We start from the raw sequence: 115,343 nt of genomic DNA, 5'->3' as shown, positions 1-115,343 counted from the left end.
TAGTAAAAGAAGCCATGTTATATGGACTAGAACATGATGAGTTTTATGTTCAATTGCAACCAATCGTATGTATCGCTACAAACAAAGTAACTAAATATGAAGCGTTAGCGCGCTGGCGCTCTTTAACATTGGGTGTTGTCACACCATTAGAGTTTATTGCTGTAGCCGAGTTCTTTGGATTAATCGATCGTATGGGCTATTTGGTTGCACAAAAAGCGCTTATTGCCATTGAACAAATTAATGCTGTGGCTGTAGAGTTCGCACAAGTAGCTATCAACCGCTCCATTAAAGAGTTTAGCTCGACCCAAGTGCCCCCATTATCTGAATTAATCAAACGAAGTAATGTGCCACCAAGTTGGGTGATTTTAGAATTGACCGAAAGTGTATTAATGATCGAGCAATTAAATCATAACCATGAAATATATTTATTACGTGATATGGGGGTGAAAGTTGCTATTGATGATTTTGGCACTGGATATAGCTCATTGAGTTATTTGTCGAAATTTCCTGTCGATATATTAAAAATTGATCGTAGTTTCATTGCCAATATCGACACTGATCCGTCTGCAAAGCGTCTGATTGAAACTATTTTAAAGTTAGCGGAAGGGCTCAATCTTGAAACGGTCATTGAAGGGATTGAAACCTCGGCACAACTTGAATTTATCTCAAAACTTGGGGCAACTTACTACCAAGGATATTACTATTCGAAACCCAAAGTTGTTGAGACGTTAATAGCCGAATTCTCAGGAAAAGAAAATGCGTAAAATAAATCTTATTTTATTGTTATTGCTTTCTTTTTCAGTTTTAGGCAAGCCTATTGTGTTGGGAAGCTATTATATTCCAGGGTTAATTGAAAGTCGCTCATCAGGGCAATTAATGGCTCTTCTTGACGAAATAGAGCAGATCACCACCCTTGATTTTGAGGTGCAGCTCTATCCAACAAAGCGTGTGCAGTTGATGTTTCAACAAGGGCTGCTACCTGCTTATTTTCCTGAGCTTGAAACTCAGCGCAGTTTTCCTTCTTGCCGCACAGAAGCATTTATGAAGAAACGGATTGTTATCATCAATCGTCAAGCCGATCCTATTATTGATAAGATTAGTGGGCTTAAAGGTAAACGAATTGGTGCTGTGCGCGGCTTTTCTTATGGTAAAAATATTACCAATAACTCGGATTTAACCATTGAGTGGGTGAGTGGTGACGAAGTAAATTTAAAAAAACTACTCGCTGGGCGAATTGATGCATTTGTTGGTGATTTAAGTTCAAGTGTGAAAGCGATTAAAGCGCTGAAGTTAGAAAACGAGGTGCATTATAATGCCTCTGAACCAATTAATGAGCTAGACGTGTTTTTTATGTTTCAACACGATGAGCAGTTGCTCAATGTGTGTAATCAAGTCAGCGACGCTATCTTACTTTTAAAACAGCAGGGTAAGTTAGACGATTTATTTTTAGAATAAAAAATCACGTTTAGATTAATCACTCTAAATAGATAAAATACTGTTGAGTTATCATGCGGTTCACGCTAGTTTAAACGAAATAAAGTGATGATGAAGCATATGATTAACAATACGAGTTCAGATCTCCTCCAAGTTGAGTTTAATCGTTTAAAAAATTCGACCATTGCGACTGCGCCCTCATCGAGTAGCGAACGGATCAAGCAATTAACCCAACTGAAAGACATTTTATTACAACACCAACAAGAGTTGCTTGATGCACTTAACTGCGACTATGGCAAACGAAGTCATTTTGATTCTTTTATGGCTGATATTTTACCTTCGATTCAGCACCTCAAATACACGATCAAACACCTAACAAAATGGATGAAACCACAAAGTCGAGATGCAGGGTTACTTTTATTACCTTCTCGCGTTACTGTTCAATCTTTTCCTTTAGGGGTTGTGGGAATAATTGTACCTTGGAATTTTCCTATTAATTTAGCTTTTGCACCTTTGATCACTGCTATTGCTGCTGGGAATCGAGTGATGTTAAAGTTGAGTGAGTTTACGCCTGAAACAAATCAAGTGATCCGAAAAATATGTTCACTTTTTTCTACCGACTTAATTGTGGTTGTCGAAGGCGAAAAAGAGGTGAGTGAGCAATTTACCCGTTTACCTTTTGATCATTTATTTTTTACGGGGTCAACAGCCGTCGGTCGGATGGTTATGGCTGCAGCGGCTCAAAATTTGACGCCAGTGACTCTAGAATTAGGTGGAAAATCACCGGTTGTGATCACCCCTGAAATACCTATTAAAGTAGCTGTTGAGCGTTTGATTTTTGGTAAATGCCTAAATGCTGGGCAAATTTGTGTGGCACCCGATTATGTTTTATTGCCACGAGGCAAAGAATCAGAATTTGTGGCTGAATTTTGTAAGGCATTTAGCACCATGTACGCAAAAGGTTTAGCTGACTCAGATTACAGTTCAATTATTAATAACGCGCAGTATCAACGATTAAAAGGGCTATTAGAACAAGCAAAACAAGCTGGCGCAGAGATTGCTTCGCCCTGTGAACCCGCTTATGATGACAATTCACATCGTTTGGCGCCCCATATTATTTATAATCTTCAGCCAGATAGTGCGTTATTAGAATATGAAATATTTGGGCCCTTATTACCATTGATACCGTACGACAACCTAAATGAAGCGATTGAGTATATCAATAATAAGCCACACCCTCTGGCGCTCTACATCATGTCTTTTGATAAAGAATTGCAGCAACTACTAACTGCAAAGACTGGAAGTGGTGCCGTTGTGATTAATGATACTGTACTGCATGTTGCGGTCGATGATGCACCCTTTGGTGGAGTCGGTGCATCGGGAATGGGTCAATATCATGGTAAAGAAGGATTTGCCACTTTCAGTCAAAACAGAACTATATTTAAAAGTTACCGTTTTAATCCTAGAACTTGGCTGATATTAAACATGAAAAATTGGATGGTAAAATCAATTAAATGGTTATTTTTAAGATAACCATTTAATTGAATTATAAAGCAGCGACAACACTCATCATTATTGTCGCTGTTTTGTTAAATACGACGGCCATCAACGTATTTACCAGCAAGTATTTGCTGATACATCTCCTCAGCTTTTTCTTTTGCCAGTTTTATTTCGCTAGGTGACAGTTTACGCTCATCAAGTTTGCGGCTTTCGCTTGCATCTTTGTTACCGTTAAATTCAGCAATGGTATTCCAAATATATGATTTAGAAATACTTTTTGGTGTGCCTAAACCTTCAAAATGCATTAACGCTAAATTAAATTGGGCTAGTGTAAAATTTTGTGCAGCCGCTTTTGTATACCAATCAATTGCTAACTCATAATCTTTTCCAACACCCACACCATTAGTATAAAGCACGCCTAAATTAAACTGAGCTGCAGCTACGCCTTTTTTAGCCGCTTGGGTAAATAACTCGGCTGCCTTTGAATTATCGGCTTTGACCCCTTTACCATCTTGATATAAAACGCCTAGGGCAAACATAGCATCTTCATAACCAAGGGATACGGCTTTTTCATATAACATTACGGCTTGAGTATAATCACGAACAACACCATGACCGTTAGCATAAAGATCAGCTAAATGGTAAATGCCAGGGGCATAATTATTTTGTGCTAAGTATTCAAACTCCGCTTTAGCTGTTTCAAAATCCCCCACATTGGCCGCATCAATACCTTTTTGCAAGTCAGCAAAAGTAGCTGTACTGAATAACATTGCGCTCATTAAAAAAGTACTTAAATATTTGATTCTCATATTTATATCAACTATCAGTAGAATATAAATTAATTTTAGCTTGCTCGATCTAGCATAGCTAGTAATGAGTAAATTTATTTTTAAATATCGTCTATCTAAATAGAACGTTATTGTCGTTTATTTGTCATTGTCTTGTAGTAATTGTTCATAATCTGGCTGACTAAGGGGTTTTGAAAAATAATACCCTTGAATATAATGACAACCAGTAAAAAAAAGCTAACACGATGAAAAAAGCCTTTTAACTTTAATGACTACTTCTATATGGCTTAAATGGCGTCGCAGAATGGTTGGATTTATGTGTTTCTGGTAACCATACTCCCGTGCCGGTTGCTGCAATATGGTTGAGATTACCCGATAAAACCTTGTTACCTACGTTTCTTGAGGTTTCAGGTCTGCTTACTAAGTAGCCTTGAACACATTGGATCCCGAGTTTTTTGACTAGCTCAAATTGATTGGCGTGCTCAATGCCTTCAGCAACTACTTTTAAATCAAGCTCTTTGCCAAGTTCACTTATTGAATTAAGAATTTTATTGTATTTGGGATTATCATTAGCCTGATCAATAAAGAGTTTATCAATTTTAATAATATCGATAGGAAGTTCGGCTAAAGTACTTAAAGAGCTAAAACCTGTATCAAAGTCATCAATTGCAATCAGTATTCCTGCCTCTCGAAGTTTTTCTAACTCTTGAATAACCTCATTCGATGCTTCGATAAAACACGATTCTGTAATTTCAAGCATCAGAGCGTGCGCTGGTAAACCCACTTTATCAATAGTTTCCATCACCCAATTAAAAATATCGCGATGCTTTAATTGTACAGCTGAGACATTAACAGAGATTCGAACCTTGCGCATGCCTGCGTTGTACCAAGCGGACATTTGCCGACAGGCTTCATGTAAAATCCAGTCGCCTAACTCTAAGATTAAATTAGATTCTTCCGCGATAGGAATAAATTCAGCTGGGCTGATATTACCTTCAATTGGATGTGACCATCGAACTAAGGCTTCAAAATAGTCGATGCTACAATCTTCAACATGAACAATAGGTTGGAAAGATAAGCTGAAATTTTTACTTGCCATCGCTAAACGTAATTCTTCTAGCAGATAATGATAACGGCGCATATTACTGCCCATTTCTGGAGAGTAGACTCTAAAAATGCCTCTGCCGTCTGTTTTTGCGCGGTACATCGCGACATCAGCCATTTGTAATAAGGCATAAGCAGAAGAGGCGCTGTCTGGGAAAATAGCAATACCTATGCTTGCGCCAATCTTGATAATTTTATTCCCTAAAACGAAATCACGTTCCACTTCGAATAACACACTTTGCGCTACGTCTACGGCTTGTTCAGCAAGTTCTTCATTTTCTATGAAAATTGAAAATTCATCACCACCAAGTCTGGCTAAGTTGAGTTCAATCAAGGTTGTTGAATGTGGATGGCTCAAGTTGTGATTTCGGACCACGCTGCGTAATCGTTCTGAAACTTGGATCAGTACTTCATCCCCAAAACTATGACCAAAAGAATCATTAACTTGTTTAAAACCATCAAGGTCTATAAACAAGAGCGCTTTTTTTGATTGATTTTTTTCTGCATCATTGAGTTGCTCTTGTAGATGAGCAAGATAGGCATGGCGATCGGCTAACCCCGTGAGTTTATCTTGGCAAATACTGGTTTGAGTTTCTTGTTGATAGTGTAAAACGCGCTCGTTAAGTAAGCTTAATGAGTGGTCAAGTTGAGTTAAACTATTGTTGTTGTAATGTGATTGGGTTGTGATTTTGAAGGCGGCTAATAGCGCTTGAGTTTGTTCATTGAGGCGATTAATGGTTTTTAGTTGCTTGCCTTTACGCTGGAGTGACATATAAAAAGGCAGAAAAAAGGCACTTAAGATAATAAGCAGCAAAGGAATGTTTGTAAAAAACATTACTTTGCTGAACATCGTTTTGAATTCTATGGCGGTGTAGACTTCATTGCTTTTATCGATTACTAAGTAAAACTTGTCTGCTTGAGAAATGATGTCTGAGTTCCAAAAAAATGCTGAAAGTAGGGTATGACTTTCAATTTGTTGTTGATTAGCAGGAAAAGTCTCAACGTAAGCTGGAAACATATCTTTATGCAAAACCCCGATCCCTTGCGCAAAAGACAGCATAAATATGATGTAGGCAATAATAAGGCTGCATAAAAAAACAAGAGATGACTTTAAGATGTTATAATTTTTTTTCTGCACGCCCAACAGCCTCATATCAGTCAACTGCATACGTAAGCAGTTGTTTAGACGATAGTTTAGAATCCATTATAGAAGATCATGGAGTCACAAACCATCGTAGTCTTATAAAAATAAATGGTTTAATCAGTGACGTTTCACTATGAGATTAATTATTTGTTAAATAGGGGGTTATTCAAATTAGCAACTATACTAGGCGTGAAATCAAATTCTAGGGGTGTATAAAATGAACCATGTGATAAAAGTAGCTGCTTTTAGTCTATTTTCCTTTTCTCAAAGTTGTTGGGCTGATGTATCGAGCACGGTTGCTCTTACAAATAATTATTTATTTAATGGTATTACCCAAACAGATAAAGATCCTGCATTACAAGCATCTTTGGATTGGGCCAATGACGAAGGTTGGTACCTTGGTACTTGGGGCTCTAATGTTGATTTTGGTGATGATACTGATATTGAGGTTGATTTTTATGGTGGTTATGCCTTTGAGTTGAATAATGACATGTCAGTAGATCTCGGTTTTGCTCATTATACTTATCATGGTGGTGATGATAGTTCAGAGATTAATTATACCGAATTATATTCTAAATTTGTGTTGGGCAATGCGGAAGTAAATTTTTGGTATAGTCCGGATTTTGTTGGCTCAGATGCAGGTCATTTTATTGCAATGTTTAACTATAACTTTGTGATGAGTGATGAACTTAATATTCAAGCCGGTATTGATTATTCTAAGAGTATGGATGGCAAAAAATATGAATGGCAAGCAGGTAAGGATAATTATATTCATTATCAAATATCTGCAAACTATGCTTTTTCAGGATTTGATTTGACGTTAGGTGTACATCAAACCAATTTAGATGCATATGACGATACTAGTATTCAACTGATGGCTGCACGCACTTTTTCTTTTTAATCTTCGCCGATGATGGCATATGAATTGAGTATCGTCATCATCGCATCTTTATTTTAGCACTCATTATTTTTTGAGCATGGCAGTGTATTGGAGTGCTAAATGGTCACTACCTGGAATTTCCTGCGTTTCAAATTTTAATAGACGAAAATCTGAACCCATAAAACAATGATCAATTGCAACGCTCATCCATGACGTTAAGTCATTTACTGCTAGTTTACTTGGCCAGCTACCATATAAACCATTTAAGGCCATACATGATTTTATACCCGAAAATTGGACAAAGTGTGTCGACCAAACTGTGGTATTGAGATCCGCGGTGATTAAGGTTAAGCGTTCTGGCTGCTTAGAAACTAAGTGTTGAAGTTGAGCTATAACGTTATTTCTGATTTGCCAAGTTTCTTTATTTCGAGGTGAAGGTGGATGTAGTGCATAAAAATTAATCAGCTTACCCTCAATTAATAGAGTTAACTCAACAATTAAGGCCGATTTCCCTTCAAAGTAATGAATCTTACGATGAATAATTGGAAAGCGAGTAATAATTCCTATGCCTGCTGGCAATCCCTCTATTTCGGCATAACCTACATTAAATTTGCCTTTGGCAAGTGTGCCAAACTCTTCGCGATACGTGTCGTTTACTTCAAATAAAACCGTTATATCGTGCTGCAGGCTATTTAAATATTGGAACAAAGCTTGAGGATTTTTATTTTCATAAGCAATATTTGCTTGGAAAATGGTTATTTCACCTGTGTATTCGGCAGGTGAAATATGAGCTACTTTGGGTAAATATTGAATGAAATTACCATAAGTCGCGATGACAAATACAGGCATTAAATAAGTAGCTAGCCGCTTATGAAACAAAAATAAAGTAATAAGCGTTATCACACAAAGCAAAGTATAAACAGGCTGAAAACTTATGAGGATATCGAGCAGCCAATATTTACCCGAAATCGAAAAGTAGGGCAAGATAATCAATACAAATAACATACTGAGCAAAATTAGCAGTAACCCAGCAGCTGCTTTTTTCATCGTTTATCCTTTTTTAATAAATAGGTAATAAAACTTTAGCATACTCAGTGGTATAAATTTAAAAACACGCCGTGTTTACATCTGTTAAATCTATTTTTATTAATAACAATAAAAGAGTAAAAAGGTTTTTTGCAAACCTATTCATCCTGTACCCCATAATTTCGCTGTAATGATGAATACTATTTCAATTATAATGAATACTGATTCTTGTCCCAATTTCATTGGCTTGTTATTCATTTTTATTCATGTTTTTCTGTGTTTACATAAACACAACAATTGTATCATCGGGGATGCTTAAACTATGTTCAAACCTAGCTTGCTAACGTTAGCGATTGCCGCGGCTATCACCGCACCTTTATCAGTACAAGCTGATGAAGTCGGAGTTAATAAAGAAAAATCATTAGAAGTGATAGAAATCACAGCCACAAGACGCAGTGGGTCGGTGCAAGAAGCACCATTAAATATTACGGCATTAGATGCGGATTTGATGAAAGACCAAAATATCAGTGAGCTGGCAGATATTGCCCGATGGGTACCCGGCTTAACGATTACAGACCAAGGTGGGCGCTCAGGATCCCCTATTATCGTGCGTGGTTTAAATACTAACTCATCAGGTCCAGGAGCCGATGGCGGCACAGTTGCGACATATATTGGTGAAATACCGGTTTCAATTGATATGCGTTTGGTAGATGTTGAACGAGTTGAGGTCTTAATTGGTCCACAAGGTACGCTATATGGCGCTGGCACTTTAGGTGGCGCAATCCGTTACATGCTTAAATCACCTGATCTAGACCTAACAACAGCGGAAGTGTATGGCGATTTATTTCAAGGTAAAGAAAGTGCTGATCTAGGTGGCGAAACAGGTTTTATTGTTAATTTACCGCTCATTGAAGAAACGCTAGCTATTCGCGCCAGCTTAAATTTTTATGAAGATCCAGGTTTTGTTGATTATAACTATGTTGTGCGTGAGCCTGGTATATCACAGCCTGATATTGATTGGACAGATAGCAACGCCCTTGCGAATAATTTTAGAAAAATAGAAGACGCAAATGGTGAAACGACAACCACAGGTCGTGTCTCTGTTCGCTGGAAAGCCACAGATTGGCTTGATGCGACTTTAAACTATTTTTATCAAAAACAAGATACCGAAGGGCGCTCAATTGTGCATCACAATGCACTTAACCCTAATAATGGCCTTAGCTCAATCATAGGTAAATATGAATCAGCTTATCGTTATGATGAACCACGCAACAAAGAAGACTCGCTCTTAAGCCTTGAATTAAAGGCCGATTTAGGTTTTGCTGAACTTGTCTCTGCAACTGGCTTTTCAAGCTTTGATGCGGTTGGGCAACGAGACCAAACTGACTTATTGATCCGTCTTGATTATGGCTATGAAGAATTTCCTGCATTCTCAGCTTTTACCCGTGAAGAGCAAGAAGAAGAGACCTTTACACAAGAACTTCGCTTAGTCTCTCAAGGTGATTCACCGCTGAGCTGGATTGTGGGCGGTTTTTACAACACCTTTGAAAGTGACTCAACCAGCAAAGAATTTACCCCTGGGTTTGGTGATTTTGCTGTAGAAAACTTCGGTGGAGAACAAACTCGCCCCGATAATTTGGAGTATTATTCGGTTGATCGCAGTGACGTGACCGAACAAGCCATTTTTGGTGAAGTGTCGTATGCCTTTACGGATGAGTTTACAATGACCGTTGGCGCCCGTTTCTATGAGTATGAAGTAAGTTCTGAATCGGCGGTTGATTTTCCACTAGCCAATACATTGTATTCCGGTAGTGGGATAAATGATATTTCACTGATTTTTAAAGAAATAAGCGCTTCGGATAACGGAAGCTTATTTAAATTTAATGCCAACTATCAATTTAGTAATACGGTAATGGGCTATGTTACCGTGAGTGAAGGTTTTCGAATTGGCGGCTCTAATGGTTTAGCTCCGTGTCCAGATCCATTACCAGATAAGCAAATTGGTTGTGGTCAACCGGATGAAATGCTTTATACCGCTGATATGACTACAAATTATGAACTCGGCTTTAAAAGTACGTGGTTAAAAAACCGGGTTCATTTTAATGCTGCTTTATTTAATGTCGATTGGGATGATGCGCAAATTGCTGGTGCAACGGTTGTTGGGCAACTCCCTTATACTTCAAATGCTGGGACTGCCAATGCTAAAGGGATAGAGATTTCATCTAGAGCGATGATTACTGACTCATTCAGCGCGTATGCAACCTATGCCTATACAAAAGTGCAATTAACTTCAGATGCGCCATATTTATTTAATACTGACGGCACCGATGGTGGGGTTGATGGTGATAGATTGCCTGGTTCACCTGAAAACCAGTTTTCATTAGGGGTGAATTATCAAACTGATTTATATGAAGATAAAACCCTTGATATCAATTACGGTTTAACCGCGCAAAGTGACTCAATTTCAAAGTTAGGTTTGCATGCTAATGGTGAAACATTACCTGGCTATGGTTTGAGCAATATTTCAGCCAAAGTAACGGCCGATATTTGGTCGGCGACCGTTTATATTAATAATATATTTGATAAATATACTTATACATCTGTGCGTCGTGATGTTGGTGATATCACGACAGCTAATGGAGCTGAAATTCAACGTAATTATGGCCACTATATTAATCGACCTTTGACTGTGGGTATTAAGTTTAATTATCAATTTGAACTTTAATCCCATCATGCGTTAAGCTAAAAGCCCGAACTGAGTTTGGGCTTTTTTATAAATTAAATAAGATGTTATATGCCACACTCAGCTGCAATACTTCACCAACAAGCACTCCAAGCGTTACAAGCGGGTGATATTCGCCAAGCTCACACTTTACTGGTTAATTTAGTTACCATTGATCCAAAACACGCAGATGGTTATTTTTTGTTGGCGATGGTCAATGTGCATGTCGGGCAAATAAAAAAAGCCATCAGTTTGATTGAAAAAGCGCTTTGTTTTAATCAAACAATTGAATACTTTGCACATTTAGCAAAATGTTATGCTTTGAATGGCCAATCTGAAGAGGCTAAAAAAATTGTACTCTCAATTGCGCTTGATAAAGTCCCAACGGGGATCATTGCCGATACCCTTGGTGTGACACTCACACAAATAGGGCTGTATCAAGCCGCGATGCCTTTTTTTGAAAGAGCCGTAACATTACATACCACCAACGCACAGTTTTATTATAACTTTGGGGTGTGTGCCAAATTTATGGGTGATTTTAGCTTAGCTGAACACTTATTTGAGCAAGCGTTGCGCCTTAACCCACTGCATCATCAAACTCATTTTGCCCTATCAGATTTAATTAAGGCGACAGAAGAAAATAATCATCTTGAGCGTTTAACAGCCGCTTTTAATCAGGCTACGCATCCGGACGCACAATTACATTTAGGTCATGCGCTTGCAAAAGAACAGCAAGATATCGGCAATTATCATGCAGCTTTTACCGCCTTGTGTGACGCGAAAAAAGCAAAATGGCAACAACAACCTTTTGATGAAAAAAGTGCTGATACATTGTTTTCGCATATTAAACAACAGAGTGCATTGAACCTGCAACAAAGAGCCGAAGGCTGTGAGAGTAACGAGCCGATTTTCATTTTAGGTATGCCACGCTCAGGCACCACGTTAGTTGAGCGCATTTTATCGAGCCATAGCGATGTTATTTCAGCGGGAGAGCGCCAAGATTTTGGTTTGGTTGTGAAACAACTAGCTAAGACGCAAAGTAACTCGGTACTTGATTGCGAGACAATGAGTCAGGCTTATTTAACTGATTTTAAGAAAATTGGAGAAGGGTATTTAGCTGCAACACGTGTGGTAACAGGCGATAGCGCCCATTTTATTGATAAACTTCCGTTTAACTTCTATTACGTTGATTTAATTCGTAAAGCACTACCAAACGCTAAAATTATTTGTTTATTACGTAACCCACTTGATACCTGTATTGGTAATTTTCGACAATTGTTTACCATTAATAACCCATATTATGCCTATTCTCTTGATTTAATGACGACGGCTCGGTTTTACAAGCAATTTCATCAGCTTATTTGCCATTGGCAAAAGTTGCATGGTGATGCGATTAACATAGTTCGTTATGAATCGCTGGTGGCTGAGCCTGAAAAAATAACGCGGGAGTTACTGGCTTATTGTCATTTACCTTGGCAGGAGTCCTGTTTAAATTTTCATTTAAATCAAGCGCCTGTTTCTACTGCAAGTAAAATGCAAGTGCGCGAACCTATTAATGATAAATCGATTGGAAGGTGGAAAAAATTTAAACCTTATACCGATGAAATTGAAGCTTTTTTTAATGATGCTTCACTCATTTAATCGTTGTTTTTAATTGATAAAGCCCTGCCAGTTCAGAAGCAATAAATTGTGCTTCATGACCAAAAGACGCATTGTTATGCTCATCAATAATATGTTGTTGATTTTGGGGTTGTGAAAGTAAGTGGTTATAAGCCTCGATGGCGTTTTGACCTATCGGCGACTTAGCACATGCAATAAAACCAAGTACACTCTCTTGCGCTTCATGTAGGTGATGAAAAGAAAAATTATTTTCATCTTTTGTATTTTCATCAATAAACGTTGCCGTATATTCGATGACGGCATCTATTTTGCGTTTGCGTAACATATCACGTAATCGCATCGACGAATCTTTACCTGAAAACCAGATCAATTGCTTTTTATGGGTTATTAAGAATGCATCAATTTGTTTGCCATAGGAACGCCCTTCGATTACTCCTATCAGTAAGCCGTAATCATTTATGGCTTGCTCTAAGGTCAGTAACATAGGCAAGTTATATGAAGGGTGAGTTACTAAGCGGTGCGGTGGGAATGCGGTCATGGGTAAACGGCTAAAGTAGGCGTATTTTTCACGCTCGGGAGTTTTTACTTTATTGTATAAACATACATTTTGTTGCGTTTCGAGTTCACGCCATTCTCGCAAACGGCTAGCAGGAATAAAACTGAAAGTGTACTGATTATATAATTGTGCATTTAAAAATTGTAAATTTGAAAAATTCATTTCTGGTTTTATAGACGGATCGATACGAATAACATCTGAAACAATTTTTATCTCAATTGGCTCTAACGCGCTCTGTGTTTCAGTTGCGTTGGCATATGTCCCTATGATAAAAAATAGACATAACAAAAGATTATAATACATAAAGTGTGTTCACCTTAACGTCAAAATCTCTTTAAGTGTAGTTGCAATAGATAAGCTCTGCTTAAAATTATGGAATAAAAATGGCAATACTAGAATTAAAAATATACCCGCTGCTCGTATTAGTTTGTTGCGCTGTGATCAATTGTATTGTTAATTATTTTTTTCCTGCGGTTCATTTTTCGACGGTGCTTTATTTTATGTGGCCGGGCTTGTTATTGTGCGGTCTCGCATTACCCTTTGTTGGTGCTTGGCAGTTCAAACAAGCCCAAACGACAATGCGGCCCGATGATCCGACAAAAACATCAATACTAGTGACAGGTGGCATTTACCGCTTTACGCGTAACCCAATGTACCTCGGTTTTGCACTTATTTTGTTGGCGCAGAGCTGTTATCTAACCAATCTTTATACTTCTTTGGGCACGTTAATTTTTGTCGTTTATATTCATCGTTTACAAATTATGCCTGAGCAGCGCATGTTATTGGCACATTTTGGCAAAGAATATATAGATTATATGCAACGTGTTCGGCCTTGGATTTGAGTTTTTAAGCGCCTTAGTCTTACCTTTGCATAACTGGTTAAACAAAATGTTTTGGGTAGCAAATTAACACACTGAATTTTTGTCTTATGCCTTTTGCTTGATGAAGTTGTTGTTTGATGCTTCGCCAGTGCTGCAGAGAAATTGTCCAAGGATGAGTACTTTCACATGGTCCTATGATGCCGTAGCGGATCGCAATTGTGGGCTCTTCTTTGGCATAGGTGCCAAAAAGTTTGTCCCAAATGATCAAGACACCAGCAAAGTTTTTATCAATGTATTGCTTATTAATCGCATGATGAACACGGTGATGAGAAGGAGTATTAAATAGGTATTCAAGCCAACCTAATTGATGCACAGCTTGAGTATGCACAAAAAACTGAAACGCAAGATTAATCGCAACCACTGCAAAGACTAATTTAGGGTCATAACCGATTAAGATCATTGGTAGCCAAAACAGCCACATTCCGACTAATGGATAAAACAAACTTTGTCTAAATGCGGTCGTAAAATTCATTTTTTTTGAACTGTGATGAACAATATGTGCAGCCCAAAACCATTGAATATGATGCGAAGCGCGGTGAAACCAGTAATACAAAAAATCTTGTAGAATGAATGCAGCCAATAAAGTTGTTGCGCTTAGAGAGATATCAAGCCAAGCAAATTGATGTAACCAATAAAATAACGGCATTAATAACAGCAGTGCAAGTGCATCGCTTGCTTGATGCATCAGCGCCAATACAAGATTAGCCGCCGAATCTTTGAGATCATAATGCTGTTTAAAACGGCTATACTCAACTGCAATAAAGAGAAAGAAAACAGGGCTTAGCGCCAGTAAAATGAGTTCAACAGCCATCACAAAAACGCCTTAATTTGTTAAGTGCCTGAACGATATCATGCTGAATAATCAGTTTAACTAGCCAAGTTGGTTGCCATTTTTTAGCCTGACATGTGATTGAATAATGTAGCTGGCAGCCAAGTTGCGTTGGTATCGCCCAAATTCGCGCAAGGTGTTGTTGAACCGGTGCTTGTCCTTCGATATGGTAATCAATGGAAAGAGGGCTGCATGAATCAATTTTCTCGACAAAACAATGGCCCCTTAAAGTAACTTCTCGGCTAAGTCCGCCGGCATCATCTTTGATACATCTAAATTGTGCCTTAAAAAATCGACCTAGTTGGGCATGATCGGATAACACACTGATCACGTGCTCGGCTGAACAATTAAATTCCTTTGTGATATAAATGTTAATCATTTGGCGGTGGCGGCTTACTTTGTTTACATTATTCACTAGCATAACGGATTAATAACTGTCAGACTTGCGAGAAAACGACATTTTTTTGTCTTTAGGCGACAATTTATGACGACGACATCCGATCTTTACTTCACAAGTGTACTTAGTTACTTAGTAGATCATCAATTTGAGAAAAAGAAATGCTTAGCAGCAATTCACTTTAGTGAGTTTGAAACTTACTCAAGGGGAAGTCGTATTGCTGTTGAGCATTATCAAGCATTACTGAATTTAGGCGAGACACTCACAAAACAAAACTTGTTTGGCTTTTATTTAGGGCAAGAAATACGCACCGCCGATTACGGTGTGCTCGGCTATCTGGTTGAATCGAGTGATACATTACATAATGCAATCACAGCATTATTACAATACGACAGTTTGGTTGCTGATATTGGTAAAGCGCAATATTTACAGGATCGCAAGAAAGCCAGCATTCGTTGGATGCCTTATAACCCTATGTGCAAGCAAACGGTACTGCGAAATATGACTGCTTGGGTTGCCGTGGTTCGAAAACTCATAAATCCTTCATTGACGCCAATTCAACTGCAACTTGTACACCAATTAGATGATGCCGATTGCCATGAACTTGCACAGTGGTTTGGCTGTCCAGTTAAAATAAATTGTGAATTTAATCAAATCGATTTTCCATTAGAGTATCTGAGTTTACATTTTGCTAGCGATAATCCTACGATGCATCAGGTGCTCAGACAGTTATCACAAGAGCAATTAAATCAGCTGCAAAGTAAACAGACATTTGAACAAAGGCTGCAAAGTATTTTAATGAGTAAAACCAATCTGATTGGTTTAAACCAAGATCGCATTGCAGCGGCTTTAACGGTGTCGTGCCGAACGTTACAAAGACGTTTACACCAAGAAGGAACTAGCTATGCACAATTACTCGATCAAGAACGCAAACGACGGTGTGCTCTTTTACTTCATAAATATAAATTAGGGGCTGTTGCGGAACAGCTTGGGTTTAATGAGCAAAGTTCATTTAACCGTGCTTTTGTAAGATGGTATAGCTGTAAACCGTCAACTTATAAAAAGCGGCAACAAGTGCAATCATAAGTCAGATACTGATGATTAAATACGATCTCTTTGATTTGGCGCTAGCAGCGCGTTGATTTAACGCGCTAAGCTGAGTAAAGATAAAATATTAACTCGATAATTTAAGGTTCGATATGCAGTATAAAAATAATTCAACACGTTATGGTGCTTTAACAATAAGCTTGCATTGGATCATGGCACTGCTGATGATTGCAGTTTATGCTTCTATTGAATTGCGGGAGCTATTTGAGCGAGGTACCGACATGCGTAATGCATTTAAACATTGGCACTTTATGCTTGGATTATCGGTTTTCTTTTTAATGTGGCTACGTATCGCATTAAAAGTGATGCAACCTACACCGGCAATCGTGCCTGAACTACCTCGATATCAAATTCTATTAAGTAAGGCCGTGCATGGTTTATTGCTGGTATTAATGATTATCATGCCTATTGGTGGCTGGCTGATTTTAAGTGGTGAAGGAAAAACTATTCCATTTTTTGGTTTGGAATTACCAGCGTTAATAGCGCCTGATAAAGCACTTGCACATGATATTGAAGAAATCCATGAAACGGTTGGTAAAATTGGTTACGCCTTAATTGCGTTACATGCATTTGCAGCACTCGCACACCATTACTTTTTTAAAGACAACACCTTAGCTCGCATGTTACCTAAGCATGACTAATCGCTTGTTGTGTTATTGAAGCTGGCTGCAGCTGGCGTAATACTTAATAGCTACATTACGCCTTGGTATATCAATTTCATTTAATGGTAATTCACGGCGCTTTATTTAGAGTTAAGCGCAAATTTTTAGAGATAAGTGCATGTTATTAAATCAGTTTAAAGGTGGGTGCCACTGCGGTGCCGTTCGGTTTGTAGTGCTTGCGGCTTTAGATGCGCAAATTGAAGAATGTAATTGTTCCATTTGTACTAAAAGTGGTTTTTTACATTTAATTGTGCCCAACGCACAGTTTGAACTGCAAACAGATAAAGAGCAGCTAAATACTTACACCTTTAATACTGGCGTTGCCCAACATTATTTTTGTAAAACATGTGGTATCAAACCGTTTTATATTCCCCGCTCTAATCCTGACGGGATTGATGTGAATGTGCGTTGTTTAGATGAATATCCAGTTAGCACGATGCAAGTCGTTCCTTTTGATGGGCAAAATTGGGAGCTAAACGCGCATACCTTGTCGCACAAATCAAAAAAGCCTTCACGATAAGGCTTTTTTGATTGTTATTTTTAACGCAAACACACGCCATTATTAAGCGCAATGAGTTTGTCTAAAATTACTTCGCCGTCAACTCTAATGCCATTATGCTCGTATTGTGATGTCAACCAATATTGTAAATTTGCCACTTGTTTTGCAGTGTTTAAACTTAAATTCATATCGACATACATGTCTTCGCTGTAAATCGCGGCAGCAACGGGTACAGTATTGTTATTGAGTGCCGTAATATCATACAACATTGGCCAGTCGGTTTTAGTTGCTAATAAACCGGCACAGTCTTTAAGGGGCATTAAATTATTAAATTGCTCAAAAAACCAAGGGAAAATCATTTCACCTGTAAATAAAAAAGGCTTATTTGGCTGGTATTGAAATTCGTCTAAATTGCTTCTAATTTGTTCTGCTGCCCAATTTGAAGAAAGCTCTTGGCAATAAATAGCTTCATGCAAAATTGCAAATAACGGATTGGTATTGTAATCGAGCATGTAACTAAATTGAGTTAAAAATAAAGGGTTTATTTGCTTCCCTAATGGGGTGTTAATTAAAGCCTGCTCAAGCATGTAGTACACTTCTTCAGGCCCATTTTCCATGCCAAGATGGATCCCAAGACTTTGTAGCATTTTTACCGAAAGCTGCTCGCCACTGGCAAGGATCACTGAATGCTTGTTAATGTGCTCTGCTAATTCTTGCACTAACAGCTGCGCATCAGCAAAGCGTTTAAAAAAAGCCTCATTTTTGGCTTTAACCCGCTCAAAAGTATGTTGATACACTTCTAAAGGGCTCGATGTGATTGGAGGGATCCCGCCAGTGATAAAAGCTTGTGCTAAGTCTTCTGGGGCTCGACACAAATAATGAAAAACACAAAACCCGCCAAAAGATTGGCCTAATATGCTCCAAGGTTGCACAGGGCTTAACTTTTTTTTAATCGCTATTGCGTCATTGATGATGTTGTCGGCGCGAAAATGACTTAAATAATCAGCTTGTTCTCGAGGGGTAAAATGCGCCAAACTCAAATAATTAACCGGGGTTGAAAGTCCGGTGCCACGTTGGTCGAGTAATAACACCCTAAATTGTTTTAACGCACGTTTAATCCAGCCACTATTGTCAATTGGACGTTGCGCTGCAAATCCGGGGCCGCCTTGAAAATAAACTAGAAAAGGTAAATCTGCATTTTTGTGTTCTTTGGCAACTAATTCGCGAGCAAACACGGTGATTTGCTCGCCTTTAGGTTTTTGGTAATTCAGAGGAAGAGAAAAATGATGTTTAATCACATCAATACCAGCTAGTGAATAGTGCTGTGTCATATCGTACCTACGGGATGGTTAAAATTGCTAGTTTAAGAGCCGAGATTTTGCGGTCATTTTAAGGGAGTCACTCCAAATTGTATGCAAAATTATTTTATACAATGGGCGACATGTTAGCAAAAACTCGTCGAACAACATTGATTAGGAAATCGGATTCGGATTAAAAGTGGCCTTATTGACACAATGAAACAAACTTTGCATTTAATGCGCGTAGTAGTTCATCTGGTGGCAGTTGGATTTCTAACCCTCGACGACCCCCACTGATATAGAGGCTTTCAAGTTGTTGCGCTGAGATATCTATCACTGTGGGCAGGCGCTTTTTTTGCCCTAAAGGGCTGACTCCACCCAGTACATAACCCGTTGTTCGTTCAACTTTTTGTGGTTCGGCCATCTGCGCTTTTTTCATCCCCAGTGCTTTTGCGGCTAATTTTAAATTTAGTTGGTGCGTTACGGGTAAAACTGCGACAGCCAATTGATGGTTGTCGAGCTCAACAACTAAGGTCTTAAATACTTGGCTTGGTGGCAGATTTAACTTTTCAGCGGCTTCAAGGCCAAATGAAGGGTGTTCTGCATCATGCTCGTACTGATGTAACGAGAAGCGCAAATTGTGTTTTTTAGCAAATACGACCGCTGGCGTCACAAGATAAGACCTTAAAAGCAAGATGTAAGATAAATAACGCATTTTACATCGTATGGTCAAGGTCAAATCGAAGAGGTAAGTTTTAGTTTTGGATGACTTCACCTGAGCGGGTTAGTTTTTTTACCTCTTGATGAGGCTTTGCGTAGCTTAATCGACCCAAAGGATTCGCCGTTGAATAACAATCTAGCCCAGATACCGCAACAGTATCGGCAGTAGCCAAGTCAATAAACCCATCTGGCATTAAGACCTTTTGTGGCAGATAAATATGCTTAATTTCACCAATTACGAGTTCTGTTTGATTCACTAAGGTTTGAGTACTTTGCAGTTTCACAGCATATTTAATGTGACTTTGTGCGACAAAAGGGGCTTCAAAACCATTTAGGTAGTGTGGCGTTAACCCAACCATATCAAATTCTGATTCATCACTTTCATAACGAGCAGATGTTTGATGCGCTGCTTGCCATATCGCATTGTTTACTTGGTTTAGCGTATAACAGCCGGTTTTAAGTATGTTTTCAAGGCTATGTCGGGGCACTGAGTGAGGGCGCATAATAAAGCCGACTAAAGCTGGGTCTGCGCCAAGATGAAAAACAGAACTAATAATCGCTAAATTAGTCTTACCGTCTTTACTTTGGCTTCCAAGCAAATTGGCACTTTTGTAGCCTGATAAGCTATTGACCAGTTGAGCGCGAAAAGATTTATCGAGTTGTTGTAAATCGTGTAATGAAAATTCCATAGTGTTTCTCTAATAGGTTACCAAGCAATGTGTTTTCCTGACCAATCGAGGTAACTCAACTGGCCATCAGGTGCGCTGTTTTGTAATACAACACAAAGGTAATCGGCAACTTGGCTTGGAGTAAATAATTGTGCTGGCTTGACGTTTTTTTGAAACGGTTTTGATAATGGGGTATCGGTTGTACCGGGATGAAACGCAATTAATTTTATGTTTTTTGCACGTCGCTGATATTCAATCGCAGCGGTTTTTAATGCCATGTTAAGGGCCGCTTTTGATGTCCTGTAGCTATACCAACCCCCGAGTTGATTATCACTGATGCTACCAACTCTGGCACTTAAGCAAACAATTTTACAAGGTAGTTTACCTTGGCAAAGTGGCAATAAATGCTTAATCCAGCGCAGCGGGATTAAGGTATTTACTTCAAACACGGCCGCCATTGCATCAAAGTCAATATCTTCTAATTTTTTTTCGGGTTGAATGTGAGCGCTATGCAGCTGACCATTACAAATGATGACGTGAGCGATTTTTCCTTGTAGAGCACTTAAATTAGCAACGATCTCCGTGATGGATGCTTCTGAATAATCGGTTGTGATAACACGTATTTTATCACTGGTTTTATCGTTTGTTTTATCGTTAATTGCGCTGCGGCTAATGCAAATAATGTCACTTATTGTTTCATCGGATAGGTACTTTTCAATCATTGCTTGGCCAATGGCGCTGCTTGCACCAATAACCATAGCAACTTGATTTTGCTCATTAAAGTGCGTCATGTTATGGCCTCTTGTCGTTCGATGATATTGTCTGTGAACGGATATCACAACGTGTTGAGTTGCAGCGAGATTGCCCAAGGATCACTTTTGATATTGAATAACGATTTTTAGCAAAAAATAAATAAGCCCAATCGGCAATCGGCTTAATGATTGGAAAGCGTAATACTTTAAGCCACTGATGCTTGCCTACTTGCTGCCATGCGGCAACGGTCACATCTAAACCGTAAATCATTGACCCGTCTTGCCACTGGCCATGTAAAATTAAGTTAGCAGCAGAGACATCAATGAGTGGGTACTGCGTTGCAAAGTCGGGCATATAGATATCTGCAAAGGCTAATTTTTTGTGCAGATTAAGCGCTTTAAGGCGATCCATTTCAGCCACGCAAAGTGGACAAGTCCCATCATAAAATACAGTTAGTTGCGTCATAATTCATCAATAAAGTCACTTTGCTTGAGTATACGAAAGCTGGGGCTATTTAATTCACTTTAACGTGATATTTTTTCATCCCCCTTGTACAAATGCCTTGAGCTAGGTAGTTTGGTTGCAGTTATCTTTAGCCAGTTTGGGAATTTCCATGAGTAATTACAGTGCGTTAAAATCAAATGTAAATCTGTTAGGACAATTATTAGGGCAAACAATCAAGGCGGCTCAAGGCGAAGCTATTTTAGCTAAAGTTGAGCAAATTAGGGCGTTATCTAAAGCATCTCGTAGTGGTGATGGCGAAAGTCGTCATGATTTAATTGAATTATTACACCAGCTTACTGATGCTGAATTACTGCCTGTGGCACGTGCGTTTAACCAGTTTTTAAATCTTGCTAATGTTGCTGAACAATTTCATACCATTTCTCGTCAAAACGAAGCTAACAATCATCCGCTACTCGATTCACTCAATACTATAGCTAACAGTGATGTAAGCGCCGATGCAGTACAAAAAGCCATTGTAAATTTAAAAGTAGATTTAGTGTTAACTGCACACCCAACTGAAATAACACGCCGTACGTTAGTCAATAAGCACCGCGAGTTAAATGACTGTTTAGTTGCATTAGAATTAGATAGCTTATTACCTGCTGAGCAAGCTCTTTTACTAAATCGCATAGAGCAACTCATTTGCCAAGCATGGCATACCAATGAAATTCGCCAACAAAGACCAACCCCAGTTGATGAGGCTAAATGGGGCTTTGCTGTGATTGAAAACAGTTTGTGGCAAGCCGTGCCTGATTTTTTACGCGAATTTACCGACTTAGTTGATCACAAATTTAAATTTTCGTTACCGTTAGATTATAGCCCCGTTGTTTTTACATCTTGGATGGGCGGTGATCGTGATGGCAATCCTTTTGTAACCGCTAAAGTGACCAAAGAAGTACTCGATTTAGGCCGTTGGATGGCAATAAACTTGTATTTGCGTGACATTGATAAACTCAGTGCCGAGCTTTCAATGAATCAGTGCGATAGTGAGCTGAGTGAATTGACAGGCCATGCCCATGAACCTTATCGCTATGTGATTAGTCAATTACGCGATCAATTAAGAGAAACCGAACATCACTTAACTGCAAAAATTAAAGGCCATAGTAGTGATGCTAAAGATATTATTACCAGTATTGACCAATTAAAAAACCCTCTTGAGGCATGTTATCGCTCGTTACATAATTCAAAAATGGGTGTGATTGCTGATGGTTTATTGCTTGATGTGTTGCGTCGAGTTCACTGTTTTGGTTTGTATCTAACAAAGCTTGATATTCGTCAAGATTCAGATAGACATAGCCAAGTGTTTAATGAACTGACAGAATATTTAGCGCTTGGTGATTACAACACCTGGACCGAGCAACAAAAACAAACCTTCTTATTATCCGAATTACAATCTAAGCGACCGCTTATTCCACGTCACTGGCGGCCAAGTAGCGACGTACAAGAAGTGCTTGATACGTGCAAGGTGATTGCCGAAACCTCTCGCGAACGGTTCGGTATTTACATTATTTCAATGGCACGCAAGGCCTCTGATGTACTGGCTGTGCACTTATTATTAAAAGAAGCGGGTTGTAATTACATGCTGCCTGTTGCGCCCTTATTTGAAACCTTAGATGACTTAAACGCAGGGCCTGGCGTAATTGAAACGTTATTTGCTGATAAGTGGTATAAAAACCATGTTAACAATCAACAGTATGTCATGATTGGTTATTCAGACTCTGCAAAAGATGCCGGTATGATGGCCGCAGGTTGGGCGCAATATGAAGCGATGGATAAACTGGTTCGGTTTAGTGAGCAACAAGATATTGAACTTATTTTATTTCATGGCCGTGGTGGCACTGTAGGTCGTGGTGGTGCACCAGCAGCCCAAGCGCTTCGTTCTCAGCCGCCAGGTTCATTAAAGTCTGGTTTGCGGGTGACTGAGCAAGGGGAAATGATCCGCTTTAAATTTGGTTTGCCGCAAGTGGCGTTACAAAGTTTAAGTTTATACGCCGGTGCGGTGCTTGAAAATAATTTATTACCACCGCCAGAGCCTCAAGCAAAGTGGCAAGAAGTAATGGCAGTGATAAGCGCCGTATCGTGCGAACATTATCGTGGCATTGTGCGAGAGCATACCGATTTTGTGCCTTATTTTAGGGCGGCAACACCAGAGCAAGAGCTTGCGCAACTACCACTTGGCTCTCGTCCCGCCAAACGCAAAGCCAATGGGGGAGTTGAAAGTTTACGCGCTATCCCATGGATTTTTGCATGGAGTCAAAATCGTTTAATGTTACCCGCTTGGTTAGGCGCAGCGGCCGGATTGCAGGCCGCCGAAAAACAATTTGGACGTGATGTCTTAGAGCAAATGAACAGAAAATGGCCGTTTTTTCGCACACGTATTGAAATGCTTGAAATGGTTTTTTGCAAAGCCGATACTTGGTTAAGTGAGCATTATGACCAGCACTTAGTACCTAAGGAGTTACAATCTTTGGGTGAAACACTGCGTACAGAATTAACGTCTGCGGTAGAAATCGTTAAAGGTTATTGTCAAAATGGTGTGTTATTAGCTGCTCAACCTTGGGTGCAGCAATCTATTGAGCTACGAAACCCGTATACAGATCCGTTGAATGTGTTGCAAGTCGAGTTACTTCGCCGCGCAAGGCTTGGCTCGTTACCTGAAGGGTGCGAGGTCAATCAAGCATTAATGATCACGATGGCTGGTATTGCTGCAGGTATGCGCAATACTGGCTAATTGAATAGTTAGTTTAAATGAGTAATAAACATGGGGTTGTGTTTGTTACTCTTAAATGTGTGGAGTTAACATGAGTTCATTTAATTCACTCGATGAGTTTGAGCGTTATGTAATTGAAGATAAAGGCACTGAGCGTCCTTTTACTGGACAGTATAATGATTTTTTTGCAGCGGGGCATTACTGCTGCAAGCGATGCAATGCACCGCTTTATCGTTCAGAGCATAAATTTTCATCTCATTGTGGTTGGCCAAGTTTTGATGATGAAATTGAAGGCGCTGTCGCGCGAGTACCAGATGCGGATGGCCGTAGAGTTGAAATTGTATGCGCGTGTTGCCAAGGTCATTTAGGGCATGTTTTTGAAGGTGAGTTTCTTACCGAAAAAAATATCCGCCATTGTGTCAATTCAGTGTCGATGACTTTTGTCAGCGCTGAGGCTACAACAGAATAACCCTTTCAATGACTGGTTTTAATCTTTATCCAAGACACGTTTAAAGCCCACAATTTAGGGTGTTAAACGTGTTTCTGCCATCTTTTTAATACTCAATCCACCACTTAAATTTATAATATGTAACACGACTGTAATGATTAAATGATGAGATTGTTATGGGTTTATTAACTCATTCCTTTTTATGGCTTAGAGTGTTGACTCTAATTCTTTTGTAGGTATCATAGCCGCGCAAGTCAAAGGCAAGCTACTTGAAAAGGTAGTCACGCAAAGCTTCAGGTCTAACGGGAAACCTAAGATGGCTGAGCTACCAAAGCATCGTAGTATGAAATTTCTTTGTATTTGCCAATGTCCAGATTAAGCAGTGAAAAGGTGAACAAAGATGTCCGATATTATTACCAGCATGAGTTATGATTCCTCCCTTAATTTAGTGTTAGTTAAATTGACCGGTAGCGCTTCATCAACCGATGTGATCAACAACTACCACACCATCATTAATTTTGCTAACGAGCGAAATAGTCGAAAGTTGCTTGTAGATGTTACCGAATTACGCCACCGCTATGCCGCTGTTGAAGTGATTGATGTCATGCTGGCAATTAAAAAAGATCTTAAGGGGTTTAAACTCGCACGAGTTGTCGGATTTGATGGTTATTTACACGATTTGTTAATTCAAAATGCCAAACGGTTTGCGCTAGACGCTGAAAATTTTGAATGTTTTAAACAAGCAAAAATTTGGTTAGAAAAAGCAGCATAAGAGGTTTAACTTCGTCAAAAAATTACATACACTGTGCGGCCATAAAAAAAATGACAACAACTTATGAGCCAACTCAATTCACAGTCTTTGACGGTGGCAATACTTGAACAACAAGATGAAATCATCTCAATCATTAAGCAACACTGTGGTGTTTTACCCAAGTTTAATGTCGAATATTTAATACAGCAGCATCACTGTACCTTTTTACAGTTACTTGAAGCGTTACTGCCCATAGCGGCAAGTTTTGCTAAACCTCCTATATCTGAATTTTATGTCGGCGCAATTGCAGTCGGTGAGCAAGATAATGGAGTAGCGCCGCTGTATTTTGGTGCAAATTTAGAGTTTAGCCATCAAGCACTCAGTTTGGTGGTGCACGCTGAGCAAGCTGCTCTCAATACCGCATGGCTTAATGGTGAAAAATTAATCAGCATTCTAGCCATAACCGATGCTCCTTGTGGCTACTGTCGCCAGTTTATCAATGAGCTACATCAATCGAGTAATATCACCATTTTATTAGGTGGTGAATTGATTGCATTTAATGAATTTTTACCTCGTTCATTTGGTCCGACCGACTTAGGCAACAGCGAATATTTTTTAAATAGCCAAGTGGCGAGTTTAAAAGTAGCTGACCCAGATTTTAAAGTATCGCAATTAGTGATGCATGCAGAACAAAGTTATGTGCCTTACACCCATAATTACGCAAGTTGTATGCTTGTGTGTCACGATGGTCAGAAGTTTTACGGTCGTTACGCAGAAAACGCAGCGTACAGCCCAAGTTTATCACCGGTACAAAGTGCAATTAGTCAGCTGATTTTATCAGGTCGCTCTTTTAACGCTGAAACAATAAAAGCCGTTTACCTTGCGCAAATCAAAGGGTTTGAAAACCAAACTGGGGTCGCAAAAGCCGTACTTGATAGCTATCAATTTCATGTGCCTTTGTATCTTGTTGGGTTAGAAGCTGTCTAATGCTTGGTATTTAAATATTAAACATCAAATCGCTTAACGATAAACGAATTTCTATTTTCTTCTTTATCTAAATACATTTTTTGATCTGCTAGGTGTAATGCATGGTCGGGATCGTCATCTTCTTGAATGTGATGACACCCGACACTGATAGACACCAAATATTTCACTAAAGGTCTATCAACCAATGTCTTAAAGGCATTGATATCTTCAATCTCTTTCTTTGCGATTAACACAAACTCATCGCCGCCAAGCCGATAGGCTGCGTCATTTGGGTGCAAGGTATTAAGTGAGTTGGCGAATGAAATCAATAATTCATCGCCAATATTATGACCATACTTGTCATTGGCATTCTTAAAGTTGTTCAGGTCAAAGTAATATAAATAAGAATGTTTAAATTGTTTTTGTTCATAGTGCTCAAAAAAGGCTCTGCGATTAAATAAACCTGTTAATTCATCATGATAAGCTAAAAATCGCAGTTCTTTTTCAAGTTTAATACGTTGGTCTATTTCAGTGTGTAGCTGCTGAATTTTACCCGACCGACTTTTGGCAATGTTGAGGAGGCAATAAAACAACATGATTAAACCCACATGTTTTATGGGGGTGTCGAGCTGATTAAATATTGGGCTTACATCAGAAAAAAACGTGTCAGCTATATCGAGTATTAAACCGACGCTAAAGACAGAAAATGAAAATAGAAAGAGGGGTTTTTTAACGCAAGTACAAATTTCGACAAAAAATGAGAGATAAATAGCAAACCAAAGCATCTCTTCATAATCAGCCCAACTCGCTTGCATTTGCATCGCAGCTAACAATGCGATTAATAAGCTTAACCAAACTAAGCTATGTAAATGCCACTTATTCATTCACTCTACTTATAATGCTACACACTAATAAAGAGTATAGTGACAAAAATTGAGGTTAATGATTTATTAACCTCAATACTAGATAAAAATCACTCTTAGGCTGCTATTTTCAACGCTCACAGTGCAGGATTAACCTGCAGTATGCCCATTATTGACGCGCCAAGCCCCGTTGTTAATCTTAAAAACCTCTTATTCAGAGCTGAGGTTATTTAGCTAAAAGTATTTTGGCAGCTTCAAGTACGACTCTAACACTTTTTTTCTCAATACTATGGTGGTCAACATTGGGTATTTCTTGACGAGTACGATTAACTAATACCCCCGCAACACACGCTGCTTGTAAGCCTAAAGCTGCGCACATGGTAAACAAGGTTGCTGACTCCATCTCATAATTCATGACGCCTAATTTTTGCCACTCTTCGCAGCTACCTTGAAACGCCTTGGGTACATAACCCGAAAAAGTATCGTATCGCTCTTGCCCTGGGTAAAAGGTATCGGATGATGCGGTGATCCCAATATGATATGGGATACTGAGTGTGTCACAGGCTTTAACCATTGCTTGAGTTGCAAAAAAGTCTGACACAGCAGGGTAGGCTAAAGGAGCAAAATGTTGGCTAGCACCATCAAGCCTGACTGATGCTTGGCTAATTAATATGTCACCTTCATTGATATGAGGTTGAATGGCACCAGTTGTACCAATACGTAAAAAAGTACGGATCCCAAGTTGGGCCAGTTCTTCAACAGCAATAGATGTTGATGGTCCGCCAATCCCAGTAGAGCAAATAACAACTGGGGTTGATGATAATAAACCAATGTAGGCATGAAACTCGCGTGTTTTTACTAAGCAGCGTGAATTCTCAAGTTGTGCTGCTATGCGTCCGGCGCGATCTGGGCACCCAGGAATAATCGCAAGGGTTGCGCCTTCAATAGCATCTGGGGTTAAACCTAGGTGAAAAACCGTTTTCATACTGAGCCCTTAATAGTTGTCGTCATGGGGTTGATGTAGGCGTTGCACTGTTTTAAAGAAACTTAGCCAGTTTAAAACATACGATAAAAAGCAAAAACAGCGCATGTGATTGTATTTTAGACTTGTTAATCAAATTGATAAACAAGGTCACTATGAGAGACATACTTTTAAAAGTAAGCACGTTTTGAGTACAGGACCTTTGTCCGCCTAAGAAAAGATAAAATATTTTTTATTAATTAAATATATATTTTTCAGTTGATTAGCATTTATGGACTGTTTTTTTTAGCAAAGCTTAATTTACTTAAGATTCACTTAAGGTGTTCTGAATACTCTTTTGTTATAGAAAAAGAGGTACTTATTATGAATACACTTATTGCCCAATCAGCTCTTTCTAGTTTAAGAGCAGCACAAGAGCCACTGCGTCTTTGTGCTGCTTTTGAGAATCAACCTGCTCGGCGTGCAATTGAACAATTTGTAGCGATGGGTTTTTATGATGCTTATGCAGCGCAATTAACGAGTTTTTTGCCTTTATTAGTGCATTTCGACCCTTTAAATAAAGGTGCTGCATTAGGGTTAGGGCGTGCACGTTCCCCTCTTTTTATTGAGCAGTACTTAAGTGTACCTATTGAGGGGGTAATCCATAGCAATAGCTGCGTCAAGCGATGTCAAATTGCTGAACTTGGTAATTTATTTTCGCTCAATCAACATGCTACCGTGCCCCTTTTTATGACGGTTGCGGTTGCATTATATCAAACCGACTTTCGTTTTTTATGTTTTAGTGGCACTGAAAAAGTACGAGCCATATTACGTAAATATGCTGTGCCATTTAAGGTGCTGTGTGATGCAAAACGCAGAAGCGTTGGGTAACAATGCCAGTGCCTGGGGATCGTATTATGACCATGACCCACAAGTTTGGTATGGTGGTTGATAAAGTATATCACCCCTACGTTATGCCCAATGAGCAGGAATTTGAATGGCGTTTATTATCAAGACAAAATGATGACGCTAACTTGTTATTTCAGCGTATCGGATATGGCTATGCGGTCAGTGATAATGTCGCTATCGAAGGTTATTTAATCGGCCAGCGCGATAAGAATGATAATTATGGTTTGCATGCATACGAAGTGGAAGTGCGTTGGCAATTGGTTGAACAAGGGCAATATTGGGCCGATTGGGGCGCTTTATTCGAATTAGAAAAACAACACCAAGTTGATAATTGGGAAATGACGACAGGATTATTGTTTGAAAAAGAGATGTATCAAACCAGCTTAACCATGAATTTATTTTTAATATACGAATGGGGTAACACTATTGCTGATGAAATTGAAACGGAGTTTCGAGCACAATACCGCTATCGTTGGTTACCGCAATTTCAACCTTCAATTGAACTTTACATGGGTGAGGACTTTTTTGGCCTGGGCCCAGGCTTTATGGGGTTACAACGTTTTAGTGGATTGAAACAGCTAAAATGGGAAGCTGGGTTTATTAGTGAGCTTGGACATCAAGGCAAAGATCACAGTTTTAGAATTGCTTTAGAGTATGAGTTTTAGGCTGCGTATCGAGGAACAGCCTTTTTATGGTTAAAAAGGCTGATTAAACACTGAACGAGTACAAATTAAACGATAAACTTTGCAACATCTTCACGCATTTTGTGAGCATCGCGCTCTAATGTTTCACAGTTTGAGCAGTTATCACAAGAATCCACAAAAAGTTGTTCAGCACTGACCGAAATATTTGCAGTAGCTTGTTCAACACCTTTAACTGTGTACATTTGTTCTTCAGTAGCACTTGCGATTTGCATCACCATTTGGCGGATTTGATCCATCGAGTGTTTATTATCTGTCATGCTTGTTTGCGCTGAGGTGATGGAGAGATTCATCTGATCGCTCAAACTTAAACTTGTGTTCATCGCCTCTTGAGATTCTTGTACGAGTTGTTGCAACCTAGCAATCATCTTCTCGATTTCAACGGTGGATGTTTGCGTGCGCTTGGCAAGGGTTCTAACTTCATCTGCCACCACGGCAAACCCTCTTCCTGTGTCTCCTGCTCGGGCTGCTTCAATGGCCGCATTAAGCGCTAATAAGTTTGTCTGCTCGGTAATTTCTCGAATAACGCTGGTTACATTTTCAATTTCAGCGCTGGCTTTACTAAGCTCACCCATTAGCTGACCATTATGGTTAATATGGCCCATTAATACACTCATATCTTTTGAGGCCTGAGTCATAATGGTGGAACCTTTATCCATATTTTCATCGGCAAGACTGACACTGCTTTGAACTGATGCAGAATTTTCAGCAATAAGCTCAACAGCCTGAACGAGCTCACTCACAGCTTGTTTAACCGCAAGTGTATTGTTTTTTTGATCTTCAATTGCTTGTTGAGAACGTTTTGTTAGCTCCACCGAATGGTGAGCGCCATATTCAACAGTTTCACCTTTGTGTTTAATTTCTCTTACTATATCAGCGGTGGTATCTATAAATTCATTCACGCAATGGGCAAGTTCGGTGACTTCATCTTTACCATCGATATCAATGTGTTTTGTCAAATCACCACCACCATGACTAATGTCGTACATTTTCTTGTTTGCATGTTTTAAGCGATTGATAATTCGATAGGTTTGCCACAACAATAAGCTTGCAATAAAAATAGTTAATACCGCTGCAATCGACAGACCTCGGGTGCGCGTTTCTGTGAGAGTTTGACTGATGGTGTTGTTTAAATCGCCCGCTAAATTATTAATGTTTCCTTCAACTTGGTGAATGCTACTTCGTAATTCTGAGCGTAAACCACTGGTTTCATTAAGACCTCTTTTTTTGAGGGCTTCTGCTAAATCAATTGTAGTGCGTTCAAATTGTGCAAGGGATGCTGAAAGGGGGTAATTAGTATCATCGATAGCAAGTTTCACTACAGTAAATTTTTGATTCACTTTATCTTTAACTGATAAATCGAGTGTTGTTTGAAAGTTATTTTCAAGCAAAACTAGTTTTACCATATTTGCGATTGCAGTCGTGTCTTGGCTTTGTGCTATGTGTTGATGCATTTGTTGCTGGGCTTGATTAAAAGCCAAACGCAATCCCTGCTGTTCTGTTAGACCAATTGTGTAATCGAGTTCGACCAATTGACTAAACAAATCTTTGTAATCGGCAAGTTCAGCCGATGCCTTATTTAATTTTTCTTGTAAGGTTGGTGCATAACTTAGCCTTTGATTTAAAAGGTTAATATGTGTTTCCATTATGGCAAGGCGTTGATTGAATTTATCTACTTGGGCGGGATCTTTTCGCAACAGAAAGTCTTTTTCATGTCGCCTTAACATCAACATGTCATTATTGAGCTCTTTACTTAGGGCTAAATCGTGACCAAGTAAAGCCATTTCGCCAGTTTCGTTCCAAAGTAACGCTCCCATTGTCATCATTGCGGTTAAAATTAAAGTCGACAAAAGGATAAAAGCACGTTTGATAGACATATCCACTCCTTGGTTTGGTCATAAAAGTATCATAATCAACTCTAGAACATATTTTTTTATTATCAATATCACCCTTATGTTAAGTCTTTATAACTGATTTACTTATAAAATTGATTTTTAGAAGTTTATGCACAGATTGCGAATAGAAAATCATTTTACGAAAAAAGCACAACGTCACTCGGTTTGACTTCATGAACGATTAGATATATTGCTTGGGTAGGCTAACAATTGATGGCTTTTATTGATAATAAAGGCGTAAGGTTTTTCAAACACTTTTTATTTAACTTTATGTTTTTAAATAGTTAATTTGATTTGAGTTAAGTGTTTATCCTTTTAATAAAATTAAAAATAAAACCAATTTAACGAAATTGTAAATAAAATAAAATAAAGTTTATTTGTTTTAGATTTGCATAAATAGTCGCACAGCGCAGGTTAAATTGCGTCGTTATTTTTAAATAAGTCGCACATTTGGAGACGTAGTATGAAGCGTAATTGGCAAGAAGTTAAAGCAAAATTTTCACAATGTTTATGTCCACCGGGTAATGGTGTTTTTACTGTCAATACTGCACAAGAGCGAAAAGCTGCGTTACATCAAACGTTATTTGGCCAAACTGATAATATCCAAGCTTTGTGGCTTGATTCATTAGCAACCTTACCTCAAAGCCCGCACAAAGCCGTGATGTTAGGCATAAGCTCAGATTGTGGTGGTGGTATATTACGTGGTGCAAACTGGGGCCCGCTTTTTTTGCGAAGTACTTTAATTGAACAGCAACCAGCTGCCGTTAGCTTTGATTTAGGTGATATCCGTGTTATTCCTCACTTGTTGCACGATAAGTATCTTAATGAAGCAACGATTGAAAATTGTCAAAAAGCGCTTTATCAAAGCGCAGAGCATGCCTATCCGGTTAGTCCGCTTTCTATTACAGAAGATATTTGTGATGACTTTTACGACCAATTTCCCGAAAAAGGTATATTTGGGATCGGCGGCGATCATTCAATTAGCTATCCATTAACTAAAGCGTATTTAAAAGCAAAGCGTGATCGCGGGATCCGCACCGCCATTATTCATTTTGATGCTCATACCGATCTGCTTGTTGAGCGTTTAGGTATTGATTTGTGTTTTGGCTCTTGGTGTACACATATCCTAGAGTTTTTACCAGCCCCTCAGCATCTTATTCAATTTGGGATCCGCTCAAGTGGTAAGCCAAAAGCCCATTGGGAATCAACATTTGGTATTAAACAACATTGGGCTAATGAAATCCGTGAACGTGGTGCTGCTGCGATTGTTGCAGAGGTCATTGCGCAGTTAAAAGCGGACAAGGTTGATGAGCTCTATGTCAGTTTTGACATAGATGCCTTAGATGCGACGTTTGCATCGGCAACAGGTACACCTGAATACGATGGTATGACACCTGATGAATCGTTACTGATTTTAGCTGAACTTGCCAAAGAGTTTCCGATCACCGGTGCCGATATGATGGAAATAGCACCTTTTACTGACAGTTCTTTGCAAGGTAAAGTTAGTTCTGACAATACGTTACGTGAAGGTGCTAAAATTTCGGCTTTTTTAATTAATGCAATGAATAAATAACAAATGAAAAAGCAAAGCCCGTTGATACAAACAATTAAAGAATTACTGAATAATGAGCAAGTAAGAAGCCATTATGAACTTTCCTGTTATTTGTCTGAACGGGGCTTTGATAATGTTAGCCAGCCCCAAATTTCCCGCATTTTAAATCAATTAGGTGCGGTGAGCCTTAAAAATTCGCAAGGTCAGGCTGTGTATGTATTACAGCGTGAATTAATAATGCCCACGCTTGATACAGAACTTGCGGAGTTAGTGATAGCTGTGCACCATAATGAAGTGTTAGTTGTGGTGCAAACTCTACCAGGAGCGGCTGATATTATTTCGCGTGTTATTGAAAAGCAGAATAAAAAACTACAGATTTTAGCTGCGATTGCAGGTGATGACAGCGTCATGATTTTGCCAAATAAAATTGAAGGGATAGAACTACTAGTAAAGAAAATTCAACAAATCTTTAATGTAAACAATTGAAATAAATTTTAAATATTTAAAAGATAAATCAACTTGTTAGAATCATTGTTTGTTCCTTTGTCTTATTGTTTTTTTCACAATACTCTTCCATACTTGAATATTCGTCTGTTTAACAACAAGTTGTGCCCATTTTCGTAATTATAGTGACAGTTTCCTCTTTAATGATGTTGCGCTTTAATTGTATTGTTTGGGTGTCGCTTATTCTCATATTTCAAGGCTTACTATGCGTCGTAATCAAACAACTATTAATGAAGAAGTTGTTTTTAATGCTAATGAACAACTGATATCAGTGACAGATCATAGAGGTATCATTACCTATGCTAATGAAGGCTTTTGTCGCGTAGCGGGTTATTCTGCTGATGAGTTAATTGGTAAAAATCATAATATCGTTCGTCATCCTGATATGCCAAAAGCGGCGTTTAAAGATTTATGGGACTGTTTAAAAGCTGAAAGACCTTGGCGAGGCGCTGTTAAAAATCGTTGCAAAGACGGCAGATATTACTGGGTTGATGCGTTTGTTACTCCGATGTATGAAAATAACAAATTAACTGGTTTTCAATCAGTACGAACAGTATTAAAACCTGAGTTTAAGCAAACTGCGATAAAAATGTATGCTAATTTACAAGCTGAAAAAAGCCAACTTCCAACTTTAACCTTAATGCAAAAACATATGCTAAGTGCTTTGCTCAGTATTTTGGCTGTTTATGGGTCGTTTCAACTTCCATGGATTGTTTTATGTTTACCGATAATTTTTTATTTTGTTTATCAACAAGAGCTATTTAAAACACCGCAATATTTTGGTCAATTAGCACAGCGTTACGACAGTGTGTCGCGTTATATTTTTAGTGGTAGCAGTGCTCATAGTTATGCCGACTTTCACATTAAAATAAATGAAGCAAAAGTGAATACTATTTTAGGTCGACTAGAAGATAATGCCGCAAAGTTACGTGGTGCAACGCACTTACTAAATAATGCAGCAAACTCAACAATTGTAGGCGTACAAGATGAATCGGATCAGCTACATCAAGTATCGAGCGCTGTTGAGGAAATGGTCGCAACAATAACAGAAGTTGCCAGTAATACTGTTACCACGGCTGAGAAATCAAAGTCAGCACAAGCGTCTTGTAATAGCGCAAAACTTGCCATGACAAAAACGATGAATCAGGTGTCCGCTTTAGCTATCGAAGTCGCAAAATCTGCAAATTCAGCACAGCAGTTGTCAGAAGAGGCGGAGAAAATCGGTGGAATAATGCAAGAAATTCAGGGCATTGCTGATCAAACAAATTTACTTGCTTTAAATGCAGCCATAGAAGCCGCAAGAGCTGGCGATCATGGCCGAGGTTTTTCCGTTGTTGCTGATGAGGTACGCGCTCTTTCTAGCCGTACACGCAGCGCCACTGAGCAAATTCACAGCTCTATTACCGAAATTCAAAGTACACTAATTGCTTGGTCAAAAGTAATGGCTGAAGGTAAACAATCGGCTGAAAGTTGTGTAGAAGATACCAAACAGACTCAAATTGTGATTGATTCTGTCTATGATGCCATTAGTGATATTTCAGATTTAGCAATACAAATCTCTACAGCATCAGAAGAGCAGAGTATGGTTGCAGGTGAAATTAGCCAAAATATTTTAAATATTAGCGATTTATCACAAAACAATTTAGTGCAAGCAGAATTGTTGTTAGCTGAAAATAGTAAAATTGAATCACAAGCTCTTGAGTTTGAAAGAATTAGACGTTCATTTGAGGGATAATGGCACTGTTTAATTAAATCATCTCCTGATGATTTTTTTATCCATATAGTATATCTGTTTACTCAAGCTATACTTTATCGATATTAATTATCAGGTCGTTAAACCTGATTGCAATGGATGAGACAGTCAGGTTTATGCGTTTGATTTTGGGATTTTTTATTGTTTTTACTTTGAGTTCATATGCAGAGCAACTCTCATTTGAACGGATTGAAAAGCCATTAATATTAGCTACCACGGCTTATATCCCTCCATATGTCATTGAATCGAGTGGAAAAGGCATACAACTGTCTATCATTCAGCGTACGTTTAATCTTGGAAATTTAGGTTCCTTTGATGTTGAATTCATGTCAAATAAACGTATGGTCATCTCATTACTCAATGGCGATGTCGATATGACCATGAATGCTCCTGAGAATTTGGAGGGTATTTATTACAGCTCCCCTGTACTTTTTTACGAAAATGTTGCGATTGCTTTAAAACATAAAGATTTTAAAATTCGTTCGCCTGCAAATTTTAATGGTTTAAGTGTTTTTGCTTTTCAGAATGCGGCCAGCTTTTTAGGTAAAAATTTTTCATTATCAATACATAAAATGAAAAGTTACGATGAGGTTGTCAATCAAAAAGCTCAGATTGACCACCTAATGAAAGGGTGGGTTGATGTTATTGTGATAGAAAAAAGAGTATTCGAATATTATTTAAACGAATATAAACAAACACATATGGTAGATGAAGTTTCAATATTCCCCATCTTTGGCCAATCAGCTAGACCAATGGCATTCAAAGATAAAACGCTAAGAGATAAATTTAATCTTTCTTTGTCTCAATTTAAACAATCATTAGAGTATGGTGAAATATTGAATGGTTCGACAAAATTATAAGAGTTTTGTTTACATCAGTTAACAGTAAAGTATCAAATTTGTTGCGTGATAGGGCGACTTTAGCAATGATCAATTAACTATTTTAGGAGTTATCAGGATGAAAATGCGCACAATTCACTATAGCTTATTGCTATTTTTCAGTTTGAGCTTTTCTGTATCTGCAATGCAGCCACCCACCAAGCAACAAATTGAAAAATATCGTTTAAATGGCCAACTTGAACAGCGAATTACTGATGCTCAAAAATTTGGTAATTTTAAAATTGCACCACACCTATTGCATCAAAGTAACCAAAAGTTAAAAAACCAACTTCATGGCAACGCTCATGATTCTTCAAGCCAAAGTTCGACGAAATTGGATTGGCACCGTGGGCTGCCTTCTGAGGGCACAGTTAAAACATTTACTTTGTTGTTAGACTTTTCAGACGCACCAGCTCCTGAGCATCAAACAAAAGACGTAATAGCAAATCATATTTACGGTGAAGGATTAGCTGAGCGTTACCCAAATGAAAGCTTAACTAAGTTTTATCAACGTTCATCTTACAACAAGCTCAATATTACAGGTGATGTAATTGGTTGGTATCGTATCAGTAAACCTCGTTCAAGCTATAGTGAATCGAGTGATGCCAATGAAATGATTAAAGAAGCATTGCGCCATTATGCTGATCAAGGCCATGATTTTAGTCAGTATGATAACGATAACGACGGTCACATCGATTATTTTTCTGTTGTATGGACTGGCGAAATAGGTGAGTGGGCAACACTATGGTGGGGATGGCAAAGTTCAATCTACGACCCAGACTTTTTATTATCAAATAAACAGCTTGGTACCTTTTCTTGGCAATGGTTAAGTTCAAATAATGCAACAGATGAATTTGACCCTCTGACATTAATTCATGAAACGGGCCATGGTTTAGGTTTACCTGACTTTTATGATTATGATCCTGACATTGGGCCAGATGGTGGCACTGGTGGTCTTGACATGATGGATGGTACATGGGGCGACCATGGGGCATTTTCAAAGTTTGTATTAGGCTGGATCACGCCTCAAGTTTTGGGTGCTGGGCAAAAGCAAATCACTTTGCAACCAAGCAGTAGCACCGAAGATGCACTCATAATTATGCCAGAACTGACAATTGATAAACCGTTTTCAGAATATTTTGTCGTGCAAAATCGCGATCAGCAAGTTAATGATAAGCGATTGCCCGCATCAGGACTCCTCATTTGGCATGTTGATGCACAAACGCATGATTATGGCTTTGTAAAAAATAATAGTGTTACTGATAATAAGCTTATTCGTTTAATGGAAGCGGATGGTTTGGAGCAAATAGAAAATAATCTCGGTGCCGAGAGTGGTGATTATTATCAGCCTGGAAAAGAGTTTACAACTACCTCCCTACCCAATAGCCAAGGCTATTTAAAAGGCTCTGGTGTTGAGATCAAACAAATTACCAAATCGGGTAAAAATATTAGTTTTTCAGCAGAGATTGCTGATATTCCAAATATTAACTTGATTGGAATAGAACCTTTTTCAGTGCTAAATAGCGAACAAACAGTAACGGCTCAAATCACATCAAGCGCACCGGTTACGTCAGTGTCGTTTTACATTAATGATAAATTCATGTCTGAAGACAGTTCAGTGCCTTACGAATTTATAATTAAAAGCAATGAGCTCGGTTTTGGTGAACAAAAAATATCAGCTTCAGTAATAACGCAAACGAACCTTAAAAATGTGACTGCAATGCAAGTGGTTAATTTGCCTGTATCTGAAGCACACTTAGTTGTAAACCTAAGCCAAGGTAATTCAGCAAGCCTAATGGCTGAAAATTTAGTAAAAAATGGCAAAACGGTTTTTAGTATTAAAGACTTCCCTGTTATTAATCCTAGCCAAGTGCCTGTGGTATTTATGGACAACACTGCAGCAGATGAAAGCTTAACTGATGTTCAAGCTCAGCGTATCAATGATTATATTAATGCCGGAGGTAATCTTTTTTATGAAAACTTCGATTTTTATTGGGCTAATGGCAGTGGGTTTGAGCTGTTTTCTAATAACGTTAAAATAAATAAATCAGGGCAATGGTCACAAGATGCAGCTAAATTAGTGGGTGCTGAAAATAGCGTAGTTTTTGGCTTAGAATACGAACCTGACTATACCAATGATTATATTTTATTTACCGAGTTAGTAAGTAGCACCAGTGATGCACAATCTATTTGGCAAGTAGAAGGCGCCGGTTTTGATGTTGCAGTAGCAAATCGAGTAGGTGCAGGGAAAGTGATTGCTTCATCGGCTCGTTTTAGTGAAATACCCGCCAGTTTACAACAAGTTGTGATGAGTAATTACCTTGATTATTTTTCTGGTAAAGCTGTTCCTAACACTGCAAAAGTGCGTTTCGAGTTAACTGAAGTTGCACATAAAGAAGAAAGTGGCACGCTGAAGGTATTAGTAACTCGTAATTTTGATGATGGCACCAACAGTGTGGTGACTGCCGAAATCGTGGCTATTAGCGCAGTTGAAGGTGTTGATTATGAGGCACTCTCAAATAGTCAAATCATATTTAACAGCGGTGAGCTACAAAAAGAATTAGCTATTGAAATTAATGATAATCAAATAATTGATGCCGTACGCCAGTTTAAAGTTGTTTTGTCTGGTGAGAATGCAGTCTCACAAAATGAGCTATTAGTGACGTTGGTGGATAATGAAGTACGTGGCGAGGTTCGTTTTGAGCAAACCAGTCTATCGGTGAGCGAAAATGTGGGTGTAGTCGAATTAACAATTCAACGAATTAATGGCAGTGATGATGAGTTGGTTTTTTCAATTGAATCATTTAATGGCACAGCCATTGCGGGCACTGACTTTGATGCGATTAAACAAACCATTACGCTCAGTGCAGGGCAAACTACTCACCGAGTTACTGTAACAATTAAAGACAATACTCAAGTTGATAGTGCACGTGCATTTACGATAAAACTTACAGGCGAAAACGTTACAAGTGAAAACCAGCAAATCGAAATTACCATTAATAATGATGATGTTGCACCACCAGTTGTGATTGCTCCACCTGAGAGTAATAAAAGTTCATCGGGTGGTTCGTTATGGCTGATGTTGCTAGGTTTAGTGGGAGCGAGCTTAGTCCGACTAGAGCGCATTAAAAAGTAAAAGTAAAAGCAAACAAGGCCCACTAAAAAGGTGGGCCTTGTTTATTAAGCAAAAATAGCAACCGTTTGTCTTGAAAGTGCAAGTAATTGGCCTTGTTCAGACCAAATTTTTGCATCCTCAATTGCATAACCATCGGAACTGTGATGTGTGATGGCTTCAAAACCAATCCATGCATCGGCGTCGAGTTGTGGTTCAACTAAAAACTCAATATACCAAGACATTGAACTGGCTGGTGCTGGCATTTTAAACATTTGCAGCATAGTGGGTGGCCAAGAATCTGTCAGCGCTAAAATATGGCTTGGAGATAAATGAGCTGGAGCGTGTTTAAACTTCATCCAACCACCGAGATTGTGGGTTGTAGCTCCAGAAAATGGCAGTGCGCCTTGTTGGGGGTTTAAGTCAATATGTTGAAAAAATTCAGGAGTGATCCCACTTTTATGTCCAATAACACGATCTTTGTTTGGTTTATCTAGCGACATGATATCGACATTATTAACTGCGAGCGTGGATGAGCGATTGATAGCAAAGCATAATTGGGCAATCACGCATACTTGCTTATCTTGAATTGCTTTGGCCAGGATTTGGCAAGAGCTTTTCCCTTGTCTGAGTACTTCGACTTCGATGGTAAAATCTTGTTCAGCAATTAAAGGGCCAACAAAATTTGTACTCATAGACAGTAAGCGAAAGTTATCTGTTAATTTTTTTTTCGCCGCTTGCAGTAGTAAAGCGGCAGACAATCCGCCAAAAGCAGTACGACCTTGACACCAGTTGCTTGGGAATTGGAGTGCTGTATCGGCGTCTGCAGCATCGACTTGGGATAAAAGTTGATCAAAAAGCATATTGTTCTCATTACAATACTAAAAAGAGGTATTGTTATAGCACAAAACAAAAAGGTCAGACCAGATTGTGGTGCAAATATAAGCCTAATAAAACATCACTTATAACGCTTTTGAAACTTTAAATGGCTTAAATCGTAAAAAAATCACTTTTTTTAAAAAAAATTTAGTATCTGCTATTGAATTCAAACCAGCCCACCCCTATTAACTAGTCAACAACCGAATTAACAAAGTTTTTTGATGTAGGAGAAGATTCATGGGTAAAATTATTGGAATCGATTTAGGTACAACGAATTCGTGTGTATCTGTATTAGAAGGTGGTAAGCCACGCGTAATTGAAAATTCGGAAGGCGACCGTACAACTCCTTCAATCATTGCCTATACAGCTGATGGTGAAACGTTAGTAGGTCAACCGGCAAAGCGCCAAGCGGTTACAAACCCTCAAAATACATTATTCGCGATTAAGCGTTTAATTGGTCGTCGTTTTGAAGACGATGAAGTGCAACGTGATATCGCTATCATGCCATTCAAAATTGTTAAAGCTGACAATGGTGATGCATGGGTAGAAGCACGCGGTGAAAAACGTGCTGCACCACAAATCTCTGCTGAAGTTCTTAAAAAAATGAAAAAAACGGCAGAAGATTACTTAGGTGAGCCAGTTACTGAAGCGGTAATTACAGTTCCTGCTTATTTCAACGATTCACAACGTCAAGCAACTAAAGATGCAGGTCGTATTGCGGGTCTTGAAGTTAAACGTATTATCAATGAACCAACAGCAGCTGCACTTGCATACGGTATTGAACGTAAACAAGGTGACAATGTTGTTGCAGTTTATGACTTAGGTGGTGGTACGTTCGATATTTCAATCATTGAAATTGATGATGTTGAAGGTGAGCAAACGTTTGAAGTACTTGCTACAAACGGTGATACACACTTAGGTGGTGAAGATTTCGATAACCGTGTAATCAATTACTTAGTAACTGAATTCAAGAAAGATCAAGGCATTGACCTTAAAAATGATCCGCTTGCAATGCAACGTGTTAAAGAAGCAGCAGAAAAAGCTAAAATCGAATTGTCATCAGCACAATCTACAGAAGTTAATCTTCCGTATGTAACAGCCGATGCAACAGGTCCTAAGCACATGAACGTGAAATTATCACGTGCTAAGCTTGAGTCTTTAGTTGAAGATTTAGTATTAAAATCACTTGAGCCACTAAAAAAAGCACTTGCAGATGCTGATTTATCAGTAAGCGAAATAAACGACATCATCCTAGTGGGCGGTCAAACACGCATGCCTATGGTGCAAAAAGCAGTTGCTGATTTCTTTGGCAAAGAGCCTCGCAAAGACGTTAACCCTGACGAAGCAGTCGCTATGGGTGCTGCGGTTCAAGGTGGTGTGCTTGCTGGTGAAGTTAAAGACGTATTATTACTTGATGTATGTCCATTATCGTTAGGTATTGAGACTATGGGCCAAGTAATGACGGCGCTGATTGAGAAAAATACTACGATCCCAACTAAGAAATCTCAGACTTTCTCGACTGCAGAAGATAATCAATCAGCAGTAACGATCCATGTATTACAAGGTGAGCGTAAACGTTCTAGCGATAACAAATCACTAGGTCAGTTTAACCTTGAGGGCATTCGTCCTGCGCAACGTGGTGCACCGCAAATCGAAGTAACTTTCGATGTTGATGCTGATGGTATCTTACATGTATCTGCAAAAGATAAAGATACAGGTAAAGAGCAAAAAATTACTATTCAAGCAAACTCAGGTTTATCAGATGATGAAGTTGAAGCGATGATCCGTGATGCTGAAGCCAATGCTGAAGCTGATAAAAAGTTTGCTGAATTAGTTGGCATTCGTAACCAAGCTGATGCACTTGTTCATGGTACACGTAAACAAGTAGAAGAAGCAGGTGATGATTTACCAGCAGCAGACAAAGAGGCAATTGAAGCTGCGGTAGTTGAGCTTGAAACAGCAATTAAGAGCGATAACAAAGAGGAAATTGAAGCTAAAACACAAGCTTTAATGGAAAAGTCGCAAAAGTTGATGGAAATTGCGCAAGCTAAAGCACAAGCTCAACAAGCTGGTGGTGCTGAGCAACAACAAAAATCTTCTGCAAAACAAGATGATGATGTTGTAGATGCTGAGTTTGAAGAAGTAAAAGACGGTAAATAATCGTTTTATATTCAGGGCGCGTAGGCTGTAAGGTCTAATGCGCCCTTAGTCTATTTAAAATATGAACAAAAGGCTGTTTTACCCACATCTAAGCTTGGGTAATGAGGCTAGATAAGCCAAATGCCTTCGGGACGAACTAGGGTAGAGTTGTAAATTATGTCAAAACGCGATTATTATGAAGTACTTGGTGTTGAGCGTGATGCCGGCGAACGAGACATCAAAAAGGCCTATAAACGTTTAGCGATGAAATACCATCCTGATCGCACCGCAGGTGATAAAGATCTTGAAGCTAAATTCAAAGAAGTGAAAGAAGCTTATGAGATTTTAACCGATAGCCAAAAACGTAAAACCTATGATCAATATGGCCATGCTGCATTTGAACAAGGTGGTGGACATGGCGGTTTTGGCGGTGGTCAAGGGGACTTTGGTGATATTTTTGGTGATGTGTTCGGTGATATTTTTGGTGGTGGTGGTCGTCGTCAATCTCGTCAACAACGTGGAGCCGATTTACGCTACAACATGGATTTAAGTCTTGAAGAAGCTGTCCGTGGTAAAAGTGTTGAAATAAAAGTTCCTACTTGGGTTTCTTGTGATCCATGTGATGGAAGTGGTGCTAAAGCAGGTTCAAAACCAACAACGTGTGGTACATGTCATGGTTCTGGCCAAGTACAAATGCGCCAAGGTTTTTTTGCTGTTCAGCAAACATGTCCTACCTGTGGCGGTCGTGGTCAAATCATATCAGATCCATGTAATAAATGTCATGGCCAAGGTCGAGTTGAGAAAACTAAAACCCTATCAGTGAAAATTCCAGCTGGTGTTGATACGGGTGATCGTATTCGTCTATCAGGCGAAGGTGAAGCCGGACTCAATGGTGCGCCTGCTGGTGACTTATACGTACAAGTTTCGGTTCGTGAACATGCTATTTTTGTACGCGATGGTAATAATTTGTACTGTGAAGTACCAATCAGTTTTACCACGGCAGCACTGGGTGGAGATGTTGAAGTGCCGACCTTAGATGGTCGCGCTAAGTTAAAAATTCCATCAGAGTGTCAAACTGATAAAATGTTCCGCTTACGCGCCAAAGGTGTTAAATCTGTGCGAAGTGGTGCAATTGGTGACTTAATTTGTAAGGTTGTGATTGAAACTCCGGTTAATTTAAATGAGCGCCAAAAAGAATTATTGCGTGAACTTGAAGAAAGCATGGGAAGCAATACCAGTAAAAATAGACCAAAAGAGCAAGGTTTTTTTGATGGTGTGAAAAAGTTTTTTGATGACTTAACAAAATAAGCACCCAGTCATACACACTTTTTTTGGGGTTAGAAATTATATAACTCTTAATAAAATGAACGTGTGTCGTAGTAAAAAATCCAATATCAGAAATGATATTGGATTTTTTGTCTTAATTATCCTGAACTTTGGTTAAGAGATTTACTAACGTATTGATATTGAATTGGTAAATGTTTTTTCAAGTCTGTAGCCGGCCACTTTCAACGCGGTTAGCGTTGAAAGTGGCCGCTGGAGATAAATTTATTATCCAGAGCTCAGGTTAATTATTCACTGGTAGTTCATGCTGTGGTGATTTAACTAGAGGCCAGTTTATCCATATCCTCGCTCAACCCTGATCTGAGTATTGACGTTTTCGTACAATTATTTGGTACAAACATTTTTATCAATGCCGCAGCTATAAAGCTGTGTGTCATACAATTGAACCTGTCTAGTTTCGATAAGTGCGGTTATTTAAATAATGCAATATTGATTTTAATTAAGATTGTGCGCGATAAACTGAACAAAGATACTAATTACATAAAAAAATCTGATACGATATCAAAATTACTAGCGCTGTCATCGGGGGTTCAATTGATTGATTTATTAAAAACGAAAATAAAAAAGAGAAGTCGACAAGATTTAGTATTTCTTTCTGGCTTATTTTTAATCGCATTTGTCTTTTGCTCCCGTTTTGATGTGCTCGAGGCCATCTATTATTTATCACGCAGCTACGAAGTATATGAAGTGGATGAAATATTTACAGCGCTACTGATTATGACAATCATTTTTGGTTTATTTACCTATCGACGCTGGCAAGATGTAAAAGTATTCTCGCTTTTTTGCGAAGAACTATCGATGCTCGATCCGTTAACTCAGTTACCAAATCAACGAGCATTAGAGCGGATACTCGCACAATTAAAACAAGACCAAGGTTATCCATGCTCATTCATGTTAATTAATATCAATGGCTTAGAGAAGGTGACAAATACGCTAGGTGTCGCCTTATCAGAGCAAGTAACGATTGAGTTGCTATATCAGGTATCACTAAAATTAAGTACAGAAGAATTGTTAATAAATCGTAATACGAATCAATATATTATTTTTTGCCCTACAGGGAATGACGAGAGTAATAATGTATTGATAGAAGAGATAAAAAAAATCGAATTATCAAGTCGATTTACACCTCTAAAATCAATAAATGTAGAATGTGTTGCTAAAACATTAGACAAGTTTGAAGATCTAAAATCTATTTTCGAGCAACTTGATGATAAATTATTAGACTTGCAGCATTAAAGTATGGATTAAAGACTTGGCTCAGCCAATAAATTCATCATTAGAATATTAATAGACTAATAAAAAATATATTGTACTGTTTAGTGTTTTTTAATTAAGTACTAAGTAGATTTGTTTCTCAGTACATAAACAACGTGAGTTTGTTTCAGTTTTTGTGTACTGACATTTACCTAAATTTAAAGTCTCGCATTTTTGTTGGCAATTGAGCTTCCCTGTCCAGTCATAATATTCAGTTTGAAGAAGTTTAAAACTGAATAAGGTTAAAAAACCGATAAAAAGATATTTTAAAAGTGAATATTTAATAGCATTCGTCATTTGAGTTCTCCTAAATGAGAGCGATTGAAGCACTTTTATTGCTAATGGATAAAGTCTAGCTCATCGAAACGAGATCGAAAATGCAGTGATAGACCTTTTTGATATTAAAAATGAGTTACGTATTGTTATAAAAGTAATTAATTCATGTACTTGTTATATATTAGGAAATAATTTTATCAAGGTGTTTTGCATCGCGGTAACTTAAAGGATTTCCAATAAGACGATAGTAAGATTAAAAATATTACGATTTCGCATTATCAAAATTTAATAACAAAATCGATTTAGTAACAAGTAAAATAAATTTTGAATACTCATTACTAAACTCGTCTTTTAATGATTCATAATGAAACATAATTGCACTATTTTAGTGATGAAGTGTTTTTCTAATTTAAATATTGAAATATAACTCTTAATAATCAATGCATTACAATTTATTTATTTTGGCATAAAGTTTGAATAATCAATCTTTTAAACAGGAGATTAATTTATGAAAACAGTTTGCTTAAAAATTAATGCTATGTGGGATTACTTTTACGCCATTTTTACGATAGAAATTAGCCAATGGCCAGTTGATGCTGAAAAGGATGAAACAAAATGAGTCTCCTATTACCTTATGAGTATCAAGCTGCGATTAATGAGGTTTTAATTGACAAAAAGCTGATTTCTGATGTGGCAACTAAGTATAAAATAGCCAAAAGAACGTTATATTCATTAGTAAAATCGCACCAAAAACCAAGTGAAAATTGCGCCATTAAGCTAAAGCTTAAAATACAGTTGTTACAACAACAGCTTCAAATACTTGAGATAGGACAATATTAATCATGTTATCGGTTAAGTGTTGTTCGAATCTCATACAAAAGTGATGGTTATTTAAATTTAAATTAAAATGTAAATAACTATCACTTGCATGCTAACTGACACCGAGTAAAATTAACTGCAATAAAAGTTCTATTGATATCCATATGATACGCTTAAATCAAATTTCTTTAGGTGCTGCAGCTCGAATCGTCAGTTTTGATAAAAATAACAACGAACTCCAAAAAAAATTATTAGCGATGGGTTTGATCCCCGGCTCCTTAGTTGAAGTGATCCGTTTTGCTCCTTTAGGCGATCCTATGGTGCTCAAAGTTCGAGGTTCTTCCTTAAGTTTACGTAAAGCAGAAGCTGACTCTATATTTGTGGAGTTAGTATCATGATTCAAACAGTTGCTGTGATCGGGAATCCAAATTGTGGTAAAACCACTTTATTTAATGCGTTAACGGGAGCTAAACAAAAAGTAGGAAATTGGCCTGGCGTAACGGTAGAAAAAAAAGAAGGGCAGTTTTTTTGTAATGAAACAAATGTCAACTTAATTGATCTTCCTGGTACGTATTCTATTGATGTATATGACGATACAACCTCGCTTGATGAAAAAATAGCCCGAGACTACATAGTATCAAAGCAAGCCAATCTTGTTATAAATATTCTTGATGCCTCTAATTTAGAACGTAATTTATTTTTAACAGCTCAATTGCTAGAAATGCAGCAGCCAATGGTAGTGGTTTTAAATATGATGGATGTTGCTAAGCGTAATGGCATTGAGATAGATACTAGCGCGCTTAGCTTGCAAATTGGTTGTCCGGTCATCGCTATTGTGGCTGCAGATAAAACGGGCTTAGTCGAGCTTAAAAACGCAATCAGTGCTCAATTAGTCAAAAAGAAAATCTCAGATTGCTTACCTATTTACTCTTCTCAAGTTGAAAACGCTCTTACTGATATTTCAAACCACGATGCTCGTTTTAATCAGTATTCACGTGCTGAACAAATAGGTTTATTAGAGCAAGTGATCAGTGATAGTGATTTTAAAACTACATCTAATAGTGATTTTTATACTACGCTTGCTGCTAAATTTGACCGCGATACTGATTTTAATATGGCGGTATGCCTTGCCGATTCTCGTTATCAGTTGGCCGAAACGTTGACGCTGCGGTGTCAAAAAAATAATTTACATGCCTCTGAAACTATGAGTGATCTCATTGATAAAATCGTATTGAACCGAGTGCTAGGTATACCGATTTTTTTAGCTATCATGTACCTGATGTTTACAATTGCAGTCAATATAGGTGGTGCATTTATTGACTTTTTCGACATTGCCACTGGCGCAATATTAGTCGATGGTTTTGGTCAGGTTCTAGCGTCAATTAATACACCTGCATGGTTAATCACGCTTTTAGCGGATGGCTTGGGGGGCGGGATCCAGTTAGTTGCGACCTTTATTCCTGTTATTGGCTTTTTGTATCTTTGTTTAGCTTTTATTGAAGACTCTGGATATATGGCAAGGGCTGCTTTTATTATGGATAGATTAATGAGGACGATTGGTTTACCTGGAAAATCGTTCGTTCCATTGATAGTTGGCTTTGGCTGTAATGTACCTGCGGTCATGGCGAGCCGAACACTTGAAACACATAAAGATAGATTACTCACTATTGCTATGGCGCCATTTATGTCTTGTGGTGCACGTTTGTCTGTTTATGCTTTATTTGTGGCGGCATTTTTTGAAAGTAATGGTCAAAACATTGTATTTGCTTTGTATTTGATTGGAATCATAATGGCCATTCTAACCGGCCTCGTATTGAAGAAAACGTTATTTTCTCCGAATTTAACTCCTTTTATTATGGAGTTACCTGCCTATCATTTACCGACTCTACGTGGGGTATTATTCAAAGCTTGGGAGCGTTTAAGTGGTTTTTGTATGCGTGCTGGAAAAACCATCATTATTGTTTTTGTGGTGTTAAAAGTGCTAAGTTCATTAGGAACTGACGGTAGCTTTGGTAATGATAATACTGATAAATCAATACTCAGTGTGATCAGTAAAGCAGTAACACCTATGTTTCATCCTATTGGTATTGAACAAGATAATTGGCCTGCCACGGTAGGTGTATTTACAGGTGTCTTTGCTAAAGAAGCCGTTGTCGGTACGCTCGACAGTCTTTATAGCAGCTTAAATCAAAATCAAGCCGATGAAATCAAAGAGTCTATTGGTTCTCAATTAAAAAATGCTGTTTATTCTATAGGGACTAATGTTTCGAATGTTATGGAAAACTTATTAGATCCATTAGGGCTTGCACAGACTGTGATCACCGATAAGTCGCAAGCAGCTTCAGATCAAGCGGTAAATCTATCTACTTATGATGCAATGGCGAGTTTGTTTTCAAGTAAAATAGCCGCATTCAGCTATTTACTGTTTATTTTACTTTATACCCCATGCGTTGCAGTAATGGGCGCTGTTTATCGTGAGGCAGGTTTAAAGTGGATGTTATTTGTTGCTGGATGGTCGACTGGTCTTGCTTATATAACCGCATCATCCGTTTATCAAATAGGGACTCTTAGTGCTCAGCCATTTTTTGCAACAATGTGGTTATTAGGCTGTTCGATTGTGACGTTTGCTGCTATTTTAGCAATGAAAATTTATGGGCATTATGCACAAAAAAATAGTTTAGTAATTCCTGTTGTAAATATTATTTAAGGTAAACCTAATTAAATGGATGAAATACGTCTTTTTCTCGCTATCGATCCTTTTCAGTGGTCTGATATTTTTACTGCTATTTTATGTGGTTGTATTGTTGGGCTTGAACGCCAACTTCGTGGTAAACCTGTTGGTATCCGAACATCTGCATTGATAGTGTTAGGCACATATTTATTTGTAGCAGCATCTAATTCGATGAATAATGATGTTACAGATACATCTAGGATAATTGGGCAAGTGATCACAGGCGTTGGTTTTTTAGGTGCAGGTGTCATGCTTGCTAAAGACGGGATCGTTGTAGGTGTTACCTCGGCAGCAACTATTTGGGTGCTTGCGAGTATTGGAGTTGCAATTTGCATTGCAGGGGAGTTTGCTGCTATCAAACTTTCTATTCTTGTTGTTGGTATTTTGTATGGGGTTGATGTGATGGAGGCCTACTTTGCTTCATTGACTCGCGGCGTGCACAGTAAATTTAATACTTGGAAAAATCGAAGATAACACCCGTTAAACATAAACAGTGAATTTTTTCTCAAATTCACTGTTTTATCCAAATCATAATCATTTCCATTTCTTTCTTCAGTTGCTTATCCCTATTTTGGTGTTTCTTATTGTTTTTGTTTCAAAAAAATATAATGCCAGCCATCTAAAAAAGCTATAATGGTGATAATTATCACTTATCGAATTTATTTTCTAGGAAGTCATTATGAAAGGTTCTGTGACTATGTTGGCAGTATTAAATCAAGTGCTAACAGCTGAGCTAACTTCAATTAATCAATATTTTTTACATGCTCGCATGTATAAAAATTGGGGATTAGATGAGTTAAATGAAAAGTCGTATAAAAAATCAATTAAAGATATGAAGCAGGCAGATGAGCTTATTGAGCGAATTTTGTTTCTTGAAGGTTTACCGAATTTACAGCAATTAGGTCGATTACTGATTGGCGAAGAAACTGCCGAAATGCTTCAATGCGATCTTACATTTCAAGCTGACCAAGTTAAGTTATTACGCCAAGCTATCACTACTGCAGAGCAAGAAAAAGACTATGTCAGCCGTGAATTGCTAAATGATATATTACAATATGAAGAAGATCATATTGATTGGATTGAAACACAACAATCTATAATAAAAAATATCGGTATTCAAAATTACCAACAGTCAATGATGGAGGATTAAGATGAAAGGTTCACAAGCAATTATCGATCGTCTTAACCAGCAGCTAACCCTAGAGCTTAGCTCGATGGACCAGTATTTAGCGCATAGTAAACTCTATCAGGATTGGGGAATTAATAAGCTTCATGAACAGCTTAGTCATGAATATGAAGAAGAGCTTGAGCACGCACAAAAGTTAATTGACCGCATTTTGTTTTTAGAAGGCACAGCCGATACAGCATCGCGCGTTGCAATAAACGTTGGTGATACCGTAGAGGAAATGCTAAAGAATGATTTACAAGCAGAATATAAAGTAGCTGAAAGCTTAAGAAGTATCATCAGTTTTTGTGAGCAACAACAAGATTATGTGACGCGTAATTTATTGCAAGAGTTATTAAATGATACTGAAACTGACCATATTTATTGGTTAAAACAACACTTAGGTTTGATTGACCGTATTGGAATTGCCAATTATATCCAATCTCAGATGGCTTCTTCTAAATAGCATCGGATGATGGGCTTTTAGCCCATCAAATCTCTTAGCTTGAATGATCTATGACAATACGCCAGTGTTGATCTATTTTCTTCCATAATAAACTGTAATAGCCTTCAACCACTTTATCTTTCAGAGTTATTTTCCATTTTCCTAGGACAAAAGCCGTATTGTTGTTTACCTCTATTTCAATGTTTTCAAACTTCAATTTCCCCATTTTTTCTTTTGACGAATAACTTTTCTTATAATTATCTAGTGTCGCCTGCCATCCATATTTGATACCTTTTTTACCTACAAATTTCAGCTGTTCTGAACGCCAGTATCCTTGCATATACTGCTCAATATCCGCGTTATTCCATGCAGATTCTTGGGCGTTCATAATTGAAATAATGTGCTCTTTATCACTGTGTGCTTTGCTAGTAAATGAGCCGAGTAAGAGCGTGAAACAAAGTAAGGATAAAACCATTTTTAAGCAGTTAAGCATGATTTACCTCTATTTAATGATACGTTTTTAGTAAAAAACACTATAACAAGATATTTTTTTATTTCACATATCTTATTGATATTGAATTATTTTAATCAATTTAAAAAATAAATTTAAATAAAATGTGAAAAAATGAGATTAGAGCAATTGATCTAAAGTGGTTTTTGTGACGTAATAGTAGGTAATTGAATCTGGTCGGATGAGTTAAAATGAGCTTACGAACAACATTAAAAAAAGTATTACCTAGTATTTCTATTACCGAACAAGAAGCGCTTGATGCAGGCGATGTATGGTTAGAGGGGTCGATTTATCGAGGCAAACCAGACTTTTCGGCATTACGTGCAGTTCCTAAAGGCCAATTAACTTCAGAAGAGCAAGCTTTTCTTGATGGCCCAGTAATGCAGTTACTTGAACTCATTGATGATACTGAGATTCAAAATGGTAAACACTTACCAGACTATATCTTAGATTTTCTTAAGAAAGAGCGATTCTTCTCTTTAATCATTCCAAAAGAATACGGTGGACGTGAGTTTAGCCCGTATGCAAATTCAACAATTGTAGCGACGATTGCGACAAAAAGTTCGGGTGTTGCAGTAACTGTCATGGTCCCTAACTCATTAGGACCGGGTGAATTACTGATGCATTATGGTACACAAGAGCAGCGCTCTTTTTGGTTACCACGTTTGTCAGATGGTACAGATATTCCTTGCTTTGCACTAACAAGCCCTGAAGCCGGATCTGATGCCGGTGGTATTCCGGATCAAGGTATTGTTACTAAAGGTTTGTACCAAGGTCAAGAAGTGCTTGGTTTAAGTGTTACTTGGGATAAGCGTTATATTACATTAGCTCCAATTGCTACAGTGTTAGGGCTTGCATTTAAAGTACGCGATCCTGAAGGCCTGCTAGGTACTAAAGAAGATTTAGGTATCACCTGTGCCCTTATTCCGCGTGAACATCCTGGTGTTGAACTTGGTAACCGTCATGACCCGATGGGGATCCGCTTTTACAACGGAACTACACGCGGTGAAAAAGTATTTATTCCAATGGATTTCATCATTGGTGGTCAAAAGAATATTGGTCGCGGTTGGCAAATGTTAGTGAGTTGCTTAGGTGCTGGTCGAGGCATTTCTTTACCTGCTCTTGGCTGCTCTACCAGTCATGTTGCATTAAAATCTGCAAGCGAGTATGCAGCGGTACGTGAACAGTTTGGTTTATCTATTGGTCAGTTCGAAGGTATTCAAGAAAAACTTGCTGATATTGCTGGAAAAACCTTCCTACAAGAAGCAATGCGTGTACTGACAACTGAAGGTTTAGGATTAGGTTTAAAACCATCCGTTGTCACCGCTATCGCGAAATACCATATGACAGAAATTGGTCGCGATACATTAAATTCTGCAATGGACATTCAAGCTGGTAAAGCTATTCAGTGTGGTCCACAAAATACCTTGGCTAAAGGCTATGTTGCGCAGCCTATTGCGATTACGGTGGAAGGTGCCAATATATTAACCCGTAACTTAATGATTTTTGGTCAAGGTGTAATGCGTTGTCACCCATACTTGCAATCTATGGTTGAAGCAATTCATAGCGACGACAAAAATGCTGATAAAGAATTTAATAAAATATTTAGAAAAACGGTTGGTTATAGTGTTGCAAATAGCTTGCGTTCATTTCGTTTAGGGTTGTTACCTTTCACTGCAAGTGCTTCATCAGAACTTGTAGAGGTAAAACAATATGAGAAATCAGTACAAAAATTAGCATCTAAACTTGCCGTTTATGCCGATTTTTCGTTATTAGTACTAGGCGGAAAACTAAAACAAGCTGAGTTGTTATCTGCTCGTTTAGGTGATGTGATGAGTTATTTATATGCAGCCATGGCGTGTATTCGCTTCTATGAGCAAAAAGTATCTGCAGAGGAACGTAATCAAGCTGCACCTTATTTTCATTATGCAACCCGCTGGGCACTAATGAATGCTGAAAATGCTTTATTAACGTTCTTGGATAATTTCCCTTCTGACGTAACACGGAAATTTATGCGATTAATCACAGTTACTTACAGTGCTAAAATGCCGAAAATCTCTGATAATTTAATTCGTGAGCTAGCCGAGCAAGCGCAATTAGATACATCATTCAAGAAAAAGTTAACGCATTTAGTTCGCTCAGTACCAGGCGATGGCCACTACATTAACGAACAGGCATATCAAGCGAAACTAGCATGTTTAGATTTACTGAAAAAAGTGAAGTTATCACTGAGAAGTAAACAAATTAAAGCGGGTGTAAGATTCTCTGAAACCTTAGAAAATGCGCTTAATGCTAACGTTGTCACAGTTGATGAATACAAGCAATTAATTGATTATAACCTAAAACGCGAAAGAGCCATTCGAGTTGATGAGTATGATTATGATTTAGAGCTAGTAGCAGCTCAAAGTGAATTAAAAGTAGCAAACTCATAGCTTAAACGTTCAACAATGCTAAATGTTATGGCTGTCAATTAAGTTTGCATAACATTTTATATTTATACGCCTCGTGATGACTCTCACGGGGCGTTTTTGTTTTGTAAAGGGGCTTTACATTTTGTGCTCCTCACAGAATGCTTTATAATCTTTTTACATTTTTGTTTAAGGTTTATCATGAAAATTTTTATCGCTTTTAGCATTACACTTTTTTTCTTTTCTCATACTGTTTTAGCGAACAATGAATTAGAAGTGACGATGAAAAATATGGCACTCAGTTATAAAAATACGATGCAAGCGCAAGACATCACAGCATTTACCCATCATTTAAATGAGTTTAAAACGCTGGTATTAAAAAGTAAAAAAGTCGGATTTCCAACTGATAAGGAAGCTGTATCGTTAGAGGGGATTGATAAAGTAATTGTATTGATAGAGCACGCACAAACGCTCGCAACCAAAGGCGAACTTACCCAAGCGCAGTTACATCTCAAAGCAGTAGATCGTCTTCGCAAAGAATATCATCAACATCATGAGCCAAGTTTTTGGCAACTAATTTTTGGGTAAAGACATCATCCGGATTCTTGTCATCGACTAATTATTCGTAACATTCTATTTTATGATCTTAAAAGCGCATTGTTTTTTCTGCAGCAGCTTCACAAGTTAACTTGAATTTAGATACTTTAAATTTAAAAAATAACCCCAGTATTTTTAATACTGAGGTTATTTTTATTTTTGTACGGCTTTAAATCTTGGATTGCTTTTACAAATTACATAAAGGCGACCTTTCCTTTTTACAATTTTACAATCCTTATGTCTTGTTTTTGCTGATTTTAAAGAGCTCAGTACCTTCATTTCTTACTTCCTAGAGCCCCAAAACGTTGGTTAAACTTAGCTACACGACCATCAGACTTATTCACTTTCTGCTTACCAGTGTAAAAAGGATGAGATTCACTTGATACATCAACTGGAACGTAAGGATAAGTAATGCCTTCTAGTTCAATAGTACGAGCAGTTGTTAAAGTAGAGCCAATGATAAAATACTTATCTGCGGCTGTATCATGGAATACGACTTGTTGATAGTTAGGATGTATATTAGGTTTCATTTATCAATTACCTTATGTGATAGTATATCATAACTTTAACTCTCTTTTAGACAGGAATCAATCTTATTTGCATTTGAATGTTGGCAAATTGTGTTATTTACTTTGCCTTGTACACTTAATAGATTTAAAAGTGTTTACATAAGCAGCAAACAGAGTCTTTGGGGCTAAAATTGACTAGCTAAATGGAGAAACGCTGGTATAACAAAGAGTGTAAGAACAATTAGGAGTCTTAAAATGGATAAACAAATTGTCGAATTAAATTCAAATTGTTTAAATGCAATTAAAGCGCATGATCAAAAGCTTGATATTTTTACTCAAATTAATAACGCACATATTTCAGCTGAAAGCTTAATTAACTTACTTGCACATTATCAGTCTATGAGTGAAAACGATGACGATGAAAAGGTCGATGCTTGGATTGATAATCTTACTGATTTAGAAAGAAAAATACTCCAAGCATTTGAAATTAGCCGAGGCCGTTTTGAACACAGCCATTAAGCTTTGAGATTATATAGTTTTATAGTGTTATCTATAAATCGTGTTCGGTAGCTTTGTTTACGTTCATGAGGTGCGAAATGGCTCAATGATTTGCTGAGTTTTTTAATTGCTAATCTCACTGTCTGGCGCTCTTCATCGTCGAGTTCAGATTTAGTATTAAGCTCAGTTAACGTACTAATAATATTAATAGTCAGTTCAACTTCAACGATTTCTTCAATTAATCCATTTTGGGTGATTAAACCAAATTTGCCGTTTAAAAAATGTTGCCATTGATTTTGTACGTGTTCATGTAAGTCATCATTAAAACACTCGTCAGAGCTGTATAACCCTTGTTGGGCTAATAAGCTAAGATGATTACAATATTTGTGATAAAAGATCTCATAAGCTTTTGAAGCCGATATTTCTGTTTGACTCAGTAAGAGTTTCGCCCACTTGTCGTAACCCCGAGCAAAATAATCCCAATACTCAGTGCATTTATGTAACCCATAATAAGAGCTACATTCTATATCACTATTAAGTCGGTAGGCTGGTTTTGGGAAAAGACCTTTTTCTTGCCATAGCAAAAGCGTTTCTTCATCAATTTGGCTGCTTTGCAATAGTTGTGTTTGATCAAAATAATGATTAGATAGGTACTCAAATAACGTCATAATAGGCTCTGCAATAAATACTGTGTTTATGTACAGTTGTATTGTGGCAAATGTTATTCAGAAAAACAATCATGTCTCTTAAATAATATTTTCTATTTTTTAGTTGTTATTACACATCTCTACTCGGAAATGTTTCTTAAATATGATACAAAGGCCAAAGTTTTTATTAGGAAAATCCACTGACTATGCGCTCAATTGAACAATTAAAAAACGCTTCTCTAATTACCGCAATTAAAACGCCATACCAATTAAATGGTGAAATTGACCTGATTGCTTATGATCAACTCGTGCTCGCTCAGATTGATGCCGGTGTGGATGGCATTGTAGTCGGTGGTACGACAGGGGAAGGGCAACTGATGAATTGGGAAGAACATTTAATGTTAATTGCCCACAGTGTTGCTAAGTTTTCAGATAAACTCATTATCGTCGGCAATACTGGCAGTAACAATACACGCGAAGCGATTAAAGCTACCGAATATGGTTTTGCAACAGGTATGGACGCTGCGCTTCAAATTAATCCTTATTATGGTCGCTCATCTGAAGCCGGTGTAAAAGAGCACTTAAGTCGTGTTTTAGCGCTAGGACCTGCCTTTATTTACAATGTCCCAGGGCGTACCGGTCAAGATTTAACACCTGAAATTCTCATTCCTTTTTCGCAACACCCCAATTTTATCGGCATTAAGGAATGTGCTGGAAATGAGCGAATCGCAGCGTATGAAAAACAAGGTATCGCTTGTTGGTCTGGTAATGATGATGAAGCACATGATGGCAGACATTTATTTGGATCTCATGGGGTTATCTCGGTTACCTCTAATTTAGTGCCTGGCATTATGCGTCAATTGATTGATACTCCAAATGAGGCACTCAATTTACGTGTTCAACCATTAATGAATTGGTTGTTTTGTGAACCAAACCCAATTGCAATCAACACAGCTTTGATGATGACGAACGCGGTAAAACCTGTTTTCCGATTACCTTATGTCCCACTGTCGCATTCACAACGTGAAAGAGGTCTTTTATTGATGAATGAGTGGACTGAAACTGATTTAGTTGGCGGTAAAGCAACGCATCTTAGTGATGATGTATTTTGTCTGACTGCTTAAACTAATTTAAAACGAACGAGGGGTTTTTAGCCCCCTCGTTAAATCCCCATCTTTGCTTTTTTATCCTAATCTGGTTATTGCTCATAAGAATGTGAATAACTGGCGACAGTGCCAATCAAATCAAGTATAATTCGCGACCAAAATTTTGGCTTTTTGGCTGAAAATAGTGTTAGGAATACAGAATGAATTTTAAGTCTTTTAGTTTTGCCCCTGAAATATTACGAGCGATTGATGAATGCGGTTATACCGAGCTAAGTCCGGTTCAACGTTTAGCTATCCCTCATGTTCGCAGAGGTCATGACGTCCTAGCGAATGCGCAAACGGGTACCGGTAAAACGGCTGCGTTTGCCTTACCTATTTTACAAAAGCTCATTGATACTCCAACCCCTAGAGTGGCTTCTAATGCTAAAGCATTGGTGCTTGCACCAACCCGTGAGCTTGCTGAGCAAATCGCCAATAGCTTTGAAAAATATGGCAAGTATTTAGATATAAAAGTGGCAGCAATTTTTGGTGGTGTGAGTCATAAAGGCCAAGCGATTAAGCTAAAAGCCGGTGCTGATATTATCGTTGCTACGCCAGGGCGTTTACTTGAACATATTCAAATGTGTAATGTGTCTTTATCTCATGTGAACTTTTTAGTCCTTGATGAAGCAGATCGTATGCTTGATATGGGCTTTATTAACGACATAAAAACGTTAATGGCCGCAGTCAATGATGAAAGACAAACTTTATTGTTCTCTGCTACTTATCCTAGTTCAATGAAGCAATTTTCGGCTTCTGTTCTTAAACAACCTAAAATTGTGCAGGCAACGAAAGATAATTCAACGGCAGAAACGGTTCAACACGTGGTATACCCAGTTGAAGAGCGTAGAAAAAATGAATTATTGTCAGAGCTCATTGGTCGTAAAAATTGGCACCAAGTGCTAGTGTTTGTGAATATGAAAGAAACCGCAAGTAGCGTGGTTGAAGAGCTAAATCAGTTTGGGATCTCTGCTGCTGTGTGTCATGGCGATAAAACGCAAGGTGCACGTCGTCGCGCATTACGTGAATTTAAAGAGGGTAAAGTGCGCGTTTTAGTAGCAACAGAAGTAGCTGCACGTGGTTTAGATATTGTTGGTTTAGAGCGTGTTATTAACGTTGATTTACCTTTCTTAGCTGAAGATTATGTCCATCGTATTGGTCGTACAGGCCGCGCAGGAAATAGTGGTCAAGCAGTCTCTTTTGTGAGCCGTGAAGAAGAGCATACTCTTGCAAATATTGAGTCGTTGATTGGTACCTCAATCCGTCGTATTTATTACCCAGGTTTTGAAGTAAGCAGCCGAGATAATTTAATTAAAACGATTAATAGCACTCCAAGTCACCGCCGCCGTAAAGCGCGTGTTAATGGCGCCGGTGGTCAAGAGCAAGGCGAAGCGCGAATTAAAAATCGCTCGAAAATTGCTAATGTACGCACAGCAATAAAAAGTGCAAAACTGACATTGAAGAAATAAGCTTACAATTATTACTTATGAAAAAGGCCATTTAATGGCCTTTTTTTATATTTGAAAAATATTTAGCTGCTGTGAAGTTAATAAAATGTATCGTTATCGGTAATAAATCTATCTTTACTCTACAAATGTCTTTAGAATCAAGAGGTTTTTTGTTTCTATTTATTTTATACGGATATTTATGTTCGACATTAAGAAATCTATTGCCGCACTGGTAAGTCTCTATTTTTGTTTTATCCCACTATCTTCAGCCCAAATGATCAAGCAACAATTCAACTTAGTGCACCAAAGTGCAGCTATTGAACTAGATGGTCAATTAAATGAAGCAGCTTGGCAACAGGCGACTCATATACCGTTAATCTACCGTAATGAACCGGTCGGTGATTTGACTCCACCTGTTAAAACCGATGCATATTTATTTGAAGATGGTGACAGTTTGTATGTAGCGTTTATTGCTTATGATCCTGATCCGACAAAAATACGCGCAGCGCTTCGTGATCGCGATGATTTATGGGCAGACGATAACGTCGCACTGATGATTGATACCTTTAATGATGAACGCACCGGTTACGAATTCTACGTCAACCCTTTTGGCGCTCAAGGTGATATGGCCATGAGCGATGTCAATGGCTGGGTTGAAGATCCATCTTGGAACGCGATATGGGATAGTTCAGCGCGTATAACACCAGAAGGCTACATTGTCGAAATGCGGATCCCTTTTAGTGCATTACGTTTTCCTAAAGGTGGGGCAGAGCAAACATGGAGTATTGCAGTGTGGCGAAATTACCCACGCGATGTGTTATATCAAATGGCTAATGTCGGTTTTGATTTGGATGTTGTTTGTAGCCTTTGCCAATTCGATAAGTTGGTTGGTTTATCAAATATTCCAGAGACGAAGAATATTCAAATTGCCCCTTCTTTAACAGCTCTTCGTCATGACGAAAAACCAATGCTGCCAGGGCAATGGGAAGCGGGCGAGATTGATACTGAATTGAGTGCCGATATTCGCTGGGGGATCACCCAAGATGCGGTTATCAACGCAACGATTAATCCGGACTTCTCAACGGTGGAAGCCGACGCCACTCAATTAGATATAAATACTAATTACTCTTTGTTTTATGCTGAAAAAAGGCCATTTTTTTTAGACGGAGCGTCTTTTTTCGAAACGAATCATTTTAATCTACTCTACACCCGCAATATTGCCGCCCCTGAAGTGGGCTTAAAATTAACGGGTAAATCAGATCAACATAGTTATGGCGTATTATTCACCGATGATGAGAATACCAATCTGATTATTCCGAGCAATCAAGGCTCTAGGCTGGTTAATTTAGGTGAAAAATCCAAAGTTGCTGCGCTTAGTTATCAATTGGATATTGGCGAGCAGAATAATCTAGCCGTGATGTCGACCCATCGAGAAACTGCTAATTATCACAACACCGTTTTATCAGTAGGTGGTGGGTATTGGTTTAATCCATCCGATTCATTGCAGTACCAAGTCTCGTATAGCGATACTGAAAATTCAGATATGTTGCAGCAATATTTCATGCTCGATAAATCACAACAAGGCGCAGCGTATAAAGTCGAGCTAAGTCGTGAAAATCGAGACTATAAACTTTTTGGCAGTATTGAAAATGTGGCTGAAGACTTCAGGGCTGATTTGGGTTATGAGCCAGAAGTCGATTACAAAAGAGCGATAATAGGTGGTGGTCAAACATGGTATGGCAATCAGGACGATAGATTAACCTCTTGGGAATATGAGGTTGAGTGGGATAAAACCTATGCCCAAAATGGTGACATGCTCGAAGAAGAGTTCGAAACAACATTTTTAGTTAAAGGGCAAATGCGTTCTTATGCACGATTAGGATTAACACATGGCGATGAGTTTTATCTAGATGATTTTTTTCAGCAAAATTCAGCGTATATCCAAGCTGGTTTTTACCCAAGTCAAAATATAAAACTGGCTTTATTTACCGAATATGGCAGCGAAATAGATTATCAGCATGCTCGTTTAGGCGACTCTTTTACTTTCGAACCGGATATTACATGGGATGTAAATGATCATCTTCAAGTTGTATTAAGCCATGAATACAGTTATTTAGAAGTACATGGAGAGCGTTTGTTTAATGCCAATGTCACAGACTTACGTTTGTATTATAAATTTAATATGCGCAGTATGCTTAAGTTGGTTTTACAGTATGAAAATATAGATAAAAATCAACAGCTTTATTATAGAAACATCAGCCAAGTCAATAAGGATTATGCAACCCAGTTGGTGTATTCATATAAACTCAATGCACAAACACTTTTTTATTTGGGTTATTCAGATACTGGTTACCAAGATGATGATTTAAAATCATTGACTCGAAACCAACGTACTTTTTTCACCAAGTTTAGTTATGCGTGGCAACTTTAAGTCATTATGAGTTTTATGCAAATCAGTTAATGTTTTAATTGATTTGTAATGTGACGGTTTGATTGATACTTGAATCCGATAAACTGTGTTTATCGGATTTCTTATGCTTGTTTTACACTATATTTTGGCTTGGAAATACCACAAAAATAACAGGTAACTATTTCTAATACCAAGTTTTTTACTCTATCTAAAGCGGATATATAAAAGAGAACCAGTTCACTTTAGGATTAGGCAATGAGGGTATTTTAAACGGTTCACAGTATTGGATTACCTTACAATTGACCCACAATTGAAGCCCTCATTATAAATAAGATAGAGGGTGAAAGATGTTGATAATTTTCTTTTTAGATGGCGTTTAATCAAAAAATCATTCAATGATTGGGTTGATATGTACAGCAAGATTCTATGTTCAGCGATGGTAAGTTGACAACTACTCTTCACACCGCACACTCATGTCGAAGCATCCATCTATTGGTTCAGGTGATGTTTTAAACTGCAAGAAATATACATTGGATATTTTGATTTGAACAATAAAAAAGCCGCACTCTTTAGATGCGCGGCTTTTTTATTAAGTTGTGTTACCTAAGGCTGATAATAGATGGGCGAGTTTGGTCCAACAGGTAAATTAAAGACAAACACCCAAATGTAAAATAGACTGACCCAACCGATAAAGAATACAATACTGTAAGGGAGCATTGTCGCGATTAGTGTGCCAATTCCCATGTCTTTTTTATACTTGGTCGCGACAGCTAATATCAAGCCAAAATAACTCATCATGGGCGTAATCAAGTTTGTCACAGAATCACCAATACGATATGCAGCTTGTATTATTTCGGGGGAATACCCTATTAGCATTAACATAGGGACAAAAATAGGTGCAGTAATTGCCCATTGAGCAGAGGCTGAACCTAGGCTTAAATTCACAACAGCACACATTAATATAAATAGAACAAAGACTTCAGGACCTGTTAGTTGTAATGCTTGTAATAGTGCAGCACCATTTACCGCTAAAATAGTGCCTAAGTTAGTCCATTTGAAAAAAGCCACAAATTGCGCTGCAAAAAAGACTAAGACGATATAAACGCCCATCGCACTCATGCTTTTACTCATAGCGTTAATGACATCAACATCATTTCGCATTGTGCCAACTATTTTGCCGTAAACAAAACCTGGGATGGCAAAGGTGATAAAAATAAAAACAACAATGCCTTTCAAAAATGGAGAGTTCGCAACTGTTCCCTCAACAGGATGGCGCAATATGCCATCATCAGGCACGATGGTCAGTGCTAGCAGTCCTAACATCGCAAAAAGTGCAAGGCCTGCGTATTTAAGTCCCTTACGCTCTAAATCGGTAATTGCAGATATTTGGTTATCATCAAGATCGGTTGAAGCTTCTTTGGGGTTATAAACCCCTAGCCTAGGTTCAACAATTTTATCTGTTACAAAAGTACCTAAAATAGCAATTACGAACGTTGAGATGATCATAAAGTACCAATTCGCCTCAGGACCAACAATATACGTCGGATCAATCATTTGTGCTGCAGGAGTTGTGATCCCTGCCAAAAGAGGGTCAATCGTACCTAATAATAAGTTGGCAGAATAACCACCTGAAACACCTGCAAATGCAGCCGCTAAGCCAGCAAGAGGATGGCGACCTAAACTATGAAATATCATAGCTGCAAGAGGAATTAAGACTACATAACCAAGTTCAGAAGCGGTATTTGATAAAATAGCAGCAAACACAACCATAAAAGTAACTAAGCGTTTTGAGGCTCCCATCACCATGCCACGCATCGCAGCAGATAAAAGTCCAGAGTGCTCAGCAACACTTACCCCTAATAAAGCGACAAGTACAGTACCAAGAGGAGCAAAATTAGTGAAGTTTGTGACAAGTCCTGTCACTATTTTTTGTAACCCTTCAGCGCTGAGTAAACTGACTACTTCGATAATGCCATCGGCTTCACGCCCTGGTGTACCAACTGGCCTAGGATCAAGCGCTGTTAACCCAAACCAAGATGCAACTCCACTAAATAGAATGATTGCTACGCTGAATAAAGCAAATAAGGTGATAGGGTGAGGAAGTAGATTTCCCAGAAATTCAACCGTTGATAAAAAGCGGTTAAACCAATTAGATTTATTATGATCGAGCTGTTTCGATTGAGACATAGAGCGGCCAATTAACAAAAAATTGACGAAACCTAACATTAGCAAATCATTAGGTCATATTTATTTCGATAAGATGACAAACCAAAGCGATGAAAAACTAATTTTTAAGTAAAGTTTAGTTTTAGCACCTTGACTGTTAACATACTTTAGGACGTGTTGACCTTTCGTGATTGATTGCTCTGTATGTTTGGTAATTTAGGCAAGGTAGAGCCTATGTAGTGCGGTGCCCCCATAAAGAGGCGATAACGCAGTATAAACTCTAAACATACACTGCCTAAACGGTTCTTCTTAAGGGCGATTAACGCTTTGTTGCCCACACGGATGTAGGTAAGGGGCGTTAGCAGGACGCGGAAGCTTTGCTCGACTTTTACTTAGCCCACTAGGATGCAACCCTCGCGCCGCGATTAAATCGCCCCTAGATTGAACAAATTTCAATCCACAAAGTTCAACATGCCCTAATGTCTATTAGTAAAAATTGTGCCGATTATTCAATTCGATAACGAGTTAACGCAAATGAAAAATATAAAATACTGGCAAACATAATGACGTAGGGCATGCCGTCAGTACCCAGCTTTTCCATTGAAAATCCAATTGCAATAATACCGAGTGTGCCACCAATACTTTCCATCAATGAATAGCCCGCATTGGCGGCAACTGATTCATCATCATCGGGATAACGCTCACCTACGAGCGCAAGTGAAACAGAATAAATACCAGCTATGACGCCTCCCCAAATAAATGCTAATACCCATGCTTGTACTGGGGTATAAATGGCGATTGGTAGATAAACAGCGCACACCATACTGGCAAAGGAGCACCAAACGATAAAATATCTTCTATCAAAATAGTCAGATAACCATGCAATAGGTACTTCTAAGATAAGAGAACCAATCATAAATGAGGTTAGTAATAAGCTAGCATCGTGAAGAGTTAACCCATTTTTCATGCCATAAATTGCTAAAAATGCACCGGCACCAAATTGAGATACTCCAGCCATCGCAATTGAGAACATAGCTCCTTTACAATTGACAATGGTGTGCCAGATTTTAGCTGTACCAGTAAAACCTACTTTTGGAATGACTTGAAATAATAAGATAGTGGGTAAAAGAGCCAGAGCACTCATTTTAGCCTCGACCACAAGCCTTGTTGCTTCCAAGTATTTGCTTTTAGCGATGAGAAACATAAATCATTAATAGGTAAAATTACTCAATAGCATCAATAGTAGATATATTGTCAATTTCTATAGCGATTCATATTTGACCACTTGGTTATTGCAATACTTGGTGCACCTGTTAAGTAACACGTTAAGATCATGAAAATATTCCCACTATTTATAACACTCAGTTTTGCCTTATTCAGCGGCCAAATATTGGCCACAGTTGGTAATAATGACGCTTTGATTAACTTATCTACTCACCAAAAAATGTGTGAGATAAATTTAGCCCCTGCAAACATAAATGGGCTTACGTTTAATCTCATTGTTGACCAACCAAGTTCAGTTATTCAAACCGGATTTGCAGCGCAAGGCGCAGTTGCAAAACATTATACTCAGAATCAGCAATTTAGCGCTCAAGCATTTGGTGATCCAAGTCATCAAGCAAGTCAGGGGCATTATTCATATCATCGCCTTAGTGCAAATAAAGCCGTAGAGCAAGCCGTCGATTTTGAAAAAGGCGCTTATGTTACCTATTACACTTTTAACACTATAAATTCAGGTTATTACCAACAAACATTTTCGGGTGGTGAAACCGTGATAAACGGTCTGTTCACAACCGTTAATTCAGATACACAAGGTCTAGCGCCTAGCACTATCGCAGGCTTGAACATTGCTTTAACCATAGCTGAAACACAATCACAATTACCTGGAGGTTACCCAACATCGGGTGTCGTGGTGCAAACTTACGCTCAGGATAATACTTATAAAGCAAAAGGAATTGGGCTAGGCAATATTGACTCTGTTGGTACTTATCAATATCAGCGCTTGTCGGCAAATACAGCTGTTGAAACAGCAGTTCAAACCTCTGATTTTTTTACGTTGCCATATACCATGGTTTACACCTTTGAAAATGAGTATTCAGGCACTTGGTATCAAAATTTTGCAGGTGGCACTATCATTTTTAAAGGCACATTCAGTGTCTTTAAATAATGATATTTGAATGAGTTATGATTTTTTAAACTATCACAAGAGTCTGGCTGAGGTTAGACTCTGGTTAATTTATTTATTAATTGGATGAGTGAATGGAAGCCTATAAAGCATGGTTTATTTTGTATTTCACCTTAGGTGTATGGACTTGCTTCACATTGGCTTTTTATAAGCAGGGAAGTACGCAATTTAAGTTTCTAATGTCATTTCTGATTTTCTTATTACTCACACCTGCAATAGACGCTTATAGCCAGCTTATCCTCACAGCTCCGATTCATTGGTTGTACCAATGTAGAATTAATCTAACTTGGGTGTATGGGCCAATTATGTTCCTGTTGGTACAAACTGTACTACTTAAACCGATTACTAAGTTGTCCATCGCAGCACATCTAAGTCCTTATTTTTTATTGTGTTTAGGGCAAATCACTGGCGAGTTATTTACCTCAATGTGGATAGTACCTGTGCTTTTTTTTCAGGTATTTAGTTATTTAATCTACAGTGGATATTTACTCTTACAACATCAATATAAAATTAAAAACCTTGTCACGCAGCACAGTAATAACTGTTATTACTGGATGCTTTACCTTATTGTAGGCCTTGTTGTGGCGATGAGTGTTGATCTTGTCATCATTAGCTTATTAGTTAAACAAGTCAGCCTAAGCAGTGAATTACTAAATATTTATGCGTCGTTACTGGGTTTATTTATCTGTATCATTTCCATTTTTTCAGTTACACAGCCTGCATTTTTAACTCAAAATCTACCGATGCACGATACTCCTTCGCAGTTAGAAAATAGTGAAGCTCAATTGCCAATACGGGAACTGTGCTTGAGCCAAACACTCGTGATTACATTAACTGAGCGGTTACAGCATTTAATTCAAACCGAACACATTCATTTAGACAGCGATATGTCACTGCCAAAGTTAGCTAGCAAATTAGAAATTAGTACACATCAATTATCTGAATTATTAAACGTGCATTTGGGCACTAATTTCTATGATTTTTTAAACCAGCATCGCTTTTTGGTTGCTCAATCGTTATTGAAGAATAAAAATAATGGCTTAACAGTATCCGATATTGTCTACCAAGCAGGGTTTAATAATCGAAGTAGTTTTTACAAAGTCTTTAAACAAAAAACAGGTTTAACCCCAAGCCAATTTAAAAAGCTGCAAAAAATGTACTGAAGTGGAGAGCTGTGAGCATTGAGTTATTTTTATATATAAAAATATAAAGTAACGTTTGCTCGTGGTGGAAAATCATTTCTTGCAGATAGCGTAAATTTATAACTAGTATTGGTGAAGGTTCATCGTAGTGCTTGGTTTACATGACTAGAAAGGTTATGAATATAGAGGTATTTAAAATACTAAATGCTCGCATGTTTTTTTATTGCCAATTAATTGTTAAATCTTCCTTTTTGACACAACTCTGACGGCTGGGTGAGGTTAAAAATGTTTGTTGTCCAATGCCTAAATCCATTTAGGCATTGCGAACTTTATGGGATATAAATTCAAAATAACTAGAGTTTAAAGCGTGCAACTAGTTGTTCAAGCTCAGTAACTTTAGCGTCAAGCTCTCTAGTAGAATCTGAGCCAATTTTAGTTTGAGTAACCGACTCATTTGCGATATCACTAATGGCGGTAATATCACGAGAGATTTCTTGCGTAGCATAAGATTGTTGATCACTGGCTGTTGCAATCGCATGGATCATGGTATTGGCATCGACGGTTCGTTGAACAATTTTGGTTAGCGCATTACCTGCACTGTTAGCTAGTTTAACACCAGCAGATACGAGCTCTGTACCGTCTCCCATTCTTGATACTGCTTGGCGAGTTTCATTTTGAATAGAAGTAATCAAACTGCCTACTTCTTTAGTCGCTTTTGAGGTGCGTTCAGCAAGCCCACGTACTTCATCAGCAACCACAGCAAAACCACGACCTAATTCACCTGCACGCGCCGCTTCAATTGCTGCATTAAGTGCTAAAAGATTAGTTTGCTCAGCTATGTCATTAATTACTTTAATTACATCACCAATTTCTTCACCACGACGGCCTAAGCTGTCAACGGTGTTTGCTGTTTCATTTACCACAGCGGCAATACGATTAATACCATTAACCGTTTCTTGCATAATGCGGCCACCTTCTTGTGCCTCTTCACCTGCCTGTTGCGAGGTTTTAGCCGCATCAGCGCTTTGTGATGCTACTTCTTTTACTGTAATACTCATTTGCTCTACCGCAGCTGCAATTAAATGTGCTTTATCAGCTTGCTCTTGACTGCCTTGCACTACTTTTGCACTGGCTTGTTCTACTTTTATGGTATTAGTTGCAACTTCACTTGCCACTTTTGAGATCCGTTCTATTAACTCTTTTAATGAACGTTGCATTTCATCAATAGAGTCGGATAACCCACCTAGTTCATCATCACGAGTGTCATTGATAAGTGCGCTGCGAAGGTCTCCATCTGCGATTGATTTGGCTTTAAGCGATATAACATCAAGCCGAGACTTAATCATGCTGGAAATTTTCCAAGCGATAGAACTGCCGATTATTAATACAGCAACAGCATTAATTATTAGCCAGAGAATAACGTTATCAACATTGTGGTTAAGGTTTGCGAGCGCAGAATTTGCATCTGTTTCTTCTTCACGGGCAGAATCTTGCAATATCTTTTGTAAGGGAATAACGACATCCACTTCGAGCTTATCAACAGTGGCGATAGCAGCTATTTTTGTTTTTGGATCATAACGGCTAAATACATCTAAAGCAGTATTTTTAATTTGAGAGTAATACTCATCAATTTGTGCAATAGCTGTTAACTCAGCAGGTTTTTGTTCTAGTGGTTTAAGTAAAGTAAAATATTCTTGAAATGAAGTTGAGTCTCCTTTAAATGCTGATTTTGCATCAGGATCACCTGCAATATAGGCATTGAGAGATGACACCATATCACCCGCTTCGTCAACTAACTCTAAATAATACCTAACACCGGGTAAGTCATCGTTTAGTGATTCTTGCAAATTAGTTGTTTTGTAGGCATCACTAAACTCTTCCTCTTTGAGTCTATCGAGTAAATCCTCAAGGGGTTTCCCGACGGTTTTTGTTAATGTACTGATACTCTTGATAGCTTCATGTTCTACCTTTGGCGAGTAGGTCGCAAAGACCTCATTGGTAAGTGCAGTGACATATTTTTGAATCATTTGGTCAATATTGGCCATTTTTTCAATATCTGACTGCTTTGCCGACTCTAAAGGTAAAAGTACGGCAAAAGATTTTTCTAATTTTTTTGCATTTACTTTGAATTCGTCAATTTCCGTTTGATCACCATTTAAATATTTTAAAGCGTTTTCATGGAGTTTATTAATATTTCCTGACACGCTCAAATAAGCCAATACGCCTGGTACATCATCCGTGGCAATTTCTTGCGCTATTTTTGCTGAATTACTTACGATTGACCAAATAATAAAAGCCAACACTAAAGTAACAGCAACAATAGAGCTAAATCCAAGATACAAGGATTGGGACAGTTTTAAGTTCATAATAAGGTTCTCAAAAAGAGTGATTACAAAAGAAACTGTTTAAAGTATGGCTTTGAATGATGAATATACAATTATTGGAGAAGGATTTTTTGATATTTTTACGGTAAGCATTTGGTTTGTAGTGGTAAATCAGGAGCTACTCTCGTAGCTCTGATAAAATAAGCTGGTTATTTTTTTTGGCTATTTTAGTTTTAACATCGATAAGGCAACGGCTTCCGCTACTTTAATGCCATCAATTCCTGCAGATAAAATACCACCAGCATAACCCGCGCCTTCACCTGCAGGGAATAACCCTTTAACATTAATACTTTGATACTCTTTATCGCGTTTGATACAAATGGGTGATGAAGTACGCGTTTCAACACCGGTTAACAAACCATCGTTTGTTGAAAAGCCTTTAATTTGTTTATTAAACGCAGGAATGGCTTCACGGATGGCCGCAATGGCATAAGCAGGTAACACATTAGATAAATCAGTTAAGGTAATGCCTGGGGTATAAGATGGCTGCACATCACCTAATTGCGCAGATGATTGACCCTTTAAGAAATCACCAATTAGCTGTGCAGGGGCATTGTAATCACTGCCACCGAGTGCAAACGCTTGTTTTTCAAGTTTACGCTGTAATTCAATACCGGCAAGTGGGTGGCCTGGGTAGTCTTCATCGGGTGAAATACCCACCACAATAGCACTGTTTGCATTACGTTCATTACGTGAATACTGACTCATGCCATTAGTAACTACTTGGCCAAGCTCTGAGGTTGCCGCAACGACAGTACCTCCAGGGCACATACAAAAACTATAAACAGTTCGACCATTATCACAATGATGTACCAGTTTATAATCAGCTGCGCCTAAAATAGGATTGCCCGCATTATCGCCAAAACGGCACTCATCAATCATTGATTGTTTATGCTCAATGCGAAATCCAACCGAAAAAGGTTTTGCTTCAATATACACATTACGGTTATAGAGCATTTCAAAGGTATCGCGGGCACTGTGGCCAACCGCTAATACCACATGTTTACTGTGTAAGGTTTCACCGTTTGATAATTGTAGTGCGGTGATTTGACCATCGGTAATGACGATGTCATCAACGCGGGTGCTAAAACGGATTTCGCCACCTAAAGCAATAATTTCAGCCCGCATTTTTTCAATCATATTAACCAGTTTAAATGTCCCGATGTGCGGTTTACTAACGTATAAAATTTCATCAGGAGCACCTGCAGCAACAAACTCATTAATAACCTTACGGCCATAATGATTCGGGTCTTTAACTTGGCTATACAGCTTGCCATCAGAAAATGTACCTGCGCCGCCTTCACCAAATTGTACATTGGATTCTGTATCTAAGGTGCCTTTACGCCAAAAACCAAAAGTGTCTTTGGTACGTTCACGTACCGCTTTACCGCGCTCTAAAATAATCGGGTTAAATCCCATTTGAGCAAGCAATAAACCGGCAAATAATCCGCATGGGCCAAATCCAATGACTACTGGGCGCTCGGTCAAGTTTTTTGGCGCTGTGGCGACAAATTTATAGCTGGTATCAGGCGCTGGCTTTACATGTGGGTCTTTGGCAAATTGTTGTAATAATTGCGCTTCACGCTCGACGTTAATATCTAGGGTATAAATCAGTAAAATATTGGTTTTTTTACGGGCATCATAGCCACGTTTAAATACGGTAAAGTCGATAAGCTGTGATGAAGTAATAGCGAGCTTTGATAAAATCGCTTGGGTTAAAGCCGCTTCATCATGATCTAAAGGCAGCTTTATTTCGGTTAAACGTAGCATAATGTCTCTTTTTTAGGTGTCTTAGCCAAATAAGGTATTTAGCTCACAATGGCGTTATTTTACGTGATGTCAGAGGTGGTGTCACACTGGAAACTCATTTTTATAGTCGGTTATTGCTGCTAGATGGTTTTACGTGATTTTAATCGTGTCTTAATATTGTATTTTTGGTTTGGATCAGTATGATCACCCGCTGTTCGAATTTTAGTGAAGGCAAACAAAACATGGCATTTGTAGTGGGCGACAATTGTATTAAGTGTAAGTACACCGATTGTGTTGCTGTGTGTCCTGTTGATGCGTTTTTTGAAGGTCCGAACTTTTTAGCGATAAGCCCGATTATTTGTATTGATTGTGGTTTATGTGAACCTGAATGCCCTGCAGAGGCAATTTTTCAAGAAGATGCTTTGCCTGCTGAACAGCATCAATATCTTGAACTTAATGCTGAATTGGCTGAAATCTGGCCTAACATTACCCAAGTCAAAGCACCACCAGCCGATGCGGATGACTGGAATGGCGTAAAAGATAAACTCAAATACATAGAAACCTGATTATTGTTTATAAATACAAGCAATAACGACTTTGCACCTTTATCCAAAAAAATAGCATTCAACAAGAAAGCACCAAGGCACTTTTTATCTCGCTATAACGCTCTTAATTAACTGATTGGCCTCGGCGGATATTATCTAAAATAATACCCGTTGCCATGGCGACATTAAGCGATTCGGCTAGGCCAAAAGCAGGTATGGTAATTTTATGGGTAACATGTTGACCAGCTAATGGGCGAATACCATGCGATTCACTGCCCATCAAAAGAATACCTTCTTTAGCAAAAGAAACCTGATGCACATTGTCGCCTCCTAAATATGCGCCATAAATAGGGAGTGCGGCCTTACTCAAATAATCATCTAAATCAACTTGGCTGACATGAACGCGGCTGAATGATCCCATTGTTGCACTAATGGTTTTTGGATTATAAGGGTCGGCGCAGTCATCACTTGCAATAATATGTGTGATGCCATACCAGTCGGCTACACGAATAATAGTACCTAAATTTCCCGGATCTGAAACACCATCTAAAGCAAGCATCATCCCTTGAGGTGCTGGCACGGTTATTTGCTTCATTTTTACGATAGCTAATGCGGCATTGTTACTAATGAGCGTGCTTGCTTTTTCAAGTTGTTCTTCATCGGTTTCAATTACAGAGTGATTTTTTAGTGCGTCGCTATGTTCGGTAATAAACGAGTGGGTTGCAAAAATCTGGTCTACGTCAAAGTCGCTTTCGAGTAATTCAACCACGTTCTTTTCACCTTGCACCAAAAAAAGTTGATGTTGCTTGCGGTATTTTTTTTGGTTTAGGGCACGGATTAGTTTGAGTTGGTTTTTTGAGATCATGGTTGGTTTCCAAATAAATGCGCCCGCATTATAGCAATAAAAATTAAGCAGCATAATAGGCAAGCGTGATTGTTTGCTTTATCTGGGTGATTGGTATGCTTGTGCGAAAAGTAGAGTTATTAACCTAATTGTAAAGTAAGCGTCATCTTAGGGTCATCGAGTCATCCTAGTCTTTGCGCCAATAAAAACAATTAGTTAAAACTCTAACTTTCAAAAGGAAATTTCAAATGGCTCGTTCGCCAATCCCTAAACGTCTTGCATTAGCAGTGTCAATGATTTTGAGCTCACAGACAGCTGTTGCTGATCAAACTAAAGAAATTGAAGAAGTCTCGGTGGTCGCAAAAAAAATCTCCTACACCAATCATGTTATTGACTCTGCAATGACCGCGCAGCAAAACTCGATTAATAGCGTGTTATCGGTGATTGATAATTTACCTGGGATTAGTATTAACGAAGGCGATGCGTTTGGTGGTGATGATTGGTCTACATCGATCACAATGCGAGGTTTTTCAATTGATGGTAACCAGCAACAATTAGGGATGACGGTTGATGGTATTCCAAATGGTGGTTCAAATTATGGTGGCGGCGCAAAAGCAAACCGTTATCTTGAGAGTGAAAATATGGCAACGGTCGAAGTGGGCCAAGGCACATCTGATCTAGCGTCAGCTTCTCTTGAAGCGTTAGGTGGTACGTTTAATTTTGTTAGTAAAGACCCTTCCGTTCAAGCGGCTACCATGCTTGCTTATACGCGTGGCGATCATAATGCTGCACGTTATTTTGTGCGACAAGAAACGGGTGAGATAATGGGCCATACCCGTGCTTATTTTAGTTATTCACAAACGGATACCAATCGTTGGATTGGCGATGGTAACAATGGTGGCAGCGATAAACAGCATGCCGAGGCGAAGTTTGTATCTGATTTTTCAACATTTACCCTAACTGGGCGTATATCTTACGATGATGTGGCAGAAGATAACTATAACTCAGTTTCAATTGCGCAGTTTAAACAAACGCCTGATTGGGATCAACTGACGTGGAATTGGACTGGTATTCCTCATTTTGACCAAATGTTTGCCGAAGGTTGGTCAACATTACGTGAAAATACATTAGGTTATTTAAAGTTTGAATTTGCACTTGCTGGCAGTAGTAGCCTTAATATCACTCCGTATTTTCATAAAAATAAAGGTCGTGGAGATTGGATCCCGCCTTATTTAGTGAATGCGGTTGATGCCAAGGGGAATCCAACAACGCAAGGTGGCAGTGTGGCAGCCAAATATAGCTTTACTGACACCGCAGGAAAGCCACTAGTGCCAAACGTTGGCTGTACAACAGAATATAGCTGGCCTTGGGGCTCAGGTAACTTGTTACATCCTAGCTGTTATGCCGACGATGCTGTGCCTGTGATGTCATATCGCCATACTCATTATAAGAAAGAGCGTGCTGGCTTATTAGCAGATTACCAAGTAACGCTTGATAATCATGATATTAAAGTTGGGTTTTGGTATGAAGATGATGAGCGTACAGAATCACGAGATTGGCATAAAGTAGTTGATGCACGTGTGTATCATCATTTTGATCAGACCCCGTATTGGACACAATATAAAAATGTATTTAATACTGAAACATTAAAATTATATGCCCAAGATAGCATTCATTTAGATGCAATAACGTTAAACATTGGCGCTCAAAAGTACCTTGTTGATTTAGAGAAAGAAGATAAATTTACCAACCGTCTGTCGGCAAAAGTAAACAGTGACTCTGATTTACTGTGGAGTTTAGGTGGCCTTTATCAGGTTAATAACGAAATCGAAATTTTTGCAGGTTTTAGCGAAAACTTTGCTGCAATCAAAAATGAAGTATTAGAAAGAGATGCCTCATCTTTAACTGATATTGCTCCCGAAACGGCTAAAAATATTGATTTAGGTTTGCGTTTTAATAATGACATTTGGCAGTTATCAGGCACCGTTTACAATATCGAGTTTGATAACCGTATCACATTTATTGCACCAGACAGCGACACTGGTGGCATTGATTACACGGTTGGCACTAATGGAAGTTACATCAATGTGGGTGGTATTGAGTCAAAAGGGTTTGAACTCAGTGCACGTTACCAATACAACCCTAATCTAAGTGTTTACTCGTCTTATACTAACAATGATTCAACCTATGTAGGTAATGCACCTGGCTTTAAATCAGGCGATAAAGTAATAGATTCAGTCGATGATATGTTTGTTGTATCAAGTGATTATACCCATGGCGGTGTACGTTTTGGTCTGTCAGCTAAATATACAGGTGAGCGCAGTGAAGCAGATGCGTACACCATCGTTGATATTAATATTGGTTACAGCAAAGCACTGAATGATGGTGTCTTTAACGAGGTTGATATTGCTTTTGTTGTAAATAACATACTTGATAAACGTTATTTATCAACAGGTACAGGCACAGGAAATACTTTCTTTATTGGTGGGCCACGCACTGCAACATTAACCTTTAGTGCACACTTTTAATCTCTTCAATTTTTCATTTATCACATATCAACCTGCCAATTAACATTGGCAGGTTTTAGGACTTTAGTATGTTAAAACACCTAATCTGGATCAGTGCATTACTTGCTATAAGCAAGGTACATGCAGAAAAAAATGTGATTGTTATCACGCTCGATGGCGTCCGCTGGCAAGAGGTATTTAAAGGCGCGGATGCAACATTAATTAACAACAAAGATTTTGTGCGCGATATTGAAAAAACAACCGCTCAATATTGGGATGAAAACTCAACAATCAGGCGTGAAAAGTTAATGCCTTTTTTTTGGCAATACATTGCCCAACAGGGCGTTATGCTCGGTAATCGCGATAATGGGTCGTATATGTCAATTGCTAACAAATGGCATTTTTCATATCCAGGATACAGTGAAATTTTTACCGGTATCGTTGATGACAGTATCAATAGTAACAAAAAAATCCAAAATCCAAATCAAACCTATCTTGAATGGTTAAATGCAAAAGAAAAATATCAGCACAAAGTAGCTCTTTTTGGTGGTTGGGATGTATTTCCATACATTATTAACACTGAGCGTAGTGGGGTGTATGTCAATGCGGGTTTTATGCCCGAAACCCAAGTAACAACGCCAGAAATAACCTTGTTGAATCAATTGCAAACTGAAATACCAAGCCCTTGGCATAATGTGCGACTTGATGGTTTTACGTATCGATTTGCTAAAGCGTATTTACTAGATAAACAGCCAAAAACGATGGTAATTTCATTAGGTGAAACGGATGATTTTGCGCACGATGGCCACTACGATCAATATCTTGATGCTGCTAAACGTTCTGATGCCTTCATTGCGGATCTTTGGCAGACCTTACAAAATCATCCTCATTATAAAGATAATACCGTTTTGATTGTGACCACCGATCATGGCCGAGGCAGTCATGCGAGTGATTGGCAGCATCATGCATCAAAAACAGCGGTACAAGGTTACATGAAAGATTTAAAGCATTTCGAAAATGGTATTGAAGGTTCGGAGCATATTTGGCTGGTGGCGCTTGGTCTTGATGGTGTCAGTGCTGGCGAAAAAACAACAAAAGTCGAGTTACAACAAAAACAAATCGCAGCAACCGTGCTGACGTTATTAGGTGAAGATCCCGCCCAGTTTAACCCGAATATGGGTAGCGTGATTAACGAAATGCTAGTGCAGGATAAATAATGAAAAAAATAATAGCCATTATGGCTGCCAGTTTACTGAGTTTAAACGGTCATGCCGCCAATCAAAAAATTCTATTTGGCTCGTGTGCACATCAAGATAAACCAATGCCAATCTTGGGCCAAGTGGCCAAAGAGCAGGGCGATGTGTTCATTTTCTTAGGGGATAACATTTATGGTGATACCGAAGATATGAACTTAATGGCCGCAAAATATCAACAATTAGCCAATAATCCAGACTTTAAAACGCTCAAGCAAAGTACCCCGCTTATTGCAGTGTGGGATGACCATGATTTTGGTCAAAATGATGCCGGCGCCCAATACCCGATGAAAGAGCAAAGCCGTAAGCTGATGCTCGATTTTTGGCAAGAGCCAAAAGATTCAGCCCGTTATGCCCAAAAAGATGGGATCTACACCAGTTATTTTTATGGTGACGAAGCCAATAAAGTCCATATTATCTTGCCTGATTTACGTTTTAATCGCAGCCCATTGACTCAAGTCAGTGAGCAAGAATATCAAACCAAGCGCGAACCCAATAATATGGGGCCTTACAGTCCAAACGCTGAACCAAGTGCATCAATGTTAGGCGAAAATCAGTGGCAATGGCTCGAACATGAGTTGCAAAAACCAGCTAAATTAAAAATTATTGCGTCAAGTTTGCAGTTATTACCTGAATTTACTGGCTGGGAGTCATGGGCTAATTACCCCAATGATCGCGATCGTTTATTGAAGCTTATTAAACACTATCAGGTTAATGGCGTGATGATTATCAGTGGTGATACGCATTGGGGCGAACTCAGTCGTTTTAGCAACAATTTAGATTACCCTCTTTATGAAATGACCAGCTCAGGCATTACTCAAGAATGGAAAGCAATCAGCCCAAATCAACATCGAGTGGGTGATCCAACCTCCGAATTGAACTACGGACAGCTTGAGATAGATTGGCAGCAAACAGATCCAACCATTGAATTTTTATTAAAACGTCAAGATGGCACTGAAATTATTAAGCAATCGTTAACGCTATCATCAATTAGCCCTTACAAAAAATAGCTATTTTTAGGTTAAATAAACGAAACGTTCGTTTATTTAACCTTTATTAAAATGCCAGTCTGATTTTAAAATTATTAACTATATGATATAAAAGAAAAATAATATTGGCCTTGAATTTGCTGTATTGGCTGAAACTTATATCAGTTCAAATGGAAAAATAATAATGAAGCTACGTCTATTAGTTGTTGCAGCATGTGCTGCGCCGTTGTTAACGGGTTGTGTTGTTGCGGTATCCGATGGTGAGGTTGATAGTCACTGGGCATCATCAAATACAAGCTCGTGGGAAAAACAGCATGAAAATAATCGTAATAAAATTGCTAACTTGCAACTTTCTCAAACCTACCAAACCGTATTAAATACGATGGGAACCCCAAATTTTTCGGAGTTTGTGACTAAAAACGCTGAAAATTATCAAGTGTTATTTTATGCGACACACAGTATTCACTCAGATGGTAAAATGACCAAAGATGAGTGCACACCGCTTGTATTTAAAAATGGTCAGCTAGTGGGGTGGGGCGATGCAGCGTATAATCCATTGCTCTAGATTGCTGGATTGATACCCGTCATTTTATCAATATGCTCGAATGTTGGTCGCGTTTTCACCTTATTAATTACATTGTGCTTCTACGCTCATGAGGATTTTGAGAGCCATCCTTGACTCTCACCAAAGGCCAGCCATCGGCTGCGTTCACTTTGAAATACATATGGGTATATGCTAAAAAATACCCATAAAAAAGCGCCAAACTTGGCGCTTTTCGAGCTTAATTAGTGCTTAAATTAACGAGCATTGGTGCTTTCAAAGATTTTGTCGGCAGATGCTGCCACAAATCCGGTATAAAGTTCACCATTTGCCATTGGGTAACGTAGCGCAAACTCATAAAAACAGCTTGGGACTGTCATCTCGCCATCATTAAATTGTACTGTGTGGTCATCCGCTAAGGTTGATGATTGCTCAAGTAATACTTCAGCAGAGCCTTTAATTTCGCCGCCTGAGGTATTGAGGGCAAAACCTGCTTTTTTAAGCGCATCGTTGACGCTTTCGATCGTCTCGAAGTTTTTCAATTCGTTGATATTCACAGTAAAGTGATTAGCACGATAACCCCATGCAGACATCCACGCCGCATATTCACTTTCAGCTAATAGTGCTTTATAGGTTTGGCTATCAACAGACCAATGGGTGCCTGAATATAAAAAGTTATCGGCAGTCACAGCATCTGGGTCAATGTGATCAACTAAGTCGGTAACTATTTTTTGTAATTGCTCAGAACACTGATCAATCAGTAATTCAGAAATAAAGACTTTAGGTTGCTTTGGATCGGAATGTTCAAAATGTTTGGCGTATAGTTTTTTTGCTTCGAAGTGGTATTCGCCACATTCTTTATAACCGACTGCTAAAAAGTGAGCTGCTAACTTTTCAAGGCCTACTTTTTCGATATTAAACGTACGCAGAGCAATGTGATCGTTAATAATATCGTCTTGTTGTGTTGTGCCTAATAACTTGTGAATTTCAACTGCAGAGGGCGTCACAGATAAATAGTTATCCCATAAGTTAGCAAATAAAGCGTTTACATCGTTATGCATGGTATTGAACCTTATAAGAAGCAGCCTATGGGGCTGCTAACAATAAATAAAATAAGTAGCGAGGCTACTGGTTAATTGTTAAACCCGGCGCAAGGATTTCTGGCAACGTAACCGCACTTGCCTCGACCGAAGCCACAGGATAAGCGCAGTAATCGGCTGCATAAAACGCGCTCGCTCTGTGATTGCCGCTTGCCCCAATCCCACCAAAAGGTGCTGCACTTGATGCACCTGTGATAGGTCGGTTCCAGTTAACAATACCGGCGCGAATACGTTTAAAAAAGTGATCATAATCTGCTTGTGCATCCGCTAAAATACCAGCAGAAAGGCCAAAAGCAGTGTTATTAGCTTCATTGATGGCACTGTCAAAATCATCATAACGATACACTTTTAACAATGGGCCAAAATGCTCTTCATCAGACAAAGCACTGGCACTGGTTACATCAATGATCCCTGGTGTAACAAAACCTGTTCCTGCTTGCAAATGGCGCATTTCAAGTAGTGATTTACCACCAGTCGCTTGAATGTCTTGCTGTGCTTTGAGCATGCCAAGCGCTGCTTTTTCTGAAATCATTGCACCCATAAACGGCTGCGGCTGTGCAAATGCATCACCAATGACCAATTGTTGTGTGGCTGCAATCAGCTTGGCTAAAATGGCATCACCATTGCTCGTGTTGGCAATAAACAAACGACGAGCGCACGTACAGCGTTGGCCTGAGGTAATAAATGCTGATTGAATAATGTCGTGCACAGCAGCATCAATATTAGCAACATCTTTAATAATTAACGGATTATTACCACCCATTTCAAGGGCTAAAATTTTACCTGGGTTGCCTGCAAATTGGCGGTGTAATAAATGGCCAGTGCCAGAACTTCCGGTAAAAAATAAACCATCGATTTGTGAATTGCCAGCAAGGGCTTTACCCGTTTCAAGCTCGCCTTGTACTAAATTAAGCACACCTGCCGGTAAACCCGCTTGTTGCCATAATTGTGCAGTAAATTCAGCAACCATGGGGGTCATTTCAGACGGTTTAAATACCACGGTATTACCAGCGAGTAACGCAGGTACAATATGCCCATTAGGTAAATGCCCCGGGAAATTATAAGGGCCAAACACTGCCACAACACCATGTGGTTTGTGGCGAATAAAGGCTTTAGCGCCTGGCATTGGGTTTTCAACGGTGCCGGTACGTTCTTGATTGGCTTTAATTGAAATGGCTATCTTACCAATCATTGCGCCTACTTCGGTGCGCGTTTCCCAAATTGGTTTACCGGTTTCTTTGGCGATGACAGTGGCGAGCGCTTCGGTATTGGTTTTTAATAGCTCGGCAAATTTTTGTAAAACAACAATACGCTCTTCAACGCTTTTGTCGCTCCACTGATAAAACGCAGCTCTGGCAGCAATAATTGCTTGATTCACTTGTTCAGCGCTTGCGCCAGCACCTTGCCAAATGACTTCGCCATTGGCAGGGTTAATAGATTGAAAAACAGCACCTTGACCTTCAAGCCACTGATCATTAATAAATTGTACATTCAAGCTCATGGGTCATCCCGATTAAAATTGAATAAAACGAACGCAGTCACCATCGGTAACATGCAGCGCATCAGCCACCGCAGGGCTGATTAAGAGGAGATTTTGAAGCTCATCGATGTGTATTTGATCACTCACTAAAGCACGAAAGCCTTCAATTTCTTGATTACAAACGGCAATGTGTTGATTACCTTGTACTTGTGTAATTTTACAAGGCCAAGTCATACTGTTTTGAACGGTTTTAATTGATTTTAATTTTGCTTCAACTGTTGGGCCTGCATCAAACAAATCGACATATCCACGGTGCTCAAACCCTTCTTTTTCAAGTAATTTTAACGCAGGTTTTGTTTTTTCGTGGACTTGGCCGATCACTTCCTGTGCTTCTTTACCTAGTAAATTGGCATAGATAGGATGTTTTGGCATTAACTCAGAAATAAATACTTTATTGCCTATGCCGATGAGATGATCTGCGGTTGGGAAGTCAATGGTGAAAAAGTGCTCCTGCAGCCATTGCCAAAAGGGGGAATGACCCTCTTCATCCGAAACACCTCGCATTTCTGCAATAATGGTATCGGAAAATCGCTCAGAGTGTTCTGCCATAAATAAAAAACGTACACGAGATAATAAACGCCCCGCGCTGCCTTTGCGGTAGGCTTCATTTAAAAACAAGGTGCATATTTCACTTGCGCCAGTGTAATCGTTGCACATGGTAAGCGTTTCTACTGTGTTGTACACATCAAGAGTGGGTGAGTGATGCACCATTTTACCGCGGTGGTAATGGTAAAGTGGTACGTTCATGCCCACAGTCGCTTCGATTGCAGTTGTGCCAATTATTTTGCCACTTTGGCTATCTTCTAATACAAATAGATAGCCTTGATCGCCAGGCGCTTGCACATGTTCGGCAAAGCTTTTTTCTGAACGGGTAATTTTATTAATTAAGATGTCATCATTGACTGGCAAGGAGGTAAAGCCGTGGCCAGAATCAATCGCAATTTGCTTGAGGGCAGCAAAGTCGCTGCTTTTAATGGGACGAATAATTTGCATAAGGGTGACTCACTTGCAAATGGGTGGCCAAAGCCACCCATTTTATTTAGCCATTTACAACTTTAGCGACTGCTTTTTCAAAACGCGCTAACCCTTCAAGAATGTCTTCTTTTGGTATGATAAGTGAGGGTGCAAAACGCACGACATCAGTACCTGCCACTAAACTCATTAAACCGTTATCTGCTGAAGCGAGTAAAAATTCACGTGAACGACCTGTAAACTTGGCATTTAGGACTGCGCCTAATAATAGGCCTTCACCACGTACTTCACTAAACACATCATATTTAGCATTAATGGCCGCTAAACCATCACGAAATAGTTGCTCACGCTCTTTAACACCGTTTAATACTTCAGGTGTATTCACCACATCAAACGCCGCTTCTGCAACAGCACAGCCTAATGGGTTACCGCCATAGGTAGAACCATGAGTGCCTACTTTTAAATGTGCTGCAATCGCAGTTGTGGTCAGCATTGCACCAATAGGAAAACCACCGCCAAGCGCTTTGGCTGTGGTTAAAATATCAGGTGTTACACCTAAGCCTTGATAAGCATATAAATGACCTGTACGACCTACGCCTGTTTGTACTTCATCAAAAATAAGAAGTGCGTTGTGTTTATTACATAATGCACGTACAGCTTTAACAAACTCAGCTGTTGGAGAAATGATCCCGCCTTCACCTTGAAGCGGCTCCATCATCACGGCGCACGTTTTATCTGTAATTAATGCTTCAAAAGCACCAAGATCATTGTAATCACAATGTTGAATATCGGCTGGTTTTGGGCCAAAACCATCAGAATAAGCAGCTTGGCCACCTACCGTTACGGTAAAGAATGTACGGCCATGAAAACCTTTATTAAAAGCAATGATTTGCGTTTTTTCTGCACCATAAACATCAAGCGCATAACGACGAGCGAGTTTCAGTGCTGCTTCGTTTGATTCTGCACCGGAATTTGCGAAATACACTTTTTCTGCGAAAGTGGCATCGGTTAATTTTTTTGCTAAACGCAACGCGGGCTCATTGGTCATCACATTGGATAAATGCCATAACTTTTCACTTTGCTCTTGTAATGCCTTCACCAACACAGGGTGGCAATGGCCTAAACAGTTAACTGCGATACCGCCAGCAAAATCGATAAATTCTTGACCATTTTGATCCCAAACTCGAGAACCTAGTCCTTTGACTGGGATAACACTCGAAGGTGCGTAGTTTGGCACCATTACTTCGTCGAAAAGCGATCTAGTTACTTGCATGATACTGGCCTTAATTTGTTTATACGTTAAAAAGAAGTCAATTTATCTGTTAAGCACAAAGGCAAAGCCTAAGGTTGACGAGATAAAAGAGGGCATGAAAACTGGTATGTTGTTAGCAAAAGGATGCCACCCTGACTATATTATTGTTATTAATTCATTATTACTGCTATTAAACTCAAAGTGCAGTGCCAATTTAAACTATTTGATAGTATTATTTATCAAAATAACCAATTTGTTTGTCAATATGATAACTGAACAAGATCAAAAACTCCTGAGTTTATTAAGAACAAATGCACGAGCAAGTATTTCTGATTTAGCCCGTGCTCTAAATTTATCACGCTCAACCGTGCAAAATCGTATCTCCCGCTTAGAACAAACAGGGGTCATCAAAGGGTATGTGTTGCAATATGGAAATGAATTTTTAAATGAGCAGGTATCAGCGCATGTTTCGATTAAGGTAAAACAAAAGTTAACCACTAAAACCAATATTGAGCTTAAACAAATGAGTCACTTAAGCGCTTTATATGCGATAAGTGGTGAACATGATTTGATTGCGGTTGTGCAAGCGCAGTCGCTTGAGCAGTTGAGTAAAATACTCGATGACATTGGCAATTTAGACGGTGTTGAACGCACTAACTCTTCGGTCATTTTAGAAACCAAATTTAATCGATAAAGCAAAGTGAGCTTAAATTGAGCTTAAATAAAGGCATTTCATTGATCTGAATATTAGAGTAATTGTTCAGGCTATAATGCTGTAACGTATTAATTTTGTTAATTTATTCTTCTCGATTTACGTATTAATGCTATTTATACATTAATATTAGTTATCTAAATATTTTAATTATTAATTATACCAATTAATAATATCTCTTCTCATTTACTTCTGTAGACTAACCTTCTACATTCTTGGTGCAAAAATTGCTCAATACCCTGTTAGGTATTGATTATTAGCCCTTTTAGTTATTTCTTGCATTATGTTGGTGCACTTTAAAAAAAATTGCACTGTCATGATCCGTAAATATAACTATGTTTAGATATCAGATAATTATAGAGAGTGGGTTTTCTGATCTCAGCCAGTGGTAATACGGTTTAAAAAAGGGTTATGAAGCAAGGAAACCAGCTGAATTAGTTTATTGAGGAGCTCAACAATGTTAACAAAACGTTTTTTTAAAACTAAAGCTGAGGCTGAGGTGACATTTGAGATTAGTGTCAACAAAGCAGCTAAGGTCGCACTTGTTGCAGAATTCACCGATTGGCAACCAATGCCAATGAAATATGTCAAAAAAGACAACGTATATCGCACCAAAGTACGTTTACCTATCGAACAACAATTTCATTTTCGCTATTTAATTGATGACTCTAAATGGGAAAATGATCACCAAGCAGATGCGTATATCTGCAACTCATTTGGTACAGATAATAGTATCGTTTCAACCATGCAATGCTAATCGCGAGTCCAAATAATTTATGACAGCGCTAGAACAAGCATTCTATTTGCATGGAGTTGGCTTAGAGTATACCGGTTACACGGGTGAAAAAGTCATTTTCTCAGAGTCAATTAGAACTGAAATTTTAAGTATAATGACGGATGTTACTCCGGCTCATATTATTGACAAAAACTACCAGTTAGATGTTGCACCTTGGTTTAATCTGCTTCCTAAAACTGTATTTAGCGCCTGTGACTTGCACTCATTTAACGTTAAATTGACCCCTGCGCTTTGGCAAAAAACATTAGAATGGACGATTTCTGATCTTGCAGGCAACACTGTCATTGCACATGGTAATTGCGTGGTAGATGAGCGTAATGTTGTTGGTGACTATTATTATCAAGCAGAGCGTTTAACCGAACATGCAATCCCAATATCTGCTTTGGCGTTAGGTTATTATACGTTGAGCGTCAGCATTGCTGATAAGCAGATCAATCGGCCTTTAGTCATTTACCCTAAAACCTGTTTTCACCAAGAGGATGAAAAATATTGGGGTTTATCGCTGCAGCTTTATAGTCTTCGAAGCAATACCAATTTAGGGATTGGTGACTTTAACGATTTGCAATTATTGATAAAATCAGCCGCTTTACAAGGTGCTGATTATATTTTGCTAAATCCACTGCACGCCTTATTTGATAATCAGCCCGAACGTGCCAGCCCTTATAGTCCAAATGACCGGTTAAGTTTAAACCCTTTGTACATTGATGTACTCAGCTGTGACGATTTTAATAACAGCGAGCAAGCCCAAGCCTTATTTCAAAGTGAAGAATTTCAAGAAAAGCTCAAGTCTGAAAAAGCCCAAACCTATATTAATTATAAAGTGATATTTGAGCTGAAATTAGCACTGTTTAAATTAATGTATCGTCAGTTTCAGCAATTGCAGGTTCAAGAGCCAACGTCAGACAAAGTCCAACAATTTTCACATTATTGCCAAACATCCCCCAGAGTTTCTGACTTTGTCACCTGGCAGCAAGCAAATGTTAAATGCGATGCCATCTACCAAGACGAATATTTTTCTTATTACTTACAATGGCTGGCTACTTTGCAGTTTTCTCAGTGCCAGCAACTTGCCAAAGATGTAGGCATGAAAATTGGTTTGGTCTGTGATCTGGCGGTTGGATGCGCAGGAGATGGTAATGAATTTGCTGCCAATGAAGCGATATTTATTACCAAAGCAAGCATTGGCGCTCCGCCTGATCCTTGGGCATCTCATGGGCAAAATTGGGGCTTACCTCCACTCAATCCTCATGCATTAAAAGCGTCTGGATATTGCCATTTCATTGATTTAATTCGTTTTAATATGCAGCACTGTGGTGCGTTACGAATCGATCATGTCATGAGTTTACTACGTTTATGGTGGTGTTTATTAGAGGGGCCTTTAAAACAACATGGTTGTTATGTTTATTATCCATTCACAGATTTATTGGCATTATTAAACCTTGAAAGTCACCTCAACCAATGTGCAATTATTGGTGAAGATTTGGGCATTGTACCACCTGAGATTTCACTCGCTCTGAGTGATGCGCAAATTTATTCGAACATTTTATTTTATTTTGAAAAAGATGCTGCAGGGCAATTTAGGACCTTATCGCAGCTAAAACCGCATGCGTTATTAATGGTTGCTAATCATGATGTGCCAACGTTTAAGGCATGGTGGAATGGCACTGACTTAACGCTGCGTGATCAACTTAACTTATTTGAACAACCCCAGCTGCTAGGGCAAGCACAAACAGAGCGTCTTGAGGATAAACACAAAATGCTAAGTTGGTTAGGGCTTCATAGCGATAGTGGCGACTTAACTATCGAAAGTGACTTTATGGCCGTGTATCAGCAGTTACTTTTAACCTTGGCAAGCTCACATGTGGCTATGGTAACAATCCAGTTAGATGATTTAGATGATAATGAAATACCAGTGAACATACCTGGTACTGATAAAGAATATCCCAATTGGTGTCGGCGTTTGAGCCATGATGTCTCAGAGCTTTTAAGCCTACATCCTTTTTTAGCCACACTGCGTTTAGCTCGGGAAAACGGATAAATGAGGAACAAATTAATGAGTCAGGTTGCTGAAAAATCGAAATTTACACACGAAATAAACGCCTTAGAGCATGGGGTATTTCATGATCCCTTTTCATTTTTAGGTCCACATCTTGTTTCAAAAGACGAGTATCAAATTCGGGTATTTTTACCCGGTGCCATCGCCGTTTCTTATGTAGGAAAACAAACAGTACCGTTCGAACAAGTTGAAAAAAGTGCGTTGTTTATTTTAAACATTTCAGTTAAGCAGTTTCAGGCTGATTATAAGCTAAGCATCAATTACCCATTACAAACTGTGATTGAAGAAGATGTGTATCGTTTTGGCTCAACCATCGATGCACAAGCAATGTATTTATTCAATGAAGGCTCGCTTGAGCAAGCATATCGTCATTTAGGGGCGCATTGGCAGTCGGTTGAAGGCATTGAAGGTGTGCGTTTTACAGTGTGGGCACCGAATGCTCAGAGTGTTAGCGTTATTGGTGATTTTAATCACTGGCAAAAAAATCGCCATTTTATGCGTAAGCATCCGGCCTCGGGAGTATGGGAAATTTTTATTCCTGAGCTCAAAGAGGGCGCACATTATAAGTTTTCATTCTTAACAGCCCAAGGAGAGCGTCTTGAAAAGGCCGATCCGTTTGCGTTTGCTATGCAACATCCTCCTGCGACAGCGTCGATTATTCCAGTAAAAAATATTTTAGATAATACAAAAACGCATGAAGCTATTAAACGTGAAACCGCGAAAAAAATTCAGCGCAATGCCATCGATGCCCCCATCAGTATTTATGAAGTCCATGCTGGTTCTTGGATGCGAGTCCCTGAAGAGCAAAACCGTTATTTAAGTTATCAAGAACTAGCCGAACAACTCATTCCTTATGTAAAGGAGCTTGGATTTACCCATATTCAACTGATGCCCATTAGTGAGTTTCCATTTGATGGCTCTTGGGGCTATCAACCTGTGGGCTTATTTGCACCAAGCAGTCGATTTGGCACACTCGCTGATTTTCGACATTTAGTCGATGCCTGTCACGCGGCAGACATTGGTTTGCTGATTGATTGGGTGCCAGGGCATTTTCCAAGTGATGCCCATGGTTTAGCAAAATTTGATGGTAGCCACTTATTTGAACATGCTGATAAACGCCAAGGCTATCACCCTGATTGGCATACCCATATTTATAATTATGACCGTGCTGAGATCCAAACCTTTTTGCTTGCCAATGCAATGTATTGGTTTGATCAATTTGCAATTGATGGATTAAGAGTGGATGCGGTTGCATCGATGTTATACCTCGATTACAGCCGAAAAGAAGGTGAGTGGGTTGCAAATCATCATGGTGGACGTGAAAACTTGGGCGCAATTGAATTATTACGCCAAGTCAATCAGCGTTGTTATCAACGCCATCCGGGGATCATGATGGTTGCTGAAGAATCAACCGCGTGGCCGGGTGTGACCCAATTTACCGAACATGGCGGACTGGGTTTTGGTTATAAATGGAATATGGGTTGGATGAATGATTCGCTGCACTATATGGCTCGTGATCCGTTATATCGTCAGCACCATCACAACGAAATGACCTTTTCGCTGGTATATGCTTTTAGTGAAAATTATATTTTACCGTTGAGTCATGATGAAGTGGTGCATGGTAAAGGCTCGTTAATTAATAAAATGCCCGGTGATGAATGGCAAAAGTTTGCTAATTTACGCGCATTTTTTGGTTTTATGTGGGCTCACCCAGGTAAAAAGTTACTGTTTATGGGCGGCGAGTTTGCGCAATACCGTGAGTGGGATCATAACCATTCTCTCGATTGGCACCTGCTTGAACAGGCTCCTAATAAAGGCATGCAATCGTTGATTGCTAAACTAAATAAAGTGTATTGCACTACGCCTGCTTTGTATGAAAAAGATAATCATCCCTCAGGCTTTTCATGGATTGATGGCCATAACAGCGAGCAAAGTATTTTTAGCTTTATGCGTTTTGGTAAAGTTGCAACACAAGCGGTGTTGATCCTCAGTAATATGACTCCTAATAGTTACCAAACTTATCGTGTGGGTGTGCCTCATCATGGTTCATACCGCGTTGTACTTGACTCGGATGCTGCAGAATTTGGTGGCTCTGGTTTTGCTCAAACAAGTTTATATCACACTGAAGAAAAACCGTGGCAAGGGCAGGAGTTTAGTCTTGAAATTTCACTGCCTCCTTTAGCGACTGTTTATTTAGTTAAGGATAGCGAATGAGTGTAGCCTTAGAATTTTTAGCAGGGAAACCTTATCCACTTGGGGCGACATTGCAAAATGAAGGGGTGAACTTTGCCGTTTTTTCGGCCCACGCAACCAAGATAGAATTATGTTTGTTTGATGCCAGTGGCCACAGTGAAATTGCGCGCCTTGCCATGTTAAAAGGCGAAGAGCATGTTTGGCATGGTTACATCAAAGGAGCAAAAGCGGGCATGCTTTATGGTTTTCGTGCCCATGGCCCTTATATGCCAGAGCTTGGCCAGCGCTTTAACGCAAATAAATTACTGATTGATCCTTATGCTAAAGCACTTCATGGTGAATTTACTTGGTCAAATTTACATAGTGTTGAACTGAGTGAGCCGCTGCTTGATGTTAATTTGATCAATAATGCAGACAGTGCGACAGACACCCCAAAATCAAAAGTGGTGTCGCTTAATCCTTATTCAGGAAAAAAACTCAGTATCCCTTGGGCCAATACCGTTATTTATGAATGTCATGTAAAAGGTGCGACCGCTCGTCATCCAAATATTCCAATCGAAAAACAAGGCACTTTTTTAGGCTTAGCGGAACCTGCTTTTATCAATCATTTACAAAATCTAGGTGTAACAACTGTTGAGTTACTTCCTTGTCATCATTTTATTAGTGAACGGTTTTTAACGGATAAAGGTCTTAAAAATTATTGGGGCTACAATACGCTTTCTTTTTTTGCGCCTCATAGCGACTATTTGGTTGATAATAACATTGCTGAATTTCAAACCATGGTGTCGCGTTTTCATCAAGCGGGCATTGAGGTGATCCTTGATGTGGTTTACAACCATACTGCTGAGGGAAACCACTTAGGACCGACGCTCAGTTGGCGTGGCTTAGATAATTTAACCTATTACCGGCTTGATACTGCCAACCCTCGTCATTACATCAATGATACAGGGTGCGGAAATACCATTAATATTAATCACCCACGAGTGCTGCAACTTATTCTTGATAGCTTACGTTACTGGGTTCAAGTAATGGGGGTCGATGGCTTTAGATTTGATTTGGCCCCTATTTTAGGGCGCCAATATTCGGGGTTTAAATCACGTCATGCGTTTTTTCAAGCGATTAATCAAGACCCAATTTTAAACCAAGTAAAATTAATTGCCGAGCCATGGGATATTGGCCCAGGCGGCTATCAACTCGGTGGTTTTCCGATTGCATGGCGTGAATGGAATGATAAATATCGCGATACGATGCGACGTTTTTGGCGTGGTGATTTAGGGTTATTACCTGAGTTTGCTCAGCGTTTGCATGGCTCAAATGATTTATTCGAACACAATGGCCGAGGCCCTTTGGGCAGTATTAATTTTATCACTGCGCATGATGGCTTTACGCTTGCTGATTTAGTGATGTATCAAGATAAACATAACTTACAAAATGGTGAAAATAACCAAGATGGTCATAGTGAAAATTTATCGGCAAATTATGGTGTTGAAGGCCCAAGCGATGATGCAAGCATTAACGCATTACGATTACGCCAGCAAAAAAACCTGTTATTGACCCTTATTTTCTCGCAAGGCGTGCCCATGTTTGCAGCTGGAAGTGAACTTGGCCACAGCCAGCAAGGTAATAATAATGCTTACTGCCAAGATAATGAGCTCAATTGGCTCAATTTTAAAGAGTCTGAAGTCGCTAATGAATTAACACCGTTTATTGCGAAACTAATCGCACTTCGAGACCAATTTAGTGTTTATAAAAAACTGAGTTATTTACATCATAACGATGTCGATTTTCACCTAACGTGGCTCAGTACTAACGGTACAGCAATGACCGCAGAAGATTGGACCAATCATCAAAATCAACAACTGGGTTATTTTATAGAGCCACGTGCACATATTAAGTCACAAGATGTGTTACTGGTGTTATTTAACGCCAGTGAGACGACCCAATTTTTTACTTTACCAACTCGACAAAATATTAATCAATGGCAGTTGTGTTTAACAACACTTGCCGTTAATGAAAGTCACACCCATTATTCATCATCAGACATCATTGCGGTCACAGCAAAAAGCTGTTGGATTTTGTCTGCTGTCATACAGGAAACACCTCATGGCACAATCTAAAAATGAAGTTTGTAAATTGAAAACGGCAGATGATGCGCCGCTTATTGATGAGATAAGTCTACAAAAAGACTTAGATCGCCATTTTTATTATACGTTAGGTCGCGACGTTGTCGGCGAATCGCGTTTGTATCTTTATCACGCGTTAGCGCTCACCATTCGCGATAGGTTAGTTGCTTTATGCCGTTCAACACGTCAATTGCAGCAAGCAAAACCGACTCGGCAAGTAGCTTATTTGTCTCTTGAGTTTTTAATGGGTCGCGCATTAGGTAATGCGGTGCTTAATCTTGATCTTGAAGAAAATGTACGAAGTGCACTGGCAGATTATTGCTCAACGCTTGAGAGTGTGTCTCAAGCTGAACACGATGCAGGTTTGGGCAATGGTGGTTTAGGCCGATTAGCAGCCTGCTTTTTAGACAGTTGTGCGTCGCTGGGCTTACCAGTAACCGGATATGGGATTCGCTATGAATATGGCATGTTTAACCAAACCATTGAGCAAGGTCATCAGGTTGAACATCCGGATAACTGGTTACGTGAAGGACATCCATGGGAAATTACGGCCCCCGATCATAGCCGCCGGGTTAAATTTTTTGGGCATGTTGAAATATACCAAGATAAACAAGGGCGTAAGCACCATCAATGGGTTGGTACTCAAGATGTGTTAGCCGTCGCTTACGATGTGCCAGTACCAGGTTATCGTAATGATGTTGTAAATACCTTAAGGCTTTGGAAATCAGAAGCGACAGATGAATTTAATTTATCCGAATTTAATGCGGGCAGTTATACCGAAGCTGTAGCACGTAAAAATTTAGCTGAACAAATCACCATGGTGCTCTACCCAAATGACTCGAGTGAAAATGGTAAAGAATTACGTTTAAGACAACAGTACTTTTTATCGTCTGCCAGTTTGCAAGATATTTTAGCCAGTTGGGTGAGCCAACATGGCGAAGATTTCACTGATTTTGCTAAATATAATGTATTTCAGCTTAATGATACTCATCCAAGCATTGCCGTCGCGGAGTTAATGCGTTTATTGATTGATGACTATGATTTGGAATGGGAACGAGCATGGGCGATCACAACTTCAACCATGGCTTATACCAATCATACTTTATTACCTGAAGCGCTTGAAAAATGGTCCGTGACGTTGTTTTCTCGTTTGCTGCCAAGGTTACTCGAAATCATCTATGAAATTAATGCTCGTTTCTTAATGGAAGTCGCTTGCCGTTGGCCTGGTGACACTGACAAGCAACGTGCGATGTCGTTAATTGAAGAAGGCAGTCACCCGCAGATCCGCATGGCCTATTTAGCGATAGTGGGCAGTTTTTCGGTCAATGGTGTAGCGGCGCTTCATACTGAGTTATTAACGCAAGGACTATTTAATGACTTTTACCAGCTCTGGCCTGAAAAATTTAATAACAAAACAAATGGCGTGACGCCAAGACGTTGGTTATCACATTGTAATCCACTGCTTGCTGATTTAATTAGCGAAAAAATAGGCTCTGACTGGGTGGCTGATTTCGCTCAAATCGAAAAAATACGCCGTTATTACGATGATGTAAGTTTTGGCCAAAAATGGCGCGAAGTGAAAGAGCACAATAAGCAACAATTGGTTGATTTAGTGAAAGTGCAATGTGGCGTTGAGTTTGATGCAAGCATGATGTTTGATGTGCAAGTTAAACGAATTCATGAATACAAACGTCAGTTATTGAATATCTTGCACGTGATTTATTTGTATGAACGTATTCGTAAAGGCGATACGGCGAACTTAACGCCTCGTTGTGTCTTGCTCGGCGGTAAGGCCGCACCTGGTTATTTTATGGCTAAGCTAATTATTAAGTTATTTAATAATGTCGCGGATGCTATTAACAATGACCCACTGGCTAAACCTTATTTACGGGTTGCGTTTTTACCTAATTATAATGTTACAGCAATGGAAACCATTTGCCCTGCAACCGACTTGTCTGAACAAATCTCTACCGCAGGTAAAGAAGCATCTGGCACGGGTAACATGAAGTTTATGATGAATGGGGCTGTAACAATCGGGACTTTAGATGGGGCAAACATCGAAATTCGTGACGCAGTTGGTGCTGATAATTTCTTCTTATTTGGCGCAAAAAGTGAAGAGCTTAGCCATATTCGTGCTCACTACAATCCCAATGAAATTATTGCCCAAAATCAAGCGTTAAATGAAGTGATGAGCTTGCTAGAAAGTGGCCATTTTAACCTTTTTGAGCCTGGTTTATTCCAGCCGATTATCGATTCTATTCGTGATAGCAACGATCAATGGTTAATTGCATATGACTTTGAAAGTTATATCAAAGCACAACAACAGGTTGAGCTTGCGTATCAAGATAAAGAATATTGGACACGTTTGAGTATTTTAAATACTGCCGCCAGTGGCGGGTTCTCAAGCGATCGAACAATCAAACAATACAGCCAGGACATCTGGCAATTAGATCAATAGTTATGACACAGCAACACCACTTATGGAGAAGTTTATATGCCTAGTTATGCCAATCGTTATATAAGTAATTTAACGCGCGAGACATATGCGTTAATTTTAGCTGGTGGCCGTGGTTCAAGATTACATGAATTAACTGATTGGCGCGCCAAGCCAGCGGTTTATTTTGGTGGGAAGTTTCGTATTATCGATTTTCCTCTTTCAAACTGTATCAATTCGGGTATTCGCCGTGTTGGTATTGCGACTCAATATAAGTCGCATTCGTTGATCCGTCATGTGAATCGCGCATGGGGCCACTTTAAAAAAGAATTGGGTGAATCGGTTGAGATCCTGCCTGCATCACAACGTTACGGTGATGAATGGTACTGTGGCACGGCAGATGCGGTCTTTCAAAATATGGATATTATTCGTCATGAATTACCAAAATACGTGATGATATTATCAGGCGACCACGTATATCGTATGGATTATGGTGCGTTATTGGCAAAACACGTAGAAACAGGTGCCGATATGACGGTATGTTGTATTGAAGTACCTTGTGAAGAAGCTGCTGGTACTTTTGGTGTGATGACTGTTGATAACGACAAACGTGTGATGCGTTTTGATGAAAAGCCTGCTAATCCATCTGAAATTCCGGGTAAAGCAGGTCAGTGTTTAGCTTCAATGGGGAATTATGTTTTTAATACCGAATTTTTGTTCGAACAGCTAAAAAAAGATTCTGAACGAGCTGGTTCTGGTCGTGATTTTGGTCATGATATTATCCCTGCAATTATTGAAGAACATAATGTATTTGCTTTCCCATTTAGTGATCCAAGCCACGACAGCCAACCTTATTGGCGTGACGTTGGGACACTTGATTCTTTTTGGGAAGCCAATATGGAATTGGTGACACCTGAGCCTCAGCTTGATTTATATGATCCACGCTGGCCTATTTGGACTTACCAAGAGCAACTTCCACCAGCAAAATTTATTTTTGATGATGACGAGCGCCGCGGGATGGCGGTTGATTCTACTGTTTCAGGTGGATGTATTATTTCTGGTTCTACGGTACGTAAATCATTACTCTTTTCTAAAGTGCATATCCACTCTTATTGTTTAATTGAAGAAGCAGTGTTGTTACCTGGCGTTGAAATTGGCCGCAATTGTAAAATTCGCCGCGCAATTATTGATAGAAGTTGTGAAGTGCCTGAGAATACGGTGATCGGTTTTGATCGTGAACAAGATCAAGCGAATGGATTTCGCGTTTCAAATAAAGGTATTGTTCTGGTTACGCGTGATATGCTGATTGCCTACGCGGCAAAACAAGCTAAGCGTGAGCAAGCGGTTGAAGAGCCTGAAGTCGTATAATTTAAAGGTGATGTAACAATGCACATTTTGATGATAGCGTCTGAAAACGACGCTATTAAAGGTGCTAAAGTGGGAGGAGTGGCTGACGTTGTCCGTGACGCTCCTCGTGCGTTAGCCAATTTTAATCACCATGTTTCAGTGATTATTCCAGACTACGCCAATTATGCCGAGCAATTTGATCATTGTACTGAAGCACATTTTTATGTCGCTTTTGCAGGAAAAATGGAAGAAGTGGTATTAAAAAAGCTGGGTGATGAGCGCAATAAAGTACAGCAATATGTGATCAGCCATCCGAGTTTTATCACAGGGTCGGTTTATCTTAATGACATTGATAATCGACCGTTTGCCCGTGATGCTACTAAATATGCCTTTTTTTGCGCTGCAGTTGCAGAAGCTATCATTCTAGATTTAGTTGCACCTATTGATGTTATTCACCTTCATGATTGGCACAGTGCAGTACTTGCAGTACTTGCTAAATACAGCGAACGTTATCAACCACTGAGTTCAATTAAACACGTTTTTACTGTCCATAATATTGCACTGCAAGGGATAAGGCCTTTTCGACATGACAGTTCAAGCCTAGAAGCTTGGTTTCCGGGGCTTAGCTATGATGGCCAAGTCATTTGCGATCCACGCTATCCACATTGTTTTAATCCAATGCGCGCTGCTATTAATTTAGCCGACAAAGTGCATGTTGTGTCAAAAACCTATGCCGATGAAGTCCTGTTACCGAGCCAGCCTGAGCGCGGATTTTTTGGCGGTGAAGGGCTAGAGCAAGCTCTTATCAATGCCAAAGTACATGGTAAGTTGGTTGGAATAATTAATGGCTGTGAATACCCAGAAAACCTCGCTGAGCAAGGGGATTTCAACGATTTTTTACGTCGTGCCAAACACAATGTACTCAATTGGATGGCAAAATCTGCTGAGCTTAAAACGGTGCATTATTTGGCCAGTGAGCGGATCAGTGAATGGCTTGTTAATCCCTCTGCGAGTGGTCCTTTGTTCACGTCAATAGGGCGGTTAACGGATCAAAAAGTGTTATTGTTACGCCAAAAAAAGGATCATCAGCCGGTCTTGAATATTTTGCTTAGCCAATTGGCTAAAGCCGATGCTCGCTTAATCATTTTAGGCAGTGGTGATGGTCAAATAGAATTTGAATGTATGCAGTTGATGGCCAAGCACTCCAACTTCTTATTTTTAAATGGATATGGACAAGACTTAAGTGATGAATTGTATCGCTTTGGTGATTTGTTTTTAATGCCAAGTTCGTTTGAGCCGTGTGGCATTAGCCAGATGTTAGCATTAAGGGCTGGCCAACCCTGTTTAGTTCATGGTGTCGGTGGCCTTAAAGATACGATAATTGACAATGAAACGGGGTTTGTTTTTTTTGGTGATAACCTCAATTGTCAAATCGATGGTTTGTTAAACAAGGTATCGCAAGCTGTCGATTGTTATCAGCATGATCAGGCTCATTGGCAACAATTAAAAGCCAATGCCAAACAAGCTCGCTTTAGTTGGCAGCAAAGCGCAGAGCGCTATATCAGGGATCTGTATCAAAATTAATGGCGCGAAAGCGTAATGCCGTTCACTTAAGGTGAGCGGCTTTTTTATTTTTAGCTACAGGGTAGCGGTTTTTCGATACTTTTAGTGTTCTTGGGTAACTTCGTTCTCGTTTTCCCTCTAGCTTAAATTGATTGGCATTTCTTTCTATCTCTAATATCAGTCCGGGGACATTACCGGGCGCATAAATTGGCATCATAGTCAGCTTATGGATGATGTGTGATGAGGCATCTCTAAAGCTTAGTTGGTTTGGGAAAACACTCTTGAGCGACTTCGCCATCAGGACCATCTTATAGCGGATTAAGTTGTACGCCAACAGCACCCCCCATAACTCCTGTCTAATGAGCTCTGGTAAGTTGCTTCTTAATGTAAACCTACTTGCCAACAAGTGTTGCTTCATTTCTCGGTAGCCCATCTCTATTTCCCAGCGATGGCTATAAAGGTCGACTATTTCTGCCGATGGATATGCCATAGGGTCGACCATGGACGTGAGTATTTTGACTTCTTTTCCTTTGATTAGTTTGGTGATAAGTCGCACGTCCATTGTTAAGGGCAACTCTGGTCGCTTTTTTCTCGCTTGAGGTGTGGTGGTTAGGCGGATAAGTTTATCTTGCCTGCCAAGACGTTTGATTTCCTCATACTGTACGTTCTTCTTTAGCGGTAATAACCAATGTGTGTTGATGCCTTTATGCTGCCAATCATGTAACAAGCCTAGTGAGTAAAAGCCTTTATCAAACAATGTTAGGCTGTTATCTGGTACACGTGCTATGAGCTGTGCTGCCAGTGTCATCTCATTTTCACTCACGCTACTCAATGCACTATCAAGAATTAAGTGGCTACTAAGCTCCATCAGACATACCATTCGTACCTGAGGATAGCCTGCTTCACAGGCTTTATTCGCTGTACGGGCAAAGGCTGCGCTGTTTTCTTTACTATCGGGCGTGCGCCATACAACGCCATCAACACCAAATAAGTTCAGACCACACCAATGGGGATGCTCAGCTCGCTCATGCCACTTCTGTGCTGAGAGATGAAATACATCTCGAACCACATCACTGCCTAGCTTCTTTCTCGCTTGTGTCACGGCACTGCGTGCGACGTAATCAACATCCTGCGGTAATACAATATCGAGCTTGTTGATGAGCAGGCGGACTGATTCAGTGCGAAAAAGTGACATACCTATCACGGCCCAAATCATTGCATCCATAGGCAGCTTGCGTTTACGCAATGTGGCCACACCATTAGAGGCTAAACACGATTGAATAATTTCGGGGTCTAGGACATCCGCTAATGACGAAAATTCGGTAAGGCGGTTAATTGAGGTGCGTGCTAAGGCTTCTGACAGTTCCATAAAAAATCCGATGACATGTGGGTTCATCGGATTGTTACATCTACAGAAGATCGGTCAACCGATCAGTAAAATATTTCTTAACTGATCGGCATTACGCGAAAGCGCCATTTTATTCAAGACCAGTTTAAAGGGTTAGTGAACTTTAAACTCTTCAACCATTTGGCTAAGCGCTTGTGACATTTCACTTAAATGTTGGCTAGAAGATTGGGTGTGTTTTGCACCAAGTTGGGTTTGTTCTGCAATGGCCGCAATGGCATACATGTTTTGAGCTATGTCTGAAATTGCATGGTTTTGATCTTGGCTGGCACTATTTATTTCACTGTTAATCTGAGCTAACTGTGCCACTGCACCATTAATATTTTTCAGATTGTCATTACATTGGTGCGTTAAGGATATTCCTTTAACGGTTGCGTGTTTACAACGCTCCATTTCAGTAACCGTATCGGCAACGCCTTGTTGCAATAATTTGATTATCTCTTGAATATCATCGGTTGATTGCTGTGTGCGTTTTGCAAGTGATCGAACTTCATCGGCAACAACGGTAAAACCACGACCTTGTTCACCCGCTCTTGCTGCTTCAATGGCGGCATTGAGGGCCAGCAAATTAGTTTGATCGGCTAGATTCTTAATCACATCTAAAACATCGCCTATCTGCTGCGATGAGGTTTGCAATACAGCTATTTTTTCTTCCGTAGCATGGACGCTAAGGTCAATTTTTTCCATTGCTTCAACGGTATCCGATAAGCATGTTAAACCTTGAGCGGTAAAGTCATTGGCTTTTGTTGCAATCTCAATCGCTTGATTGGTATTTGCATATACATTTAAAGATGAATCATTTAGCTGCGCTACTTTGCGTTGCACAGAATCTGTATCACTGTGTTGCTGTGTGATCCCAACTTGGATTTGTGTTGTAACAGTCGCCAGTTCTTCCGCTTGTGACGCCAAAGACAGGGTATTACCATGAATTTGTTGTAAGACAATTCGAAAATGATGATTCATTTGATTAAACGCTTTGGCCATTACGGTTAGCTCATCATTACCTTGAGTTTTAAGCTCAATGGTTAAATCTTTATTCGTTGCGATAAGTGCCATGGTGCGGGTTAATTTAGCCAAAGGCTTTGTAATATTTTTGGCTACTAAAGTTGATAATATAATTAATAACAAAATATAGGCGCTTGCTTCTAATGCGATGGTGACGAGTGTAGTGTGATATTGTTCTTCGATATCAGTGAGATAAATACCAGTACCAATGGCCCATTGCCAATGAGGTAAAGTGGCAATAAATGAGCTTTTTTGCTCTTGTTGTGTTGAACCTGGCTTTGGCCACACATAATATACAAACCCTTTACCTTGATAATTAGCAACTTTAACAAATTCACTAAATGCATGCGCGATGAAGGGTTTGGCATGCGTAGTCATTAATTGATGATCAAGTTCAGGTTTGACAGGATGCATGACCATGTACCCTTTTAAATCAAAGATAAAAAAATAACCATTTTCACCATAATGGGCAGACTTTACTAATTGACGCACTAATTGTTGCTGCTCATCGCTTGCTAAAGAGTCCATGTTGCCAATAGCGGCTATCTGGTTACTCAAGGAATCAATGAGTTGTTCAGCGGCATGTTTACGTTCGCTGGTCATGGTTTCTTTTAATTTATAAGCAGCTAAATATTGTGTTGTCACAATAATTATGCTGGCAAAAATAATCGATATTCTTAATTTTGCAGATACAGATAGTTTACCTAGCAAATTATTGATTCTAAGCATTAAATATAAAACTCCACTATAAATGACTGCGCTGTCATCGCCTTAATTTGGGCGCATATTACTGACTTTTTCAAAAGAGATAAGGGAGTTTTTAGTTATAAGTTAGAGATAAAGAAGTTTTCAAATGCTATCTTATTGATAATAATTCTTATTTTTAAGGCGCTATAGATGTAAATGGTTGTAAACTAATTGCGTAGTATCGAATAAATGTACATCAAAGTCCTGATTAATTTGGCTTTGCCCTGATATTTTGCAATGACTGGTAATTGTTATTTAATCAATCGAATTAAATGATTCTATAAAAGCGAACAATTAGTAAGTATTTAGCTAATTTTAATCTATCAATTTGTTTGCTATTTTTATTACAACAGCACAAAGGATAGATTACATGAAGATTTTAAAGGTTATAAAAAGCCAACCAACCCAAGATGGTGCTGGTGTTAAAATAAGTCGGATTGCCGCATTTGATGGGCGATTACTCGACCCATATTTAATGATCGACGAATTAAAGTCTGACGATAACCAAGATTTTATGGGCGGCTTTCCCCCTCATCCGCACCGCGGTATTGAAACCTTTACCTATATCATAAAAGGTGGTTTTGAACATCAAGACCAGATGGGCAATAAAAAAGCGATTCGTGCAGGCGATGTTCAGTGGATGAGTACCGGTAGTGGTGTGCTACACAGTGAAATGCCATTGGCAGATGCACAACTTGGGATGCATGGCTTTCAAATTTGGCTCAATATGCCTGCAAAAGATAAAATGCGCGACTCGCGTTACGCAGATAGTACCGCAGCGCCTTTACCAACAATACAAAATAAAACTGGCGTCACCTTAAAAGCGTTAGCTGGGCGCTGGAATTTTGCTCTGCACCAATTGGTTTCTCCGTTAAATGATTTAAGTACGGGGGCTGCACTTGCGGATTTAACCTTTGAACCACATGCCACTGCCAATATTTCACTGGGTGAATTTGAAACAGTTGCTATTTATATACATACAGGAAGTGTTCAAGGCTATGACGCAGGGCATTTATTGCTTGTAGATCCTCAACATGATCTTGCTCTTAAAGCTGACCAAAACGGTGCTGGAATATTAATTTTATCTGGGCGAAAAATAAATGAACCGGTGGCGCATTTGGGACCTTTTGTAATGAATACACAAGATGAACTAAAGCAAGCTATACGTGATTACCAAAATGGTTTTTTTGGCAAAATATAATAAGGAGTAACTCGATGGGCTTATTAGTTAAGGGCCAATGGCATGATAAATGGTATGACACGGCTTCTCATCAAGGTGAATTTAAGCGTGAAGAAGCAAAATTACGCAATTGGATCACTCCTGACGGCACTGCAGGACCTACTGGTGAAGCAGGGTTTAAAGCCGAACCCCATCGCTATCATTTATATGTATCACTTGCTTGTCCCTGGGCGCATCGCACCTTAATTTTTAGACATTTAAAAGGGTTAACGGATTATATAAGCGTGTCGGTGGTGAGCCCTGACATGCTTGAAAATGGCTGGAGTTTTGACATAGATAATTACAGTACAGGTGATGAGTTATTTCAGTCGAATTATTTACATGAGATTTATTGTAAAAATAACCCCGAGCACAGTGGAAGGGTCACAGTGCCAGTATTATGGGATAAAAAAAGAAACTGTATTGTATCCAATGAGTCATCAGAAATTATACGTATGTTCAATAATGCCTTTGATCATCTAACGGGAAATTCACGTGATTTTTATCCTGTTTCGTTTCGCGAGAGCATTAATACCATTAACGAATTCGTTTATCATACTATTAATAATGGGGTATACCGCTGTGGTTTTTCGACCAGTCAGCATGCTTATGAACAGGCATACGATGCACTTTTTAGCGCGCTAGATAAAGTCGAAAAAATATTAAGTAATCAGCGGTATTTATGTGGCGATGTCATCACTGAAGCTGACTGGAGATTATTTACTACATTAATTAGATTTGATTGTGTTTATGTTGGCCACTTTAAATGTAATTTGCGTACTATTGAGAGTTACCCCAATTTATCAGCTTACACGCGAGAGCTATTTCAAGCTGAGGGAATTTCAGAAACGGTTGATTTTTATCATATTAAGCGTCATTACTATTTTAGTCATGCGCATATAAATCCAACTCAAGTGGTACCCAAAGGCCCAGCTATTGATTATTGGCGGCCTCATCAACGCAAACGTTTTTAACCGCCCCTAGAAAACGAATAACAACTCTAAACAGAAAGCAAAATATTAAGCCTATACGTCGCTTTTTACATTAACATATTTAGCATCCATCCGATTTTTGTTGTTTTAAAAAATCATTTTTTGTTATTGCGAGTTTGGTAAAAAACTCACTGAAGATCAGTGCGTATAAAAGAGCGGTCGCAGCTGAGGATACGAGTTGGTTTAACGCAAACTGCACTTGGGGCAATGTTATAATACTTGCGTAAGCAATCCAAAGTAATGCAGCTGTATAGCTAAAGCGAGACATGGATCGAAGGCATAAATGAAACGCCGAATGGTTCGAAGTTTTTTGTAAAAAAATAGTGAAGATAGCTTCTTTTACGATACTCATTGAGGTGCTAATACCAAAACTAATAACTGTGAGAGAGGCTGTGATGATTAAAAAAGGTACTAAAATATTAAGCCGGATTAGATAAATAGGATCAGTTGTTACAAATGTCACTGCAGCAACGTACAGTAAGCCAATAAAGCCAATCATTAATCCCACTGTGCTGCGTATATCAAGCATATTTATTCCCTTATAAATTAAGTGCTTGTGTACTTACTGCCGTGATAGAGCACTAATAACAATATTAAAGGGTAGTCCTGCGATATTAAATTGTAAATAAGGCACTATATAAAAATACTTTGTCTGTTGGTTCGGAAGATTTTTTATAACGATGATGTGAAGGTAGCGTGTCACAAGATAGTTTTATTCCACAGATTTTGATGTTTCGCATAACTAAAGTATTCGTGCGGCTGCCAACATGAAGGGATCAATGCTGTTTCTTGTTGGCGTTGTTCAAAATTAGACCATAACTTACTTAATATTTCTTTCAATCGCTCAGGTGACACTTGCTCTAATTTTTTACGATTAGTAGGGTAATACAAATTTTGACTAGAATGCAGGGTGACATCATCTCCGTTACTAACAAAGGTGAGGTTTTTAGTCACTACTCGACATAAAGGAATATGAGGATCGCTTGGAAATAAACGATTTACAATTGCATATTCATAACGCGGTAAATCATCGCCATTGTCATCTTTTGGAATATAAGTAATGCCAAAGCCCTGCGGATACAGTCCTGTAATTTTTAAAAGAGTATCAACCGCAATTTGACTGTGGCTGTTGCGTTCAACTCCCTTATCTAAAATAAGAAATGCTTTTGGCACTGTGTTGTAAGCAAAGTTTAATTTACTCGACATGACGATTGAAGTATAAATTTGCGGCACTTTAATTACATTGCCGATCCCCTGTTGTGGATTAACAGATTTAAGTAATAGATCTTTGATAAAGTCCATTTTTTGAACTTCTAACTCATCAAACTCGGCTTTTTCAGCTTTAGAATTACCAATATACTGATCAAGACCTAACCCCTCGGTGATGTAGTTGATGGTCTGTTGATAGTTAATCTTTAATAAGGCAATTCGTTCATCATTATCCAGCGCTCTTAGTTCGTCTAATTTGCCTTCAGGTCCGGTTAAAATAGCTTGAGAGTCAGGGTGAAAATTACCCACATCAAGCAGTAATGACACTATGACGAGTGGAATATGAATACGCTGTTTTATTTCATCAGTACCATTATTTAGGCTTAAGGCATAACTGTCTGAAACAAATTTATTTTTTATGAGCCCTTCAGCTAAAAGTTGATCAAATAATTTTAAACTTAAAGCAGCACGATATAGATGCTTGTTAAAGTGATTATATCTGACAGCGGCTTTGGCTGATGTTGGCACCAGCAAGAGCTGACAGCCTAATACTTTAGCAAAACGAATATTAGTTTCTTCTAAATTATCGCCATAACAAAAATCAATAATTTCATTGGCGAGGTTTTTTATTTTTTGTAAGCGTTCAATTCGTTCTTCACGTAATTGCTGTTTATATTTTTTAAGTAACTGTTCAGCCTGTGCTAGTTGGTTTTTAAGCTTAGCGTCAAGAGAGTCTTTATTGTTCTTTTCTAGTTTAGCTAAAGCAGCATTTCGATCTTGCTGAAAGTGATGGAGTTGCTCATTTTGTAACGGTTCATTCTTAAAATAATTAATCGCTTCGTGATAAATTGAATCTTGCAGCGAGCCATTGTGATGAATGGTCGTTAAAAAGACTTTTAGTGTTTTGATAAAATTAGAGTCACTAAAAATCTTATTATTCATTACAAAGTCCTTTAAAGGGTTAATTCGTTGGTAAGCCTAGTTTAAAATTAGCATTTTTTCGAGAGTGTACTTGTTTTGCAAAGAAATTATTTTGAAACGCTTAAGAGTAAATCATTTGCTAACTCATTTAACGTTACAGGATCGGGGTGGCTTTGTGAATAGGTGCGTAGGCCATAAATACCCATCACAAAAAACCGTGCAAGTTGCTCGGGTGTACGTTGAGTGGAAATTTCTTGACGCTGCAAAGCCAAGCTAAATTGGTTGGCGAGCGCTTGTTGGTATGCCATCAAGTGGTTGGCAAGCACCATACATACTTCGGGATCATGACCTAAAATCTCACTCAAAGTGCGAGTGAGTAGGCAGGCTTTGGTTCCATCACAACTTAAACATTCCTGCACAATCGTTTTTAAATACAGTTCAAGATTAGTGATTACAGACATATTATTTGCAAAAAAAGCTAAAAATTGTGCCGTTCTGTCTTGATGATATTGGCCAATCGCAGCGAGTAAAAGACCGCGTTTATTACCAAATGCACAGTAAATGGACCCCGGATGTAGGCCAGTACAAAGAGTGAGCTTTTGCATGCTGGTTTTGACATACCCATGCTCGATAAAGCACGCCATCGCACTGCGTAATACAGTTTCTCTATCAAATTCGGCATTTCTCATCATCACCCTCACTTTACTGTGTTTGTGTTATGTTAACCTAATTTGAATAATCATTCAAAAATAATACTTGAACGATTGCTCAATAACCTTTATCTTGAATGCTTATTCAAGATAAAGGTTATATCTCATGACAACGCACAATTTATTTACTCCGTTCAAACTCAATGATGAATTAACACTCTCAAATCGCATTTTGATGGCACCATTAACTCGTTGTATGGCTGATGAAAAATTAGTACCTACAGAGGCGATGGTACAATATTATACGCGCCGTGCAGGCGCGGGCTTAATAATTTCAGAGGCCACGATTATTCGCCCTGATGGTCAAGGCTATCCTAATACACCGGGTTTATTTAGTGCAGAGCAAGTACAAGGTTGGCGCAAAGTAACCGATGCGGTACATCAAGCCGGGGGGAAAATATTTGCTCAATTGTGGCACGTTGGACGTGTGGCACATCCACATTTTTTTGGTGAAGGTGATGTCTTGGCACCCTCAGCAATAGGTATTGAAGGCTCAGTACCGAGAATGCGGAAATTAACCTATCAAATACCTAAAGCCGTTACGCAAGACGATATAACTCAGCTGGTTAATGATTATGCAAAAGCGGCAGAAAATGCAATTGAAGCCGGTTTTGATGGTGTTGAAATCCATGGTGCGAATGGTTATTTAATCGATCAATTTTTGCACCATGCAAGTAATGTAAGAGCTGATGAGTATGGTCAAACTCCAGAGAATATGAGCCGCTTTGCTTTGCAAGTTGTTGATGCTGTTATTGGTGCCGTTGGAGCGAATAAAACCGCACTACGAGTGTCGCCAGGCGCCTATTTCAATATGGATGCGGATGTACGCGACCGTGCTGTTTTTGACTATTTATTAGCGCAATTAGAACAGCGAAAATTAGCCTATTTACATGGCGGTATTTTTGATGATGCGATGACATTCGATTATTTAGATGGCTCAATTTCTCAGTATTTGCGAGCGCACTACCAAGGTACCTTGGTCGGGGTGGGCGGTTATACACCGCAATCAGCGAGCACAGCAATTGAAAACAATCAATTTGACTTAATTGCGATTGGTCGTCCGTTCATTGCAAATCCTGATTACGTTGAACGTGTAAAAAGCAATCAACCGCTCATTGAGTATTCGGATGAGATGCTCACTTCATTAATATAAAAAAGTAAGCTGGGTGCTGGTTATGCAGCACCCAAACTAGCATCGAATTTATATAAATAATTACGAAAAATATGCTTCAGCATCTTCTTTAATGTCTAAATAGTCGTGCTCATCAAGGTCTAGGGTGCGTAATACGGCTTCTTTGACATATGGCCAATCAGGTGCAGCTACAAATCTTTTTTGAGTGTGAACAATATTTTCGGCCATTTTCAGTGTGGCGTAGGTTAATTGGTTTAGATCATTGTAATCACCATTTAAATAATCTTGCTCATGGTGGCGTAAAATGATTTGGCAAATTTCTTTTGGTAGGTTCCAAGCACTGGCAATAAAGTAACCAATAATGGCATGATTAGTTGTATAAGCATGCATTTCAAAATCAATTAATGAACGGTGATAATTACGATTAGCTGCGCTTAGTACTTTGATATAATTAGGGTATTTCATTGCTAATGCAGGAATGCCTGCATCGTGAAATAAACCGATTAAATGTAAGTTTTCAACGGGTACTTTTGATTTTATCTTTTTTCCTATCAGTGTTGCGATATTTGCGATATCGGACGCAGTATCCCAAAAACGCTCAAGAGAGATACAACATTGTTGTTGATTAAATGCCTGTTTTAATAAAAAACCCGTTACAAGATGCGTAATGCTATCAAGCCCTAAAAACATCACCGCTTGCTTGATATCGGTTATTGTCCTTGCAAGGCCATAAAAAGGTGAGTTAATGACTTTTAACACAGCGGCAGCAATGGCTACATCATCGCATACAATTTGTGCAACTACTGTAAGCTCAGGATTTTCTTGGCGGAGCTCTTCTTGTAGTCTTTGTAGTAATTCAGGTTTTGGCGGCAAATTAAAACCTTTGCTCACATCGGTAAGTACTTTATCGTCAATCTCAATCATGGACACACCTTGCAATTTTATCTTTGATTATAATAGCTGACCTTGGTTGTAAGCTGATGAACTATTTATAAATATTGCATCTGAGTATGATTATAATCAAAATATATTGCCATTAATTGAGTGTAAATTAATCGTTTTAAATATAAAGCTGCATTTTTTGAAAAAATAAGTCATAAAGAAAGCCTTTTAAAGCACCCTCGTTTACAATAAGCCGTTTTTTAATTTATAGCTTCTGAGAGTGTGTTATGAGTGAGTCAACCCGCCTAAATAAATATATCAGCGATACCGGTTTTTGTTCTCGCCGTGAAGCAGATAAATACATTGCTGATGGCCGTGTGACACTCAACGGTAAAATTCCGGAAGTGGGCACCAAGGTGACCCAAAGTGATGTGGTTGAAATTGACGGTAAACCGCTTAAAGCTAAACCTAAAGCCATTTTTATTGCCTACAATAAACCAGTTGGAGTGACGTGCACCACTGAACTGAATATTCGTAGTAACATTATTAGCGCCATTAATCATCCTGAGCGCATTTTCCCAATCGGTCGTCTCGATCGCCCCTCTGAAGGCCTTATATTTTTAACAAATGAAGGTGATATCGTTAATAAAATCCTTCGAGCAGGTAATAATCACGAAAAAGAATATTTAGTGACAGTGGATAAAGCGATATCGCCTCAGTTTATTAAAAAGATGGGGGCGGGCGTGCCTATTCTTGGCACTGTAACGAAACAATGTAAGGTCACTCAAGTATCATCTCATGGTTTCAATATTGTTTTAACTCAAGGACTCAATCGTCAAATCCGTCGTATGTGCGAATTTTTAGGGTACGAAGTGGTTACTCTTAAACGTGTGCGTATTATGAATATCGATTTAACAGGATTACGCAGCGGACAATGGCGAAATTTAACTGATAAAGAAATGGCTATTATCAATCGCTCTATTGAGGGTTCAGGTAAAACCGAAGAGCTTTCAGTCGATCCAAATAAAAATAAAAACTTCAAGAAACCAGTGAAAAAGCAGTTCAATGAACCCGAACAGACGGTTCAAGAAGCCTTTAGGGTCGTTAAAAAAGGCACCTTGTCGCTTAACCGTAAAAAATAAGTCGGTATCTCGGAGTATGAGTATTAATTTTCTCCGAGTTCCAGTTTCAAAGTTAAAACGTGTAATTTATCGTTTTGTTAAACACACCAATTCATAATATTGATTATTGTTATATTCAAACTCTTGCAAAACGTCTAAGTGTACTTTTTTGGTGTGTGCTGCAAAAGAGCGTGGATTAATCTTATTAATAAACGTTACTAAAATATCAAAACGAAGCGCCATATTTGCCAATGAAAATTCAAACAATTGCTCGAATACACCTTGCCCACGTACAGATTTATCAACACAAATAGGACCGTATTGATATGAGTTATCAGTGCTTAAGGTGATATTTTTATAGCTCAGCTCATGTAGGTTTTTAATCATAAATGCAAACATTGGCCATGCGCACCAAAAATGCCAAGAAGCGGCCATTATGTAAGCCACAATAACTCCTTGTTTTTTTGCTATAAATAAACCTTGTTCTTGTTCAATAAGATGGGTTAATTGTTCGCGATTAAAAGAAGTGGTGATAAAGCCATCTTTTTTATCTTCAGCAGAAATAGTGTCGACTTGATAGCGGGCATGAAGTGCTAAAATTTCATCAATATCAGTTAGGTTGGCAATGGCAAGAGTAATCACAGCAGTCCTATATTTGACTATAAATTCAGACCTAATGATAAAACACCCAATAGATTTATGGTATCGAGATTTTCATCTGTCACACAACTAATTAGTCTGAATAAGTTATGGATGCGAAGTACTGTTGGTGAGCAAAGGGACTACAATATTTCGACGATCAGCTGAGTTTGGGTTGGATCTGTTTCATATTAATTTTCTGTTTGACTTTATTCAGTTAAAAACGGGCGTTCATTAAAACAGCTAAGGGCTTTGCGATGGCAAAGCCCTGATAGTAAGTAACTTGGAATAGGTTACGAATGGTTCTATAAAATTCGAAATAATGGATATAAGCGTTTTAACTTGGCAGTTTTTCGATATATAAAATAACTTCACCGACCTTAAAACCAAATTTAGTCAATTCAGTTTTGTTAAAAAGCCTATTTTCATCAATTAAATACATCCAGTCATCGAGGGTGATTGCATATTCATCACCTTGATATGGGATGAGCAATTGGTATTTCCAATACAGTGCAGCACCAGATGTTTTACCTTTCGCTATGCCAATAACGTCTTCTGCTGTGCCGGTGTAATGGCCATCAGGTAGTTTGGTTAATTGCCAATTTCGGGTACTTTTTTCGCCATCATCAAAGCGAAACCATTCTTTAAGTTCACCTTGATTATCTTGCCAAGTGCCAATTAGATCGACCTCAAAACGCCGCGTTACAAGCCCACTGCGATCAAGTACTAAACCATAGGCTCTTAAATTACCATTAAAAAATTTATCTAATTCAAGTGTCGGAGTTGAGCCAGAATAATCATCGAGGGTAGGGCTTGTGCAGGCCGTTAAGCCAAAAAGGCACAGCACAAATATTAAAATACGCATTATTTTAATCCTAAAAGTTGTTTTCTAAGATCTGGCCGAGTTGTTTTTTCACTCAACCAAATTGAAATAAACGCAGGGCCAAAATCAGCATCGTTTATCTCACCGATAAAACTATCGTTGTGATAAAAGTAACTTTTATCATTTTCTAGTCGCAGTGTTAGCTGGCTATTGTTGGTGACATTTGGCCACATTTTTTCAAGTTCAATCAACCAACTTTCTATATTGGGATGAGAAAAATTAATTTTTTTCCATTGATCGACAGTGGCATCAATTAAGTCTTTTTTATCAATAGATCTAAGATACACAATGTTTAAAGCTTGTGGTCGTGTGTCTAATTCATATGGTTTTTTGCTGCTATAAAGCTGGGCACGATAGACATCCCAAAACATCACTGACATCATGCCTTCGCCTATCTTTTCTAAATCATCCACAGGTTTGCTGTGAATATTAAATGACATTAAAAGTGATAAAATCAAGCTTAAGCGGATCATCATAGCGCTATCCTTTTATGTTCTTTATTTAACTCTGGGTGTTTGCTGATGACAACCAGAGCGGGTAATAAACAAGCCCAAACTAAAGAAAGGCAAATTAAAAAATAACTGAGGTCAAGCGAAGTTGATAACGCTTCAAACTTGAGAGCAGCGTAATAGCTACTAGGTCCTGCCAAGGCACCTATCAGCGCTACTTTTGTCAGCGACAACTGTTTTAACCAAGCTAAAGAATGATTTAGCGATATAGCAAAGCAAGCCCAAAGTAGAATTAACCACACTGGAACTAGACTTGAATTGGTATTGAAAACGGTAGTACTAATTAATATTTGGTCTGCAACTATGCCCAAAATAGCGCCGCAGAGTACTTTTAAATCTAGCTGTTTTGTTGGAGAAAGGACAAAGTGGCAACAAAGCAATAAGAGCAAAAATGCAGCAGCATCATAGGTAAACCAAGCCGCTAAAAACCAAGCGACTTGGAAAAAAATCAAGTTAATAACCGAGAACCGATTCATCATGATTACTTTTATAGCTAGGTTTACGTGCAACAATATGATGAGTGCTGATCACTCTTTCGATAAAGGCCCCTTCGCAATAGCACAAATAGTAATGCCATAAACGTTTAAACTGTTCATCATAACCAAACTTGCTGATTTGCTGCCAATTTTTATCAAATTGGACTCGCCAATCATGTAACGTGCGAGCGTAATGAAGCCCAATATCTTCAATGTTATCAATCATCATGTTGGTTTGTTTTGCAATATGGTTACTCATCACTGCAATCGAAGGCAAACATCCACCAGGGAAGATATATTTTTGGATAAAATCAACATTTTTACGATAATGATCATAACGTTTATCGGCAATCGTGATGGCTTGAATCAGCATTTTGCCATCTTCTTTGAGCAAGCTATTACACTTATTAAAGAAGCCAGCCATAAATTCATGTCCTACAGCTTCAATCATTTCGATAGACACTAGTTTGTCGTATTGACCACTCAACAAACGGTAATCTTGCTTGAGTAAGGTAATTTTATCGTTTAGGCCTAAGCGGTTCACTTCAGCAGATGCCCAATCATACTGCGCATCAGAAATCGTGGTGGTGGTCACATGACAGCCATAATGGGTCGCAGCAAAAATGGCTAATGAGCCCCAACCAGTCCCAATTTCAATTAAATGATCGCAAGGCTTAAGTTCAAGTTTGTCGCAGATAAGTGCTAGTTTTTGTTGTTGTGCTTGAGCTAGCGTATCTTGTGGTGAGTAATAAACTGCTGAAGAATACATCATGCTTGAGTCTAAGAAACGAGTGTATAGGTCATTTCCTAAATCATAATGTGCAAGAATGTTCTTTTTTGAACCTTGCTCAGTATTGGCGTTGCGTAGCGAGAGCAGTTTATATTTGAATTTTGATAACAAACTTGCTTGTTGTTCAATTGCATCAAGTTGCTTTTGGCTGCGAGCAAATACTTGAATGACCTTTGTTAAATCGGGCGTTGTCCACTTTTTATTTAAGAACGCTTCAGCCGCTGCAATGCTACCACCTTTAACAAAATCGATGTAGCAAGTTAAGTCATGAATATGCATTTGTGCTTTTAGGTTCGCATCGCGATTACCAAAAGTCTTGAAATGAGCGCCTTCATGGATCTCGATGCATGCATTGTCGATTTGATCTAACAAGCTAAAAACGAGATTACGGCATTTTGTATTAAACCAGTTTAATGATTGGCTTAATTGCAATGATTGTGTTTGTTCCATTGTTACCTCAACGATGTTCATACGGTACAAAAGGTACACGTTTAATAAACAGCCGCAGTGCTTGCCAATAAATGCCACTCATCACCTTGAGGGTCATAAAAGGTAAGCTTAGCCACATTTTAAAATATGCTACGCTGCTAAAGGGCTGTTTTTTCATTGCCATAGTGGCATCAAATACTTTTTTACCATCGGTACGTATTGGGTGATTTTCAATATGTACCAATAAGCGTTGTAATGGCTGTGATACGCGCCATTTGTATTTCATGTCCATTTCCATAAATGGCGAAACATGAAACTCTTTGTTAGTCATTTCATTACTATTTATATCAATTAAATAGTAATGGCGTTCATTCCAAGGTGTATTACTTACTTCAGCTAACATTAAATGGCATGAATTGTCGTTGTTAAAACAATAAAACAAGTTAATAGGGCTAAAATAAATTCCAAGTGCTCGGCATTGGCCAACAAAAATTACCTTAGTGCCATCCCACGAACCACCAAGGCGATGAACTACTGAATCAATACGCTGTTTAAGTGTGCCAGGTTCATTTTTTAAATAATCTTTTTCACTAAAGCGAATTGGTTTGAACCATTGGCGACCAAATAACCGATGATGGGTACATAGTTCATCTATTTCATCTAAATCCAGCACAAAGGTACTTAATTGATAACTGAACTCATGATAAAGCGGTGCATACCGCCGATGACGAACATGCCCTTGATAGATGCCACTGTTGAATATCATAAAGAAAGGCCAAATCGTTCGGTGACGCACAAAGCACTTTTAACCCCGTCTTCGTGAAATCCGTTGTGCCAGTATGCACCCACAAAATGAGTATTATTTTGACCGCAAATCCGCAAGCGCTGTTGTTGCGCAGCTAAACTTTTTTGGTTAAATACAGGGTGGTGATATACAAATTTAGCCAAAATAGTATCTGGGTCGATTAAATCCGTTTGATTAAGCGTAACACAAAATGTTGTAGGTGCTTCAATTCCTTGCAAAATGTTCATGTTGTAAGTCACGCAAGCAGGACGGTCTAGATTGTCATCTAATTGATAGTTCCAGCTTGCCCAAGCTAGGGGGCGTTTAGGCAGTAAATTCTTATCTGTGTGTAATACCACATCGTTTGGACTATAACTTATGGCGCCTAGAATAGTTTGCTCATCTTCGGTTGCATCACCTAATAATGCTAAAGCTTGATCTGAATGACAGGCAAAAATCACTTCATCAAACTCTTGAATATCACTGGCTAAAAAATGAAGCTGAACTTGATTATTATTGCGAGTGACTGATTTTATTTTTGCATTTAATACAATGTTATCCTTAAAATCAGCAGTTAGCGGGTCAATATACTGTCTTGAACCGCCTTCTATCACGTACCACTGTGGTCTATCGCTGATATTTAATAACCCATGATTATAAAAAAACTGGACAAAAAAACGTAGTTGGAAGGCTCGCATTTCAGTAAGACTGGTTGACCAAATAGCAGCGCCCATTGGCAAAATATAGTTTTCACAAAAGGCATCGCTAAACTTTTCGTCTACCAAAAAATCGCCCAACGTTAAAGCGGGATTAATTTGATTGTTGCTATAAAGCGCTTTGCACTGTTTATTAAAACGGAGTATTTCACGGATCAAACACCAAAAAGAAGGCTTTAAAATATTGCGGCGCTGAGCAAACAAACTATTTAAATTATTACCATTGTACTCAAGACCATTGCGTAAATTCTTTACGCTGAAGCTCATTTCAGTAGGTTTACGCTTAATGCCTATTTTATCCATCAACTTTAGAAAGTTAGGATATGTTTTATCGTTACAGACAATAAAACCAGTGTCTATTGCATAGGTTTTACCTTCAAACACAATGTCTTTTGTTGCTGTGTGGCCACCAATGTAATCATTCGATTCAAATACAGTAACATGATATTTTTTTTGTAATAAATGCGCAGCAGTTAACCCAGATATCCCTGAACCTATAATGGCTATTTTTTTCATTGTTATAACATCCTTAAAGCGAGTTTTTGCCAAAGCGATTTAGGTAAGAAGCCTAGCATTTTCATTGTTGCGATAAAAAGAGGCGGAAAGTTTATTTCATTTTTGCCTTTACACAGGCCGTTATAAATGGCCTGAGCGGCCTGCTCGGAGGTCATCAAAGAAGGCATTGCAAACGTATTTTTGGCAGTAAGAGGGGTTGCAACAAAACCTGGGTGAATCACCGATACAAAAACATTGTGCGGTACTAAGTCTATTCTTAATGAGCGAGCTAAATAAGTTAGCGCTGCTTTTGACGCGCCATAAGCTTCGGCTCGTGGTAAGGGTAAAAATTGAGCACTTGAGCTGTTAATCGCAACTCTGCCACTGGGTTTTATCTTTTTAAGCCATACACTTAAACAGTTAGCCACGGTTTGCACGTTAGCTGTCATGACGCGCTCAAATAATCCAGCATCAAAATTTAAAGCGTCGTCGATATATTCACAATTACCCGCATTTAATATCACCAAATCCAATGAAGGGAGTGACTCAGTGACTTTGCTCAGCAAAGTTAAATCAGTTAAATCACACACAACCGTTGTGATGTTTGAGTGTGATTCTTCAAGTTGTAATAAACGATTTTTGTCGCGGCCAAATGCAAAAACGTGATAGTTATTATTGGCATATAAGGTTGCTAAAGCAAGGCCGATACCCGATGATGCACCTGTGATTAAAACCTGTTTCATTGTGACGCTCGCGATTTAATACTACGCACTACTGCGCCAAAAAATGGGATGTGCTCATATAACATTGCACCAACATCAAAATAGTCATGATGATAAATTACTTTTCCATCACGAAAACGCAAATGAGAGTGCCCACTTACAACAATGGGTTTTCCTTTGTTGAGCTTGCTATGGCTGTAACTCATTTTCCAATACAGAGCTGCTTCTTGACCATCGATAAGAAACCGCTCGATACTAAAATTGATTGCCCTTACATTTTCATAAAGATGAGCAAAGTAATCATTTAAGGCAGTGATCCCTTTTACCTGATGAAGTGGGTCAATAAACGTAATGTTACAGTGATAAATATCCCCAAGCAAAAACAGGTTATCTTTATTAAGAGCCTGATAAACATCGATAAAAACTTTAATATGTTTATCAGACACCGGATCAGATGTTTTAATTTGTGGTGTCACTATCATTTTGTGGCGCTCCAAGATGCTGTTTATAAAAATCGAGCGCTAATTGCCTAGCTTGAGAATGTTCGACAATAGCTGGCCAATAACTGTCACTTTGACCTGTCGCAGCAAGATAGCTGTGGGGGAGGTGAATGTATTTAACTGGCACATTACTTAGCTCTGGCAAATACTTACGGATGAAAGAGCCATCAGGATCAAACTTTTCACTTTGGGTAATTGGATTAAACACGCGAAAATAAGGTTGTGCATCACAGCCAGTGCCAGCAGCCCATTGCCAACCGCCATTATTAGCTGAGAAATCACCATCGATAAGGTGCTGCATAAAAAATTGCTCACCTAAACGCCAATCAACTAACAAATGCTTTGTTAAAAAGCTGGCCACAACCATGCGTAAACGATTATGCATCCAGCCAGTTTGGCGCAATTGACGCATTGCAGCATCAACAAGTGGGTAACCCGTTTTACCTTCGCACCAAGCTGTAAAATAGTGCGTGTTATTGGGCCAATTAAGCGCGCTATACTTTTGCGAAAAAGTGATACCTTTAATTAAATCCGGATAAGTAAAGAGTAAATGTTTATAAAAGTCGCGCCACGCTAATTCATTTAACCAACAAAAAATATCGGATTTTGGATTATCTAAGATAAACGGATGCGCTTGTAAAACAGCATTGGCCAATGCTTTGCTGCTAAGAGCACCAATGGCAAAATATGGAGAAAGGCCTGAGGTTCCTTTTAGGGCCGGAAAGTCACGTTCTTGCTTATATGAAGCATGTTTATTAGTTAAAAAATCTGAAATAACCTGTTTTTTGATATCACTGACCAAAGGCCACTTTGCCGAGCAGGTTTTTTTAGTGTCAAATGTGAAACGTTGGGCTGCAATGGGCTGATATTGCTCGAGGACATCTTGTGGATGAGGGACGATGATGATGTTGTGTTGCTTAATCTGTTTTACCCAAGCATTACGAAAAGGGGTGAACACATGAAACATCTCGCCTTTGCCCGTTTTTACTTGGCCTTTAGATACAATGACATCGGCTTCAAATAACGTGAGATTTAGCCCTGTCTGAATAACCTCATTGTCGCGAATGCATTCGTTTAACTCGACTTCTTGATTTGCAAAAATATGGCTAATGTTACGTTGATTACAATACTGTTTCAGAGCCTTTGGGCACGATGCGTAATCAAGTACAGTGATGACATCTAATGCAATGCCGTATTGAGCTAATTGTTCAGACAATACATTGATATGGCGTTCTATGAAATCAACTTGGATCGGAGCCATATCGTGGGATTGCCATTGTGACGGAGTTGCAATAAAAAGGGCCTGAGTCGGCCCTGATTGTAAAGCTGCGATTAAGGCCGGGTTATCTTCAATCCTTAAATCGCGGCGAAACCACATAAGATTCATTAATAGCCGTACCTTAATTTTAAATCAGTTGGGTATGGAGATAGATACACTTGGGCAGCAAGATACGCTTTTGGGTATTCTCTTAAATAATGATTGATTAACGTTAAGGGTACCAACAAAGGCACTAAACCTTGACGAAAGCCTTCAATATGCTCTGCTAATTCTTGTTTCTGAGCTTTATCAATATTCTTTTTAAAATAGCCTTGAAGATGCTGAAGCGTATTGGAGTGAGTTTTACGATTTGATAAATGCTTTAAACCACTCATTAAACCGCTTATGTATTCATCGGCCATCGCTTCAAGGGATAAATCAGCCCTTGCCAATAATTGACCCAACGCTTTATAGCTAGGTAAATGGTGACTCATTAGCAAATATTTATGTTCGCTGTGAAAAGTGATTAACTTGTGTTTTGTTAATCCTGAAGCCACTAAATCTTGCCAATGGCGATACGTAAAAACTCGAATAACAAAGTTTTCGCGCAGGCCTGCGTCATTTAAGCGACCATTTTCTTCGCAAGGGAGTAGGGGGTTTGCGGCCATAATTTCTTTTGCAAATAAACCAACCCCAACAGGTTCGCTACTTTGGCCGTGTTCATAATAAACTTTCACTCGCTCCATACCACAACTTGGGCTTTTTTGACAAAAAATAAAGCCACTTAAGTCGTTAACAGAGCTAGCGACTTTTTTACCATAAGCGGTCATTTGTTCTGTTACGTCGCCTTCACCATCAGGGCGGCTAACAATAATAACGTCACCTTTTTTTATTTGGCGCACTGTTGGACGTGGGATCGGCATACCGATAGCGACTTCTGGACAAAAGCCGCGATATTTAACGTGTTTACCAAGTTCGTTAACACAAAAATCTGATTTTTTGTGTCCGCGGTCAAAGCGCACTTGCTGTCCTTCAACACAGGCACTGATCCCAATAATAATTTCAGATTGAGGAACTTTCATTGCG

At 38.9% G+C, this 115,343-nt stretch carries 99 protein-coding genes, 1 pseudogene and 1 riboswitch (1 of these 101 cut by a window edge); of the genes and pseudogenes, 55 read left to right on the top strand and 45 right to left on the bottom strand.

All coding sequences use genetic code 11. The features are described 5' to 3' along the window. The 3 genes from AC3KZC_RS18300 to AC3KZC_RS18290 all read left to right on the top strand — a co-directional run. Positions 1-764 carry the end of an EAL domain-containing protein gene (locus AC3KZC_RS18300; RefSeq protein WP_490579050.1) on the top strand. The gene continues 1,963 nt to the left of window position 1, outside the view, so only the last 764 of its 2,727 coding nucleotides appear in the window; its start codon lies beyond the left edge, outside the window; its stop codon occupies positions 762-764. After that, positions 757-1,455, top strand: a complete 699-nt coding sequence (locus AC3KZC_RS18295) for a substrate-binding periplasmic protein (protein WP_490579049.1) — start codon at positions 757-759, stop codon at positions 1,453-1,455. Before AC3KZC_RS18300 ends, AC3KZC_RS18295 begins: the two co-directional genes overlap by 8 nt. Before the next feature lie 90 nt (positions 1,456-1,545). Next, entirely contained in the window at positions 1,546-2,967 is a 1,422-nt protein-coding gene (locus AC3KZC_RS18290) for a coniferyl aldehyde dehydrogenase (RefSeq protein ID WP_490579074.1), read from the top strand. Positions 2,968-3,023: 56 nt separating this feature from the next. On the opposite strand, the gene AC3KZC_RS18285 is transcribed toward AC3KZC_RS18290, so the two are convergent. Continuing rightward, positions 3,024-3,713 carry a tetratricopeptide repeat protein gene (locus AC3KZC_RS18285; protein WP_518525933.1) on the bottom strand — a complete coding sequence of 230 codons (690 nt, stop codon included), beginning with the start codon at positions 3,711-3,713 and terminating at the stop codon, positions 3,024-3,026. Positions 3,714-3,987: 274 nt separating this feature from the next. After that, positions 3,988-5,886 (bottom strand): putative bifunctional diguanylate cyclase/phosphodiesterase, encoded by a 1,899-nt coding sequence (locus tag AC3KZC_RS18280; RefSeq protein ID WP_490579073.1) that lies wholly within the window; start codon positions 5,884-5,886, stop codon positions 3,988-3,990. 301 nt (positions 5,887-6,187) lie between these two features. Here AC3KZC_RS18280 and AC3KZC_RS18275 point away from each other — a divergent pair, with 301 nt between their 5' ends. Next, a complete protein-coding gene (locus AC3KZC_RS18275; protein ID WP_490579047.1) occupies positions 6,188-6,871 on the top strand; it encodes a TorF family putative porin in 684 nt (227 codons plus the stop codon). 63 nt (positions 6,872-6,934) lie between these two features. Here AC3KZC_RS18275 and AC3KZC_RS18270 read toward each other — a convergent pair whose 3' ends face one another. Further along, positions 6,935-7,897 carry an endonuclease/exonuclease/phosphatase family protein gene (locus AC3KZC_RS18270; protein ID WP_490579046.1) on the bottom strand — a complete coding sequence of 321 codons (963 nt, stop codon included), beginning with the start codon at positions 7,895-7,897 and terminating at the stop codon, positions 6,935-6,937. A gap of 301 nt (positions 7,898-8,198) precedes the next feature. Here AC3KZC_RS18270 and AC3KZC_RS18265 point away from each other — a divergent pair, with 301 nt between their 5' ends. Next, positions 8,199-10,601, top strand: a complete 2,403-nt coding sequence (locus AC3KZC_RS18265; RefSeq protein ID WP_490579045.1) for a TonB-dependent receptor — start codon at positions 8,199-8,201, stop codon at positions 10,599-10,601. A gap of 69 nt (positions 10,602-10,670) precedes the next feature. Beyond that, positions 10,671-12,239 carry a tetratricopeptide repeat-containing sulfotransferase family protein gene (locus tag AC3KZC_RS18260; RefSeq protein WP_490579044.1) on the top strand — a complete coding sequence of 523 codons (1,569 nt, stop codon included), beginning with the start codon at positions 10,671-10,673 and terminating at the stop codon, positions 12,237-12,239. Here the strand turns inward: AC3KZC_RS18260 and AC3KZC_RS18255 are convergent. Further along, complete coding sequence (locus AC3KZC_RS18255; protein WP_490579043.1) at positions 12,232-13,077, bottom strand: ABC transporter substrate-binding protein; 846 nt, start codon at positions 13,075-13,077, stop codon at positions 12,232-12,234. The genes AC3KZC_RS18260 and AC3KZC_RS18255 overlap by 8 nt on opposite strands. Before the next feature lie 80 nt (positions 13,078-13,157). Here AC3KZC_RS18255 and AC3KZC_RS18250 point away from each other — a divergent pair, with 80 nt between their 5' ends. Continuing rightward, positions 13,158-13,616, top strand: a complete 459-nt coding sequence (locus tag AC3KZC_RS18250; RefSeq protein WP_490579042.1) for a methyltransferase family protein — start codon at positions 13,158-13,160, stop codon at positions 13,614-13,616. Between the two features lie 37 nt (positions 13,617-13,653). Here the strand turns inward: AC3KZC_RS18250 and AC3KZC_RS18245 are convergent, their stop codons facing one another. Further along, on the bottom strand, positions 13,654-14,466 hold the full coding sequence (locus AC3KZC_RS18245; RefSeq protein WP_490579041.1) for a sterol desaturase family protein: 813 nt from the start codon (positions 14,464-14,466) through the stop codon (positions 13,654-13,656). Continuing rightward, the gene (locus AC3KZC_RS18240; RefSeq protein ID WP_490579040.1) at positions 14,456-14,863 is read right to left on the bottom strand and encodes an SRPBCC family protein; all 408 of its coding nucleotides are present in this window, start codon (positions 14,861-14,863) and stop codon (positions 14,456-14,458) included. Before AC3KZC_RS18240 ends, AC3KZC_RS18245 begins: the two co-directional genes overlap by 11 nt. 105 nt (positions 14,864-14,968) lie before the next feature. On the opposite strand from AC3KZC_RS18240, the gene AC3KZC_RS18235 reads away from it, so the two are divergent. The 3 genes from AC3KZC_RS18235 to AC3KZC_RS18225 all read left to right on the top strand — a co-directional run bounded on the left by AC3KZC_RS18235 (position 14,969) and on the right by AC3KZC_RS18225 (position 17,170). Next, entirely contained in the window at positions 14,969-15,967 is a 999-nt protein-coding gene (locus AC3KZC_RS18235; protein WP_490579039.1) for an AraC family transcriptional regulator, read from the top strand. 113 nt (positions 15,968-16,080) lie between these two features. Next, positions 16,081-16,629 (top strand): cytochrome b, encoded by a 549-nt coding sequence (locus AC3KZC_RS18230; RefSeq protein WP_490579038.1) that lies wholly within the window; start codon positions 16,081-16,083, stop codon positions 16,627-16,629. Positions 16,630-16,768: 139 nt separating this feature from the next. Continuing rightward, a complete protein-coding gene (locus tag AC3KZC_RS18225) occupies positions 16,769-17,170 on the top strand; it encodes a GFA family protein (protein WP_490579037.1) in 402 nt (133 codons plus the stop codon). 20 nt (positions 17,171-17,190) lie between these two features. Here the strand turns inward: AC3KZC_RS18225 and AC3KZC_RS18220 are convergent, their stop codons facing one another. The 5 genes from AC3KZC_RS18220 to AC3KZC_RS18200 all read right to left on the bottom strand — a co-directional run bounded on the left by AC3KZC_RS18220 (position 17,191) and on the right by AC3KZC_RS18200 (position 21,053). Beyond that, positions 17,191-18,480, bottom strand: coding sequence for an alpha/beta fold hydrolase (locus AC3KZC_RS18220; protein WP_490579036.1), 1,290 nt, complete (start codon positions 18,478-18,480; stop codon positions 17,191-17,193). A 172-nt stretch (positions 18,481-18,652) separates the two neighbouring features. Then, the gene (ybaK, locus tag AC3KZC_RS18215) at positions 18,653-19,120 is read right to left on the bottom strand and encodes a Cys-tRNA(Pro) deacylase (protein ID WP_490579035.1); all 468 of its coding nucleotides are present in this window, start codon (positions 19,118-19,120) and stop codon (positions 18,653-18,655) included. 82 nt (positions 19,121-19,202) lie between these two features. After that, positions 19,203-19,856 carry a flavin reductase family protein gene (locus tag AC3KZC_RS18210; protein ID WP_490579034.1) on the bottom strand — a complete coding sequence of 218 codons (654 nt, stop codon included), beginning with the start codon at positions 19,854-19,856 and terminating at the stop codon, positions 19,203-19,205. 17 nt (positions 19,857-19,873) lie between these two features. Then, positions 19,874-20,626, bottom strand: a complete 753-nt coding sequence (locus tag AC3KZC_RS18205) for an SDR family NAD(P)-dependent oxidoreductase (protein WP_490579033.1) — start codon at positions 20,624-20,626, stop codon at positions 19,874-19,876. 1 nt (position 20,627) lies between these two features. After that, complete coding sequence (locus AC3KZC_RS18200; RefSeq protein WP_490579032.1) at positions 20,628-21,053, bottom strand: thiol-disulfide oxidoreductase DCC family protein; 426 nt, start codon at positions 21,051-21,053, stop codon at positions 20,628-20,630. A gap of 148 nt (positions 21,054-21,201) precedes the next feature. On the opposite strand from AC3KZC_RS18200, the gene ppc reads away from it, so the two are divergent. The 4 genes and pseudogenes from ppc (at position 21,202) to cdd (ending at position 25,988) form a co-directional block, all read left to right on the top strand. After that, positions 21,202-23,823, top strand: a complete 2,622-nt coding sequence (gene ppc / locus AC3KZC_RS18195; RefSeq protein ID WP_490579031.1) for a phosphoenolpyruvate carboxylase — start codon at positions 21,202-21,204, stop codon at positions 23,821-23,823. Between the two features lie 70 nt (positions 23,824-23,893). Then, a pseudogene (locus tag AC3KZC_RS18190) lies at positions 23,894-24,265 on the top strand (methionine-R-sulfoxide reductase); the annotation flags it as partial. Between the two features lie 234 nt (positions 24,266-24,499). Then, positions 24,500-24,583, top strand: a riboswitch (cyclic di-GMP riboswitch). 67 nt (positions 24,584-24,650) lie between these two features. After that, positions 24,651-25,022 (top strand): hypothetical protein, encoded by a 372-nt coding sequence (locus AC3KZC_RS18185; protein ID WP_490579030.1) that lies wholly within the window; start codon positions 24,651-24,653, stop codon positions 25,020-25,022. A gap of 63 nt (positions 25,023-25,085) precedes the next feature. Further along, positions 25,086-25,988, top strand: coding sequence for a cytidine deaminase (gene cdd / locus AC3KZC_RS18180; RefSeq protein WP_490579029.1), 903 nt, complete (start codon positions 25,086-25,088; stop codon positions 25,986-25,988). A gap of 17 nt (positions 25,989-26,005) precedes the next feature. Here cdd and AC3KZC_RS18175 read toward each other — a convergent pair whose 3' ends face one another. After that, positions 26,006-26,851 (bottom strand): GGDEF domain-containing protein, encoded by an 846-nt coding sequence (locus tag AC3KZC_RS18175; RefSeq protein ID WP_490579028.1) that lies wholly within the window; start codon positions 26,849-26,851, stop codon positions 26,006-26,008. A gap of 205 nt (positions 26,852-27,056) precedes the next feature. Continuing rightward, a complete protein-coding gene (gene udp / locus AC3KZC_RS18170; protein WP_490579027.1) occupies positions 27,057-27,815 on the bottom strand; it encodes a uridine phosphorylase in 759 nt (252 codons plus the stop codon). Between the two features lie 360 nt (positions 27,816-28,175). On the opposite strand from udp, the gene AC3KZC_RS18165 reads away from it, so the two are divergent. Both AC3KZC_RS18165 and AC3KZC_RS18160 read left to right on the top strand, forming a co-directional pair. Then, positions 28,176-28,682, top strand: a complete 507-nt coding sequence (locus tag AC3KZC_RS18165; protein ID WP_490579026.1) for a thermostable hemolysin — start codon at positions 28,176-28,178, stop codon at positions 28,680-28,682. 26 nt (positions 28,683-28,708) lie between these two features. Beyond that, positions 28,709-29,365 carry a hypothetical protein gene (locus AC3KZC_RS18160; protein WP_490579025.1) on the top strand — a complete coding sequence of 219 codons (657 nt, stop codon included), beginning with the start codon at positions 28,709-28,711 and terminating at the stop codon, positions 29,363-29,365. Positions 29,366-29,430: 65 nt separating this feature from the next. Here the strand turns inward: AC3KZC_RS18160 and AC3KZC_RS18155 are convergent, their stop codons facing one another. Further along, entirely contained in the window at positions 29,431-31,278 is a 1,848-nt protein-coding gene (locus AC3KZC_RS18155; RefSeq protein WP_490579024.1) for a methyl-accepting chemotaxis protein, read from the bottom strand. A gap of 481 nt (positions 31,279-31,759) precedes the next feature. Between AC3KZC_RS18155 and AC3KZC_RS18150 the strand changes: the two genes are divergently transcribed. The 5 genes from AC3KZC_RS18150 (at position 31,760) to AC3KZC_RS18130 (ending at position 39,119) form a co-directional block, all read left to right on the top strand. Then, the gene (locus AC3KZC_RS18150) at positions 31,760-32,869 is read left to right on the top strand and encodes an arginase family protein (protein ID WP_490579023.1); all 1,110 of its coding nucleotides are present in this window, start codon (positions 31,760-31,762) and stop codon (positions 32,867-32,869) included. Between the two features lie 3 nt (positions 32,870-32,872). Beyond that, on the top strand, positions 32,873-33,334 hold the full coding sequence (locus tag AC3KZC_RS18145; RefSeq protein ID WP_490579022.1) for an arginine repressor: 462 nt from the start codon (positions 32,873-32,875) through the stop codon (positions 33,332-33,334). Between the two features lie 223 nt (positions 33,335-33,557). Beyond that, complete coding sequence (locus tag AC3KZC_RS18140) at positions 33,558-35,087, top strand: methyl-accepting chemotaxis protein (protein ID WP_490579021.1); 1,530 nt, start codon at positions 33,558-33,560, stop codon at positions 35,085-35,087. 113 nt (positions 35,088-35,200) lie between these two features. After that, positions 35,201-35,965 carry a substrate-binding periplasmic protein gene (locus tag AC3KZC_RS18135; RefSeq protein ID WP_490579020.1) on the top strand — a complete coding sequence of 255 codons (765 nt, stop codon included), beginning with the start codon at positions 35,201-35,203 and terminating at the stop codon, positions 35,963-35,965. 97 nt (positions 35,966-36,062) lie between these two features. Continuing rightward, entirely contained in the window at positions 36,063-39,119 is a 3,057-nt protein-coding gene (locus AC3KZC_RS18130; protein ID WP_490579019.1) for a M6 family metalloprotease domain-containing protein, read from the top strand. Between the two features lie 44 nt (positions 39,120-39,163). Here the strand turns inward: AC3KZC_RS18130 and AC3KZC_RS18125 are convergent, their stop codons facing one another. Continuing rightward, positions 39,164-39,958, bottom strand: coding sequence for a thioesterase family protein (locus AC3KZC_RS18125; protein WP_490579018.1), 795 nt, complete (start codon positions 39,956-39,958; stop codon positions 39,164-39,166). A gap of 253 nt (positions 39,959-40,211) precedes the next feature. Between AC3KZC_RS18125 and dnaK the strand changes: the two genes are divergently transcribed. The 9 genes from dnaK (at position 40,212) to bfr (AC3KZC_RS18080) (ending at position 50,168) form a co-directional block, all read left to right on the top strand. Then, complete coding sequence (dnaK, locus tag AC3KZC_RS18120) at positions 40,212-42,134, top strand: molecular chaperone DnaK (protein WP_490579017.1); 1,923 nt, start codon at positions 40,212-40,214, stop codon at positions 42,132-42,134. Positions 42,135-42,290: 156 nt separating this feature from the next. After that, positions 42,291-43,421: a molecular chaperone DnaJ gene (dnaJ, locus tag AC3KZC_RS18115; protein ID WP_490579016.1), complete on the top strand. Its 1,131-nt coding sequence runs from the start codon at positions 42,291-42,293 to the stop codon at positions 43,419-43,421. Between the two features lie 570 nt (positions 43,422-43,991). Then, positions 43,992-44,693, top strand: a complete 702-nt coding sequence (locus tag AC3KZC_RS18110) for a diguanylate cyclase domain-containing protein (protein ID WP_490579015.1) — start codon at positions 43,992-43,994, stop codon at positions 44,691-44,693. 909 nt (positions 44,694-45,602) lie between these two features. Next, complete coding sequence (locus tag AC3KZC_RS18105) at positions 45,603-45,827, top strand: hypothetical protein (protein ID WP_490579014.1); 225 nt, start codon at positions 45,603-45,605, stop codon at positions 45,825-45,827. Between the two features lie 143 nt (positions 45,828-45,970). After that, positions 45,971-46,204: a FeoA family protein gene (locus tag AC3KZC_RS18100; RefSeq protein ID WP_490579013.1), complete on the top strand. Its 234-nt coding sequence runs from the start codon at positions 45,971-45,973 to the stop codon at positions 46,202-46,204. Continuing rightward, positions 46,201-48,513, top strand: a complete 2,313-nt coding sequence (gene feoB / locus AC3KZC_RS18095; RefSeq protein WP_490579012.1) for a Fe(2+) transporter permease subunit FeoB — start codon at positions 46,201-46,203, stop codon at positions 48,511-48,513. The genes AC3KZC_RS18100 and feoB overlap by 4 nt, the downstream gene beginning before the upstream one ends. Before the next feature lie 15 nt (positions 48,514-48,528). Next, positions 48,529-49,011 (top strand): MgtC/SapB family protein, encoded by a 483-nt coding sequence (locus tag AC3KZC_RS18090; RefSeq protein ID WP_490579011.1) that lies wholly within the window; start codon positions 48,529-48,531, stop codon positions 49,009-49,011. Positions 49,012-49,216: 205 nt separating this feature from the next. After that, positions 49,217-49,687: a bacterioferritin gene (bfr, locus tag AC3KZC_RS18085; RefSeq protein WP_490579010.1), complete on the top strand. Its 471-nt coding sequence runs from the start codon at positions 49,217-49,219 to the stop codon at positions 49,685-49,687. Position 49,688: 1 nt separating this feature from the next. Further along, positions 49,689-50,168, top strand: coding sequence for a bacterioferritin (gene bfr / locus AC3KZC_RS18080; RefSeq protein WP_490579009.1), 480 nt, complete (start codon positions 49,689-49,691; stop codon positions 50,166-50,168). 34 nt (positions 50,169-50,202) lie between these two features. Here the strand turns inward: bfr (AC3KZC_RS18080) and AC3KZC_RS18075 are convergent, their stop codons facing one another. Continuing rightward, positions 50,203-50,640 carry a YybH family protein gene (locus AC3KZC_RS18075; protein WP_490579008.1) on the bottom strand — a complete coding sequence of 146 codons (438 nt, stop codon included), beginning with the start codon at positions 50,638-50,640 and terminating at the stop codon, positions 50,203-50,205. Positions 50,641-50,849: 209 nt separating this feature from the next. Here AC3KZC_RS18075 and AC3KZC_RS18070 point away from each other — a divergent pair, with 209 nt between their 5' ends. Then, on the top strand, positions 50,850-53,090 hold the full coding sequence (locus tag AC3KZC_RS18070; RefSeq protein ID WP_490579007.1) for an acyl-CoA dehydrogenase: 2,241 nt from the start codon (positions 50,850-50,852) through the stop codon (positions 53,088-53,090). A gap of 177 nt (positions 53,091-53,267) precedes the next feature. After that, on the top strand, positions 53,268-53,654 hold the full coding sequence (locus AC3KZC_RS18065; RefSeq protein ID WP_490579006.1) for a cytochrome b562: 387 nt from the start codon (positions 53,268-53,270) through the stop codon (positions 53,652-53,654). Between the two features lie 162 nt (positions 53,655-53,816). On the opposite strand, the gene ykgO is transcribed toward AC3KZC_RS18065, so the two are convergent. Together ykgO and AC3KZC_RS18055 are read right to left on the bottom strand one after the other, a co-directional pair. After that, positions 53,817-53,942, bottom strand: a complete 126-nt coding sequence (ykgO, locus tag AC3KZC_RS18060; RefSeq protein WP_490579005.1) for a type B 50S ribosomal protein L36 — start codon at positions 53,940-53,942, stop codon at positions 53,817-53,819. After that, positions 53,939-54,193, bottom strand: a complete 255-nt coding sequence (locus AC3KZC_RS18055; RefSeq protein ID WP_490579004.1) for a type B 50S ribosomal protein L31 — start codon at positions 54,191-54,193, stop codon at positions 53,939-53,941. The genes ykgO and AC3KZC_RS18055 overlap by 4 nt, the downstream gene beginning before the upstream one ends. Positions 54,194-54,427: 234 nt before the next feature. Here AC3KZC_RS18055 and AC3KZC_RS18050 point away from each other — a divergent pair, with 234 nt between their 5' ends. After that, positions 54,428-54,691: a hypothetical protein gene (locus tag AC3KZC_RS18050; RefSeq protein WP_490579003.1), complete on the top strand. Its 264-nt coding sequence runs from the start codon at positions 54,428-54,430 to the stop codon at positions 54,689-54,691. Here AC3KZC_RS18050 and AC3KZC_RS18045 read toward each other — a convergent pair. Beyond that, positions 54,688-55,338 carry a DUF6058 family natural product biosynthesis protein gene (locus AC3KZC_RS18045; protein WP_490579002.1) on the bottom strand — a complete coding sequence of 217 codons (651 nt, stop codon included), beginning with the start codon at positions 55,336-55,338 and terminating at the stop codon, positions 54,688-54,690. The genes AC3KZC_RS18050 and AC3KZC_RS18045 overlap by 4 nt on opposite strands. A 185-nt stretch (positions 55,339-55,523) precedes the next feature. Here AC3KZC_RS18045 and dapA point away from each other — a divergent pair, with 185 nt between their 5' ends. The 3 genes from dapA (at position 55,524) to AC3KZC_RS18030 (ending at position 60,341) form a co-directional block, all read left to right on the top strand. Next, entirely contained in the window at positions 55,524-56,441 is a 918-nt protein-coding gene (gene dapA, locus AC3KZC_RS18040; RefSeq protein WP_490579001.1) for a 4-hydroxy-tetrahydrodipicolinate synthase, read from the top strand. 182 nt (positions 56,442-56,623) lie between these two features. After that, on the top strand, positions 56,624-57,931 hold the full coding sequence (locus tag AC3KZC_RS18035) for a DEAD/DEAH box helicase (RefSeq protein WP_490579000.1): 1,308 nt from the start codon (positions 56,624-56,626) through the stop codon (positions 57,929-57,931). A 178-nt stretch (positions 57,932-58,109) separates the two neighbouring features. Then, complete coding sequence (locus AC3KZC_RS18030) at positions 58,110-60,341, top strand: carbohydrate binding family 9 domain-containing protein (RefSeq protein ID WP_490578999.1); 2,232 nt, start codon at positions 58,110-58,112, stop codon at positions 60,339-60,341. Between the two features lie 582 nt (positions 60,342-60,923). On the opposite strand, the gene AC3KZC_RS18025 is transcribed toward AC3KZC_RS18030, so the two are convergent. Both AC3KZC_RS18025 and AC3KZC_RS18020 read right to left on the bottom strand, forming a co-directional pair. Beyond that, positions 60,924-62,507, bottom strand: a complete 1,584-nt coding sequence (locus tag AC3KZC_RS18025) for an AbgT family transporter (protein ID WP_490578998.1) — start codon at positions 62,505-62,507, stop codon at positions 60,924-60,926. Between the two features lie 484 nt (positions 62,508-62,991). Further along, complete coding sequence (locus AC3KZC_RS18020) at positions 62,992-63,630, bottom strand: MFS transporter (RefSeq protein ID WP_490578997.1); 639 nt, start codon at positions 63,628-63,630, stop codon at positions 62,992-62,994. Between the two features lie 189 nt (positions 63,631-63,819). Here AC3KZC_RS18020 and AC3KZC_RS18015 point away from each other — a divergent pair, with 189 nt between their 5' ends. Both AC3KZC_RS18015 and AC3KZC_RS18010 read left to right on the top strand, forming a co-directional pair. Then, positions 63,820-64,653, top strand: coding sequence for a hypothetical protein (locus tag AC3KZC_RS18015; RefSeq protein WP_490578996.1), 834 nt, complete (start codon positions 63,820-63,822; stop codon positions 64,651-64,653). A 92-nt stretch (positions 64,654-64,745) separates the two neighbouring features. Then, complete coding sequence (locus AC3KZC_RS18010; RefSeq protein ID WP_490578995.1) at positions 64,746-65,834, top strand: helix-turn-helix domain-containing protein; 1,089 nt, start codon at positions 64,746-64,748, stop codon at positions 65,832-65,834. Between the two features lie 332 nt (positions 65,835-66,166). Here AC3KZC_RS18010 and AC3KZC_RS18005 read toward each other — a convergent pair whose 3' ends face one another. Continuing rightward, complete coding sequence (locus AC3KZC_RS18005) at positions 66,167-68,179, bottom strand: methyl-accepting chemotaxis protein (protein ID WP_490578994.1); 2,013 nt, start codon at positions 68,177-68,179, stop codon at positions 66,167-66,169. A 180-nt stretch (positions 68,180-68,359) separates the two neighbouring features. Continuing rightward, complete coding sequence (locus AC3KZC_RS18000) at positions 68,360-69,967, bottom strand: NAD(P)/FAD-dependent oxidoreductase (RefSeq protein WP_490578993.1); 1,608 nt, start codon at positions 69,965-69,967, stop codon at positions 68,360-68,362. 221 nt (positions 69,968-70,188) lie between these two features. Between AC3KZC_RS18000 and fdxA the strand changes: the two genes are divergently transcribed. Then, the gene (gene fdxA, locus AC3KZC_RS17995; protein WP_490578992.1) at positions 70,189-70,512 is read left to right on the top strand and encodes a ferredoxin FdxA; all 324 of its coding nucleotides are present in this window, start codon (positions 70,189-70,191) and stop codon (positions 70,510-70,512) included. A 103-nt stretch (positions 70,513-70,615) separates the two neighbouring features. On the opposite strand, the gene AC3KZC_RS17990 is transcribed toward fdxA, so the two are convergent. Next, positions 70,616-71,356 (bottom strand): TrmH family RNA methyltransferase, encoded by a 741-nt coding sequence (locus AC3KZC_RS17990; RefSeq protein WP_490578991.1) that lies wholly within the window; start codon positions 71,354-71,356, stop codon positions 70,616-70,618. A 227-nt stretch (positions 71,357-71,583) separates the two neighbouring features. Between AC3KZC_RS17990 and AC3KZC_RS17985 the strand changes: the two genes are divergently transcribed. The 4 genes from AC3KZC_RS17985 to AC3KZC_RS17970 all read left to right on the top strand — a co-directional run bounded on the left by AC3KZC_RS17985 (position 71,584) and on the right by AC3KZC_RS17970 (position 76,649). Continuing rightward, the gene (locus AC3KZC_RS17985) at positions 71,584-73,863 is read left to right on the top strand and encodes a TonB-dependent receptor domain-containing protein (protein ID WP_490578990.1); all 2,280 of its coding nucleotides are present in this window, start codon (positions 71,584-71,586) and stop codon (positions 73,861-73,863) included. A 68-nt stretch (positions 73,864-73,931) separates the two neighbouring features. Continuing rightward, entirely contained in the window at positions 73,932-75,059 is a 1,128-nt protein-coding gene (locus AC3KZC_RS17980; protein WP_490578989.1) for an alkaline phosphatase family protein, read from the top strand. Further along, the gene (locus AC3KZC_RS17975; protein WP_490578988.1) at positions 75,059-76,105 is read left to right on the top strand and encodes an alkaline phosphatase D family protein; all 1,047 of its coding nucleotides are present in this window, start codon (positions 75,059-75,061) and stop codon (positions 76,103-76,105) included. The genes AC3KZC_RS17980 and AC3KZC_RS17975 overlap by 1 nt, the downstream gene beginning before the upstream one ends. Positions 76,106-76,268: 163 nt before the next feature. Continuing rightward, complete coding sequence (locus AC3KZC_RS17970; protein WP_490578987.1) at positions 76,269-76,649, top strand: DUF3192 domain-containing protein; 381 nt, start codon at positions 76,269-76,271, stop codon at positions 76,647-76,649. Positions 76,650-76,882: 233 nt separating this feature from the next. On the opposite strand, the gene AC3KZC_RS17965 is transcribed toward AC3KZC_RS17970, so the two are convergent. The 4 genes from AC3KZC_RS17965 to AC3KZC_RS17950 form a co-directional block, all read right to left on the bottom strand. Then, complete coding sequence (locus AC3KZC_RS17965) at positions 76,883-77,686, bottom strand: DUF1338 domain-containing protein (RefSeq protein ID WP_490578986.1); 804 nt, start codon at positions 77,684-77,686, stop codon at positions 76,883-76,885. A gap of 64 nt (positions 77,687-77,750) precedes the next feature. Further along, positions 77,751-79,220: a succinylglutamate-semialdehyde dehydrogenase gene (astD, locus tag AC3KZC_RS17960; RefSeq protein ID WP_490579072.1), complete on the bottom strand. Its 1,470-nt coding sequence runs from the start codon at positions 79,218-79,220 to the stop codon at positions 77,751-77,753. Positions 79,221-79,238: 18 nt separating this feature from the next. Beyond that, on the bottom strand, positions 79,239-80,258 hold the full coding sequence (astA, locus tag AC3KZC_RS17955; protein ID WP_490578985.1) for an arginine N-succinyltransferase: 1,020 nt from the start codon (positions 80,256-80,258) through the stop codon (positions 79,239-79,241). Between the two features lie 46 nt (positions 80,259-80,304). Then, complete coding sequence (locus AC3KZC_RS17950; RefSeq protein ID WP_490578984.1) at positions 80,305-81,510, bottom strand: aspartate aminotransferase family protein; 1,206 nt, start codon at positions 81,508-81,510, stop codon at positions 80,305-80,307. A gap of 244 nt (positions 81,511-81,754) precedes the next feature. On the opposite strand from AC3KZC_RS17950, the gene AC3KZC_RS17945 reads away from it, so the two are divergent. The 8 genes from AC3KZC_RS17945 (at position 81,755) to AC3KZC_RS17910 (ending at position 94,734) form a co-directional block, all read left to right on the top strand. Then, positions 81,755-82,183 (top strand): Lrp/AsnC family transcriptional regulator, encoded by a 429-nt coding sequence (locus AC3KZC_RS17945; protein ID WP_490579071.1) that lies wholly within the window; start codon positions 81,755-81,757, stop codon positions 82,181-82,183. A 475-nt stretch (positions 82,184-82,658) separates the two neighbouring features. Continuing rightward, on the top strand, positions 82,659-82,958 hold the full coding sequence (locus AC3KZC_RS17940) for an isoamylase early set domain-containing protein (RefSeq protein ID WP_490578983.1): 300 nt from the start codon (positions 82,659-82,661) through the stop codon (positions 82,956-82,958). 19 nt (positions 82,959-82,977) lie between these two features. Next, entirely contained in the window at positions 82,978-85,035 is a 2,058-nt protein-coding gene (gene malQ / locus AC3KZC_RS17935) for a 4-alpha-glucanotransferase (RefSeq protein WP_490578982.1), read from the top strand. A 15-nt stretch (positions 85,036-85,050) separates the two neighbouring features. Continuing rightward, complete coding sequence (gene glgB / locus AC3KZC_RS17930) at positions 85,051-87,267, top strand: 1,4-alpha-glucan branching protein GlgB (protein WP_490578981.1); 2,217 nt, start codon at positions 85,051-85,053, stop codon at positions 87,265-87,267. Further along, positions 87,264-89,363, top strand: a complete 2,100-nt coding sequence (gene glgX / locus AC3KZC_RS17925) for a glycogen debranching protein GlgX (protein ID WP_490578980.1) — start codon at positions 87,264-87,266, stop codon at positions 89,361-89,363. The genes glgB and glgX overlap by 4 nt, the downstream gene beginning before the upstream one ends. Next, on the top strand, positions 89,350-91,827 hold the full coding sequence (locus AC3KZC_RS17920) for a glycogen/starch/alpha-glucan phosphorylase (RefSeq protein ID WP_490578979.1): 2,478 nt from the start codon (positions 89,350-89,352) through the stop codon (positions 91,825-91,827). The genes glgX and AC3KZC_RS17920 overlap by 14 nt, the downstream gene beginning before the upstream one ends. Positions 91,828-91,863: 36 nt before the next feature. After that, complete coding sequence (glgC, locus tag AC3KZC_RS17915; protein WP_490578978.1) at positions 91,864-93,171, top strand: glucose-1-phosphate adenylyltransferase; 1,308 nt, start codon at positions 91,864-91,866, stop codon at positions 93,169-93,171. Between the two features lie 18 nt (positions 93,172-93,189). Beyond that, positions 93,190-94,734: a glycogen synthase gene (locus AC3KZC_RS17910; protein ID WP_490578977.1), complete on the top strand. Its 1,545-nt coding sequence runs from the start codon at positions 93,190-93,192 to the stop codon at positions 94,732-94,734. A 22-nt stretch (positions 94,735-94,756) separates the two neighbouring features. On the opposite strand, the gene AC3KZC_RS17905 is transcribed toward AC3KZC_RS17910, so the two are convergent. Both AC3KZC_RS17905 and AC3KZC_RS17900 read right to left on the bottom strand, forming a co-directional pair. Further along, complete coding sequence (locus AC3KZC_RS17905; protein WP_518525932.1) at positions 94,757-96,082, bottom strand: IS4 family transposase; 1,326 nt, start codon at positions 96,080-96,082, stop codon at positions 94,757-94,759. Between the two features lie 132 nt (positions 96,083-96,214). Further along, positions 96,215-97,852 carry a methyl-accepting chemotaxis protein gene (locus AC3KZC_RS17900; RefSeq protein ID WP_490577323.1) on the bottom strand — a complete coding sequence of 546 codons (1,638 nt, stop codon included), beginning with the start codon at positions 97,850-97,852 and terminating at the stop codon, positions 96,215-96,217. Between the two features lie 388 nt (positions 97,853-98,240). On the opposite strand from AC3KZC_RS17900, the gene AC3KZC_RS17895 reads away from it, so the two are divergent. Further along, positions 98,241-99,071 (top strand): pirin family protein, encoded by an 831-nt coding sequence (locus AC3KZC_RS17895; protein WP_490577322.1) that lies wholly within the window; start codon positions 98,241-98,243, stop codon positions 99,069-99,071. Between the two features lie 14 nt (positions 99,072-99,085). Further along, positions 99,086-100,063: a glutathione S-transferase family protein gene (locus tag AC3KZC_RS17890; RefSeq protein ID WP_490577321.1), complete on the top strand. Its 978-nt coding sequence runs from the start codon at positions 99,086-99,088 to the stop codon at positions 100,061-100,063. A 79-nt stretch (positions 100,064-100,142) separates the two neighbouring features. Here the strand turns inward: AC3KZC_RS17890 and AC3KZC_RS17885 are convergent, their stop codons facing one another. From AC3KZC_RS17885 to AC3KZC_RS17875, 3 genes are all read right to left on the bottom strand, one after another. After that, positions 100,143-100,610 (bottom strand): hypothetical protein, encoded by a 468-nt coding sequence (locus tag AC3KZC_RS17885; protein ID WP_490577320.1) that lies wholly within the window; start codon positions 100,608-100,610, stop codon positions 100,143-100,145. A gap of 170 nt (positions 100,611-100,780) precedes the next feature. Beyond that, the gene (locus AC3KZC_RS17880) at positions 100,781-102,232 is read right to left on the bottom strand and encodes a hypothetical protein (protein WP_490577319.1); all 1,452 of its coding nucleotides are present in this window, start codon (positions 102,230-102,232) and stop codon (positions 100,781-100,783) included. A gap of 86 nt (positions 102,233-102,318) precedes the next feature. After that, on the bottom strand, positions 102,319-102,900 hold the full coding sequence (locus AC3KZC_RS17875; RefSeq protein ID WP_490577325.1) for a TetR/AcrR family transcriptional regulator: 582 nt from the start codon (positions 102,898-102,900) through the stop codon (positions 102,319-102,321). A gap of 127 nt (positions 102,901-103,027) precedes the next feature. Between AC3KZC_RS17875 and AC3KZC_RS17870 the strand changes: the two genes are divergently transcribed. Further along, positions 103,028-104,074: an alkene reductase gene (locus tag AC3KZC_RS17870; RefSeq protein WP_490577318.1), complete on the top strand. Its 1,047-nt coding sequence runs from the start codon at positions 103,028-103,030 to the stop codon at positions 104,072-104,074. 60 nt (positions 104,075-104,134) lie between these two features. Here AC3KZC_RS17870 and AC3KZC_RS17865 read toward each other — a convergent pair whose 3' ends face one another. Beyond that, complete coding sequence (locus AC3KZC_RS17865) at positions 104,135-104,977, bottom strand: HDOD domain-containing protein (RefSeq protein WP_490577317.1); 843 nt, start codon at positions 104,975-104,977, stop codon at positions 104,135-104,137. 245 nt (positions 104,978-105,222) lie between these two features. Here AC3KZC_RS17865 and rluF point away from each other — a divergent pair, with 245 nt between their 5' ends. Further along, positions 105,223-106,077 (top strand): 23S rRNA pseudouridine(2604) synthase RluF, encoded by an 855-nt coding sequence (gene rluF, locus AC3KZC_RS17860; protein WP_490577316.1) that lies wholly within the window; start codon positions 105,223-105,225, stop codon positions 106,075-106,077. A gap of 66 nt (positions 106,078-106,143) precedes the next feature. Here the strand turns inward: rluF and AC3KZC_RS17855 are convergent, their stop codons facing one another. From AC3KZC_RS17855 to AC3KZC_RS17805, 11 genes are all read right to left on the bottom strand, one after another. Then, entirely contained in the window at positions 106,144-106,698 is a 555-nt protein-coding gene (locus tag AC3KZC_RS17855) for a GNAT family N-acetyltransferase (protein WP_490577315.1), read from the bottom strand. 334 nt (positions 106,699-107,032) lie between these two features. After that, positions 107,033-107,560: a DUF3833 domain-containing protein gene (locus AC3KZC_RS17850; RefSeq protein WP_490577314.1), complete on the bottom strand. Its 528-nt coding sequence runs from the start codon at positions 107,558-107,560 to the stop codon at positions 107,033-107,035. After that, positions 107,560-108,054: a chalcone isomerase family protein gene (locus AC3KZC_RS17845; RefSeq protein WP_490577313.1), complete on the bottom strand. Its 495-nt coding sequence runs from the start codon at positions 108,052-108,054 to the stop codon at positions 107,560-107,562. The genes AC3KZC_RS17850 and AC3KZC_RS17845 overlap by 1 nt, the downstream gene beginning before the upstream one ends. Next, positions 108,051-108,566 carry a DUF2878 domain-containing protein gene (locus AC3KZC_RS17840; protein ID WP_490577312.1) on the bottom strand — a complete coding sequence of 172 codons (516 nt, stop codon included), beginning with the start codon at positions 108,564-108,566 and terminating at the stop codon, positions 108,051-108,053. Before AC3KZC_RS17840 ends, AC3KZC_RS17845 begins: the two co-directional genes overlap by 4 nt. Continuing rightward, positions 108,541-109,803: a class I SAM-dependent methyltransferase gene (locus AC3KZC_RS17835; protein ID WP_490577311.1), complete on the bottom strand. Its 1,263-nt coding sequence runs from the start codon at positions 109,801-109,803 to the stop codon at positions 108,541-108,543. The genes AC3KZC_RS17840 and AC3KZC_RS17835 overlap by 26 nt, the downstream gene beginning before the upstream one ends. Before the next feature lie 7 nt (positions 109,804-109,810). Continuing rightward, positions 109,811-110,548, bottom strand: a complete 738-nt coding sequence (locus AC3KZC_RS17830; protein ID WP_490577310.1) for a DUF1365 domain-containing protein — start codon at positions 110,546-110,548, stop codon at positions 109,811-109,813. Continuing rightward, positions 110,545-111,798 carry an NAD(P)/FAD-dependent oxidoreductase gene (locus AC3KZC_RS17825; protein WP_490577309.1) on the bottom strand — a complete coding sequence of 418 codons (1,254 nt, stop codon included), beginning with the start codon at positions 111,796-111,798 and terminating at the stop codon, positions 110,545-110,547. Before AC3KZC_RS17825 ends, AC3KZC_RS17830 begins: the two co-directional genes overlap by 4 nt. 2 nt (positions 111,799-111,800) lie before the next feature. Beyond that, positions 111,801-112,520: an SDR family NAD(P)-dependent oxidoreductase gene (locus AC3KZC_RS17820; RefSeq protein ID WP_490577308.1), complete on the bottom strand. Its 720-nt coding sequence runs from the start codon at positions 112,518-112,520 to the stop codon at positions 111,801-111,803. Next, entirely contained in the window at positions 112,517-112,981 is a 465-nt protein-coding gene (locus AC3KZC_RS17815; RefSeq protein WP_490577307.1) for a nuclear transport factor 2 family protein, read from the bottom strand. Before AC3KZC_RS17815 ends, AC3KZC_RS17820 begins: the two co-directional genes overlap by 4 nt. Then, positions 112,959-114,386: a deoxyribodipyrimidine photo-lyase gene (phrB, locus tag AC3KZC_RS17810; RefSeq protein WP_490577306.1), complete on the bottom strand. Its 1,428-nt coding sequence runs from the start codon at positions 114,384-114,386 to the stop codon at positions 112,959-112,961. The genes AC3KZC_RS17815 and phrB overlap by 23 nt, the downstream gene beginning before the upstream one ends. After that, the gene (locus AC3KZC_RS17805) at positions 114,386-115,339 is read right to left on the bottom strand and encodes a YbgA family protein (RefSeq protein ID WP_490577305.1); all 954 of its coding nucleotides are present in this window, start codon (positions 115,337-115,339) and stop codon (positions 114,386-114,388) included. The genes phrB and AC3KZC_RS17805 overlap by 1 nt, the downstream gene beginning before the upstream one ends. Positions 115,340-115,343 lie beyond the last annotated feature (4 nt).

The sequence above is a fragment of the Pseudoalteromonas sp. J2K-J031 genome, from assembly GCF_058197095.2.
Note: the sequence above shows the minus strand (reverse complement) of the source record. Positions and strands in the feature narration are given on the sequence as shown.

Bases quoted from the DNA above. Each gene is read 5' to 3' on its own strand.
- AC3KZC_RS18295 (WP_490579049.1), top strand. From the start codon at position 757: ATGCGTAAAATAAATCTTATTTTATTGTTATTGCTTTCTTTTTCAGTT.
- AC3KZC_RS18290 (WP_490579074.1), top strand. From the start codon at position 1,546: ATGAAGCATATGATTAACAATACGAGTTCAGATCTCCTCCAAGTTGAG.
- AC3KZC_RS18285 (WP_518525933.1), bottom strand. From the start codon at position 3,713: ATGAGCGCAATGTTATTCAGTACAGCTACTTTTGCTGACTTGCAAAAA.
- AC3KZC_RS18280 (WP_490579073.1), bottom strand. From the start codon at position 5,886: ATGCTGTCTTTTGCGCAAGGGATCGGGGTTTTGCATAAAGATATGTTT.
- AC3KZC_RS18275 (WP_490579047.1), top strand. From the start codon at position 6,188: ATGAACCATGTGATAAAAGTAGCTGCTTTTAGTCTATTTTCCTTTTCT.
- AC3KZC_RS18270 (WP_490579046.1), bottom strand. From the start codon at position 7,897: ATGAAAAAAGCAGCTGCTGGGTTACTGCTAATTTTGCTCAGTATGTTA.
- AC3KZC_RS18265 (WP_490579045.1), top strand. From the start codon at position 8,199: ATGTTCAAACCTAGCTTGCTAACGTTAGCGATTGCCGCGGCTATCACC.
- AC3KZC_RS18260 (WP_490579044.1), top strand. From the start codon at position 10,671: ATGCCACACTCAGCTGCAATACTTCACCAACAAGCACTCCAAGCGTTA.
- AC3KZC_RS18255 (WP_490579043.1), bottom strand. From the start codon at position 13,077: ATGTATTATAATCTTTTGTTATGTCTATTTTTTATCATAGGGACATAT.
- AC3KZC_RS18250 (WP_490579042.1), top strand. From the start codon at position 13,158: ATGGCAATACTAGAATTAAAAATATACCCGCTGCTCGTATTAGTTTGT.
- AC3KZC_RS18245 (WP_490579041.1), bottom strand. From the start codon at position 14,466: ATGGCTGTTGAACTCATTTTACTGGCGCTAAGCCCTGTTTTCTTTCTC.
- AC3KZC_RS18240 (WP_490579040.1), bottom strand. From the start codon at position 14,863: ATGATTAACATTTATATCACAAAGGAATTTAATTGTTCAGCCGAGCAC.
- AC3KZC_RS18235 (WP_490579039.1), top strand. From the start codon at position 14,969: ATGACGACGACATCCGATCTTTACTTCACAAGTGTACTTAGTTACTTA.
- AC3KZC_RS18230 (WP_490579038.1), top strand. From the start codon at position 16,081: ATGCAGTATAAAAATAATTCAACACGTTATGGTGCTTTAACAATAAGC.
- AC3KZC_RS18225 (WP_490579037.1), top strand. From the start codon at position 16,769: ATGTTATTAAATCAGTTTAAAGGTGGGTGCCACTGCGGTGCCGTTCGG.
- AC3KZC_RS18220 (WP_490579036.1), bottom strand. From the start codon at position 18,480: ATGACACAGCACTATTCACTAGCTGGTATTGATGTGATTAAACATCAT.
- AC3KZC_RS18210 (WP_490579034.1), bottom strand. From the start codon at position 19,856: ATGGAATTTTCATTACACGATTTACAACAACTCGATAAATCTTTTCGC.
- AC3KZC_RS18205 (WP_490579033.1), bottom strand. From the start codon at position 20,626: ATGACGCACTTTAATGAGCAAAATCAAGTTGCTATGGTTATTGGTGCA.
- AC3KZC_RS18200 (WP_490579032.1), bottom strand. From the start codon at position 21,053: ATGACGCAACTAACTGTATTTTATGATGGGACTTGTCCACTTTGCGTG.
- ppc (WP_490579031.1), top strand. From the start codon at position 21,202: ATGAGTAATTACAGTGCGTTAAAATCAAATGTAAATCTGTTAGGACAA.
- AC3KZC_RS18185 (WP_490579030.1), top strand. From the start codon at position 24,651: ATGTCCGATATTATTACCAGCATGAGTTATGATTCCTCCCTTAATTTA.
- cdd (WP_490579029.1), top strand. From the start codon at position 25,086: ATGAGCCAACTCAATTCACAGTCTTTGACGGTGGCAATACTTGAACAA.
- AC3KZC_RS18175 (WP_490579028.1), bottom strand. From the start codon at position 26,851: ATGAATAAGTGGCATTTACATAGCTTAGTTTGGTTAAGCTTATTAATC.
- udp (WP_490579027.1), bottom strand. From the start codon at position 27,815: ATGAAAACGGTTTTTCACCTAGGTTTAACCCCAGATGCTATTGAAGGC.
- AC3KZC_RS18165 (WP_490579026.1), top strand. From the start codon at position 28,176: ATGAATACACTTATTGCCCAATCAGCTCTTTCTAGTTTAAGAGCAGCA.
- AC3KZC_RS18160 (WP_490579025.1), top strand. From the start codon at position 28,709: ATGACCATGACCCACAAGTTTGGTATGGTGGTTGATAAAGTATATCAC.
- AC3KZC_RS18155 (WP_490579024.1), bottom strand. From the start codon at position 31,278: ATGTCTATCAAACGTGCTTTTATCCTTTTGTCGACTTTAATTTTAACC.
- AC3KZC_RS18150 (WP_490579023.1), top strand. From the start codon at position 31,760: ATGAAGCGTAATTGGCAAGAAGTTAAAGCAAAATTTTCACAATGTTTA.
- AC3KZC_RS18145 (WP_490579022.1), top strand. From the start codon at position 32,873: ATGAAAAAGCAAAGCCCGTTGATACAAACAATTAAAGAATTACTGAAT.
- AC3KZC_RS18140 (WP_490579021.1), top strand. From the start codon at position 33,558: ATGCGTCGTAATCAAACAACTATTAATGAAGAAGTTGTTTTTAATGCT.
- AC3KZC_RS18135 (WP_490579020.1), top strand. From the start codon at position 35,201: ATGGATGAGACAGTCAGGTTTATGCGTTTGATTTTGGGATTTTTTATT.
- AC3KZC_RS18130 (WP_490579019.1), top strand. From the start codon at position 36,063: ATGAAAATGCGCACAATTCACTATAGCTTATTGCTATTTTTCAGTTTG.
- AC3KZC_RS18125 (WP_490579018.1), bottom strand. From the start codon at position 39,958: ATGCTTTTTGATCAACTTTTATCCCAAGTCGATGCTGCAGACGCCGAT.
- dnaK (WP_490579017.1), top strand. From the start codon at position 40,212: ATGGGTAAAATTATTGGAATCGATTTAGGTACAACGAATTCGTGTGTA.
- dnaJ (WP_490579016.1), top strand. From the start codon at position 42,291: ATGTCAAAACGCGATTATTATGAAGTACTTGGTGTTGAGCGTGATGCC.
- AC3KZC_RS18105 (WP_490579014.1), top strand. From the start codon at position 45,603: ATGAGTCTCCTATTACCTTATGAGTATCAAGCTGCGATTAATGAGGTT.
- AC3KZC_RS18100 (WP_490579013.1), top strand. From the start codon at position 45,971: ATGATACGCTTAAATCAAATTTCTTTAGGTGCTGCAGCTCGAATCGTC.
- feoB (WP_490579012.1), top strand. From the start codon at position 46,201: ATGATTCAAACAGTTGCTGTGATCGGGAATCCAAATTGTGGTAAAACC.
- AC3KZC_RS18090 (WP_490579011.1), top strand. From the start codon at position 48,529: ATGGATGAAATACGTCTTTTTCTCGCTATCGATCCTTTTCAGTGGTCT.
- bfr (WP_490579010.1), top strand. From the start codon at position 49,217: ATGAAAGGTTCTGTGACTATGTTGGCAGTATTAAATCAAGTGCTAACA.
- bfr (WP_490579009.1), top strand. From the start codon at position 49,689: ATGAAAGGTTCACAAGCAATTATCGATCGTCTTAACCAGCAGCTAACC.
- AC3KZC_RS18075 (WP_490579008.1), bottom strand. From the start codon at position 50,640: ATGCTTAACTGCTTAAAAATGGTTTTATCCTTACTTTGTTTCACGCTC.
- AC3KZC_RS18070 (WP_490579007.1), top strand. From the start codon at position 50,850: ATGAGCTTACGAACAACATTAAAAAAAGTATTACCTAGTATTTCTATT.
- AC3KZC_RS18065 (WP_490579006.1), top strand. From the start codon at position 53,268: ATGAAAATTTTTATCGCTTTTAGCATTACACTTTTTTTCTTTTCTCAT.
- ykgO (WP_490579005.1), bottom strand. From the start codon at position 53,942: ATGAAGGTACTGAGCTCTTTAAAATCAGCAAAAACAAGACATAAGGAT.
- AC3KZC_RS18055 (WP_490579004.1), bottom strand. From the start codon at position 54,193: ATGAAACCTAATATACATCCTAACTATCAACAAGTCGTATTCCATGAT.
- AC3KZC_RS18050 (WP_490579003.1), top strand. From the start codon at position 54,428: ATGGATAAACAAATTGTCGAATTAAATTCAAATTGTTTAAATGCAATT.
- AC3KZC_RS18045 (WP_490579002.1), bottom strand. From the start codon at position 55,338: ATGACGTTATTTGAGTACCTATCTAATCATTATTTTGATCAAACACAA.
- dapA (WP_490579001.1), top strand. From the start codon at position 55,524: ATGCGCTCAATTGAACAATTAAAAAACGCTTCTCTAATTACCGCAATT.
- AC3KZC_RS18035 (WP_490579000.1), top strand. From the start codon at position 56,624: ATGAATTTTAAGTCTTTTAGTTTTGCCCCTGAAATATTACGAGCGATT.
- AC3KZC_RS18030 (WP_490578999.1), top strand. From the start codon at position 58,110: ATGTTCGACATTAAGAAATCTATTGCCGCACTGGTAAGTCTCTATTTT.
- AC3KZC_RS18025 (WP_490578998.1), bottom strand. From the start codon at position 62,507: ATGTCTCAATCGAAACAGCTCGATCATAATAAATCTAATTGGTTTAAC.
- AC3KZC_RS18020 (WP_490578997.1), bottom strand. From the start codon at position 63,630: ATGAGTGCTCTGGCTCTTTTACCCACTATCTTATTATTTCAAGTCATT.
- AC3KZC_RS18015 (WP_490578996.1), top strand. From the start codon at position 63,820: ATGAAAATATTCCCACTATTTATAACACTCAGTTTTGCCTTATTCAGC.
- AC3KZC_RS18010 (WP_490578995.1), top strand. From the start codon at position 64,746: ATGGAAGCCTATAAAGCATGGTTTATTTTGTATTTCACCTTAGGTGTA.
- AC3KZC_RS18005 (WP_490578994.1), bottom strand. From the start codon at position 68,179: ATGAACTTAAAACTGTCCCAATCCTTGTATCTTGGATTTAGCTCTATT.
- AC3KZC_RS18000 (WP_490578993.1), bottom strand. From the start codon at position 69,967: ATGCTACGTTTAACCGAAATAAAGCTGCCTTTAGATCATGATGAAGCG.
- fdxA (WP_490578992.1), top strand. From the start codon at position 70,189: ATGGCATTTGTAGTGGGCGACAATTGTATTAAGTGTAAGTACACCGAT.
- AC3KZC_RS17990 (WP_490578991.1), bottom strand. From the start codon at position 71,356: ATGATCTCAAAAAACCAACTCAAACTAATCCGTGCCCTAAACCAAAAA.
- AC3KZC_RS17985 (WP_490578990.1), top strand. From the start codon at position 71,584: ATGGCTCGTTCGCCAATCCCTAAACGTCTTGCATTAGCAGTGTCAATG.
- AC3KZC_RS17980 (WP_490578989.1), top strand. From the start codon at position 73,932: ATGTTAAAACACCTAATCTGGATCAGTGCATTACTTGCTATAAGCAAG.
- AC3KZC_RS17975 (WP_490578988.1), top strand. From the start codon at position 75,059: ATGAAAAAAATAATAGCCATTATGGCTGCCAGTTTACTGAGTTTAAAC.
- AC3KZC_RS17970 (WP_490578987.1), top strand. From the start codon at position 76,269: ATGAAGCTACGTCTATTAGTTGTTGCAGCATGTGCTGCGCCGTTGTTA.
- AC3KZC_RS17965 (WP_490578986.1), bottom strand. From the start codon at position 77,686: ATGCATAACGATGTAAACGCTTTATTTGCTAACTTATGGGATAACTAT.
- astA (WP_490578985.1), bottom strand. From the start codon at position 80,258: ATGCAAATTATTCGTCCCATTAAAAGCAGCGACTTTGCTGCCCTCAAG.
- AC3KZC_RS17950 (WP_490578984.1), bottom strand. From the start codon at position 81,510: ATGCAAGTAACTAGATCGCTTTTCGACGAAGTAATGGTGCCAAACTAC.
- AC3KZC_RS17945 (WP_490579071.1), top strand. From the start codon at position 81,755: ATGATAACTGAACAAGATCAAAAACTCCTGAGTTTATTAAGAACAAAT.
- AC3KZC_RS17940 (WP_490578983.1), top strand. From the start codon at position 82,659: ATGTTAACAAAACGTTTTTTTAAAACTAAAGCTGAGGCTGAGGTGACA.
- malQ (WP_490578982.1), top strand. From the start codon at position 82,978: ATGACAGCGCTAGAACAAGCATTCTATTTGCATGGAGTTGGCTTAGAG.
- glgB (WP_490578981.1), top strand. From the start codon at position 85,051: ATGAGTCAGGTTGCTGAAAAATCGAAATTTACACACGAAATAAACGCC.
- glgX (WP_490578980.1), top strand. From the start codon at position 87,264: ATGAGTGTAGCCTTAGAATTTTTAGCAGGGAAACCTTATCCACTTGGG.
- AC3KZC_RS17920 (WP_490578979.1), top strand. From the start codon at position 89,350: ATGGCACAATCTAAAAATGAAGTTTGTAAATTGAAAACGGCAGATGAT.
- glgC (WP_490578978.1), top strand. From the start codon at position 91,864: ATGCCTAGTTATGCCAATCGTTATATAAGTAATTTAACGCGCGAGACA.
- AC3KZC_RS17910 (WP_490578977.1), top strand. From the start codon at position 93,190: ATGCACATTTTGATGATAGCGTCTGAAAACGACGCTATTAAAGGTGCT.
- AC3KZC_RS17905 (WP_518525932.1), bottom strand. From the start codon at position 96,082: ATGGAACTGTCAGAAGCCTTAGCACGCACCTCAATTAACCGCCTTACC.
- AC3KZC_RS17900 (WP_490577323.1), bottom strand. From the start codon at position 97,852: ATGCTTAGAATCAATAATTTGCTAGGTAAACTATCTGTATCTGCAAAA.
- AC3KZC_RS17895 (WP_490577322.1), top strand. From the start codon at position 98,241: ATGAAGATTTTAAAGGTTATAAAAAGCCAACCAACCCAAGATGGTGCT.
- AC3KZC_RS17890 (WP_490577321.1), top strand. From the start codon at position 99,086: ATGGGCTTATTAGTTAAGGGCCAATGGCATGATAAATGGTATGACACG.
- AC3KZC_RS17885 (WP_490577320.1), bottom strand. From the start codon at position 100,610: ATGCTTGATATACGCAGCACAGTGGGATTAATGATTGGCTTTATTGGC.
- AC3KZC_RS17880 (WP_490577319.1), bottom strand. From the start codon at position 102,232: ATGAATAATAAGATTTTTAGTGACTCTAATTTTATCAAAACACTAAAA.
- AC3KZC_RS17875 (WP_490577325.1), bottom strand. From the start codon at position 102,900: ATGAGAAATGCCGAATTTGATAGAGAAACTGTATTACGCAGTGCGATG.
- AC3KZC_RS17870 (WP_490577318.1), top strand. From the start codon at position 103,028: ATGACAACGCACAATTTATTTACTCCGTTCAAACTCAATGATGAATTA.
- AC3KZC_RS17865 (WP_490577317.1), bottom strand. From the start codon at position 104,977: ATGATTGAGATTGACGATAAAGTACTTACCGATGTGAGCAAAGGTTTT.
- rluF (WP_490577316.1), top strand. From the start codon at position 105,223: ATGAGTGAGTCAACCCGCCTAAATAAATATATCAGCGATACCGGTTTT.
- AC3KZC_RS17850 (WP_490577314.1), bottom strand. From the start codon at position 107,560: ATGCGTATTTTAATATTTGTGCTGTGCCTTTTTGGCTTAACGGCCTGC.
- AC3KZC_RS17845 (WP_490577313.1), bottom strand. From the start codon at position 108,054: ATGATGATCCGCTTAAGCTTGATTTTATCACTTTTAATGTCATTTAAT.
- AC3KZC_RS17840 (WP_490577312.1), bottom strand. From the start codon at position 108,566: ATGATGAATCGGTTCTCGGTTATTAACTTGATTTTTTTCCAAGTCGCT.
- AC3KZC_RS17835 (WP_490577311.1), bottom strand. From the start codon at position 109,803: ATGGAACAAACACAATCATTGCAATTAAGCCAATCATTAAACTGGTTT.
- AC3KZC_RS17830 (WP_490577310.1), bottom strand. From the start codon at position 110,548: ATGATATTCAACAGTGGCATCTATCAAGGGCATGTTCGTCATCGGCGG.
- AC3KZC_RS17825 (WP_490577309.1), bottom strand. From the start codon at position 111,798: ATGAAAAAAATAGCCATTATAGGTTCAGGGATATCTGGGTTAACTGCT.
- AC3KZC_RS17820 (WP_490577308.1), bottom strand. From the start codon at position 112,520: ATGAAACAGGTTTTAATCACAGGTGCATCATCGGGTATCGGCCTTGCT.
- AC3KZC_RS17815 (WP_490577307.1), bottom strand. From the start codon at position 112,981: ATGATAGTGACACCACAAATTAAAACATCTGATCCGGTGTCTGATAAA.
- phrB (WP_490577306.1), bottom strand. From the start codon at position 114,386: ATGAATCTTATGTGGTTTCGCCGCGATTTAAGGATTGAAGATAACCCG.
- AC3KZC_RS17805 (WP_490577305.1), bottom strand. From the start codon at position 115,339: ATGAAAGTTCCTCAATCTGAAATTATTATTGGGATCAGTGCCTGTGTT.